The organism is Gracilibacillus halotolerans (assembly GCF_014206945.1).
In the GTDB taxonomy this organism is placed as follows: domain Bacteria; phylum Bacillota; class Bacilli; order Bacillales; family Amphibacillaceae; genus Gracilibacillus; species Gracilibacillus halotolerans.
Window position 1 is genome coordinate 1 of sequence record NZ_JACHON010000003.1, and the last position, 115343, is coordinate 115343.

115 protein-coding genes, 4 pseudogenes and 1 riboswitch (1 of these 120 running past the window's edge) are annotated in these 115343 nt (G+C 35.4%); of the genes and pseudogenes, 76 read left to right on the forward strand and 43 right to left on the reverse strand.

Going from position 1 to position 115343, the window contains the following annotated elements; all coding sequences use genetic code 11:
- Nucleotides 1–57: 57 nt before the first annotated feature.
- Both GGQ92_RS05455 and GGQ92_RS05460 read right to left on the reverse strand, forming a co-directional pair.
- A pseudogene (locus GGQ92_RS05455) lies at nucleotides 58–681 on the reverse strand (IS3 family transposase); the annotation flags it as partial.
- A gap of 5 nt (nucleotides 682–686) precedes the next feature.
- Nucleotides 687–977, reverse strand: a complete 291-nt coding sequence (locus tag GGQ92_RS05460) for a helix-turn-helix domain-containing protein (protein WP_184245428.1) — start codon at nucleotides 975–977, stop codon at nucleotides 687–689.
- A gap of 450 nt (nucleotides 978–1427) precedes the next feature.
- Here GGQ92_RS05460 and GGQ92_RS05465 point away from each other — a divergent pair, with 450 nt between their 5' ends.
- Nucleotides 1428–2387 carry a zinc-binding dehydrogenase gene (locus tag GGQ92_RS05465; RefSeq protein ID WP_184245429.1) on the forward strand — a complete coding sequence of 320 codons (960 nt, stop codon included), beginning with the start codon at nucleotides 1428–1430 and terminating at the stop codon, nucleotides 2385–2387.
- A gap of 140 nt (nucleotides 2388–2527) precedes the next feature.
- Here GGQ92_RS05465 and GGQ92_RS05470 read toward each other — a convergent pair whose 3' ends face one another.
- Nucleotides 2528–4324, reverse strand: a complete 1797-nt coding sequence (locus GGQ92_RS05470; RefSeq protein WP_184245431.1) for a choline/carnitine O-acyltransferase — start codon at nucleotides 4322–4324, stop codon at nucleotides 2528–2530.
- A 366-nt stretch (nucleotides 4325–4690) separates the two neighbouring features.
- Entirely contained in the window at nucleotides 4691–5269 is a 579-nt protein-coding gene (locus GGQ92_RS05475) for a GbsR/MarR family transcriptional regulator (RefSeq protein ID WP_184245433.1), read from the reverse strand.
- 426 nt (nucleotides 5270–5695) lie between these two features.
- Here GGQ92_RS05475 and GGQ92_RS05480 point away from each other — a divergent pair, with 426 nt between their 5' ends.
- The 16 genes from GGQ92_RS05480 to GGQ92_RS05555 all read left to right on the forward strand — a co-directional run bounded on the left by GGQ92_RS05480 (nucleotide 5696) and on the right by GGQ92_RS05555 (nucleotide 22970).
- Complete coding sequence (locus GGQ92_RS05480; RefSeq protein ID WP_184245435.1) at nucleotides 5696–6832, forward strand: ABC transporter ATP-binding protein; 1137 nt, start codon at nucleotides 5696–5698, stop codon at nucleotides 6830–6832.
- On the forward strand, nucleotides 6833–7510 hold the full coding sequence (locus GGQ92_RS05485) for an ABC transporter permease (protein WP_343068770.1): 678 nt from the start codon (nucleotides 6833–6835) through the stop codon (nucleotides 7508–7510). It begins immediately after the preceding gene.
- Between the two features lie 7 nt (nucleotides 7511–7517).
- Nucleotides 7518–8405 carry a glycine betaine ABC transporter substrate-binding protein gene (locus GGQ92_RS05490; RefSeq protein ID WP_184245437.1) on the forward strand — a complete coding sequence of 296 codons (888 nt, stop codon included), beginning with the start codon at nucleotides 7518–7520 and terminating at the stop codon, nucleotides 8403–8405.
- A 10-nt stretch (nucleotides 8406–8415) separates the two neighbouring features.
- Nucleotides 8416–9057 carry an ABC transporter permease gene (locus GGQ92_RS05495; protein ID WP_184245439.1) on the forward strand — a complete coding sequence of 214 codons (642 nt, stop codon included), beginning with the start codon at nucleotides 8416–8418 and terminating at the stop codon, nucleotides 9055–9057.
- A 336-nt stretch (nucleotides 9058–9393) separates the two neighbouring features.
- On the forward strand, nucleotides 9394–10122 hold the full coding sequence (locus GGQ92_RS05500; RefSeq protein WP_184245441.1) for a hypothetical protein: 729 nt from the start codon (nucleotides 9394–9396) through the stop codon (nucleotides 10120–10122).
- A 308-nt stretch (nucleotides 10123–10430) separates the two neighbouring features.
- Nucleotides 10431–11540: an ABC transporter ATP-binding protein gene (locus GGQ92_RS05505; protein WP_184245443.1), complete on the forward strand. Its 1110-nt coding sequence runs from the start codon at nucleotides 10431–10433 to the stop codon at nucleotides 11538–11540.
- Nucleotides 11530–12333, forward strand: coding sequence for an ABC transporter permease (locus tag GGQ92_RS05510; RefSeq protein ID WP_184245445.1), 804 nt, complete (start codon nucleotides 11530–11532; stop codon nucleotides 12331–12333). The genes GGQ92_RS05505 and GGQ92_RS05510 overlap by 11 nt, the downstream gene beginning before the upstream one ends.
- Before the next feature lies 1 nt (nucleotide 12334).
- Entirely contained in the window at nucleotides 12335–13132 is a 798-nt protein-coding gene (locus GGQ92_RS05515) for an ABC transporter permease (protein WP_184245446.1), read from the forward strand.
- Nucleotides 13129–14202, forward strand: coding sequence for an ABC transporter substrate-binding protein (locus GGQ92_RS05520; RefSeq protein ID WP_184245448.1), 1074 nt, complete (start codon nucleotides 13129–13131; stop codon nucleotides 14200–14202). Before GGQ92_RS05515 ends, GGQ92_RS05520 begins: the two co-directional genes overlap by 4 nt.
- Nucleotides 14203–14480: 278 nt before the next feature.
- Nucleotides 14481–15263 carry an SDR family oxidoreductase gene (locus tag GGQ92_RS05525; protein WP_184245450.1) on the forward strand — a complete coding sequence of 261 codons (783 nt, stop codon included), beginning with the start codon at nucleotides 14481–14483 and terminating at the stop codon, nucleotides 15261–15263.
- A 447-nt stretch (nucleotides 15264–15710) separates the two neighbouring features.
- Entirely contained in the window at nucleotides 15711–16187 is a 477-nt protein-coding gene (locus tag GGQ92_RS05530) for a hypothetical protein (protein ID WP_184245452.1), read from the forward strand.
- A 285-nt stretch (nucleotides 16188–16472) separates the two neighbouring features.
- Nucleotides 16473–17879 carry a PTS mannitol transporter subunit IIBC gene (locus GGQ92_RS05535; protein ID WP_184245455.1) on the forward strand — a complete coding sequence of 469 codons (1407 nt, stop codon included), beginning with the start codon at nucleotides 16473–16475 and terminating at the stop codon, nucleotides 17877–17879.
- Between the two features lie 223 nt (nucleotides 17880–18102).
- A complete protein-coding gene (locus GGQ92_RS05540; protein WP_184245457.1) occupies nucleotides 18103–20205 on the forward strand; it encodes a BglG family transcription antiterminator in 2103 nt (700 codons plus the stop codon).
- 16 nt (nucleotides 20206–20221) lie between these two features.
- On the forward strand, nucleotides 20222–20656 hold the full coding sequence (locus tag GGQ92_RS05545; protein WP_184245459.1) for a PTS mannitol transporter subunit IIA: 435 nt from the start codon (nucleotides 20222–20224) through the stop codon (nucleotides 20654–20656).
- Complete coding sequence (locus tag GGQ92_RS05550) at nucleotides 20656–21798, forward strand: mannitol-1-phosphate 5-dehydrogenase (RefSeq protein WP_184245461.1); 1143 nt, start codon at nucleotides 20656–20658, stop codon at nucleotides 21796–21798. The genes GGQ92_RS05545 and GGQ92_RS05550 overlap by 1 nt, the downstream gene beginning before the upstream one ends.
- 224 nt (nucleotides 21799–22022) lie before the next feature.
- On the forward strand, nucleotides 22023–22970 hold the full coding sequence (locus GGQ92_RS05555; protein WP_184245462.1) for a sensor domain-containing diguanylate cyclase: 948 nt from the start codon (nucleotides 22023–22025) through the stop codon (nucleotides 22968–22970).
- A 498-nt stretch (nucleotides 22971–23468) separates the two neighbouring features.
- Here GGQ92_RS05555 and GGQ92_RS05560 read toward each other — a convergent pair whose 3' ends face one another.
- The 9 genes from GGQ92_RS05560 to GGQ92_RS16670 all read right to left on the reverse strand — a co-directional run bounded on the left by GGQ92_RS05560 (nucleotide 23469) and on the right by GGQ92_RS16670 (nucleotide 29616).
- Entirely contained in the window at nucleotides 23469–24227 is a 759-nt protein-coding gene (locus GGQ92_RS05560) for a FixH family protein (RefSeq protein WP_184245464.1), read from the reverse strand.
- Nucleotides 24228–24253: 26 nt separating this feature from the next.
- Complete coding sequence (locus GGQ92_RS05565; RefSeq protein WP_184245466.1) at nucleotides 24254–24829, reverse strand: SCO family protein; 576 nt, start codon at nucleotides 24827–24829, stop codon at nucleotides 24254–24256.
- Between the two features lie 25 nt (nucleotides 24830–24854).
- Nucleotides 24855–25442: a DeoR family transcriptional regulator gene (locus GGQ92_RS05570; RefSeq protein ID WP_184245468.1), complete on the reverse strand. Its 588-nt coding sequence runs from the start codon at nucleotides 25440–25442 to the stop codon at nucleotides 24855–24857.
- Nucleotides 25443–26297: 855 nt separating this feature from the next.
- Entirely contained in the window at nucleotides 26298–26588 is a 291-nt protein-coding gene (locus GGQ92_RS05575) for a hypothetical protein (protein WP_184245469.1), read from the reverse strand.
- Between the two features lie 25 nt (nucleotides 26589–26613).
- Entirely contained in the window at nucleotides 26614–27240 is a 627-nt protein-coding gene (locus GGQ92_RS05580) for a kinase (RefSeq protein ID WP_343068772.1), read from the reverse strand.
- Nucleotides 27241–27372: 132 nt separating this feature from the next.
- Nucleotides 27373–27744, reverse strand: coding sequence for a nuclear transport factor 2 family protein (locus tag GGQ92_RS05585; protein ID WP_184245471.1), 372 nt, complete (start codon nucleotides 27742–27744; stop codon nucleotides 27373–27375).
- Nucleotides 27745–28139: 395 nt separating this feature from the next.
- A complete protein-coding gene (locus GGQ92_RS05590) occupies nucleotides 28140–28901 on the reverse strand; it encodes an HAAS domain-containing protein (RefSeq protein ID WP_184245473.1) in 762 nt (253 codons plus the stop codon).
- On the reverse strand, nucleotides 28891–29253 hold the full coding sequence (locus GGQ92_RS05595; protein ID WP_184245475.1) for a PadR family transcriptional regulator: 363 nt from the start codon (nucleotides 29251–29253) through the stop codon (nucleotides 28891–28893). Before GGQ92_RS05595 ends, GGQ92_RS05590 begins: the two co-directional genes overlap by 11 nt.
- Nucleotides 29254–29415: 162 nt before the next feature.
- On the reverse strand, nucleotides 29416–29616 hold the full coding sequence (locus tag GGQ92_RS16670; RefSeq protein WP_425486380.1) for an SDR family NAD(P)-dependent oxidoreductase: 201 nt from the start codon (nucleotides 29614–29616) through the stop codon (nucleotides 29416–29418).
- A gap of 221 nt (nucleotides 29617–29837) precedes the next feature.
- Between GGQ92_RS16670 and GGQ92_RS05605 the strand changes: the two genes are divergently transcribed.
- Nucleotides 29838–30614, forward strand: a complete 777-nt coding sequence (locus GGQ92_RS05605; RefSeq protein ID WP_184245477.1) for an alpha/beta hydrolase — start codon at nucleotides 29838–29840, stop codon at nucleotides 30612–30614.
- Between the two features lie 494 nt (nucleotides 30615–31108).
- On the opposite strand, the gene GGQ92_RS05610 is transcribed toward GGQ92_RS05605, so the two are convergent.
- Both GGQ92_RS05610 and GGQ92_RS05615 read right to left on the reverse strand, forming a co-directional pair.
- Entirely contained in the window at nucleotides 31109–32839 is a 1731-nt protein-coding gene (locus GGQ92_RS05610; protein WP_184245479.1) for a sensor histidine kinase, read from the reverse strand.
- On the reverse strand, nucleotides 32836–33546 hold the full coding sequence (locus GGQ92_RS05615; RefSeq protein ID WP_184245481.1) for a response regulator transcription factor: 711 nt from the start codon (nucleotides 33544–33546) through the stop codon (nucleotides 32836–32838). Before GGQ92_RS05615 ends, GGQ92_RS05610 begins: the two co-directional genes overlap by 4 nt.
- A gap of 151 nt (nucleotides 33547–33697) precedes the next feature.
- On the opposite strand from GGQ92_RS05615, the gene GGQ92_RS05620 reads away from it, so the two are divergent.
- Complete coding sequence (locus GGQ92_RS05620) at nucleotides 33698–34909, forward strand: DUF418 domain-containing protein (protein ID WP_184245483.1); 1212 nt, start codon at nucleotides 33698–33700, stop codon at nucleotides 34907–34909.
- Between the two features lie 131 nt (nucleotides 34910–35040).
- Here the strand turns inward: GGQ92_RS05620 and GGQ92_RS05625 are convergent, their stop codons facing one another.
- Entirely contained in the window at nucleotides 35041–35838 is a 798-nt protein-coding gene (locus GGQ92_RS05625) for a formate/nitrite transporter family protein (RefSeq protein ID WP_184245485.1), read from the reverse strand.
- A 490-nt stretch (nucleotides 35839–36328) separates the two neighbouring features.
- On the opposite strand from GGQ92_RS05625, the gene GGQ92_RS05630 reads away from it, so the two are divergent.
- From GGQ92_RS05630 to GGQ92_RS05640, 3 genes are read left to right on the forward strand one after another with little or no spacing between them, the layout of a single operon-like run.
- Entirely contained in the window at nucleotides 36329–37252 is a 924-nt protein-coding gene (locus GGQ92_RS05630; protein WP_184245487.1) for an FAD:protein FMN transferase, read from the forward strand.
- Between the two features lie 17 nt (nucleotides 37253–37269).
- Nucleotides 37270–37872, forward strand: a complete 603-nt coding sequence (locus GGQ92_RS05635; protein WP_184245488.1) for an NADPH-dependent FMN reductase — start codon at nucleotides 37270–37272, stop codon at nucleotides 37870–37872.
- A 26-nt stretch (nucleotides 37873–37898) separates the two neighbouring features.
- Nucleotides 37899–39086, forward strand: coding sequence for an NAD(P)H-dependent oxidoreductase (locus GGQ92_RS05640; protein WP_184245490.1), 1188 nt, complete (start codon nucleotides 37899–37901; stop codon nucleotides 39084–39086).
- A 403-nt stretch (nucleotides 39087–39489) separates the two neighbouring features.
- On the opposite strand, the gene GGQ92_RS05645 is transcribed toward GGQ92_RS05640, so the two are convergent.
- On the reverse strand, nucleotides 39490–40002 hold the full coding sequence (locus GGQ92_RS05645) for a DUF3231 family protein (protein WP_184245492.1): 513 nt from the start codon (nucleotides 40000–40002) through the stop codon (nucleotides 39490–39492).
- Nucleotides 40003–40479: 477 nt separating this feature from the next.
- Here GGQ92_RS05645 and GGQ92_RS05650 point away from each other — a divergent pair, with 477 nt between their 5' ends.
- The 9 genes from GGQ92_RS05650 to GGQ92_RS05690 all read left to right on the forward strand — a co-directional run bounded on the left by GGQ92_RS05650 (nucleotide 40480) and on the right by GGQ92_RS05690 (nucleotide 50847).
- Complete coding sequence (locus GGQ92_RS05650) at nucleotides 40480–41607, forward strand: glycoside hydrolase family 113 (protein WP_184245494.1); 1128 nt, start codon at nucleotides 40480–40482, stop codon at nucleotides 41605–41607.
- A 333-nt stretch (nucleotides 41608–41940) separates the two neighbouring features.
- Nucleotides 41941–43668, forward strand: a complete 1728-nt coding sequence (locus GGQ92_RS05655; protein WP_184245496.1) for a DUF2334 domain-containing protein — start codon at nucleotides 41941–41943, stop codon at nucleotides 43666–43668.
- Between the two features lie 5 nt (nucleotides 43669–43673).
- Nucleotides 43674–44957, forward strand: a complete 1284-nt coding sequence (locus GGQ92_RS05660; RefSeq protein ID WP_184245498.1) for a glycosyltransferase family 2 protein — start codon at nucleotides 43674–43676, stop codon at nucleotides 44955–44957.
- Between the two features lie 276 nt (nucleotides 44958–45233).
- Nucleotides 45234–46457 carry a NupC/NupG family nucleoside CNT transporter gene (locus GGQ92_RS05665; RefSeq protein WP_184245500.1) on the forward strand — a complete coding sequence of 408 codons (1224 nt, stop codon included), beginning with the start codon at nucleotides 45234–45236 and terminating at the stop codon, nucleotides 46455–46457.
- Nucleotides 46458–46622: 165 nt separating this feature from the next.
- Complete coding sequence (locus GGQ92_RS05670) at nucleotides 46623–47597, forward strand: LacI family DNA-binding transcriptional regulator (RefSeq protein ID WP_184245502.1); 975 nt, start codon at nucleotides 46623–46625, stop codon at nucleotides 47595–47597.
- Nucleotides 47598–47611: 14 nt separating this feature from the next.
- The gene (rbsK, locus tag GGQ92_RS05675) at nucleotides 47612–48508 is read left to right on the forward strand and encodes a ribokinase (RefSeq protein ID WP_184245504.1); all 897 of its coding nucleotides are present in this window, start codon (nucleotides 47612–47614) and stop codon (nucleotides 48506–48508) included.
- Between the two features lie 51 nt (nucleotides 48509–48559).
- Nucleotides 48560–49555, forward strand: coding sequence for a nucleoside hydrolase (locus tag GGQ92_RS05680; RefSeq protein ID WP_184245506.1), 996 nt, complete (start codon nucleotides 48560–48562; stop codon nucleotides 49553–49555).
- Between the two features lie 254 nt (nucleotides 49556–49809).
- A complete protein-coding gene (locus GGQ92_RS05685; protein WP_184245508.1) occupies nucleotides 49810–50223 on the forward strand; it encodes a carboxymuconolactone decarboxylase family protein in 414 nt (137 codons plus the stop codon).
- Between the two features lie 138 nt (nucleotides 50224–50361).
- Nucleotides 50362–50847: a nucleoside deaminase gene (locus GGQ92_RS05690; protein ID WP_184245509.1), complete on the forward strand. Its 486-nt coding sequence runs from the start codon at nucleotides 50362–50364 to the stop codon at nucleotides 50845–50847.
- A 680-nt stretch (nucleotides 50848–51527) separates the two neighbouring features.
- Here GGQ92_RS05690 and GGQ92_RS05695 read toward each other — a convergent pair.
- The 8 genes from GGQ92_RS05695 to GGQ92_RS05730 form a co-directional block, all read right to left on the reverse strand.
- On the reverse strand, nucleotides 51528–52721 hold the full coding sequence (locus tag GGQ92_RS05695) for an ABC transporter permease (RefSeq protein ID WP_184245511.1): 1194 nt from the start codon (nucleotides 52719–52721) through the stop codon (nucleotides 51528–51530).
- Entirely contained in the window at nucleotides 52718–53407 is a 690-nt protein-coding gene (locus GGQ92_RS05700) for an ABC transporter ATP-binding protein (RefSeq protein WP_184245513.1), read from the reverse strand. Before GGQ92_RS05700 ends, GGQ92_RS05695 begins: the two co-directional genes overlap by 4 nt.
- Nucleotides 53404–54501, reverse strand: coding sequence for an efflux RND transporter periplasmic adaptor subunit (locus GGQ92_RS05705; RefSeq protein ID WP_184245515.1), 1098 nt, complete (start codon nucleotides 54499–54501; stop codon nucleotides 53404–53406). Before GGQ92_RS05705 ends, GGQ92_RS05700 begins: the two co-directional genes overlap by 4 nt.
- 125 nt (nucleotides 54502–54626) lie before the next feature.
- The gene (locus GGQ92_RS05710; RefSeq protein WP_184245517.1) at nucleotides 54627–55124 is read right to left on the reverse strand and encodes a hypothetical protein; all 498 of its coding nucleotides are present in this window, start codon (nucleotides 55122–55124) and stop codon (nucleotides 54627–54629) included.
- Nucleotides 55103–55711 (reverse strand): ATP-binding cassette domain-containing protein, encoded by a 609-nt coding sequence (locus GGQ92_RS05715; RefSeq protein WP_184245519.1) that lies wholly within the window; start codon nucleotides 55709–55711, stop codon nucleotides 55103–55105. Before GGQ92_RS05715 ends, GGQ92_RS05710 begins: the two co-directional genes overlap by 22 nt.
- Nucleotides 55712–55736: 25 nt before the next feature.
- On the reverse strand, nucleotides 55737–56237 hold the full coding sequence (locus tag GGQ92_RS05720; RefSeq protein ID WP_246384108.1) for a hypothetical protein: 501 nt from the start codon (nucleotides 56235–56237) through the stop codon (nucleotides 55737–55739).
- Between the two features lie 1183 nt (nucleotides 56238–57420).
- Nucleotides 57421–57708 (reverse strand): circular bacteriocin, circularin A/uberolysin family, encoded by a 288-nt coding sequence (locus tag GGQ92_RS05725; protein ID WP_184245521.1) that lies wholly within the window; start codon nucleotides 57706–57708, stop codon nucleotides 57421–57423.
- A gap of 188 nt (nucleotides 57709–57896) precedes the next feature.
- The gene (locus GGQ92_RS05730) at nucleotides 57897–58181 is read right to left on the reverse strand and encodes a circular bacteriocin, circularin A/uberolysin family (RefSeq protein ID WP_343068780.1); all 285 of its coding nucleotides are present in this window, start codon (nucleotides 58179–58181) and stop codon (nucleotides 57897–57899) included.
- Nucleotides 58182–59050: 869 nt separating this feature from the next.
- Here GGQ92_RS05730 and GGQ92_RS05735 point away from each other — a divergent pair.
- From GGQ92_RS05735 to GGQ92_RS16680, 3 genes and pseudogenes are all read left to right on the forward strand, one after another.
- A complete protein-coding gene (locus tag GGQ92_RS05735; protein WP_184245524.1) occupies nucleotides 59051–59212 on the forward strand; it encodes a hypothetical protein in 162 nt (53 codons plus the stop codon).
- A gap of 427 nt (nucleotides 59213–59639) precedes the next feature.
- A pseudogene (locus GGQ92_RS16675) lies at nucleotides 59640–59861 on the forward strand (IS3 family transposase); the annotation flags it as partial.
- Between the two features lie 99 nt (nucleotides 59862–59960).
- Nucleotides 59961–60104 (forward strand): annotated as a pseudogene (locus tag GGQ92_RS16680) (IS3 family transposase); the annotation flags it as partial.
- Nucleotides 60105–60405: 301 nt separating this feature from the next.
- Here GGQ92_RS16680 and GGQ92_RS05750 read toward each other — a convergent pair.
- From GGQ92_RS05750 to GGQ92_RS05760, 3 genes are all read right to left on the reverse strand, one after another.
- Nucleotides 60406–60639 carry a heavy-metal-associated domain-containing protein gene (locus tag GGQ92_RS05750; RefSeq protein WP_184245526.1) on the reverse strand — a complete coding sequence of 78 codons (234 nt, stop codon included), beginning with the start codon at nucleotides 60637–60639 and terminating at the stop codon, nucleotides 60406–60408.
- Entirely contained in the window at nucleotides 60636–60962 is a 327-nt protein-coding gene (locus GGQ92_RS05755) for an iron-sulfur cluster repair di-iron protein, ric (RefSeq protein WP_184245528.1), read from the reverse strand. The genes GGQ92_RS05750 and GGQ92_RS05755 overlap by 4 nt, the downstream gene beginning before the upstream one ends.
- 125 nt (nucleotides 60963–61087) lie before the next feature.
- Nucleotides 61088–62944 (reverse strand): heavy metal translocating P-type ATPase, encoded by a 1857-nt coding sequence (locus GGQ92_RS05760; RefSeq protein WP_184245529.1) that lies wholly within the window; start codon nucleotides 62942–62944, stop codon nucleotides 61088–61090.
- A 169-nt stretch (nucleotides 62945–63113) separates the two neighbouring features.
- Between GGQ92_RS05760 and GGQ92_RS05765 the strand changes: the two genes are divergently transcribed.
- Nucleotides 63114–63623 (forward strand): YfiT family bacillithiol transferase, encoded by a 510-nt coding sequence (locus GGQ92_RS05765; RefSeq protein WP_184245531.1) that lies wholly within the window; start codon nucleotides 63114–63116, stop codon nucleotides 63621–63623.
- A gap of 322 nt (nucleotides 63624–63945) precedes the next feature.
- Here GGQ92_RS05765 and GGQ92_RS05770 read toward each other — a convergent pair whose 3' ends face one another.
- The gene (locus tag GGQ92_RS05770; RefSeq protein WP_184245532.1) at nucleotides 63946–64437 is read right to left on the reverse strand and encodes a GbsR/MarR family transcriptional regulator; all 492 of its coding nucleotides are present in this window, start codon (nucleotides 64435–64437) and stop codon (nucleotides 63946–63948) included.
- Between the two features lie 308 nt (nucleotides 64438–64745).
- On the opposite strand from GGQ92_RS05770, the gene GGQ92_RS05775 reads away from it, so the two are divergent.
- The 9 genes and pseudogenes from GGQ92_RS05775 to GGQ92_RS05815 all read left to right on the forward strand — a co-directional run bounded on the left by GGQ92_RS05775 (nucleotide 64746) and on the right by GGQ92_RS05815 (nucleotide 71806).
- Nucleotides 64746–65945 carry a quaternary amine ABC transporter ATP-binding protein gene (locus GGQ92_RS05775; protein WP_184245534.1) on the forward strand — a complete coding sequence of 400 codons (1200 nt, stop codon included), beginning with the start codon at nucleotides 64746–64748 and terminating at the stop codon, nucleotides 65943–65945.
- Nucleotides 65938–66801 (forward strand): ABC transporter permease, encoded by an 864-nt coding sequence (locus GGQ92_RS05780; protein WP_184245536.1) that lies wholly within the window; start codon nucleotides 65938–65940, stop codon nucleotides 66799–66801. Before GGQ92_RS05775 ends, GGQ92_RS05780 begins: the two co-directional genes overlap by 8 nt.
- A gap of 86 nt (nucleotides 66802–66887) precedes the next feature.
- On the forward strand, nucleotides 66888–67790 hold the full coding sequence (locus tag GGQ92_RS05785) for a glycine betaine ABC transporter substrate-binding protein (RefSeq protein WP_184245538.1): 903 nt from the start codon (nucleotides 66888–66890) through the stop codon (nucleotides 67788–67790).
- A 701-nt stretch (nucleotides 67791–68491) separates the two neighbouring features.
- On the forward strand, nucleotides 68492–68791 hold the full coding sequence (locus GGQ92_RS05790; RefSeq protein WP_184245540.1) for a DUF2089 family protein: 300 nt from the start codon (nucleotides 68492–68494) through the stop codon (nucleotides 68789–68791).
- Nucleotides 68791–69078, forward strand: a complete 288-nt coding sequence (locus GGQ92_RS05795; protein ID WP_184245542.1) for a hypothetical protein — start codon at nucleotides 68791–68793, stop codon at nucleotides 69076–69078. Before GGQ92_RS05790 ends, GGQ92_RS05795 begins: the two co-directional genes overlap by 1 nt.
- Before the next feature lie 352 nt (nucleotides 69079–69430).
- Nucleotides 69431–70082, forward strand: a pseudogene (locus GGQ92_RS05800) (HAD family hydrolase); the annotation flags it as partial.
- A 175-nt stretch (nucleotides 70083–70257) separates the two neighbouring features.
- A complete protein-coding gene (locus GGQ92_RS05805; RefSeq protein WP_184245544.1) occupies nucleotides 70258–70713 on the forward strand; it encodes a YrvL family regulatory protein in 456 nt (151 codons plus the stop codon).
- Between the two features lie 109 nt (nucleotides 70714–70822).
- The gene (locus GGQ92_RS05810) at nucleotides 70823–71365 is read left to right on the forward strand and encodes an AAA family ATPase (RefSeq protein WP_184245546.1); all 543 of its coding nucleotides are present in this window, start codon (nucleotides 70823–70825) and stop codon (nucleotides 71363–71365) included.
- 258 nt (nucleotides 71366–71623) lie between these two features.
- Nucleotides 71624–71806 (forward strand): DUF4083 domain-containing protein, encoded by a 183-nt coding sequence (locus GGQ92_RS05815; RefSeq protein WP_184245549.1) that lies wholly within the window; start codon nucleotides 71624–71626, stop codon nucleotides 71804–71806.
- A 254-nt stretch (nucleotides 71807–72060) separates the two neighbouring features.
- Here the strand turns inward: GGQ92_RS05815 and GGQ92_RS05820 are convergent, their stop codons facing one another.
- On the reverse strand, nucleotides 72061–72786 hold the full coding sequence (locus tag GGQ92_RS05820; protein ID WP_184245550.1) for a MerR family transcriptional regulator: 726 nt from the start codon (nucleotides 72784–72786) through the stop codon (nucleotides 72061–72063).
- Between the two features lie 87 nt (nucleotides 72787–72873).
- On the opposite strand from GGQ92_RS05820, the gene GGQ92_RS05825 reads away from it, so the two are divergent.
- The 10 genes from GGQ92_RS05825 (at nucleotide 72874) to GGQ92_RS05870 (ending at nucleotide 78927) form a co-directional block, all read left to right on the forward strand.
- Nucleotides 72874–73578, forward strand: coding sequence for a CPBP family intramembrane glutamic endopeptidase (locus GGQ92_RS05825; protein WP_184245552.1), 705 nt, complete (start codon nucleotides 72874–72876; stop codon nucleotides 73576–73578).
- A gap of 264 nt (nucleotides 73579–73842) precedes the next feature.
- Nucleotides 73843–74706 carry a metallophosphoesterase gene (locus GGQ92_RS05830; protein WP_184245554.1) on the forward strand — a complete coding sequence of 288 codons (864 nt, stop codon included), beginning with the start codon at nucleotides 73843–73845 and terminating at the stop codon, nucleotides 74704–74706.
- A gap of 179 nt (nucleotides 74707–74885) precedes the next feature.
- Nucleotides 74886–75230 (forward strand): ASCH domain-containing protein, encoded by a 345-nt coding sequence (locus tag GGQ92_RS05835; RefSeq protein ID WP_184245556.1) that lies wholly within the window; start codon nucleotides 74886–74888, stop codon nucleotides 75228–75230.
- A gap of 67 nt (nucleotides 75231–75297) precedes the next feature.
- The gene (locus GGQ92_RS05840; RefSeq protein WP_184245558.1) at nucleotides 75298–76029 is read left to right on the forward strand and encodes a hypothetical protein; all 732 of its coding nucleotides are present in this window, start codon (nucleotides 75298–75300) and stop codon (nucleotides 76027–76029) included.
- Nucleotides 76030–76241: 212 nt separating this feature from the next.
- Entirely contained in the window at nucleotides 76242–76679 is a 438-nt protein-coding gene (locus GGQ92_RS05845; RefSeq protein ID WP_184245981.1) for a GNAT family N-acetyltransferase, read from the forward strand.
- A 117-nt stretch (nucleotides 76680–76796) separates the two neighbouring features.
- On the forward strand, nucleotides 76797–77108 hold the full coding sequence (locus GGQ92_RS05850; protein ID WP_184245560.1) for a hypothetical protein: 312 nt from the start codon (nucleotides 76797–76799) through the stop codon (nucleotides 77106–77108).
- Between the two features lie 160 nt (nucleotides 77109–77268).
- Nucleotides 77269–77448 (forward strand): hypothetical protein, encoded by a 180-nt coding sequence (locus GGQ92_RS05855; RefSeq protein WP_184245562.1) that lies wholly within the window; start codon nucleotides 77269–77271, stop codon nucleotides 77446–77448.
- A 140-nt stretch (nucleotides 77449–77588) separates the two neighbouring features.
- Nucleotides 77589–78191 carry a hypothetical protein gene (locus GGQ92_RS05860; protein ID WP_184245564.1) on the forward strand — a complete coding sequence of 201 codons (603 nt, stop codon included), beginning with the start codon at nucleotides 77589–77591 and terminating at the stop codon, nucleotides 78189–78191.
- Nucleotides 78192–78366: 175 nt separating this feature from the next.
- On the forward strand, nucleotides 78367–78549 hold the full coding sequence (locus GGQ92_RS05865; protein ID WP_184245566.1) for a PspC domain-containing protein: 183 nt from the start codon (nucleotides 78367–78369) through the stop codon (nucleotides 78547–78549).
- Between the two features lie 177 nt (nucleotides 78550–78726).
- A complete protein-coding gene (locus tag GGQ92_RS05870; protein WP_184245568.1) occupies nucleotides 78727–78927 on the forward strand; it encodes a hypothetical protein in 201 nt (66 codons plus the stop codon).
- A 356-nt stretch (nucleotides 78928–79283) separates the two neighbouring features.
- Here GGQ92_RS05870 and GGQ92_RS05875 read toward each other — a convergent pair whose 3' ends face one another.
- A complete protein-coding gene (locus GGQ92_RS05875) occupies nucleotides 79284–80009 on the reverse strand; it encodes a hypothetical protein (protein WP_184245571.1) in 726 nt (241 codons plus the stop codon).
- A 210-nt stretch (nucleotides 80010–80219) separates the two neighbouring features.
- Here GGQ92_RS05875 and GGQ92_RS05880 point away from each other — a divergent pair, with 210 nt between their 5' ends.
- The 3 genes from GGQ92_RS05880 (at nucleotide 80220) to uvsE (GGQ92_RS05890) (ending at nucleotide 82757) form a co-directional block, all read left to right on the forward strand.
- The gene (locus GGQ92_RS05880; protein WP_184245574.1) at nucleotides 80220–80720 is read left to right on the forward strand and encodes a D-glycero-alpha-D-manno-heptose-1,7-bisphosphate 7-phosphatase; all 501 of its coding nucleotides are present in this window, start codon (nucleotides 80220–80222) and stop codon (nucleotides 80718–80720) included.
- Between the two features lie 83 nt (nucleotides 80721–80803).
- Complete coding sequence (uvsE, locus tag GGQ92_RS05885; protein ID WP_184245577.1) at nucleotides 80804–81757, forward strand: UV DNA damage repair endonuclease UvsE; 954 nt, start codon at nucleotides 80804–80806, stop codon at nucleotides 81755–81757.
- Nucleotides 81758–81791: 34 nt separating this feature from the next.
- Complete coding sequence (gene uvsE / locus GGQ92_RS05890; protein WP_184245579.1) at nucleotides 81792–82757, forward strand: UV DNA damage repair endonuclease UvsE; 966 nt, start codon at nucleotides 81792–81794, stop codon at nucleotides 82755–82757.
- A 55-nt stretch (nucleotides 82758–82812) separates the two neighbouring features.
- On the opposite strand, the gene splB is transcribed toward uvsE (GGQ92_RS05890), so the two are convergent.
- Together splB and GGQ92_RS05900 are read right to left on the reverse strand one after the other, a co-directional pair.
- A complete protein-coding gene (gene splB / locus GGQ92_RS05895; protein ID WP_184245581.1) occupies nucleotides 82813–83841 on the reverse strand; it encodes a spore photoproduct lyase in 1029 nt (342 codons plus the stop codon).
- Nucleotides 83834–84094: a transcriptional regulator SplA domain-containing protein gene (locus GGQ92_RS05900; protein WP_184245584.1), complete on the reverse strand. Its 261-nt coding sequence runs from the start codon at nucleotides 84092–84094 to the stop codon at nucleotides 83834–83836. The genes splB and GGQ92_RS05900 overlap by 8 nt, the downstream gene beginning before the upstream one ends.
- 157 nt (nucleotides 84095–84251) lie before the next feature.
- Here GGQ92_RS05900 and GGQ92_RS05905 point away from each other — a divergent pair, with 157 nt between their 5' ends.
- Entirely contained in the window at nucleotides 84252–84599 is a 348-nt protein-coding gene (locus GGQ92_RS05905; protein ID WP_184245585.1) for a hypothetical protein, read from the forward strand.
- Between the two features lie 322 nt (nucleotides 84600–84921).
- On the opposite strand, the gene GGQ92_RS05910 is transcribed toward GGQ92_RS05905, so the two are convergent.
- From GGQ92_RS05910 to GGQ92_RS05920, 3 genes are all read right to left on the reverse strand, one after another.
- A complete protein-coding gene (locus GGQ92_RS05910; protein ID WP_184245588.1) occupies nucleotides 84922–86079 on the reverse strand; it encodes an MFS transporter in 1158 nt (385 codons plus the stop codon).
- Nucleotides 86080–86141: 62 nt separating this feature from the next.
- Nucleotides 86142–86240: riboswitch (purine riboswitch) on the reverse strand.
- Nucleotides 86241–86362: 122 nt separating this feature from the next.
- Entirely contained in the window at nucleotides 86363–86983 is a 621-nt protein-coding gene (locus GGQ92_RS05915) for a lysozyme inhibitor LprI family protein (RefSeq protein WP_184245591.1), read from the reverse strand.
- A gap of 126 nt (nucleotides 86984–87109) precedes the next feature.
- Nucleotides 87110–87835 (reverse strand): DUF421 domain-containing protein, encoded by a 726-nt coding sequence (locus GGQ92_RS05920; RefSeq protein WP_184245594.1) that lies wholly within the window; start codon nucleotides 87833–87835, stop codon nucleotides 87110–87112.
- A gap of 226 nt (nucleotides 87836–88061) precedes the next feature.
- Here GGQ92_RS05920 and GGQ92_RS05925 point away from each other — a divergent pair, with 226 nt between their 5' ends.
- The 9 genes from GGQ92_RS05925 (at nucleotide 88062) to GGQ92_RS05965 (ending at nucleotide 99871) form a co-directional block, all read left to right on the forward strand.
- Entirely contained in the window at nucleotides 88062–89411 is a 1350-nt protein-coding gene (locus GGQ92_RS05925) for a cyclic 2,3-diphosphoglycerate synthase (protein WP_221437245.1), read from the forward strand.
- A 296-nt stretch (nucleotides 89412–89707) separates the two neighbouring features.
- Nucleotides 89708–91288, forward strand: a complete 1581-nt coding sequence (locus tag GGQ92_RS05930) for a BCCT family transporter (RefSeq protein WP_184245597.1) — start codon at nucleotides 89708–89710, stop codon at nucleotides 91286–91288.
- A 294-nt stretch (nucleotides 91289–91582) separates the two neighbouring features.
- Nucleotides 91583–92641, forward strand: a complete 1059-nt coding sequence (locus GGQ92_RS05935) for an autoinducer 2 ABC transporter substrate-binding protein (protein WP_184245600.1) — start codon at nucleotides 91583–91585, stop codon at nucleotides 92639–92641.
- On the forward strand, nucleotides 92631–94487 hold the full coding sequence (locus GGQ92_RS05940; protein WP_184245602.1) for a sensor histidine kinase: 1857 nt from the start codon (nucleotides 92631–92633) through the stop codon (nucleotides 94485–94487). The genes GGQ92_RS05935 and GGQ92_RS05940 overlap by 11 nt, the downstream gene beginning before the upstream one ends.
- Nucleotides 94456–95145 carry a response regulator gene (locus GGQ92_RS05945; RefSeq protein ID WP_184245605.1) on the forward strand — a complete coding sequence of 230 codons (690 nt, stop codon included), beginning with the start codon at nucleotides 94456–94458 and terminating at the stop codon, nucleotides 95143–95145. The genes GGQ92_RS05940 and GGQ92_RS05945 overlap by 32 nt, the downstream gene beginning before the upstream one ends.
- Nucleotides 95146–95295: 150 nt before the next feature.
- Entirely contained in the window at nucleotides 95296–96126 is an 831-nt protein-coding gene (locus tag GGQ92_RS05950) for a helix-turn-helix transcriptional regulator (protein WP_184245608.1), read from the forward strand.
- Nucleotides 96127–96316: 190 nt separating this feature from the next.
- Nucleotides 96317–97312, forward strand: coding sequence for a sugar ABC transporter substrate-binding protein (locus GGQ92_RS05955; RefSeq protein WP_184245611.1), 996 nt, complete (start codon nucleotides 96317–96319; stop codon nucleotides 97310–97312).
- Nucleotides 97313–97385: 73 nt separating this feature from the next.
- Nucleotides 97386–98891 carry a sugar ABC transporter ATP-binding protein gene (locus tag GGQ92_RS05960; protein ID WP_184245614.1) on the forward strand — a complete coding sequence of 502 codons (1506 nt, stop codon included), beginning with the start codon at nucleotides 97386–97388 and terminating at the stop codon, nucleotides 98889–98891.
- Nucleotides 98888–99871, forward strand: a complete 984-nt coding sequence (locus GGQ92_RS05965) for an ABC transporter permease (RefSeq protein ID WP_184245617.1) — start codon at nucleotides 98888–98890, stop codon at nucleotides 99869–99871. Before GGQ92_RS05960 ends, GGQ92_RS05965 begins: the two co-directional genes overlap by 4 nt.
- Before the next feature lie 82 nt (nucleotides 99872–99953).
- On the opposite strand, the gene GGQ92_RS05970 is transcribed toward GGQ92_RS05965, so the two are convergent.
- Nucleotides 99954–100496, reverse strand: a complete 543-nt coding sequence (locus GGQ92_RS05970) for a YusW family protein (protein ID WP_184245620.1) — start codon at nucleotides 100494–100496, stop codon at nucleotides 99954–99956.
- A gap of 283 nt (nucleotides 100497–100779) precedes the next feature.
- Here GGQ92_RS05970 and GGQ92_RS05975 point away from each other — a divergent pair, with 283 nt between their 5' ends.
- Nucleotides 100780–101379, forward strand: coding sequence for a nitroreductase family protein (locus GGQ92_RS05975; RefSeq protein WP_184245624.1), 600 nt, complete (start codon nucleotides 100780–100782; stop codon nucleotides 101377–101379).
- Nucleotides 101380–101733: 354 nt separating this feature from the next.
- On the opposite strand, the gene GGQ92_RS05980 is transcribed toward GGQ92_RS05975, so the two are convergent.
- The 3 genes from GGQ92_RS05980 to GGQ92_RS05990 form a co-directional block, all read right to left on the reverse strand.
- Nucleotides 101734–102084 carry a hypothetical protein gene (locus GGQ92_RS05980; protein WP_184245627.1) on the reverse strand — a complete coding sequence of 117 codons (351 nt, stop codon included), beginning with the start codon at nucleotides 102082–102084 and terminating at the stop codon, nucleotides 101734–101736.
- A gap of 134 nt (nucleotides 102085–102218) precedes the next feature.
- Complete coding sequence (locus tag GGQ92_RS05985) at nucleotides 102219–103097, reverse strand: hypothetical protein (RefSeq protein ID WP_184245630.1); 879 nt, start codon at nucleotides 103095–103097, stop codon at nucleotides 102219–102221.
- Nucleotides 103098–103225: 128 nt separating this feature from the next.
- A complete protein-coding gene (locus GGQ92_RS05990) occupies nucleotides 103226–103738 on the reverse strand; it encodes a TetR/AcrR family transcriptional regulator (RefSeq protein WP_246384120.1) in 513 nt (170 codons plus the stop codon).
- 177 nt (nucleotides 103739–103915) lie between these two features.
- On the opposite strand from GGQ92_RS05990, the gene GGQ92_RS05995 reads away from it, so the two are divergent.
- The 5 genes from GGQ92_RS05995 (at nucleotide 103916) to GGQ92_RS06015 (ending at nucleotide 110209) form a co-directional block, all read left to right on the forward strand.
- A complete protein-coding gene (locus tag GGQ92_RS05995; RefSeq protein WP_184245636.1) occupies nucleotides 103916–105265 on the forward strand; it encodes an MFS transporter in 1350 nt (449 codons plus the stop codon).
- 164 nt (nucleotides 105266–105429) lie between these two features.
- Complete coding sequence (locus GGQ92_RS06000; RefSeq protein ID WP_184245639.1) at nucleotides 105430–106056, forward strand: TetR family transcriptional regulator; 627 nt, start codon at nucleotides 105430–105432, stop codon at nucleotides 106054–106056.
- A 6-nt stretch (nucleotides 106057–106062) separates the two neighbouring features.
- Nucleotides 106063–106974 carry an ABC transporter ATP-binding protein gene (locus GGQ92_RS06005; protein ID WP_343068781.1) on the forward strand — a complete coding sequence of 304 codons (912 nt, stop codon included), beginning with the start codon at nucleotides 106063–106065 and terminating at the stop codon, nucleotides 106972–106974.
- The gene (locus GGQ92_RS06010) at nucleotides 106971–108572 is read left to right on the forward strand and encodes an ABC transporter permease (protein WP_184245645.1); all 1602 of its coding nucleotides are present in this window, start codon (nucleotides 106971–106973) and stop codon (nucleotides 108570–108572) included. The genes GGQ92_RS06005 and GGQ92_RS06010 overlap by 4 nt, the downstream gene beginning before the upstream one ends.
- A 137-nt stretch (nucleotides 108573–108709) precedes the next feature.
- On the forward strand, nucleotides 108710–110209 hold the full coding sequence (locus GGQ92_RS06015; protein WP_184245648.1) for a methyl-accepting chemotaxis protein: 1500 nt from the start codon (nucleotides 108710–108712) through the stop codon (nucleotides 110207–110209).
- A gap of 29 nt (nucleotides 110210–110238) precedes the next feature.
- Here GGQ92_RS06015 and GGQ92_RS06020 read toward each other — a convergent pair whose 3' ends face one another.
- Nucleotides 110239–110568, reverse strand: coding sequence for a DUF3784 domain-containing protein (locus GGQ92_RS06020; protein ID WP_246384122.1), 330 nt, complete (start codon nucleotides 110566–110568; stop codon nucleotides 110239–110241).
- Between the two features lie 134 nt (nucleotides 110569–110702).
- Here GGQ92_RS06020 and GGQ92_RS06025 point away from each other — a divergent pair, with 134 nt between their 5' ends.
- The 3 genes from GGQ92_RS06025 to melA all read left to right on the forward strand — a co-directional run bounded on the left by GGQ92_RS06025 (nucleotide 110703) and on the right by melA (nucleotide 113434).
- Nucleotides 110703–111581 carry an SMP-30/gluconolactonase/LRE family protein gene (locus GGQ92_RS06025; RefSeq protein WP_184245651.1) on the forward strand — a complete coding sequence of 293 codons (879 nt, stop codon included), beginning with the start codon at nucleotides 110703–110705 and terminating at the stop codon, nucleotides 111579–111581.
- A gap of 129 nt (nucleotides 111582–111710) precedes the next feature.
- Entirely contained in the window at nucleotides 111711–112019 is a 309-nt protein-coding gene (locus tag GGQ92_RS06030; protein WP_184245654.1) for an FmdB family zinc ribbon protein, read from the forward strand.
- A 116-nt stretch (nucleotides 112020–112135) separates the two neighbouring features.
- Entirely contained in the window at nucleotides 112136–113434 is a 1299-nt protein-coding gene (gene melA, locus GGQ92_RS06035) for an alpha-glucosidase/alpha-galactosidase (RefSeq protein WP_184245656.1), read from the forward strand.
- Nucleotides 113435–113494: 60 nt separating this feature from the next.
- Here melA and GGQ92_RS06040 read toward each other — a convergent pair whose 3' ends face one another.
- Nucleotides 113495–114283 (reverse strand): energy-coupling factor transporter transmembrane component T family protein, encoded by a 789-nt coding sequence (locus GGQ92_RS06040; protein ID WP_184245659.1) that lies wholly within the window; start codon nucleotides 114281–114283, stop codon nucleotides 113495–113497.
- Nucleotides 114267–115343, reverse strand: the 3' portion of a protein-coding gene (locus tag GGQ92_RS06045) for an ABC transporter ATP-binding protein (protein WP_184245662.1). The gene runs 381 nt beyond the window's last position; only the last 1077 of its 1458 coding nucleotides appear in the window; the start codon falls outside the window, past its right edge — the gene reads right to left on this strand; its stop codon occupies nucleotides 114267–114269. The genes GGQ92_RS06040 and GGQ92_RS06045 overlap by 17 nt, the downstream gene beginning before the upstream one ends.

Sequence of the window (115343 nt, forward strand, 5' to 3'; positions counted from 1 at the left end):
AGCCATAGAATTAAATATAGACAATCTTTGTTTCAAGCGAAAAGTGTTCAAAATTAATTAGCAAAAAGTGTTCAAAACTACTTGACGGTTACAATAATCCAAAGAACCGTGAATCCTCCTACTATTATTAAACCAATTTACGTAATCAAATAACTCTAAATCCAGCTCTTCCTGACTAGAGAGAACTTTACCATGAACGAACTCTGTTTTAATAGTCTTAAACGTTGCTTCAGCTACTGCATTGTCATAAGGAGTCCCCTTTTCACTCAGTGAACGTTCAATGCCAAATGCGCCAAAACCTTCGTCAATCATTTTATTTTTGAATTCACTTCCACGATCCGTGTTAAACAACTGAAGTCGATTTAGATTGTATGTAACGGATGCAAAAGCTTTTTGTACAAGCTTTGCGTCCTTGCTGGGCCAGCACTATGACCAATAATTTCCCTATTAAATAAGTCTACCAACACGCAAATGTAATGCCATTTTTGTTGTACTCTTACGTATGTTAAGTCGCTCACAATCACTTTTAATTCTTCATATTGGTCAAATTCTCGATTTAATGTATTACCGATTTCAGATTCATTTACGGTAGTTTTTTTTCGGTTTAAACTGTGCTACGGTGTACTTCGAAACAAGTCCTTTATCTTTCATGATCCGCCCAATGCGACGACGTGACAATTTGATTCTTATCCATCCCAATACTTCCCTAAATTGTTTATTTTCTCACTCATTTCCTCGTTCATATGTCTTTTTGCCAATGCTTTTACTTCATTAAAATCGATATGTAGTGCGATTAAAATATTTATCAGCTTGCTTGCTCCGATATTTGTATATCTAGTTTCAAATTCCTCAATAGCCCTAGTGGATAAATTAACTACTTCTGCCAGGGCATCTCTTGTTCTCCCTTGAGCGATTCTTTCCTTTTTAATTAAATGAGCTAGTTCTTTTAACAATTCTTTTTCATTATCTGTTTGCATAAAAAATCCCCTTTTCTTCATTGTCAAAAAGAAAAGAGGTAATTAGGACACATTATAATGTGGTTTTTAGTAATAAAAGGTAAATTAAAGCTATTTTTGTATAATCTTTATTCATCATCGTTTCCACTTAAATAATGATTATTAATAGGAAAGTATCGTGTTTAAGGATTAGAAAAAATTAGAAGGTTATAGTTATAAGTCAAGGAATAGAAAACTCAATCGTAGCAGTAATATTTTCAAGCTGGATAGGACACATTATTAAATGGCAAAAGAAGGAGCAGAATGGGTTAAAGACGTCAATAAAGGGTAGATTAAAAACATGCCAGCTCATGGCTTTTATCATGATTGTTATAAATTTGTTAATAACTATGTATTCTACTTCAACTGCCTATTGCTTTTTCCTACTTACATTAGATTAAACAAAATGAATAATAAGAAGTTGGAGATAGTATGAAAGGTTGGCAATTTACTAAAACGCATGAACCACTCAAACTCGTAGAGCAAGAAGATCCGAAGGCAGCTGCAGGGCATGTAGTGATTAAAACTGGTGCAGTTGGTCTATGTCATTCTGATGTTGGGACTTTAGAAGATGAAGGTTGGATGGCATTAATGCACCCACCAGTTATTATGGGTCACGAAAATGCTGGAACCATTATAGAAGTTGGTGAAGGAGTTACGGATTATAAAGTAGGAGATCGTGTCGCGATATGTCCAACTGGACCATCTGGAAAAAATCCAGGGTACCATTATGATGGTGGTTTCGGGACAAAAATTCATGCACCAGCTGAGGATTTAGTTCATGTTCCTGATGAACTTTCCATCGAAATGGCCGCTTCAGCGACAGACGCAGGAATGACTTCCTACTCAGCGTTATTTAATATAGGACAAGCAAAGCCTGGTATGAACATTGCTTTAATAGGTATTGGTGGATTAGGTCAATTTGCATTACAAGCGGCTGTAGCAAAAGGAATAAAAAATATATATGCAGCTGATGTGAGTGAGAAGGCGCGTGAACTAGCCAAAGAACTTGGAGCAGTTGAAGTTGTAGCCGATATTAAAGATTTGGCGGACAAAGACTTAGACTTAATTGTAGATTATGCAGGTTTTGGAGTTACTACTTCCGATGCTTTAGAGATAGTAAAACCGGGTGGAACTGTTGTATTAGTTGGTATGGGGAAACTGAAAACTACGATTAATACAACATCATTTATAACAGGCGCTAAGCGATTATTAGCGAATGTTGGTGGGACACCTAAGGATATTGCGGAGATTTACGAATTAATGGCAGCGGGCAAATTAAATCCAAAATTAACGAAGATTGATTTTAAAGATATTCCTGAAGGTATTGAAAAACTAAAGGCTGGAGAAGTACAAGGCCGCTTAGTAGCCGTATATGATAATGAAGAATAAAATATAACAGTAAATAAGGAGGTTCTAAGCAGTAACAATTTTGCTTGGAACCTCCTTTAAGAGTTATATATAAGTGTTTCGGAGATTTTATATTTAGGCAGTTCTAATCGTTGGATTAATTATCTGTTGATAACACGACATTAACTTATGTCCTCGATAAACATTTCGTCTTCGGCAATCATTCGTAGTTCCTCTAGTGCTGCAATCATATGGTTCATTAGTTGCTTTCCTTTAAACTCATTTACTGTAAAGCTTGAGAGGTTAAGGGAAATCGAATGGTCCAAAATGAAGTAGGCTAAGCCATGACCATCCTCAACTACTGGCGCAAACATACGGGATCTAGCACCTGGATAAATCATTCCGCTTGTTGAAATAAAGTCATGTCGAAGCTTTACATAACCTTCATCACGGAATAGTTCTGGCAGTTCATTGATACCGAGTTGGTCACCAAACCGGTAATACATTTGTTCCAATCCAAATAAATGACGCTCCACCCCGAGTCCTTTTTGGCAATATTGAATTCGAGCTGAATGGGCATTACTCGCGATTTTCATCAAGGAGTATAATGTCTCATTGGATTCCTCTCCGCTTTCTATTGCTTCCACTAAGATACGTTTCTCCATACTTGTCGCTCGTGCGTTTTCAGTTCGTCCTTCATGGAAATATCCAACCGATACCGGCTCATAGACACTCTTGAATTCTCCGTACGTTCGGTATTGCGCGAGTTGTAAAGCCATATGGAAAAAGGCATCTGGACTTATTTGTAACTCCTTAATTTTCTCTGCGCCAAAGTCGTTAAAGGTTGTTTTCAATAGAGAGAACTCTTTACTCTGTGCTAGATATTTAAATCGTAGTTGTTCTAATCTTATTTTCACATCTTCTGAAAGGTCCCATTCCTTTTTTTCAATCCTCGGTGCTTCCGTACAACAATCCGTCTGAATCAGTTCTTTCTGCAGACCATTAAAAATATGGCCAACGACGGTGGAGACGGTCATCCCATCTACTGCAGAATGTTCAATATTAAAACCTACTTCGCCGTTTTTTGTTAGGACGATTTGAATTGTTTTATCAAAATGTTTATTGGTAGGGTGTAGCATCAAATTCTCAAGTGCCTCTTGGCTTGTCTCACTACATTCATCAATTGAAATGATGGCCAGAGAGTCGGCGATTGTTTGTAATGTATCGGCATTTACATTTGATTGCTTTAGCTTATTGTAAAGTTGTGCTGCTTCATCACGTTCAGCTGTTGTAAAAATACCGACATTGACACTGTCATTTTCATCTGCATCTTTTTCGAGTCTCGACTGTATTGCCGATGAAATCGCATCGATGGAATAGGGAATACCTTCTTCATTTGTCACTGGTACCTTATATACATTGTTCTTGTATAGAATCACGACATGATTGTCTTTTTTATCATGCTCAGCTACGTAAAATGTATCTTTATCGAGTTGAGGGATTCGAACGGAGCGAAATAATTTTGTATATTGTCCCATATCAAGGGGCTTTCCTTTAAAAAAGTGAGGTTCTAATGTTTCATCGATAATGCTATGGTAGAGCTCTCGCAGGAGAAAGCTAATTTTTCCCGCTATATCTGTTTGGTTCGCTTCTAACAGTATATTGAAATTAGAAGTGAGTGGTAGAGAGCCACGATGTTTTAGGTACATATCCTCCCACAAAGGAGTAAGCCAGCTTCCATCTCTTGCTTGATCCCATGCGCGTAATTGTTGCTGGAGCTTCCCTGCATCTCCACCTGGTCGGAAGAACTGATGGACTACTTGCCTTGTTTTTTCATATTGCTCGTTGCTAACTAACGGCTCAATCCATTCTAGTAGCTTTACTTTCGTGTGATTGAGTGGCGGTACAGGTAATTTTGGTAATGTGTGTTGATGAACAAATGTCTTTTTTATTTTTAATTGCTCCTTTCTATGATGCAAGTCTTCTGTAATACTTTGAATCTCTGAATAAGGATATAAATATTATTTTTCGGATAGTAAATAGGCTTAGCTATTTTACTAAGCTAGCATGTACATTCATTTGGATTAGGAATGTGACCTTAAAGGGTAGAACAGATGAGTTCGTGGACTCCTATCAAAATGTTTAATGGGGTATTTTAACCATAAAAAAATCTCCCTGCTAAGAAGAAAAGGAAAATTCCATATAGTTGTGTATTTGCTAAACATTTTTTAAAAGAGGATATTACGTTCGAGTAGTCTTATTATACGATAAAAAGCTGTTTTTTGCATGGATTACACTTTTTATCAGGGAACAGGAAATCGTCCCTGTCCCTATTGTTCTCGTGCTTATTTGTCTTTCTTATCGTTCGGTGAATTGGAATGGCTACTGTCGTGTATAGGAACATGTTTAAAGACTTCACCACTTTCCAAAAATTCAACGAGTCGATATAACCAATTATAGTAATCCTTCCATAATTGTATTTCCTGAGTGAGTTCGTCTAGCGTTTCTTCTTCATCATCGCTTAGTGAAGAGCTTTCGCCTAGTTTTGCTAACTCATCGCTAACTCTTTTTTCAAATACTCTGCTTTTATTAATGGCTTCACGCCAATTAGAAGTGAATAAGGAAATGAATACTTGATGATAATTATCTTCAACCATATAAAGGTCTTTTCTAACGCCTTTTTGAAACACCTTTTCGACAATGTTGTGTTGCACCATTTCCCGAATCACTTGACTCATTCTTGTTTTACTCATGCCTGTTCGTTCTGACAATTGATCAAGTGTCATCGGCGCACGATTCATATAAATAATCCCTAGTACGCGACCAACTGTTGTAGAAACACCGAAAGTACTCATATTATCTGCCGTTTTTTCGATAAATTTATCCCTTATAAGATCTAATTGTTCAGAATTTGTCCTGTTCATTAACACGATCACCTCCGAAAATTCCCAATATAAAAGTCACTATATCATATCTATTCATAAAAGAAAAAGTTGAAGCTAAAGCTCGTAAAAGCATCGATTCGTACGAGATTCGACGATAAATCGCTATCATACGAGCTTAATTCGTTTAAACTATGCAGTTTGTCCACTTTATAAACTTTAAACTTTACAGAATATATATTATGCTTAAGACATTCGTTTATTCCGAAATCTCAGCAACTAAGATATAAGAGAAAATATGTGAAGGGTCGAGCGTGAGATGTTATACGTGCTTTGTTAAAAAAATGTTTTTGCGCTTACCGTGCGCTTATCGGAAATATAAACCAAATCCATGCGAAGCTATATTTTTAACTTGGCAATAGATGCGTTATTCGTAATAAAGAAATAATGAGAAGGTGGTACGACTGAATGATTACATTGAAAAATGTTTATAAGCAATACGACGATGGATTTGAAGCATTAAAGAACATTAATTTAACATGCGAAGATGGAGAAATCACCGTATTAATCGGTCCAAGTGGTTGTGGTAAGACGACAACATTAAGACTATTAAACCGTCTTATCAATCCAACTAAGGGAAAAGTCTTAATCGACGATAAGGACATTTCTGAAATTAATCCAGTGACGTTAAGAAGAAGTATTGGTTATGTTATTCAACATATTGGATTATTTCCACACATGACGATTGCAAGCAATATAGGCGTTGTTCCGAGATTATTGAAATGGGATAAACAAAGTATTACAAAAAGAGTAGACGAATTATTAGATCTTGTTGGCCTCGAACCGGAGACATACCGTTCCCGCTATCCTTCCGAGTTGAGTGGTGGTCAGCAACAACGTATTGGTGTCGCTCGAGCACTTGCAGCTGAACCTTCTATCATTTTAATGGATGAACCCTTCAGTGCCCTAGATCCGATTAGTCGTGAACAATTACAAGATGAGTTGGTTCGTTTACAAAAGGAAATTAAAAAATCGATTGTATTTGTTACACATGATATGGACGAAGCATTAAAAATTGCGGATAAAATCATTCTGATGAAAGATGGTGAAATCGTTCAGCAGGGTAAACCTGAGGAGCTATTACGACGTCCTGCTAATGATTTTGTCAAGAATTTCATTGGGCAAAAGCGATTGGAAAAGGTAGAGGAGATTCCTGTTGCGAAAGAAGTAATGATTAGAAAGCCAGTAACTACCTATCCACGTAGAGGCTTAGCGGAAGCGATGAATGCGATGGAAAAGAAACAAGTGGATACGCTTGTTGTTATCGATGAAGAGCATCAGCTAAAAGGCTATGTTTCGATCTATGATGTCCTCCGCGAGTACCAAGACGAGAATAAACGAGTGGATGATATCTATCAGCCATTCGAACACACTATTGGTCCTGAAACATTACTTTCGGATGCGGTTGTGATTTTTAACGAAAGTAAGACTGGATACCTGCCTGTGATTACTGACGATAACAAATTAATAGGATTAATCACACGAGGAACGATTGTAGGGTATTTGGGAGATGTATATCCGTCCGTTGGAAACGGAGGGGTGTAAGTGAGAGATTACAACTATTTAACAGTGTTTGTAGACCGAGCACCAACTCTCCTTAATGCACTCGGAGAACACTTATTTATGACAATTGTAGCTGTTCTTCTTGGGTGTATTGTATCCATTCCTCTTGGGATATATCTAACGAGAACAAAGGTTGAGTGGATTCGTTCTACTACATTTACAATAGCGAATATATTTCAAACAATCCCAAGTTTGGCCATGCTGGGAATTCTCCTTCCGTTATTAGGAGTAGGACTTGTCCCTGCGATTGTTGCATTGTTTTTATATTCACTTATGCCAGTGTTGCGTAATACGTACGCAGGTTTTAATTCCATAGACCAAGGTGTTATCCAGTCTGCTATCGGTATGGGTTACAGCCCTGCACAAAGATTGCTTCAGATTGAGTTACCACTTGCAATCCCCTACATTATGTCAGGAATTCGACTGACAACAGTCTATATCATTAACTGGGCAACGCTAGCAACATTAATTGGCGCTGGTGGTCTAGGAGAACCGATTATCAGTGGCTTAGGTGTTTATGATAAACCGCTTATCTTTGCAGCGGCTGCATTATCTATGTTGCTCGCTCTTGCGGCGGACTTTTTACTAGGTCTATTGGAAAAGGCCTTTTTCAAGAAAAATTACGGAAAAAAGAAAAAACAAATGAACACGGAGGTTTAAAACAATAATGAAGAAAAAATTAATTGCGTTCTTTTCAGTATTAACTTTACTATTAGCAGGGTGTGGTTCCGGTGGAGATACCATCACAATTGGAGCTATTACATCAACAGAAACAAAACTAATGGCACACATCTATAAGCAGCTTATTGAAGATCAAACAGATTTAACCGTAGAAGTGAAGGAAGACCTTGCGACAAGTCCAGTAATTATTGAGTCAATGAAGGCGGGAGACTTACAAGGATCTATGCAGTATACAGGTACGTCGTTATCTTCATTCTTCGAAATTGAAAATCCACAAGATTCAGAAGCAACATTACAACAAGCTAAAGATGCATTTGCTGGAGATGAATTTAATTTCCACTGGTTTGATTCCCATGGCTTCTCTAATACGTATATCTTTACCGTAACAAGAGAGCTAGCGGAAGAACATAACCTTGAAAAAGTATCGGATCTAAAAGATATTGCTGGCGATTTAAGAGCTGGATTTGATACAGCTTGGCTAGAGCGTGAAGAAGATGGTTACCCTGCTTTTAAAGAAGTGTATGGTATTGAGTTTGGAGATACGAAACCGATGGAAATTAGCTTAGTATACGATGCAGTGAAAAATGGAGAAATGGACATCGTTCTGGCTTATTCAACAGATGCTCGAATTCCAGAGTATGATCTAGTGACGTTAGAAGATGACTTAAACTTCTTCCCGCCATATGATGCAAGTCCTGTCTTCTTACAAGAGACAATTGATGAATATCCGGAAATTGCAGATGCAATTGAACCATTACTAGGATTGATTGACGAAGAAATGATGGCAATCTTAAATGGTGAAGTAGACATTCATGGTAAAAGTCTAGAAGAAGCTGCAGAAGACTTCTTGGTAGAACAAGGCTTATTGGAATAGGAGGCTAACTATGAACGGGCTTATAGAATTCTTTCAATATTTAGGAAAGAACTGGGCTGACCTGCTCGCTTTAACGTTTGAACATATCGTAATGGTTGTTATTGGTATGGGCATAGCGTTAGTGATTGGGATTTTGCTTGGAATCATCAGCTCAAAAAACGAGAGGCTCGCTTCAATCATTTTGGCTGTTGCCAACCTTATCCAGGTGTTTCCAAGTCTTGCTCTCTTAACGGTATTAATGCTGTTTTTTGGACTAGGATCAAGTACAGTCGTGATTGCTTTAGTTCTCTATTCCTTACTACCAATTATTCGTAACACGTATGTTGGTTTGAAAGAAGTGGATGCGAGTACGACACAGGCAGGAACAGGTTTAGGGATGAATACGTGGCAAGTCCTTTTTAAGGTACAGTTACCACTGTCTGTTCCTTTCTTGCTAGCTGGTGTGCGTATTGCAATGGTAATTAGCATTGGTGTAGCGGCACTTGCCCCGTTTATCGGTGGTGGTGGATTAGGAACAACCATTTATTCTGGTATTAACTTGCGTGACCCAATGCAAATATACAGTGGTGCCCTGGTCGCAGCTGCTTTGGCTATTCTAGCAGACTATTTGTTAGGAAAAGCACAAAAAAAGTTTGATAAATCAAAAGCATAAAGCGAGAAATTCCTCGGATAACTATTCGGGGGATTTTTTTCCCCTCATCATATACATTGGAGAAATAACATCCATACAAACGGGGGCAAGTTTCCAAAAAAGTATTTATAAAATAATTTATCATGGTATAATATACCTGCAGTAAATTAGTTCTATATTTAAAATAATAGAATGAGTTTTAACCGGGGAGTCACATGAATTTTAATAGCCAACTTGAAACGACATCATTGAATAGAAGTGTTATTCGATGATGTCTTTTTTAAAATAGGAACTACTTTACTAGTAATTTTATAGCAGAATGCAATCATGATGGTATGAAAGCCAGGAGAGGGGTTCATGACAATGTATCAAGGACGAGAGGATTTATTGAATAATCTTGCGAGTTTAAAGAAAAATGGAAACTTGTTAGACAAGAATAATAAAAAAATAAGTAATTTACATAAAAAAATGTTAAATAAAACGAATTCAAGATTAAGGTTGTTTTTTCTTCTAATAACTTTAGGGCCGGTCTTTTTATTGTTTTTTATTGAGTCACAACGGATTCCTATATTAGATCCCATTATATTTGGTTTATTACCAAATCTTATTCCTGGATTTTGGCTTATTTATAGCTTGTTTGTTATTGGATTAATCGTTTTATTTTTTTACAGCATGTTTACTTTAGGTAGAGAGGATTCCTATTTAAGAAGGCTCCGCTTTGTAGAACGAAAGGTTGTAAAAATTCAGTCGAGTTTTGAACACAAAATAATAGAGCTTGAGGAACAGAATAATGAGATCGTTAACTCTAGCAATCTTGGTATACTACCAAAAAAATATAGGCGTTCTCGTGCGATTAATAAAATCTATGAATATATTGCTAACCTACATGCAGACAGCTTAAAAGAGGCAATCAGACTTTACGAGATAGAAGATACACAAATGAAGCAAGCTAGAGCACAAGCAGTGCTGGATTCGTTCGCTGCCTCGGATCGAAGACGGGCCGAACAAAAACAAGCTCAAGATATTGAAGCGTTAAATCGTAAGGTAGATAATTTGCAAAGATCTATACCCCGAAGACGCTATTAATTAACTAAAGAATCGCCATTCTGAATTGGCTGATTTAATTTTTCTAATATGAAACCCCTACTCATCCTGAGATAGGGGTTATTTTGCCTCTATAGCTCCAGCAACCTCTGAGACCGCATTTTTCATAAGCTCCGTTTAAGTTCTTCGAAGGAATGGGAACATAAAATTTTTAAATTGGAGAACCGTATAAATAAAGTTTTCCTCCTTATGTAAAATTTCTAAATTTTAGTGAAAATAGTGATTCCCATTTCTATTAAATGGATGTATAATATTCTGGTATTTTAACACGTAATTTAAAGGAGATTGACATGAGAAATGCTTCCATTATTCAGTTTCGTCATGTAACGAAACAATTTAATGATGAGACCGTTGTTTTAGACGATGTAAGTTTTGAAATTGAAGGTGGGAAGTTTTATACTCTGCTTGGTCCATCGGGATGTGGGAAAACTACCATTTTGCGATTAATTGCCGGGTTTATAGAACCATCCGAAGGTGAAATCTTTTTCAATGGGAAGAAAATTAATCAGGTACCAGCGAATAAGCGACAAGTAAACACGGTGTTTCAAGATTATGCGTTATTCCCACATTTGAATGTATTTGAAAATGTTGCTTTTGGATTACGAATTAAGAAAATGAAAAAGACAGCTATTGAAGAAAAAGTAAGCGAAGCTTTAAGTTTTGTAAACTTACAAGGTTATGAATATAGAGAGATTAGTGAAATGTCAGGGGGTCAGAGGCAGCGGGTTGCTATTGCACGTGCGATCGTGAATGAGCCGAAAATTATACTCCTCGATGAACCTTTATCGGCCCTGGATTTGAAGCTACGGACACAAATGCAATACGAGTTACGAGAATTACAACGTCGACTCGGGATTACGTTTATTTTTGTTACGCATGATCAAGAAGAAGCGTTGGCGATGTCGGATGAAATATTTGTTCTTAATAAAGGTAAAATTCAGCAGAGTGGTACGCCAATCGATATTTACGATGAGCCTATTAACCGTTTTGTTGCTGATTTTATTGGTGAATCTAATATTATCAAAGGGAAGATGATAGAAGACTTTTTGGTAGAAATCGCTGGGAAACCATTTGTTTGTGTGGATGGTGGTATGAATCCGAATGAGCCAGTAGAAATTGTCATTCGTCCAGAGGATTTGGAAATCAGACCAGAAGGTGAAGGAAAACTAAGTGTTACGGTTATTTCTCAACTGTTTCGAGGTGTGCATTATGAAGCCCATTGTCGTGACTTGGAAGGAAACGTATGGCTCGTGCATACGACAAAGAAAATCCAAGTAGGGGACAAGCTCGGATTAGACTTTAATCCTGAAGATATTCATGTCATGCGTTTTGATGAATCAGAGGAAGACTTCGATCGACGAATTGAGCAGTATACGGAGGATGAAAGCCTTGGGAAATAAATTCATGCGTAATGTGTATATGGTCCCATATATGGTATGGGTTCTCTTATTTGTTATTGCACCCATCTTACTCGTTCTCTACTATTCTTTCTTTGATATTCATGGGAACTTCTCTTTTATTAATTATGAGCGATTTTTTACGCCAGTATATTTAAAACTGACATTGAGCTCTTTTTGGTATGCGTTTCTCATCACGTTCATCTCATTACTTGTTGCTTATCCAACAGCGTATTTATTAACGAAGACAAAGCATAAACGCTTATGGCTATTACTAATAATCGTACCTTCATGGGTAAATTTATTATTAAAAGCTTATGCCTTTATCGGTATCTTCGGAGCATATGGAGCTGCGAATAATTTTTTAGAATGGATTGGAATCGGTTCGAGACAATTGCTGTTTACAGATTTTAGCTTTGTGTTTGTCACGGTATATATATTTATTCCATTTATGATTTTGCCAATATTTAATGCGTTGAACAGCTTGAACCCAGCACTATTGGATGCTGCGAATGATCTTGGTGCATCGAAAAGTACAACGTTTAGACGTGTCATTTTTCCACTCACGCTTGACGGTGTAAAAACTGGCTGCCAAGTCGTGTTTATTCCGGCATTATCCTTATTTATGATCACCCGCTTAATAGCTGGTAACCGCGTTATTACTCTCGGTACAGCGATTGAACAACATTTTCTCGTAACACAGGATTGGGGCATGGGATCAACTATCGCTGTGTTCCTTATATTAATTATGTTTCTCATTATCTGGTTAACTGGATTCAGAAAGCGAGGTGCATAAGATGCAAGGAAAAGCTTCACCAGCAGCTAAAATATTCTTAATGACCATTATCTTCATTCTTTATGCACCAATATTTTATTTAGTTTTCTATTCGTTTAATAGTGGCGGTTCCATGAGTGGTTTTGAAGGATTTACCCTTGATTGGTATCGAGAGTTACTTGGAGATACGCGCTTACTCATTATTGTGTTAAACACGCTTGTCATTGCTTTATTATCGGCATTGTTCGCGACGATGATTGGAACGTTCGGGGCAATTGGCATTCATGCATTAAAAAGAAGTAAAAACTCTATACTCGGTTTAAATAGTGTGTTAATCGTGAGCCCAGATGTCATAATTGGTGCCTCGTTCTTAATATTATTTACGATTGCTGGGATTCGCTTAGGCTTTTATTCTGTATTACTATCACATATTGCCTTTAGTATTCCAATTGTTGTGTTAATGGTGCTGCCAAAATTGGCGGAGATGAATCCTTCGCTCATTGATGCAGCGAAAGATTTAGGAGCTAGCAGGTGGCATGTCTTTACAAAAGTTATCTTTCCTTATATAACACCAGGGATTTTTGCGGGATTTTTTATGGCATTAACCTACTCCTTGGATGATTTCGCAGTAACGTTCTTTGTGACAGGTAACGGTTTTTCGACGTTGTCAGTAGAAATTTACTCGATGGCACGGCAAGGAATCTCCTTACACATTAATGCGTTGTCTACGATATTATTTCTCTTTACCATTTTACTCGTTGGGATTTATTACGTGATATCTCAGCGTAGTGGATTGAAGTTAGGAGGGTTCAGGCGATGAAAAAGTTAATGACGGCTTTTATAGCGATTACGCTTGTTTCTATCTTAATGCTTGTTGCAATTAATCGGCTAAATGCGGCCCAAGGATATTCAGGAGATGAAACGTTGACGGTTTTTAATTGGGGAGACTATATTGACGAGTATTTGGTAAGTCAGTTTGAAGAAGAAACGGGAATTACCGTCATCTATGAGACGTTTGATTCCAATGAAGCAATGCTGACGAAGATTCAACAAGGAGGGACAACGTACGATATTGCTATCCCTTCTGAATATATGATTGAAAAAATGTTGGAGGAAGACTTACTCCTTCCGTTAGAACATGACAAGTTATCCAATTTACATTATATTGACGAGCGATTTATGGATTTACCTTTTGACGAGGGAAATAAATACTCGGTTCCATATTTTTGGGGAACCGTTGGCATTTTATATAACAAAGAACTCCTACCAGACAAAACGTTCACGAGCTGGGATGATTTATGGGATGCAGACTTAAAAAATGACATCTTGCTTGTGGATGGTGCGCGTGAAGTAATTGGAATGGCATTGAACTCATTAGGTTATTCTCTTAATGATACGAACGAAGATCATTTACAAGAGGCATTGAAGAAACTCGAAACTTTAACGCCAAATGTAAAAGCTATTGTTGGTGATGAGAATAAATTACTGATGGCCAATAATGAGGCTGCTGTATCGCTTGCATGGTCTGGTGATGCGAGTGAGGTTATGTTTGAAAATGAGGCATTGGATTATGTGGTGCCTGAAGAAGGTTCTAATTTATGGTTTGATAATATGGTCATTCCAAAAACGGCAGACAATATCGATGGTGCACACCAATTTATTAACTTTATGCTCCAACCCGAAATTGCAGCGAAAAATACAGAATATGTGAGTTATTCGACGCCAAATAAGGCATCCTTAGAACTTTTACCAGACGAGATGGCTGAGGATGAACGATTTTACCCAGCACCAGAGCTAACCAATCGATTAGAAGTATACGAAAACCTAGGAAAAGATATGCTTAGTCTATATAATGAATTATTTTTACAATTTAAAATGCATAAAAATTGATGGAGCAAGGGCTTAGAGAATAAAATCTCTAAGCTTTTTTATGTGAGAGAGAACAAATCGAATAATTAATATATTTTTCAAATTATCAGACAATAAAGACAATAATATTGACAGAACTCACGATTCATCTTATACTAAAAGTAAACATTGTGAAACACTTCACAATATAAGGTGTACATCTTTACAAAGTGCTTTCTTTCATCTAGGGAAATTGACATCAGCTAATTTAGGGTATATTCAAGCACATCTCTATTTTTATTATGAAAGGAAGAGTGAATATGAAAAGATTTGAAGAAAAAGTAGTTATCATTACTGGTGGTGGAGCAGGTTTAGGTCAATCCGCAGCATTGCAAATTGCAGCAGAAGGCGGAAAACTTGTGCTCGTCGATTTAAACAGTGATGGCCTTGAAGAAACAAAGCAACTGATCTTAAAGGAAAATGAAGAAGCAGAAGTACTTACAATTACAGCTAACGTTGCGAATGAAGATGAAGTAAAAAATTATGTAGACAAAACAGTGGAGACTTTTGGCCGTATTGATGGATTCTTTAACAATGCTGGTATTGAAGGCAAGCAGAACTTGACTGGCGATTACCATACGGATGAATTCCATCGTGTAATCGACATTAACTTAAATGGTGTATTTTATGGAATGAAATATGTTTTACAAGTAATGAAAGAACAAGGATATGGCTCTATTTGTAACGCTGCATCTGTTGGCGGTATTCGCGGTGTAGGGAATCAGTCTGGGTATTCAGCAAGCAAACATGGTGTTGTTGGATTAACAAGAAACTCAGGAATAGAGTATGGTCAGTATGGAATAAACATTAATGCTATTGCCCCAGGTGCTATTATGACAGCGATGGTAGAGGGATCTCTAAAACAGATGGCGGGAGATAACTGGGAAGAAGCAGGGAAAGAGTTCGTAAGTGTGAACCCAATGAAACGCTTTGGTAAACCAGAAGAAGTAGCTTATCTTGTAGCATTCCTATTATCTGACCAAGCAGGATTTATAAATGCACAGGTTATTCCAATTGATGGTGGACAATCTTATAAATACTAATTTAAAGTAACTTTTAAAACCTTCATGAGCTTTTATACATGGAGGTTTTTTGTTTAGTCCGTTTTTTCTATCGGAGAAAACGAGTGAAATCGTAAAAATGCATAACACAAGGCTTTTCTTATAGCGAAAACCCGTTTAGCTAAAATCCAATAAATACTCTCCCTCATCCTCCAAAGAAAGCATCAAATGAGTTGTTGATGCTCGAGGTTAAATTCGAGTATATGAATATATTAGGTATATGTACACACGGTATATCGACTTATTTATATTATAAATGTTTTTGAAATAAAATTAGGATAGAAGAATTATTTTAACGATTTATTGCTTGATTTTATCTATATCAATTATTTAATTAATTATAAATTACTCTTGAAATAATTGTTACTTTTAGGTATTATGTAATATGATTAGTGGTATAAAATACTTATAAAAAGGAGGGTGTTTGAAATGAAAGAAGTAAACTTTTCTATTAGTTTAATATTCTTCTGGCTTAAAGGAAGTGTGGGAGTTGATTCTAGATTCGTAAAAACGAACTTATCTAACACGATTTTAGGATTTATTCCACTTGGGAAAGATCAGCAAAATATCCCACTTAAAAACATTTCAGGTTCTATATTATCATCCAAATACTTAGCAAAGCCGATTCTTATTGGAATTATATTATTATTTATTGGATTTGGTATGATGGCCGATAGTTTTTTTGGTGGACTTGTTCTGTTATTAATTGGAGTAGGGATAGCGCTAAGTGGAATTCAAACAATTCTAGTAATAGAAAAAGCTGGTTCGCCGTACTTCATTAAAGTTCCATTTTTTGAAAAAGCGAAGATGAACCAACTTAATGATTACATACACGAAGCGTTAAGTGAAGATACAGATAAGACAGATTTAAACATGTTTTTTGATAAGAAAGCACAAGATCAATAATTATGAATGCAGTCTATAAAAGTTAGTATTGTTTCAATAATTTTAGGATTAAAATTTTATTTGATTACATAGAACTAACAAAAGACGTAAAAAATCCTCGTATGGAAATACGGGGATTTTTTAATGGTAATCGTTATTCTTTAATCCTGTCAACATCCCCCTTGCCAAAAGGGTTTTTAGATTAGATTGATTCTAACGTGTAAACGCAATAATCTATAAGTAGGCAATAATTATTAATTACTCTAATTTAAAATATTAACCTTTAAAAAGGAAGGGGAAATGAAAATGGAACAAGCAGGAATTCGTGCGAAAATCCAGCGTTTTGGTAGTTACCTCAGTGGTATGATTATGCCAAACATTGCTGCATTTATCGCTTGGGGTCTCATCACAGCTTTATTTATTCCGAAAGGTTGGTATCCAAACGAAAGTTTAGCTGAGCTTGTAGATCCAATGATTAAATATTTACTACCATTATTAATTGGTTTTACTGGTGGTAAAATGGTCCATGATATTCGTGGTGGGGTTGTTGGTGCAATTGCAACTATGGGTGTGATTGTTGGAGCGGACATCCCGATGTTCTTAGGAGCAATGCTTATGGGACCGATTGGTGGTTTCCTAACAAAACTCATGGATAAGGCATTTCAACATCGTATTAAATCAGGTTTCGAAATGCTTTATAACAACTTCTCAGCAGGTATATTGGGTGCAATATTAGCAGGGATTTCGCTAAAAATTATTGGACCGATTGTTTCAGGCTTAAATAGCGTTTTAGCTTCTGGTGTAGAAGTAATCATCAATGCAGGATTACTCCCATTAGCAAATATCATTATCGAACCAGCGAAAATATTATTTTTAAATAATGCAATTAACCACGGTATTTTAGGTCCGCTAGGTGTCGAGCAGGCAGCAGAATCAGGAAAGTCCATATTGTTCTTAATAGAAACAAACCCTGGGCCAGGTTTAGGTATTTTGCTAGCCTTTGTAATCTTCGGTAAAGGGATGGCAAGAAGTTCAGCTGCAGGTGCATCCGTAATTCACTTTTTAGGTGGTATTCATGAGATTTACTTCCCTTATATTTTAATGAAGCCTGCTCTATTATTGGCAGCTATTGGTGGGGGAGTCAGTGGTGTCTTCACATTCAGTCTATTCAATGCAGGATTAACAGCGACAGCGTCACCAGGTAGTATCGTTGCCTTATTATTGATGAGCGCTAGAGGGGATCACATTGCTGTAATCCTTGGTATAGTGGTTGCAACAGTTGTATCCTTCTTGATTGCTTCTATTATCTTAAAAACAAGCAAGACTGAATCAGAAGACCTTTCTGATGCTGCTAGCAAAATGGAGGACATGAAAGGTAAGAAAAGCTCTGTAGCTTCTAACTTTACACAAGCTAGTACTCAGCAAGCAGGCGAAGTAAACAAAGTTATCTTTGCTTGTGATGCGGGTATGGGATCAAGTGCGATGGGTGCTTCTTTATTGAGAGATAAGTTCAAGAAAGCCGGTATTGAAGGTATCGATGTTACAAACAAAGCAATCAATGATTTGCCAAATGATGTTGATATCATCATTACTCATAAGGATTTAACGGATCGTGCCAAAGCAAAAGTTCCTAATGCACAGCATATATCTGTTGATAATTTCTTGAACAGTCCGAAATATCAAGAACTAATCGACCATTTAAAAAATGATTAAAGATAAGAGGGTTCCTTTCTAATAAAGAAGGGAACTCTTTTATTGTGTATATTTTTTTGTTGCAAGGTTGCATAGTTAGACTTATTAAATTATGTCAACATATCCTTTGTCTAAATACAAACAAGATTTGATTGAATAGCTACTTATTGGACATGTAAAATTAGTATTAGAAGAAATGCCTGTTTAATTGTGTCAACTAGCTTCATGAAATGGGGTGTAAGTCTTGTATATATCTGGGAGAGAACGTAAATTAGTAGAACTGTTATTATCGTTACAGTCTGATATTACGATCCGAGAATTAGCGAAAGAACTGGATGTGAGCGAGCGGACGGTACATCGAGATTTAAAGAATGCGGAAGAACTTTTGGCACAATATCATCTTTCCATACAGAAAAAAGCAGGTGTTGGCATTTCTATTGTCGGAGAAATGGAGAATAAGCAACAGTTAAAGCTAGCCATTCTTCAACTGAAAAACACCGATTACACCCCAGAAGAAAGACAAGCGATCATCTTAACGACATTACTCGAAGCTAAAGAGCCGCTCAAACTGTACGCACTCGCAAATGAGTTACACGTCACGATTGCAACAGTTAGTAATGATTTGGATGTACTACAGCCATTATTGGAAAAATACGATTTGCAGCTAGTTCGAAAACGAGGTTATGGAGTCAAAATGGAAGGAGACGAAGCTAATAAACGCTCTGCCATTAGCTACTTAATTTCGAAGCATGTCGATGAATCAGAAGTAATTACGCTATTACGAAAAAACATTGAAAAACAATCACAAGTACAAACCGATACAATTTCTAATCGGTTACTCGGTTTAGTAGACCGCACGAAGCTAGCCATCATTGAACAAACGATTGATCGAATGCTGCAAAAACTCCCTTATGAACTAGCCGACAGTGCATATGTTGGTCTCGTTGTCCATCTAGCATTAGCTCTAGAACGACTGCAAAAGGGAGAAACGATTCAATTCGATGAGGATTATCTGGAAGAACTAGAAGACACAAGCGAGTACGCCATTTCTAAAGAGATACTAAATGAGTTGGAAAAAATATTTCAGCTTCGGATACCGAATGATGAAACAGGTTATATAACGATGCATTTACTCGGTGCTAAGTTAAGATATGACCATGACCATTTATTAGAAGAATCTTCGGTTGATATGGCATTTAAAGCAAAAGAGTTAATTGAATTTGTAAGTGAGCAATTAGACAAATCATTTGAAGAACAAGATTATATTTTGAATGACTTAGTTACTCATTTAAAACCAGCAATCTACCGGTTACAGCAAGGGATGAATATTAAAAATCCCTTAGTAGATGAAATAGAAAAAGACTACTTGCCAATATTTAAGGTGATTGAAGCAGGGGTAAAACATGTATTCCCAGATTTAATTTTTCCGAGAGAAGAGATAGCTTTTCTTGTTCTCCACTTTGCTTCGGCCTTGTTGAGAGTAGAGGAAAACGTGCAACTAAAAGCATTGGTTATTTGCTCTAGTGGTATAGGTACATCAAAAATGCTTGCAACAAAAATCAATCGACATTTTACAGAAATAGCAGATGTAGAAAATCATTCCTTGTTTGATTTGGATAAAATAACATTGTCAGACTATGACCTTATCGTATCTACTGTTCCAATCAAACATATAAAACAGGAATATATTTTAGCTTCGCCAATATTAACAAAAACTGATATTCATCATATTAATCGAAAAATAAGGCAAGTAAAACTCCGTCTAAATCATACGAAAGTGATGAGACGGAAGAAAAACGTTGCAGTAAACGAGAATGGTAGGAAACGACTAACCATCATGCAACAGTATTCTAACGAAGCAGTACCAATACTTAATGGTTTCTATCTACGTCCAGTTGGGGAAGAGCAGAGTATAGGAGCTATTTTACAAAAGATATGTGGGCAGCTAGAGGAGCAACAGGTAGTTAGTAATAGTGAGAAGCTAGTAACGAAGCTGCTCCATCGAATGGAAATAGGTGGCTTAGGTATTCCAGATACAACATTGGCTTTAATTCACACAAGAAGTGAAGAGGTGATAAAGCCATCCTTCACGATACATTCATTAGAAAAGCCAATGCAAGTTAACGGAATGGATGGTAAGCCTGTTCAGATGAAAAACCTTTTATTAATGATTTCACCTGAAAATGTATCAGAGGCTAGCTTAGAAATTTTAAGTTGTATTAGTGGATTATTAATTAAAGATGAAGCAAGTAAACGTCTATTTCAATCCGACGACGAAGAAGCAATAGCAACCTATTTAGCAGAACAACTAAATGCGTTTATATCAGACAAAATGGATACAAAATAAAAAGGAGTGCATGATCATGGCAAAAGATATTTTAACAGCAGACAACATTGTATTGGGTGCAACCCTAAGTAACAAGGAAGAGGCCATTCGTTTCACAGGAAATATTTTAAAAGACAATGGCTATGTAGAAGCTAGTTATGTCGATAAAATGCTAGAACGTGAACAACTAACCTCTACTTATATCGGTAACAATGTAGCAATCCCACACGGTACGGAGGATGCGAAGAAACAAGTAATCGAAACAGGATTATCGGTAGTCATTGCTCCAGATGGCGTAGATTTTGATGGGAACACGGTAAATATTTTAATCGGTATTGCTGGTAAAGGTGATGACCACTTAGAAGTATTGTCTAAAATAGCACTTGTTTGTGCAGAAGAAGAAAATATTCAGAAGCTAATCCAAGCAAACACAAAAGAAGAAGTCCTTGACCTATTGGGAGGCGTAAATTAATGAAAGCTGTTCACTTTGGAGCAGGCAATATAGGAAGGGGTTTTATCGGATTATTGCTTCATGATGCAGGATACCACACTACTTTTATTGATGTGAACAAAGAAGTTATCGATGCCATTAATCATGAAAAACAATACCGTGTCCTCTTAGCTGATCAAAATCAGCAAGAGCTAACCGTAACGAATATTTCAGGAATTATAAGCAGTGAAGAACCTACAAAAGTATCAGATGCTATTGCTGAAGCAGACATTATTACGACTGCCGTTGGACCGAATGTGTTACCAATTATCGCAAAAAACATTGCGGAAGGTTTAGTTCAGCGATTTAGCCAAACGAAAAATCCAGTGAATGTGATTGCTTGTGAAAATATGATAGGTGGAAGCACCTTATTAAAGGAAAGTGTTATGGAGCATATACCAGAGGTTCAAAAGGCAACCATTGAATCCTTTGTAGGTTTTCCTGATGCAGCGGTAGACCGTATCGTACCGAATCAGACGAATGAGGATTTATTGACGGTCGCTGTTGAGCCTTATTATGAATGGGTAGTAGAAAAACCAGGTATTAAAGGCGAAGTGCCTAAGATTGATGGTATCACGTATGTTGATGAGTTAACTCCATACATTGAACGAAAATTGTTCACCGTTAACACTGGGCATGCTGCTGCTGCATATTTAGGCAAAAAGTTTAACCATGAAACGATTGAGCAAGCCATTCAAAATCCTGAAATTCTCAAAGTGCTGGAAGGCGCGTTAGAAGAAACTGGCGACGTATTAATTGAAAAATATCAATTTAATCGTGATACACATACTCAATATCGTGAAAAAATAATTGGTAGATTTACGAATCCTTATTTATCGGATGAAGTGACGAGAGTAGGTCGTGGGCCACTTCGTAAACTGAGTGCTAATGATCGCCTGATTCGACCAGCAATGCTTTATGTGGAGTTATTCGGTAAAGTACCAGAAAACTTAACGAAAGTAATTGCTGCTGCTTTGCAATATAAAAATAGTGAAGATCCGGAAGCAGTAGAGCTACAACAGAAAATTGAAGCAAAAGGATATTCAGAAACGTTAGAGGAGATAAGCGGCCTTACTCAGGATCATATCTTACATCAACGTATTATCGAGATCGTAAATAACTAAATACAAAACACAATGATGCGTATGAGCAAGGACCTCCAGATTGAATGGAGGTCTTTTTTTAAGTTAAAAGGCTAAATAATAAACAATATCAAAACTTTTAGCCCAAACTAAAATCATAAATATTAGATATTCTACTCTTTAAAATGTATGATAATAAAGTATATTTATATTTCTATTTACCTATATATAAATAACTACATCTATGGGCGAAGGCAGGGTGGATTATGTGGATTGTACTTGTTATGATGATGATCGTTTTATTACTGGTATGTGCAATGCTATTCTTACGTATAACGCAACTTCAAAAAGAAGTAGACATTTATAATCCGTTGGTAGAAGCGGGGAAAAATATCCGTGATATTGTATACTACTGTGAAACCGTACCAAAGTTGAAGTATCGCTATTTAAGTCCTTCCGTAAACAATGTAATCGGTCCAAATACTTTAGAAGAACATTTAAAAAATCCTGAGTTAATTTATGATATTGTGCATCCTGATGATATAGAAATATTAAAGAAAAAACAATTGGGAGAACTAAACTTTAATGAGCCCATTAGAGTGAGATACAGAAATCACTTAGGAGAGTATGTTTGGTTTGAAGAATATGCAACTCCATTATATAAAAACGGTAAATATGTAGCTGTTCAAGGGGTATTTCGGAATATAGATGAGGTGGTTACGTTACAGCAACAGTTAGAATATAAATCCACTCATGATTCATTAACCGGCTTGTTTAATCGATATTACTTTCACTCAAAGATGGATGATTATAATAAACAAGATATTTCCATAGCAGTCATTGTTGGTGATTTAGATGAATTAAAAGCAATCAATGATAAATATGGACATCAATTGGGCGATCAATTAATTAGTGAAGCAGCAAAATGCTTAAATATTTGTTCGGAACAAGAAGTAACAGTGGCACGTTTAGGTGGGGATGAATTCGCCATTCTTTTACCGGAAGTTACTGTTTCAGAAGTTGAGCAATATATAAGAGATTTGGAACGTAATTTGCTTCAAGTAGACGGGGAATTATCCTTTTCGTCTATCCAAATGTCACTTGGTTATGAATTTAGTGACTCTTCCTTTGGCGTTATGGAAAAACTTTTCAATAAGGCAGATGCTAATATGTATCGAAATAAAAGAAAGAAGAAGAGTTTATCAGAAGTGTAACTAGGAAATTCAAAAAATTAGCACGTTAACTCTGTAGTATAGGTTATTTCGATAGATGACATATTTTCAATAAGAATAGATGAAAGAGGCCGGGACAGAAGAATGTAATTACACTACAAGCCGAACGATTCGTTAGAATCAGTTCGGCTTGTGCGCTTTTTTATAATTACTTCGTAAAAACACTTCGCTTTTACTCCATAGGGCATAAGTCAACATCTGTTCAAGAACTACACTTTTACAGTGTTTCCTATACAGCAGGCAACGCCTCAACTAATTACAAAAGTTCAAATGAACTTAGCTTAGGTTGTTCGGCGTATACCGCAACGTTCTGTTGCAACGCCGAACTGAATTACATCCTGTAATCCCTCGGCTGTTGCTTTTCCTGCAGGAGTCTCGTGTTTTCTTCTGCGTAATTATTACCCCCATATTTTATTTCTCGCCTTTAACGTAGTAAAAATTAGTTATGTCCCGGCCTCTTTCTGATTTTGCAGGTATTCTTTACTGAGCAACTTCAATCTGTTGCTCAACATGTTCATGAAGTCCTTCGTTATCCTCGATATGAATCGTTATTGTGTAGGTCCCATCTTTCTCAAAAGAATGTAATGAAGTGTATTCACCTGGAATAGTTTCTTCTGCCTCTAACCAGTCCGCTTTTTCAGAACTACCATCATTATTTATTTGATAACGAACACGGGCTTCCTCAAGGGGTTGATTATCCATTTGCAAGTGAACAACTAAATCTATTTCTTTATTTACCTTAACATCCTCTGGCTGAACAAAATGTGTGGCAAGTCCTTCTGAATGATTATGTTCGTGTCCTTCTTCATGTTCCTCATGATGTTCAACACTACCTCCTTCGCCAATAGTTATTGCTTTTTTTGGCATAGTGTGTAAATCTCTTGCTGTCGTATGAGCATATATTTCATAAACTCCATTTGCTTCAAAGGTTACCTCAGCAATGTAAGTACCATCCTCATTATTAATAGATTCAATGAACGTACTATCCTCTTCATTTCCTTGTTCCCAGTATTCAAATTCTACTTCATCTGCATCTTTTACTTTCTCATCTCCATAGGTAACGATAGCTTTTAATTCTACTGTTTCTCCTACATCCGCTTTTTCAGGTAATTCAAATTCTACTTCTAGCATTTTTGGTTCTTCGGTTTCCTGCTCATCTAGGTTATCGGTTTCATTATTGCATGCTGCTAAAAGAGCTACAATTATGGTCATCATTATTATCATTAATTTATTTTTCATTCGATTGTCCTCCATTTTAAAAGCTGTTATTTAAGTACTGTTTGAAGATCTGTAATAATTTCCTCAACAGATTCGGCTTGAATTCCATTGTAATTTTTAATGACTTTTCCTTCTGGATTAACTAGAAAAAATCTAGTACCATGCATTACTTGATCAGAGCCTGCAGGAGGTTCTGCTAAAGCGGACTGAAACGATTTAATCGATAAATCTTTTATAGTTTGGAAATCATATCCAGTCAGAAAAGTCCAATTATCCAAATCAGCTTGATAATTTTCTGCATAATCAGTCAATACCTCAGGTGTGTCATATTCAGGGTCAACACTAAATGAAATGAGATGAGCATCCAAATTCTCATCCTTCATTCTTTCTTGAAGTTTAGACATGTTAGCTGTCATAGGTAAACAGACTGTAGTACAGTTTGTGAAGATAAAATCAGCTATCCACCATTTTCCTTTTAAGTCATCTGAAGACAACGTTTCATTATCCTGCGTTGTAAAAGAAAAGTCACTTACGTCCCTCGACATATTCGTATCAATATCTTCCCCGCAAGCAACCAGAAACAGGATTAAAGTCAGGGCAAGTATATGTAAACCTCTTCTCATGGATTATCATTCCTCCAACCTTCAATTATTGATGTTTGCTACAACATGAACCTATCCCATTCATCTTTTGAAAAACCACTTCCATTGCTTCGCTGAAACTATACACATTCCCTTCAAAACCTTTAATGAATTTATCTGCATGTTCTTTCCATTCGAATGTTAAAACTTGAGGTTGACAGCACCCCATTTGAATAGATGTGTCCATAACATACCAAGCGCTAGAGGCGCTTATTGTAGTTTGTCTTAAAAAATCTGGACAAATTGCTTGAATTACTTGATCCTCTAATTGACGAGTACGAAGCAAACCGCAGTGTGCACAGCATGCCACTTCAATTCTATTATTTGATAGAAAAAGCCGATATGCTAAACGCTCGTTTACTTTACGATTACAAAACACACACTCATCAGAAACAGTGTTTTTACTAGTATTCTTGTTGGATAACGTGATCCCACCGAATGTTTTAAGAACAAATCCCTCTTCAATTAAAGGTTTTAAATCCCGATGAATGGTCATTTCTGACACCCCGATTTCTTTACTGAGCTCCGAAATCTTAATGTTATGCCTCTCAAGAATTAATTCTTTTATACGGTTTTGGCGTTCCAGTGGTAACATTCATTTTGCTCCTATTCTGTGTGATAGTTTATAACAATAATCAACAAACTCTAACAAAAACATAACAGTTAAATAACCATTAATCAATAGATTCTCTGTGAACTATTTGTGAAATCATTGATAAATAGGGTTAAATTCATGAAATGTTCAAAAAGATATTGGTCTAATGAATACTATAATACAATCACAAATTTAAACATTGTTCTATCAGAGAATGTTGTTCACTTGTATTAGAAAACGAAAAGTAAATTATAAATAGCTGACCATTAAAATGTGCAACACCCTACGACTCTATATTGATTGTATGGATTAATCTATTTAAATAAAATTACATAAAGGTATGTTGCTAGATAAATATTGAAATTTAATAATCCATTTATAAAAATTACCAATTATTAATTCTTTAGGTCTACAAAACTTAAAAACCCCTTGTAAAATAGGTATATTTTAGTAAATTTAAACAATTAAAAAAAGGGTTTAAAATGTTCGATATAATTTCTTTAATACTTTATTTTATTGCTCTATTTAATTTCCCTTTTGCAACACTAGGTATCATGATCGGACTAGGTTTAATAGTTTTGTTAGTATACAAATCTCGTTCTAAAAAAAAGCGAGTCTATCGATGAAGAGGATAAAAAAAGTATAAGTAAGGAAATAAAACACGATGAGATAGATAAAATAAAAATAACAGAAGAGAAGCAGCAACAGGAAACTAAAACTACGGAAAATGTAGCCAAAAGTAATGAGATAGTTACTAAAACAACAACAGACAGTTTAGCAACTGGTGAAAAGGCCGCTGTGACAAGAAATGTAGACGGGGATACAATCGAAATTAATTACAATGGTAAGACAGAGTCAGTAAGGCTTCTCCTCATGGACACACCGGAACGCTAGAATGTTAACGATGATACTTGCCAAAACAATTAACGCAAGCGGAACAAAGCGGCGAATTAGTAATAAGATTCCCCCTATGATTTCTACTCCTTTTTCTAATGCCAAGAAATAACCTGAACTTAAAAACTCCATTGCTGCTGGACTCGTGGGGGCAAATGCTTCGAAGCCTAATAACACTACGTACCCATTTAAGCCTGCTCCTAAAAAAATAATTCCTAACAATAGTTCAGCAATCCGAATCCATACACCCATCTCGGTTCCCCCTTTACAAAAGGTATTAAATGTAAGTATATATTACGACAGCTTTTTCTAGAGGGTTTTCTATTTCTAAGTAATTATCTTCTGCTATCCAATATCTATTTTGGTACTTTTTTAACCTGTATTGATAATCTCCAATATATTTATCACGATTTAAAACTCTATTTTTTCTGATATTATGAGGACAATCAATAAATATAACAAAATTAAAAAACTCCCTCCATTCCCTCCTTTGAATAAATACTCCTTCTATAAGAACAATAGAGTTGGACGGTATATGTATTCTTTGTTTTGATATAGTGTCATTTGTTCTATTATATAAAGGTAGATTTACCATGTTTGCCCCGTTGAATAACGGTTGAAATAGTTCTGTAAGTAACAAATCAATATTCCACTGAAGATAATAATACTCATACCATTCTTCATATCCTGTTTTATATCGTTTACTAGACTCAACAATATAATCATCCATATGTATAGTTATTACCTCATGTCCTTTATCCGTTAATTCTTCTTTCAGATTCTTTACAAATGTAGTCTTGCCAGCTCCGCCTAATCCATCAACTCCAACGATGAAAGGATGGTTGATTTTGTTACGTTTTGTGTAGTGATTTAATAAAGTATCTAAAATACTGATTAATGACACGATGCATTAACCTCGCTTTCAAAACTAAAATCAATATTCTTCCGTTAATCTACCTTGTTACCTTAAGTACATTATTCCACAATCTTAATCGAATACTGTGCCAATTAGTTAGAAAATCTTGATTTATCCTTTTTAGTTGTATGGAGAATAATGTGGTATTTTCGATTGAAATTCTTTTAAGTTTACAATGTAGTTATCATTATTAAATTCAACTAATGATACACCATCAAATTCTCCGACAACTCCGTCATACTCACATTTAAAGTACCATTCAACTACACTTAAATTGCCTTGATGAATAAATTGTTTTATATCCCATATTAAAACTGTTCCTCTCTCATTCCAATCGGCAAACCATCTTTCGATGATCTCCAATCCGTGGTATTCAGGTCCGTAACATTCACTATATATAGTATTTTGGTTAAATGTTTTCTTCAATATTTGATCATTTTTATTTATCCAAGACTGAAAATAACTTTCAATCACTTTTTCTCGCTTAATCATCAGAATCCCCCTAACGATTTCCTTTAAGATTATAGTTAATATTCTTTTCGGGATTCCTGCTTGCACTATCCTTCACCCGTATTTCTTCACAATCTCCTTTTATACTACCATAATTTTCTTGTTCTTAAATTCATTTATATATTTTATCACTCTTCCTGCTTTAATATAGCTGAGCAAATATAAAAAAGCACAAAGATTTTATTTAGAATCCTCGTGCTTATGCTCATCGATTCTTCCAATAAGCTTATAAGTTCTTAGTGTTTTCATAATATTCATTTAGCCCATTTTAATTAATATAAATTAGGAATTTTCCTAGTATTACTTTATTTTATATTATATTTCTAGCTTTTTTCCTTATTAAGCGGGAAGTAATTAAAATCTATAGAAGCTTTGGTTTATTCTTTTCTTTTAACTAATTTACTAGATAGCCAAAGGTAAATACCAATACCTCCGAACATAATGATTGATTCTAATATGAGTTGAGTTTCAGACGTTAATGCTGTGTGACTTATTATATAGTTTGGTAGTGTCAAGAATGCAACAAAGACAATAAGGATCCACGTTTTGGCCCATATAGACATGCCAATCAGGAAAATCATAGTGATTATACCGATAATCATACTCGCTGTAGTACCAAACTGAATAAGAGGAGTTTCAACTACCCTATTTAGGTAAATCAAACCAAGGAATAAAGCACCTGGCAACATCACTATTGGGAATAATATTGCTACTTGTTTCCAAAGAGATTGTTTAATAGTGGATATATATTTGAATCCCTTGAGTACCGAAAAAATGAATATAGCCGAGATTAAGATATGTCCAATAATTTCTAGAACGGAATAAGCAAGTGCTCCTTCAAATACGTCCCTAATAATTGTAATAGCAAAGGCACCAGAAATGATGAGAAGGATGTATTTAAACCACGCCCGATAATCATTCAACATTTCATCCGAAATCATTTCCATGTATTCTTTGGGTGATTTCCCGATAATCTTGTCGATTGACTTACCTTTTTTTTCGGCTTCTGAAAGGTGGCTTTCTAATTCTAAGATAATTTCATCTATTTCGTCTGTTTTTTTCCCACTAGAAAACAAATAAACTCGTAAATTTTCTATAAACTCTTTACTTTCTACGGAAATATTCACTTCATTTTTCATGCGTTTCATCTCCTTTATTATATTTTACGTCTGCTTCATGTTGTAGCACATTACTCACATTGTTTTGTAAATCATTCCACCTGTCGATGAACTTTTCTAATTCTTTCTCCCCTTTTGGTGTCAGAGAGTAATATTTTCTCCTTGGACCTGCTGTTGATTTTTTTAATGTGGAAGTTACCAATTCCTCTTTTTGCATACGTAATAATAGTGGATAAATTGTACCTTCGCTAAAGGAATGAAATCCATAATTTTCAAGCTTATCTGCTAGTTCATATCCATATACTTCTTTGTTTTTAATAATTGCTAATATACAGCCATCAAGTATCCCTTTAAGCATTTGTGTTGTTGACATATTTTTCACCTCGCTCACTACCTTGTAATACCAGGTATAAATCCGAATTTATGTCTTGTATAACAAGGTAATTTAAGAATATCATACATAGTCTTGTAATACAAGGTATCTAAAAATAATTTTTCTTCAATTTTAGTTAATACATCAGTAAAGCTCATTCTTTCATACTGATAAGGATTTGTTTATGCAAGTGAACGGTAAGTTTTCAGTAATGTGGTTTGAAGCGATGACACGGTATACTCCTGCAACTCTAACTTTTGCTCCATTTCTGACGAGCTCTTCTGCAATATTTAAGCCGATGCCTGATGCACCACCAGTAACGATTGCAACTTTACCTTCTAACTCTAACCATGAATTGCTCATTATGATGTTCCCTTCCTTTCATTGAGGCTAACCAAAGTAATTTACGTTCTTAGTATAAGTAGAATGGGATTAAAAATTAATACAATCATTTTCCCCTCAAAGTGAAATGACATGTATTAATTCAAAAAGTGTGATTTTATGAATAGAAATCATGGATAATTTTGGTATGATGAAAATAGCTTGGCAGCTTTACAATAATGGAGATAAAGGAGAGTTACTGCATGAAGAAGATTAATTTTGATTTTCCCGTAACGGAAAGAACATACAAAGTAATTGAAGAAAGAACATTAAAATTATACATATTCGAGCCCGAAGCGAATCTGGAAAATCGACCAGCCATCTTATTTTTTAATGGGGGTAGTTTTAAACAGAACCCTAAAACGCCCACACAGTTCCAGCATCAAGCAGACTATTTTTCTTCTATAGGTATGGTTGCGATATGTGTTGATTATAGAAATGGTTCAGATGTAGCTTTCTTACCGACTCAATCCATTAATGATGTTAGATCCGCAGTGAAGTATGTGCGGAGAAATTCCGCTGATTTAGGAATAAATCCGAATAAAATAGTAGTTTGTGGTTCGTCAGCTGGAGGCTATATTACAGTATCTTCGATTATGCTGGGGTATCAAAATGATGAAAAACGGAGCAAAGAAACCATACCAAACTATTTGATTGTTTTAGCTGCTGATATGGATGGTGTCGATATAATGAGAAGAAGGTATCCTCAATTACTAGATAGAGCAAAAGAACTTTCTCCAATCCATCATGTAAAAAAGTGTTTACCACCTACATTATGGATCAGTGGGACAGGGGACGATTTATATGAGCAAAATAAAGACTTTATAAGACAAATGAATGTAGCAGGAAATGAAATAACGCTAAAAACTTATGAAGGCATGGAGCACGGTTTCTTTAATTTTGGTAGACATGAAAACAAGTATTATCATTTAACAAAACTAGAGATTGAAAACTATTTAAAAATGAAGCAAGTTATATAATTAAGCTATCGTTCCAACACCGCTAAACGTCATACTCCCTTTCTATCTACTACATAGGTTTAGCAAGCTCACCCCTTATTGGTTACTATCTAACTAAAATGAAATAAAAACTGCGTATTTCCTGAAATCTTAAAATATTGGATATTATTTTAATTTTATCGTATTTCTAGATGAGATCAGCTGGAAGAAAGCTAGACACGTACTTATAGGCTTTGTTCTTATATGTATTAGTTTTTTAGTAGCATGTTCAGGAAGCGATGAAGGAACATCAGGTGAAAATGATGCTTCAAGTAATGAAGATGCTGTTGAATTAACCTTTTGGAAGGCGGAAGATGTTGGTCGGGCAGATTACAAGGCCTACATGAGTATTGTAGAGAAATTTGGTTAGGCAAACATGTAAATAAAAAGCCTCTGCAATGTTTAACTAGCAGAGGCTTTTGAGCTGAGAAACACTTTTTTCACGGGTTAGGATAGGGGGTTTCTCTTTACCTATTTTATTCAATAAGCGGCAGTAAAAGTTTCACAGTCGTTCCTTTACCAACAGTGGAGTGAACTTGAATTTCCCCACCATGCAATTCAACGATTTCTTTAGCAATACTCATTCCAAGTCCAGCACCTTCCGTTCTTTCGCTTGTATTCGTTCCGCGATAATATCTTTCAAAAAGATTTTCGATAAATTCCTCCTCCATCCCTTTTCCGTTATCACTAATTTCGATGAAGGCATTGTTTTGTTCATGTAAAACTGTTACAGCTATATTTGTTCCCGGCGGGTTGTGCGTAACTGCGTTATAAATAATATTATCGAGTACCCGGACAAACCATTTTGAGTCGATTGCAGCTTTTGGCTCATCAGACGATGGTGTAAAACTGAAAGATACGGTTCGTAGAGTTAAATCTCTCTCAAATTTTACAACAGCGCTACGAGCAAACTCATTTAGGTTAACTGGTAGTTTTTCTAATTGAATCGCACTATTTTTCAATTGAAATACAAGAGAAAAATCGTTTACGAGTTGAACCATATAGTCGCCTTTTTCACGGACAACTTTTCCAATTTCCTGTAACTCCTCAGGGGTAAATGGATACTTATTACTCTCTAGCAAGTGACCATATCCTTGGATGGTGGATAAAGGCGTACGTAAATCATGAGAAATACCAACCATCCACTCTTCACGTGTTCGTTCCAGACGTTTCCTTTCTTGTTGAGTTCTGTCTAACTTTTTCGTCATCTGATAAAAGGACTGGATTACTTCTTGATAAAGTCGATAACGGTGGCGTGTTTTCCCTTTTTTCTTAAATATTTTCTTGCGTTCTTTTTCCGTAAACATTTCGTTGTATTGTTCCTTACCCATCCGTTCTAACCAATTTACGAATAGTAATAAAGGTTGGCCATAGCGATAGCCATTCCAAATAGAAATTAACAGAGCTAGAACTAGGCTTGAGACTACTGCGATTACAATCATTTGGATTTCTTCAGAAGGGAAAAGCCATCCAGCATGATAGGTTTTCTCTCCAGGGAAATGTAATATCCATGTCGTATCTGTTGCTGGATCATTAAATACACTAACCCTAGTTGAATATCTTCCTGGTTCATACTTTCGAGTTAGTAATTCCAATGGTTCCTGTATCTCGTCTCCTGTGTCCCCAATAGTTTGGGCGAGCTGTTCTCCTTGAAATACTTGAATAGAACCATCCATTTCAGCTAGTTTATCTCCTAACAAAGGTAGGTTTTCCTGCTTTACAAGTCCGTTTCCGCTATATAGATGAAACCATTCTGTCAGCATTTCCTTCTCCGTATCGTGATACCCGAACAAAAAATAATAATTTCCGTACAGCCACGTATCAAAAAATGTTCTTACGGTATAATTATCAATTTTCTTTGTTTCATCAATGAGTAGTAGCTCATGAGTAGTATAGGATTGCGAAAGCGTAGCGGGTTCATTCGTTGCATGAATCACTTTCCCTTCTTTATTTACAATTTGCATCCATATATCATTTTCTATAAGTTGTTGTTCCAAGTTTTCTTCCAGTGTAACTTCATTGTCATCAATAATAGTCACAGTTGTAATTGTATCCATGAGACCATCAACAGTTTTGTAATCTAGTTCCATTTTTGATACTAAGTTAGCTAGAAGTATAAGTAAAAAGATAAAAAACAAAAAGGCAAAAATGAGTGAAACGATAAATTGAAAAGAGAAATGGAGTGCAATTCTTCTCCGTAGTTTCATAATGTTACGTCCTTTACTAATTTATATCCTAACCCGCGAACGGTACGAAGGTAGATAGGTTTCCCTGGGTCTGGCTCAATTCGCTCACGAATGCGGCGTATATGTACCATTACGGTATTATCATCAACTAAATAATCATAGCCCCATACGGCATTAAATAGTTGCTCTTTGGATAATACTCGATTCACATTCTGACATAAGTAGACGAGTAGCTTAAAGACCTGCGCTGGGCAAGGAATAACTTTACCTTCCACAATTAATTCTCCAGCTTCCTCATCAACTAGAAAATGACCGAAATCATGTCTTTTTACATTTACTTTTGGTTTAGATTCTGTTTTTTGATTTCTCCGTAGTTGAACCTTTATTCGAGCAACAATTTCAAGAGGATTAAATGGTTTTGTAACATAATCATCCCCGCCCTTATCAAACCCTGTTAAAACATCAAAGTCGTTCACTCTTGCGGTTAGAAATAGGATATGAACATCTGTATACTCGCGGATTTTTTTGCATAAATCAAAACCGTTAATATCAGGTAGCATCACATCGAGAACAATGTAATCGACGGACTCTCTCTTTACGATTTCCAATGCTTCGCTGCCTGTAGATGCTTTGAGAACATTGATAAACCCTTCTTTTTTCAAAACCATTTCCACCATTTGCATAATTGAAATTTCATCATCAACTAATAAGATCTTTGCATGTTGCATCCTCATCACCCAAATTAATAGTAGCACACAATGCTTAACAGGAGATGAACAGATTTGGGTCAAAATTAAGGTATTGGTAAGGTTATGTTTTCTTAACGTTCAACTTAGAACCCTATACTTATCCTTAGATTAGATAAATGGGGGATGACAGATGAATAACACGACTACTAACAGAGTTAACTCAATTGATGGAATTCGAGGGTTTAGCTTATTTGGAATTTTACTTGCGAACTTATTAATCTTTCAATATGGTTTATGGGGAAAGGATGAAATAGAGTTTTTCTCCCTATCAAGTGTTGATCAGGTAATGTATGGAGTTATTAAAATTGCTATAGAAGGAAGTTTCATGCCGATTTTCACATTTCTATTTGGTTACTCGCTAATAATGATGAAGGAAAGTTTAGAGCGTAGAAAATTAAAGGTAAAGCGACACGTTGCTAGGAGAGCGTTATTTTTAATTGCGATTGGTATTGTACATAGTACGTTTCTATGGGAAGGTGATATCTTATTTTTCTATGGATTGATGAGCTTTTTCTTACTATTGTTTCTTAAACGCAAAAAAACTACGATACTCGTATGGGGTCTTGTTTTGTTTGGTATCATGCAATTTTTTGTTATTTTGGGTAGTTTTGTAGAAGTCGATGGAGCGGAGGAGGATGTTATAGATCCAGAAACATTAATGCCTTATATAGAAAGGTCGATAGATATTTATGAGAGTGGGACCTATTCGGAGATTATGAATTTTCGAAATAATGAAGTTCCTATAGAGGAAGATGGACTTGTATTATTAGCGATGGTTTTAGTTGCGCCAATTTTTTCTGCGCCAATGTTCTTATTCGGTATGTACGCAGCAAAGGTGAAATTGTTTTTAAATCCGAAAAAAGAAAAGAAACGTTATCTATTTGGTTCTATTCTATTAATCCCAGTAGGTCTTTTTCTACAAACAACATATTTCTTTTTCCCAGAAGTAAACTGGACGCAAATTTCTATCTCGATGGGTGGAACACTTCTGTCACTCGGTTATATCTCGCTTTTTGCACTTCTATATACGAAAGCTTCAACTGTAACTTTTATTAAAATTTTCGAGAATGTTGGGAAACTATCGATGACCAATTACTTGTTACAGACGGTCATTTGTACAACAATCTTTTACGGATACGGTTTAGGATTGTTTGGACAGCTTGGCGTGACATGGGGAATACTTTTAGGAATTGCGGTATTTGGTTTCCAAGTTCTTTGCAGCACGCTATATTTAAAGTATTTCCGTTCCGGGCCATTTGAAAAAATGAGTAGAATCTGGACGTATTTAACCTTTTCAGGCAGAGCCAAAGTAAAATATAGAAAAGAGAAGGCAGCAGCTTAAGTGATTCTGCAGAATAAAGCGTAAGAGTGACAGGCACGTAGATAACGTCACTCCTAAACGGATCTATGTTTAAAAGGTAACAGGAAAGTCTTGTTACCTTTTTATTGTTTTTATCGGATATAATTTAGCGTTTAGTTTTTCTTCTTATTATTCCTTGACACAACATGAAGTGCAAGCCCTACAAAGATACATCCACTGATAAAATTCCCGACGGTAACGGGGATTTGGTTCCAAATCCACCAATCAGCCATGCTAATATCTGCTCCGAGCATCATTCCAGCTGGGATGACGAACATATTAACGACTGCGTGTTCAAAGCCTTGAGCGAAGAATATCATGATGGGCAACCACATAGCAGCGATTTTGCCGATAGTGGAGGTAGATGTAGCATTCATCACGACACCTAAGGCAACCATGAAGTTACAAAGCAGCGCTTTTACAAGTACGACACTCATTCCATCCATGCCGTATGCTTTATAGTCTAATGTCTTGCTCTCTGCAACGGTAATAACTTTTTGAATGATAAGCGACTCATCAACATGGCCGAAATGGGTAATATAAATGACGTATAATGCTGCATAAATGATACCGCCGACTAGGTTACCTATAAACGACCATGTAAGGTTATACGCAACTGCTGTGGTCGTAATTTGCTTGCGAAATCTTGAAAGAGGTAAGACAGCAAATGCACCTGTTACCAATTCTAAATTCAATAATAGGACCATAACAAAACCTGCCGGGAAAAGGACGGCGCCGACGATATCTAATCCAGTTTGAACGGAGGCCGAAAAGGCTAAGGTGGTCGCATATCCTAAAAACACGCCAGCTAATATAGCTTTTATTAAAATATTGCTAATGGACAATCTTGATTTGGCTACTCCAGCTGCTGCAAGTGAATCGACTACTTGATTCGGTTTTACATAATCCATAAGCATCTTCCCTTTTCGTTTTATTATTGAACAAGCCTATTAAATTGTAAATCTTCGTATTCCTAGTAATCATTCAATCTAGTAAGGTGTAACACCTAATGCTCATTAATTCACAAACTTATATAACGTTCATTATAATTGATTATCCTCTATAGTCAAGTGGATTTAAAGAGAGAATTCCTTTTTAAGGAGAATGGAAAGCAGCTTAACGTTTCTCTTAGAAGCAACTAACTTGGCATGCAATCATCTTTTTATGACTATTTATATAATGTGCATAAGTCTATTGACTTAATAGTAAGTGGATAGTATACTAAAAGTGTAAGTAATGTGAAATGTTTCACAAATTAACAATTGGAAGATCAAAATATCAAAGAAAAGCTAGAGAGTCTCTTTTTTCAAAGATGTTACGCTAATATGCTCAATATTTCACATTATGTAACTCACCAGTGTAAGAATCCACGTATAGGGTCTTGGCAAGGAGATGGCTAAAATGAAGCAAAAATCAAAAAGTGTTCGATTAATGGGGACCATCATCGACTTGATCATTGAACATGAATCTCCAGAGACGATTATGGAGGAGGTAACCCATCAGCTTAAAGAATATGAACAACGCTTTAGTGCCAATGATTCCAGCTCTGAATTAATGGCTGTTAATAAGAATGCTGGAATAAGGCCTGTAGCGGTTCATCCGCAATTATATCATCTAATAAAAATTGGGAAACAACATAGTTGTAATTTAGCAAGTAATTTAAACATCGCTATCGGTCCGTTAGTTCAGTCTTGGCGCATAGGATTCGATGACGCAAACGTTCCACCAGACGATACAATCAAAACAATGCTGAAAAAGACAAACCCGGAAAATATTAGTTTAGATGACGAGAAACAAACTGTATTTTTAAAGGAAAAAGGAATGGCCATCGACTTAGGTTCTTTAGCAAAAGGCTATATTGCGGATTTGGTGAAGGAATATTTAATGAACATAAACGTAGCGTCAGCACTAATTAATTTAGGAGGAAATATAGTCGCACTTGGACCTTTTCAAAATTCTGTAAAAAGATACTGGAACATAGGAATTCAAAATCCGACGTTGCCAAGACAGAACCATCTAGCAATGTTGAAAATTAATAATCAATCGGTTGTAACGTCAGGTATTTATGAAAGAACGCTTGAAACCGAAGGGGAAACTTATCATCATATTTTGGATCCTCATACAGGTTATCCAATTACTACCGATGTTGTCAGTTTGACTATCAGGTCTAATCAATCATTAGACGGGGAAATATGGACGACTCGATTATTTGGAAAGTCAACAGATGAAATTATCGATACATTAAATCAATTAGAAGGAATGGAAGGATTAGTCATAACAAAAGACGAGAAAATTCGTCATACCCATTACATGTTCAAAGAATAAATTGGAGGGATGTAAACATGAAAAAACTACTTGCCATTGTAGGGACAAATTCAGATCAATCTACAAATCGTCAGTTATTACAATTTATACAGAGACATTTTTCTAAGCAAGCAGATATAGAAATTCAGGAAATTAGAGATATCCCATTGTTTAATAAGCCGGAAGATCGAAAGCTACCAGAAATTGTGGAGACTATTGCAAATAAAATAGAAGCCGCAGATGGGGTCATTATTAGTACACCAGAATATGACCATGCTGTACCCGCATCGTTAATAAATGCACTAAACTGGCTCTCTTACGGTATTTATCCTTTTGTTGACAAGCCAGTCATGATTACAGGAGCTTCTTATGGAACATTAGGATCTTCACGAGCACAGCTACATTTGCGTCAAATATTAGATGCTCCTGAATTAAAGGCACGTATTATGCCAAGCTCTGAATTTTTATTAAGTTATTCATTACAAGCCTTTGATGAAGAGAATCATTTAAAAGACCAAACACAAGTGGAAAAACTTGAAGGATTGTTCGAAGATTTCTTAGCTTTTGTAGAAATGGTAAATCAATTAACAGAAGTACATGAATTCAATAAAAGAGAAGCAGCTAACTTTTCTTGGGAATAACTACAAACAGAATGGAGTTGGATAGAATGAAATTAGTCGGAATTGTGGGATCTAATGCAGATGTGTCTTATAACCGAAAATTATTACAATTTATAAAAAAACATTATAAATCTTTATTTGAATTAGAATTAATCGAAATTAAAGATGTCCCTTTATTCAATCAAAGTGATGATCAAACAAACAGTGAAGTGATTCAACGAATACACAGAAAAATTTTGTCTGCAGATGGTGTTATTATCGCGACGCCAGAACATAACCATACGATACCAGCTGGATTAAAAAGCTTACTTGAGTGGTTATCTTTTAACATTCATTCTTTAGAAAATAAACCAGTAATGATCGTTGGTGCTTCTTATTTTGATCAAGGTTCTTCTCGAGCACAGCTACATTTACGCCAAATTTTAGATGCTCCGGGCGTTAATGCGATTGTCATGCCAGGAAATGAATTTTTACTAGGAAAAGTGAAAGAAGCTTTTGATGAATATGGGAACTTAAAAGATAAAGGAACCGTTGAATTTTTAAGAGAATGTTTAGAAAAGTTCGTTCGATTTGTTAACGTAGTGGCAGTGTTAGAGGGACCTAAAAAGGAACCTGCTCCGCCAGAAGATTTATATGCAACTGGGAAAATTGATACAACAGTAGAAGGCGTAGATATGAATGCTGATGACTGGTTGGAACAAGCGGCAGAAGCAGTTGGTGCAGTAGAAGGCAATACGTATGTGAAGTTAAACCGTGGTCTATTAACTGTAGATCAAATCAATTATTTCTTAGCTTCTATGCCAATGGAGTTAACATATGCGGATAATAATAACCAATTTATCTACTACAATCATACATTACCAGCGGAAGAGATGTTAGCGTCTCGTACACCTGGCCAAGTAGGTAATCCTTTAGCAATTTGCCACCCAGACGCAGCCTTAAAGAATGTTGAGTGGGTGATCCAACAATTACGCTCTGGCGAAACAGATGCTGTTCGAGTTCATGTACCTACACACGGTCCAGATAAATATGTGGTCCATACGTATCAAGCAATGCATGATAATGATGGTAATTATGCAGGGATTAATGAGTATGTTGTTGATTTAAAACCTCATATTGATTGGTATTTACAACAAACTGGTCAAAAGCTAGTAGGAGCAGGGGACACTGTAACTAGCACGGATAATGGAGCAGAAAAGGCAGATGCTGTTAGCGGTGCATCTATAAAAGGATAAGTTTAATAATGGAGAACTTCTCAAATTTGAGGAGTTTTTCTTTTTAGCAACAGCTCTGAAATGAAAAGATAGAGTATTTTATCATAGTAGATACCGAACGATTCGTTAGAAATCGTTCGGTATCTACGCTTTTTTATAAATTACTTCGCTAAAACACTTCGCTTTCCGCAGGCAACGCTTCAACTAATTACAAAAGTTCAGATGAAAACGTATAGGATGTTCGGCTAATAGTGCAACGTCCTGTTGCAACACCGAACTGAATTACATCCTGTAATCCCTCAGCTGTTGCTTTTCCTGCAGGAGTCTCGTGTTTTGACTACATAATTAATATATCAGTATTTTATTTCGTCTCTGATGATTTTAAACTGAGTTATGTCCCAACCTTATATAACATAACTTAAATTTAATTATCGTCTGCTTTAAAATGATGCAAAGGAGGTGGAACTAACCATCCTTTTTCTTTGCTTAAACGTAACGCTTTAGCTCCAAGTGCTGCTTTTTGCATATGGAATTGACCAAACATCATTGCAATGTCTTCACGGATAGATTGCCCCATCACTGTGCTACATGCAACTAATCCGGCTGAAATCTTAGCAGAAAGTGTTGCTGATATTTCTGGATCACCAAACCTTGCGCCAGCTGGGATATCTTCGAGGCTAGCGTCAGGACGTTCAGGTGGTGTTGGAGGCAGTCCAACTCCATTAGCTTTTAACAAAGTTTCGATTTGTTTGACTTCTTCTTTCGCACCTTGGATTGCTTCTTCAAGTAATTTTCTCAAGTCTTCGTCACCAGTATGGTTTTTATGCGTTTGATAACCTGCAATCGCACCTTTAGAAGCTAGTAAAAACGACCAAGTACTAAATACTTCTCCATAATGCATAGGCTCATCTGTTGGATTTCCACTTAAAATTCCCATTGTAATCCTCCTCATAAAATTTTTCATTGTGTCACCCTTTTTAATTGTCCTATCTTATGATTCTCCACATTTGGATTTATAATACATAAAAAATAATGAAGTAGGAGATTAGCGATAATAGTCGGTATATAGTTGTCACCAGTTCACTATAAGTTTTACGTGTCTAGAATGAGTTCTGTTTTGTATCTATATAAACTAGCACTAAGGTCGTAAGTTTCATAAAAATTTAAATAAAAATGTATGAATGTGAAATGAATTAGCTAAATTTAGCATATTGTAAAAAGAATGGTTTATCTGCATGGCATGGATGTTTATCGTAAAACGAATTTAAGATAATGATCCTCAATCCTCCTAATTATTTCAAAGTCTGTCGTTAATACATAAAAACCAAATTACAGTTAGAGATTGGTCGTTTATTTAAATTTATAGTAGTAGCTAAAATGTAGTAAATAAAGATACTCAGGAGGAATATAATGCATGAAAAGTCGGAAAGTAATAACTTTTTCTATACTTACTGTACTACTTTTAATCCTCCTCTTCTTGAATAGAGATACATTTTTAGGGCTAGGAGAAGCTTCGTCAACGAATATAGATGAAATGGGGTTTGCGCCAATGGTAGAAATCGAAGGAAATCAAAAGATTATGAAAATGCGTTCGAAATATTCTAGTGACAAGTTTCAAGCAGGCATGAATATCCTCATTTATGGCCATCCGAATATGAAGGAGGCTAAGAAAGTATTTGAACACTTACGTAGCTTGGGTATTAACAGTATTGCACTAAATTTCCCCTTTTTTCAAACGGATTGGCAAGCGAGTGAGGTGTCAACAGATCAAGTTGATACACCGACGATGAAAGAACTACGGAAGTTAATAGAAATGGCACATGACTCCGGCTTAAGCGTCATGATTAGGCCAATTATGGATGAGCAAGCCTTCTTATCTACAAATAGATGGAGAGGACAAATCGAACCGAAAAACCCAGATCAATGGTTCGATAGCTACGAGGCATTGATCCTTTCTTATGCTAAATTAGCCGAATCAACTAATACTAAATCGCTAAACATAGGTACGGAATTATCCTCTTTGCAAAATAAGTATCAAAATCGCTGGAAAGCGTTGATTGAAAGTATTCGTGATGTTTATAGCGGAGAATTAATCTATTCATTTAACTACGATACGGTCTCGGGGATTCCATCTATTGAGTTTGTTCATTTACTTGATCATGTAGGGATTGATGCTTATTTTCCATTAAACGTACCAGATAATGCTTCGACAGAAATGTTGGAGGAGGAATGGAGAAAGCAGTTAAGCAACCTACAAGAGTCATTATGGGATAAATCCATCATCGTTACGGAAGTTGGAATTCTCCCTATAACAGGTGCGTACAGAACTCCTTATGTATGGAGCTTTCCTAACGGGACGTATGATACTCAAGCTCAAATTAATTATTATGAAGCAACATTTAATATGTGGAAGCCAAAAGTAGACGGAATATATTGGTGGGTAATCGCACTTGATCAAGACCCTGATGAGATTAGTTACTCTCCGCTTACACTACCGACAGAGGGGCTAATTAAGAGTCATTATCTTTCAGGTGAAGAATAATCCATTATCGAGTTTATAGTATGCAAAATTTTATCAATTTTTATAAAACAGGCTAAAACCACTATTCTAAAGTGATTTTGCTTGTTTTTTTAATCTAATTTAAAAGTCTTGCGTCATTATATTCACCCTTCTTTCATATAGTTTATAAGACACCTGAACGTGCGAAATGAGGATGAAATTACGTTTATTTACTGCAGAGTGCATGTTGCGAAGAGGAAAATCCTTTATCTTCTAGGTTTGTAACCATTATTGAAAGGGAGGGAGAAATCTATATCATTTGTAAAAAATAATAGATAAAAAATCGCTTAAAAATTATAGCGAAGGAGTATGAAGATGAAAGCGGGAATTACGAGAATAAAAATACCTATGATTGTTTTTGCAACACTTTTTATGATACTAACAAATTTTTCGACGGTAACAGCAAAGGAAGAAGACCCAAATGTACTAGTCATTTATACAACCGAGGACGGGGAAATAAATGATAACCAGCGTTATTTAGATTTATTAATCGGTCATTTCACGCAAAATATTCGGTTTGTTAGTAGTGATGAAGTAACGAAGAGAGACTTGCGCTCTGTAACACATATCTTTTATTATGGTCAATTTGCAACGGAACTCCCTGCTAAATTTGAAACATTATTTGACGAGTTTGAGGGAACACTCGTAGCAGTTGGTTATAATGCTGAAAGACTCGGGGACCAATTTGCATTTATCGAACCAAATCATGAAGTAACTGTTGATCAGATTTCTTTAGCAAATGAAGAAGCATCGTTGGATATTTCGAAATTGTATGTTATTGAAATACAATCTAGCGAGGATTCAGAGATTTTAATTAAGGGTCGAATGAAAAATGAGGATATAGATTATCCCATAATGGTCAAACAGGATAGCAATTATTATTACGCTTTTGATACATTGGATTCACAGCAATCCATCCTTTTTGCTGAGATGCTTCATGATGTGTTTCAAGCTGACCACGAGCATAAGTATACTGGCTACATTAGGTTGGAAGATGTTCATCCTTTAGTAGACCCTAAGCCACTTAAGGAAATAGCCAGTGTTTTAAAAGAAAAGGATATACCGTATATGGTGGCGGTCATACCGATTTATACGAATGAGAGTACTGGTAAGAGAACAACGTTTGCTGATTCCCCTGAACTAATAAAAGTATTAAAGCAAATTCAACGGGATGGGGGAAGTATTGTTCTCCATGGTTATACACATCAGTTTAGATCATCAGAGACGGGTGAAGGATTTGAATTTTGGGATGTAGAAAATAATTCACCAATCTATGCTCCAGAAGATGTAGAGCTCAATCTAAAGGATGAACAAGAATTTTCCTCAAGAGCGGAATATGATAAATATATAAGCGAATTACAAGAGTACGAGAAAGAGTATACTATTACAAAAATAAATAAAGGCATTGACGAATTAGCTAAATATGGATTGTACCCACTAGCCTTTGAAGCCCCTCACTATACAATGTCCCAATACGGTTATCAACTTGTGTCAGAGCGATTCTCTACGTACGTAGGCCAAGTTCAACTAAGTGATAAAGATTGGGTGATTATGGACACCTCACCTTACATTACTTCGCCATCCATTTATCATGGGATGCAGTTACTTCCAGAAACAATGGGTTACGTTCAGCCAGAAGACCCGCACTCGATACAAAAGATGATAGATAGCACAAAAAGAATTGGAATGGTTCGTGATGGCATGTTTGCCGCATTCTATCATCCTTATTTAGGAGCAGAAGGGTTTAAAAAATTAATGGTAGAAATAGAGAAGTTAGAGAATGTTTCATGGATTGATTTAAAAGAAATGGATGTATGGGTTAAAGGCGATAATGTATCCATTCATACAGAAAACGGTAAAATCATTAAGGAACTGAATCAGTTAAAGGTTGTCTATTCTTCTTTAGATGCTCCTGTTTATTATATAGGTCAATTTTTTAAATATTTAGCATGGATTATAGTCGTTATCGGTGGAGCGGCTGTTAGTTCATTTATTTTCTTCACGATTCAATCAAATAGCAGAAATAAACAAGTAGAGGGGTAAGAAGGATGGCGGATTTATTTATATATGTATCACTTCTCTTGATTTGGGCGATGTTATTTTACCACGCCTTCCTTATGTTAGGTGGTTACTATCATTCATTGAAATATAAAAATTATAAAAGGAGGTTAAATCGGTTAAACCTACCGGAAGGGGAATATCCAACTGTAAGCATACTTATACCCGCTCATAATGAAGAAATGGTTATTGTGGAAACAATTCAATCAATGATTCAATTAGATTATCCAAAACATAAATTAGAAGTAGTGATTATAAATGATAATTCTAGTGATCAAACTGGTTCGATTATAGATAAGTATGCGAAGGCATATTCATATATTCACGCTGTTCATACTAAACCACCTTTTGCCGGAAGGGGGAAATCAGGAGCGCTCAATCAAGGGTTCAACTATTCGACTGGTGAAATTATCGCTGTTTATGATGCCGACAACACTCCAGAGCCTTCCGCTATAAAGAACCTTGCAATAGGCTTAATGAAAGATAGGAGAGCAGGAGCCATTGTTGGTAAATTCCGTGTCGTGAATGCAAATAAAAATCTACTAACGCGACTCATCAATATAGAAACCTTAACATTTCAATGGTTAGCTCAAGCAGGAAGATGGTTATGGTTTCGAATGACTACGATTCCTGGTACTAATTTTGCAATACGGAGAAGGGTGTTGGAGGAATTAGGAGGATGGGATGAAAAGGCATTATCGGAAGACACGGAATTAAGTATTAGGGTGTATAACCTTGGCTATTATATTCGCTTTTTCCCGGAGGCGATTACGTGGGAACAGGAGCCAGAGAATATACGTGTCTGGTGGCGTCAAAGAACGAGATGGGCGAGAGGAAATATCTACGTTATTTTAAAGTATCTATTTCAGATGCATAAGTTAAAAAATAAAAAAGTCATTATCGATATCTTTTATTTCTTATTCACCTATCTTTTATTCTTTGGTGGTGTCTTAATCTCTCATATAATATTTATAGTGAATCTAGTGCATGATTTAGAGTTATCCATCGGAGTAGTATCGTATGCTTTATTGATAACAGGCTTTCTGTTGTTTGTTACGGAGATTTGTTTAGCGTTAAGTATTGAACAGAGGCAGCTTACACTTAAGAACTTTTTAATTGTGTTATTGATGTATTTTACTTACTCTCAGTTGTGGGTGTTCCTGGTAGTTCGTGCCACGTACTTAGAAATAAAGCGTGTGCTGTTCAGACAGGAAATAACATGGTATAAAACACAGCGCTTCAAACAGTTAGAACGGAAACGGAATTCGGCATAAGTTATTCGATAAAAAATAGTGAAAATACCTAGATAGGAAGTGGTTATACACGGGAAAACCACTTCCTATTCCTTGTGGAAAAATTACCCTTTATCTGTACTACCAAGGGTTACGAAACTTCTTACTTATTTAGTAATCAAACGTTGTTGACGTTTTCAGATAAATAGACTATTATATGCGTAACCGGTTACTGTAACCCGTTACTGAAACCCGTTACAGTAAATGAACAATTTTAAGAGTTGTCAAACCGATAACATTATAGAAGAGGTGAACAGCATGGACTTTTTATGGGGTATATTAGGTATTGTATCAGTGTTAGCGATTGCATATTTTTTCAGTCTTGATAGAAAGCAAATATATTTAAGAACAATTTTAGGCGCATTAGCCATTCAAATAATTTTTGCATTTCTTACGTTAAAGTCTACAGCTGGACGAGCTGTATTAGAATGGATTTCATCTATTTTCACTAGAGTAGTGGACTATGCAAACGAAGGAATTTCCTTTATGTTTGGTCCCCTAGTAGGTGATGGTGCTGTTTTTGCTTTTGAAATACTAACGATAATTATTTTCTTCTCTTCCCTAATTTCGATTTTATATTATTTAGGGGTTATGCAATGGTTTATTAACATTATTGGTGGTTTCCTGTCAAAATTATTAAAAACAACGAAAATCGAATCATTAGCTGCTTCTGCAAATATTTTTGTTAGTCATACAGAGGCACCACTTGTTGTAAAACCTTTTATTAAGAAAATGCACCAATCTGAGTTATTTGCCATGATGGTAGGAGGATTTGGATCAGTATCTGGTTCTGTTCTTGTTGGGTATTCATTAATGGGAATTCCACTTGAATATCTATTAGCAGCAACATTTATGTCTGCGCCAGCAGGGTTATTAATTGCAAAAATAATTATACCGCTTCCAAAAGAAGCAAGGGAACAACTAATTGAAGAAGGCAAAGGTACAAAGATTGAGTCTGCAGAAGAAGACAAACCAGCAAACGTAATCGATGCCGCGGCAACTGGAGCATCTACAGGTTTGAAAATGGCAATAGAAGTAGCTGGGACACTATTAGCATTCGTTGCTATTATCGCTCTGATTAACGGTATTCTCGGTTCTGTAGGTGGAATGTTCGGCTTTGATTTAACGTTAGAAGGAATATTTGGGGTCATTCTTGCTCCAATCGCATTTTTAATCGGTGTTCCATGGGAAGAAGCATTTATTGCGGGACAGTTTATCGGTCAAAAGATTGCTATTAATGAGTTTGTAGCTTTTGCAAATTTAGGTGAAGTCATTGATACACTATCTGACAAAGCAACGATTATATTAAGCTTCGCATTGGCTGGATTTGCGAACCTTGGATCGATCGCCATTCAGATTGGCTCCATAAGCACGCTTGCTCCAAATCGTAGAGCTGAAGTTTCCAAATTAGGATTTAGAGCAATGTTAGGTGGTTGTTTAGTTTCTCTATTAAACGCGGCGATTGCAGGGATGTTCATTTAATCATAGTGAACGAATTTATTTTGAAGCGTTGTAGCAAAGTGAACACACTTGCTCCGACAATAGGAAGCTATAAAAGTAAAACTCTCTAATTGATAAATCTATTATATAATAATTGATATAGAACGTTTTTAGCGGATAAAAATAATGAATTATAGGTGATAGAAGATGGTAACAATTAGAGATGTTGCAAAATATGCGAATGTTTCCGTAGCAACCGTATCAAGGGTGTTAAATAATAAAGGGCAAGTTAGTGAAGAGACGAAGCGGAACGTTAGGGAAGCGATTGAGCATTTAAAATATCGACCCAATCTAGTTGCTCGTACATTATATAAAAAAACATCGAGTATGATTGGGTTGATAGTACCCGATATTACGAACCCTTTTTTTCCGGCTTTAGCACGTACCGTTGAAGACCGAGCAAGATCTTACGGATATACGGTAATTCTTTGTAATACAGATGGCTCTACAGAAAAAGAAGCCGATTATATAAGCTCTCTGCAACAAAAAGGGATTGATGGGATTATCATTTCTACGAATCGTTCAGAAGCGGATGACTTTAAGGATATTGACATACCACTTGTAGCATTAGACCGTATTGTGAATAGTGAAATTCCTACTGTAACAGCAGAGAATAAGAATGGAGCGATAAAAGCAACCAAACATTTAATAGATGTAGGGTGTCAAAAGGTTGTTCATATACAGGGACCTCGAGAGTTAGCTACAACGAATGACCGAAAGGACGGCTTTTTAGAAGTAGTCCAAGAAGCGGATATTGAACATGTGGTAGTAGAGGCAGATTTTGATATAAAGGTTGCGGAAGAAACAGCCTATCAGTTGTTGCAAGAACAAACTAATATTGATGGTTTCTTTGCAGGAAGTGACGTAATAGCGTTAGGAATCATAAAAGCTGCTCACCGATTAGGATTAAACATACCAGAGGATTTACAAATTGTTGGTTTTGATGGGATAGAAATGGGCAAAATCTTTATCCCTTCCTTAACAACTATTGAACAACCGATCTATGAAATGGGTGCTTTAGCAGTGGATTTATTATCCCAGCAGATTGAAAAGAAAGAATTAGACAAACATCTGTATGAATTCCCAATCAACTTAGTTATAGGAAATACAACGAAGAGATAGAGGAGGAATGTTGAATGAGAAAACCTACAATCACAGTAATTGGAAGTATTAATGTTGATTTAGTAACCGTCACAAACCGTCTTCCTGAGCAGGGAGAAACGATAAAAGGGGAAACGTTTGAAACAAAGTCAGGTGGAAAAGGAGCCAATCAAGCTGTTGCGGCAGCTCGCCTCGGAGCGAATGTTCAAATGATTGGTTGTGTCGGAGCCGATAAAAACGGAGCCGATATGCTGGAAACATTAGAGAAAGAGAATATTTCGACAAAAATGATACGGAAGGTTCCTCATACGAACACTGGGGTTGCAAATATTTTGCTATCGAATCAAGACAACCGAATCATTTATGTTCCAGGGGCTAATAATGAAGTGTCTCCAGAGTATGTAAAGCAATTTAAAAATGAAATATTAGCAAGTGATCTCGTCCTCATTCAGTTCGAAATCCCTCAAGAGACCGTTTTATACTGCCTTGATTTCTGTGCTGAAAACAATGTTCCGATTATCGTAAACCCTGCACCAGCGAATACGATACCGGAAGAATACTGGAATAAAGCGACATATATCACACCTAATGAGGGAGAAGCTGCTCACTTATTTAATCTTGAGTATATGAGTGATGACCTAAATGATAAGTTAATTATTACAAAGGGAGAGCATGGTGTTTCCTATCGTGTTAACAACGAAAGATTATTAATACCAGCTAACACCGTGACACCGGTAGATACGACGGGTGCAGGCGATACATTTAATGGAGCGTTATGTACGGCACTTTCCGAACAAAAGACAATGGAACAAGCGATTGTTTTTGCAAACGCAGCTTCAGCACTTTCGATTCAAAAGTTTGGTGCACAAAGTGGGATGCCAACAAGAGAAGAAGTAGAAGCATTCTTAGAGGAAATAAATAATGTAGGTTAAAAAATATCCTCCATTACAACGAAGATTAAATCTAATAGATGAGGTGACATCATGGAAAAACGAAAAATTATAATCGATACAGATCCAGGAATAGATGACACATACGCGATAATCGCGGCTTTAAAATATGAGGGATTCGATGTTCAAGGAATCACAGTAGTTGCAGGTAACGTCGGACTAGACAATTGTGTAAACAATGCGCTAGGTATCGTGAATTTAATGGATGCTGAATGTCTTGTGTACCCGGGAGCAGAAGCGCCATTAAAGCTTTTAAATGAGAACAAGACATATACGTTAGACGGATTAGTGCATGGGGAAAGCGGGTTAGGAACGGTTCAACTCACACCTGACTTTTCAAAAAAATCGGATACTCATGCAGTAGATTATATCTTGGAAACTGTTAAAGAGAATCCTGGTGAAATAGAAATTATCGCTTTAGGACCACTTACGAATATAGCATTAGCTATCCAAAAAGATAAAGAAACAATGAAAAAAGTGAAAAAGATTTGGTCAATGGGTGGCGGTGTTCGGTATGGGAACCGTACGCCAGTAGCTGAATTTAATTATTGGGCGGACCCAGAAGCTGCAAAAGTGACGTATGATGAAATTGGAGAAGAAGTGGAAATTAGCATGATTGGCTTAGATGTTACGCAACAAACTCGCTTTAACTTAGACGACCTATTCTTTTTACGTACAGAATGTGGGGAGCTTGGAGCATTATTAGGTGAGATGTCCAATCATTATATGGAGACATATTGGAATGCACTACGTATCACTGGTGTGATTGTCCACGATTTAGTGGCAGTTATGCTAGCAATTGATCCTAGTTTAAGCAGTGAAGACGATGTGTTCGAGCGTGTGAACTTACAAATGGAATGTGAAGGAATATGTGCTGGACAGTCAGTGGTACAGTTTACTCCGAATGAAACAGAAGCTAAAAACGCAACAGTGTATATGGGGATTGATAACGTAGAATTTAAAAAAGCTTTCTTCCAACTCGTTTTCCCTGAATATTATACGATGTATAAAAAATATATCCTTTCATAATACAGTACAATAGTTAATCATAATCTATTAGAATCCACCCGGATAATGTACCAACTAAAACTGGTTCATTATTCGTTTTTTTGTGCTTTGTCCTATTAACAGAAAAATAAATATATTCAGAAATCATTCATTTTACTTCTATATATAAAGGATATATACTAGTTTGTATTAGCGTGAATGGTAGAAATGTTAATATACTTATGATTTTCCTATTATAAACAAGTTAGACAACAAACAGAGGAGGAGATTTTATAATGGCGAAGGATCGTTATCAAAAAGGTATAGACAAGATACAGGAACTTACATCATCACCAGATGATAATCCAACAGGCTTCATGGATATTGGGGATGGATTTAAAGACATCGCTCCTGATTTAAGTAGATATGTTGTTGAATTTGCATTTGCGGATATTTATTCTCGTCCTGGAATCGATAATAAACAAAAGGTTCTTACAACAATTACTGCATTGGTTGCGCAAGGGAAACCACAAATTGAAATGCATATTAAGACTGGTCTTAGTGTCGGTCTTAAACCAGAAGAGATTGTTGGGTGCATTGTACACCTTATTCCATATGTAGGATTCCCAAGTGTGCTAAATGCTCTAAAAGCGGCACAGAAAATATTTAAAGAACAAGGTGTCACAGTAGATACGTCTGCTGTTGAGTAGAACGATACATACAGTAAAAAGGCTTCTAATCAGGGATATACTTGATAGGAGCCTTTCATTGTATAAGTTGTCTTAAAAACTAGGCGTCTATCATCTGTCGATACATAAAGAAAAGAAATTAAAGAAAGGGGAGATTCTATGGCTATAAGTAATGTGGATATGAAGCATTTAAAACGATGTGTAGAATTAGCAAAGATAGCTCTGGAAAAAGGTGATGAGCCATTTGGTTCGGTGCTCGTTTCAGCTGATGGGGAGGTACTTGCAGAGGATCACAATCATGTTGCGGGTGGGGATTATACGCAACATCCTGAATTTGCTTTGGCTCGATGGGCAGCGGAAAATCTAACTCCAGAGGAAAGAGGTAAGGCTACCGTTTACACTTCTGGTGAACATTGTCCAATGTGTGCTGCTGCTCATGGCTGGGTTGGTTTAGGACGAATTGTTTATGCGAGCTCATCAGAACAATTGGTAGAGTGGATGAATGAAATGGGAGTTGCGCCTTCACGTGTACGAAATCTCCCGATACAAGAAGTAATTCGGGATACTGTAGTAGAAGGACCTGTACCTGAATTAGCGGAAGAAGTCCGACAGCTCCAGTTAGGATTTTATGCGAAGGATCAGTAACGACTTGCTATTAAATATTTTTTCGATGGGTTTGATAGTTCAAAATCTGTTTAACTCCTGAGATTAATGATATGTAAAAGTAAAAAATATCCCAATAAAGAAGATAGAGACGAAGCGCCGTAAATAAAATGAGTGGCACCTAGGTTTAGTGAAGATGCTATCGTTTGGTTTTTGAAAACCCATGGATATGGACTCTGGATGGTAAGATAATGCTGGTTTCCCGATAACAAAATCTCACCAAAGAGGAGACAGGTCCAGTGAAGTATAAGAATAGTAGGAGCACCCACAACGTAGAATAGTATGTACGATATTGTGTGCTCCAACGTTTAAGAGACAAATAATGTATGGGAAATAGAATAGAGGTTTCGATTAAACTATACGAGAATTATGTGAATGAAAAGTGTAACCATACATATGTTAATAAGTATCCTTCAAAATTAAGCGTAACCCAATTCATGGACTACTCAAAAGGGAAAAGAAATGTAATAATATTTGATTCCTCTACTTAAAGCATTACAAAACAATGCTTTAAGTAGAGGAATCAAGTGGATCAAATGAGTTACGCGAAGGAAAGAAAATGGCTCTATATTTGTCCATTTACAAAAGTCCAAAATGGCTCATTTCATCCACATTAATGAATAATCACTGTCTAAAGTATTTCTTTTGATACATTTTTAATGTCAACCGTAACCCAAAGCTTGAATTGGATCCATTCTAGCTGCCTTCCTCGCAGGCATAATTCCAAAAATAGTACCAATAAGCATGGAAAATAGTATCCCTCCAATAATTACTGGTAAGGAAATTAAAGAAGGCCAACCAGCAACATAAGAGAAAATCATAGCCCCCCCTGTACCAAATAGTATACCAATTAATCCACCAAATAAAGTGAGTACAATAGACTCAATTAGAAATTGTGTTAAGATTTGTTCACGGGTCGCTCCAAGTGACATACGGATTCCTATTTCTCTTGTTCGCTCCGTAACAGAAACGAGCATAATATTCATTACACCAATTCCACCAACGAACAAAGAAATCCCAGCAATGCTCCCAATAATAATCGTCATAATATTTGTTACCTTAGCGACCCCATCAGCTATTTCTTCCATATTCATGACTTGGTAAGCATCTTCCTTATTATGAATCCGATTTAATATATTTGTAGCCTTTTCCCCCGCTAAGCGCAAATTTTCCGGGGTCTCGGCCTGAATAGAGATCTCACTGATAGCTGTACTAGAAAAAATACTTTGCCACGTCTTGAGTGGTAAATAAATGGCATTAGAGTCAAATGCAAATATATTTTTTTCTTCTTTCAGTACACCGACAATCTCTACAGGCTGGGACTCAATATAGATGATTTTACCCATCATTTCATCATTGTCAAATAACTCATCGCGAAATGATTCACTTACAACTGCAGTACGGTTACCAGCAAAAAAATCCCTAGAGAGAAGCATTCGACCGGAGCTAACTTTCAATTGGTTCACTTCCATATATATATCGCTTACCCCTGTTATAAGTCCGTTCGTACTTTTCCCTTTATAACTGACTTTGGTTCTTTCTGAACTGGATGCCACGATACGCTGTACTTCAGAGATGTTTTCAATTGTCCTAATATCTTGGAACGTAAAGGAAGCTTCCAAGAGACTATTAGGATTTGCTTGCAATTCTTCTTCAGAAGGATTGTAGTAAAGTTCAATTGTGTTTTTTTCTCCGACAAATTGTGATTTTAGCATTGCTTCGCCACTTTTTCCAACTGCAACCACAGCGATTACTGATCCTACACCGATAATAATACCAATAATTGTAAGGGAGGAGCGCAGCTTATGAGTGAATATTGAAGATAAGGCCATTTTTATATTTTCAAATATACTCATGTACTAATCTCCCCCTTATATTCAGATCCAGTGACAATGCCATCTCTGACAAAAATTTTTTTATCTGCATATTTCGAAATCCACATTTCATGGGTGACAAGAATAATGGTTGTTCCTTCCCCGTGCAACATGGAAAATAGGTCCATAATTTGTCTGCTTGTTGTTGTATCCAAAGATCCAGTTGGTTCATCTGCTAATATAATTTGAGGCTGATTGACAATCGATCGAGCAATCGCAACTCGCTGTTTTTGTCCACCTGATAACTCATTTGGAAAATAATTTATGTGGTCAGCAAGTCCAACCTTTTTTAATGCTGCGATAGCACGTTTACTTCGCTCATCCTTGGGAAGTCCTGCATAAATCATTGGCAGTGCGACATTCTGAAATGCAGTCAATCGTGGAAGTAAATGAAATTGTTGAAACACAAAGCCGAATGAACGATTTCTGACATTTGCTAGTTCCTTTTCTTCGTAGCTAGAAACCACTTTGTTATTCAGCCAATAGTCTCCACTTGTTGGCCTGTCCAAACAACCGAGAATGTTCATAAGTGTTGATTTACCAGAACCTGATGGACCCATAATCACTGCAAATTCTCCTTGCTTGATTTGTAAGTGGACACTATTTAGTACTTTCATCTGTTTTCCACCAAGATTATAATTTTTAGAAATGGAGTCAAGATATATCATTTTGTATCCACTTCCATTCCGTTTGTTACCTTTTCTGAATTTAAAATGACTTTCTCTTTCAAGTGCAGACCATTTTTAATCTCAATCACTTCATTCGTAGCTACGCCAAGTTCTACATCCTTTCGTGTTGCTATACCATCATTGATAACGTATACAAAATCAGAATCTACGTCCTGTTCTATAGCAGTTATGGGGAGTACATGGACTTTATTTGTATCTACAACTATCTCCAGCAGCATTTTAAATCCTGGTTTTAAATTAATCTCTTTATTTTCCAGAGTCACTTCCAATGCATATATTGAATCACTATTCCCCTCTTCTAATTCTGATAGCTTTGGAAAATTGGAAATAAAGCTGACTTTCCCTTTCCACACTTGATCGGGAACAATGTCCGATGTTAATTTTACTTGCTGACCTGTTTTTACTTTCAATCTATCATATTCTGAAATGTTTCCCTTAACTAAAAATGTATCTAATGAACCGATTTGCATTATAGGTTGATGTTCTGCTTGTCCGCTTTCACTCAAAGCATCTTCATCAATTGAAATGACCACCCCGTCAATATTACTTTTAACAGTTGTCTCTGAAATTTGTTTCTCAATAGCTGTTTTTTCTAGTTGTATTTGTTCAATTTCGATATTGATTTGTTGTTGTCGAAGCTTGATTTCATCGTGCTCTATCTGTAGCTGTTTATTGTCTATATCTTTTTCTAGTTCTTCATCGATATATCTATGTTGTTTGCGGATGTTTTCTAACTCCAGGTTTTGTGATCTAAATCGTAATTCATTCAGCTTCTTCTCATTTAAAAGAGATTCATTTGAATATTCAAAAAGTGGTGTTCCCCTCTCAACTACATCACCTTCTTTCACAAGCAGTGATTCTATCTCCCCTTTATCCGGCTGAATGTAGATGTCTAGTTTGTTAGCTAGATTTAATTTTCCAGGGACAATTATTGTTTCTTCTAATGTATCTTCTTTTAAAGAAACAATATCAACTTTGGTTGGGTTACTGCCTCCAATCTCTCGCCATAAATATAGACTGATGAATACAATCATTAAAAAGATAATACCTGCATAAAGTATTTTTTTGTTCATTTTTATCCACCTACCGTTCTAGGTAATTTCAAATCAATCATGTACCAAAATCATGAGAAAATCCATGATAGACAAAAAGATTCAATATGATCTTTTAAGAAATTATTATTAAAGACACACACTCTTTATATAGTTACCAATGAGAATAAGGGGTCTGCTATAAAAGGTGTCGCAAAGAGAATTGAAGCTTTCCAATTTCTGACGTTATACTGAAATAAGAACAATATTAGGAATGAACCAATAAAAGCAGTAAACGTATAGAATGAGGAGTTGTATATTTCTCCAATTTGAATAAAAAGTATATTATTAATTGCTATAAATATCTTAGGGGCAAGGATAAGAGACAAGTCACTTTTTATGTTTGGAAAGAAAATCATTAATAAAAATTTAGCGATAATAAATTGTACCAAGAAGCTTATTATTATGATAAACGTCGCAATTGCTGATAATATTGCAATAAGCATTTTATTTGATATATCATCAAAAATTGCATGCAGTTCTTTTAAGAATTCGTTTAATCCACTTATTTCAAAAACTTCAATAGAAATGTTTGTAAAATAAAAAGTGATTAATATATATACTATAAATAAAACAGCTGATGTTAACTTAGCGTATTTTCCCACAAAAGAGATCCCCTTTTTATTAAAATATTACTTGAATTATCATCTAGGTGTTTATTAACAAGGCTATGAGAAACATATATTATAGTTGCTTTATCTTTAATTTGAACTAACTTTTCAGCTACCATTTCAATACTTCTTGAATCTAAAGAAGACAAAGTCTCATCAATTAATATTATTTCCCAATCTTTCACGAAAATTAGTGATAAACCAAGCTTAGCTTTCATCCCAGTGGATGCCTTGCTATATGAAACGTCTAATTTACCATCAAAAAAATCATTGATTTTAGTAATTTGTTTTCGAGAGGGGCTAATATTAAAGGTATTCCATAATATTTCTAAATTTTCTCTGATTGTAAAAGGGTGAACACCTATAGGGTCAACGTTTAAATATAAAATTACTTTTTTATTAGAAATTATGTTACCGGAATAGTCTTTATCAAGACCTGTAATCATTTTAAGGAGAGTACTTTTACCAGCCCCGTTCCGACCTGTTAATTGGAAAATTCCTGTTGGAATTGTAAAATTAATTTTATCCAAAATAATATCTTTTTTGAATTTTTTTGTGCAACATTGAAGTTCTATACTCATTAACCTAATCACCCTTTTCTTTTTTTTACATATAACCTTCAATTATGGCAGCTATTATTAATATTAGTACTGAAAGTAAATAAGCAGGAACCATTTTTTTCACTAAATTAAAAGTCGTACTTAATGATTTCGTACTGATTAATGTATAAAGAACGTATTGGCTAATTCCTTGATAAAACAACATATTGGGAATTTCTAAGAAAGCATGTGGAAACAACTTATTTAAAGCCCCTTGTGTGCCTAAAATTCTAAAGCCCACAGTAATTTGAAAAGCAGAACCACCTAGGTCCATTAACTGAAATATAGGTGAAAATATAGGGGCTAGAAGGTATATTCCAAAGTTTCTCAAATTGTGAAATAAGACTAGATATGCAAAATCTTTACCTAAGGAAGGAGGCTCCGCTTCAAACAAATCTTCGTTAACTAACACTCCAAAAAACACTCCTGATCCAATAACAAGTAAACTATAAATAATATAATATAACAAAAAGCCTTTGAATCTATTGCTTATCATTAATACCTCCAATCCACCTAGTTTCAAGGTGGTCATTTAAATTGTCTAATAATTAGATATGCTTTTCTATTGCGAAGTTAAAGAAAAGATTGTAATTAGTATTACCATTAAAATTGGTAGAGTAAGTTTTAATAAATTATATTCATGTCCACTATTTAATAATTCAGTTTTTCTAAGATATACAAAGCCTACTAGTATTATTACAGGGATTGAAAAGAGGTTTTTTAAAAGTATTGTTATATTAGAGGTATTTAGTACTATTCCTCCTAATCCTAATGTACATATACTGATTAAAGTAAGAGATATTAAATAAATAGAACTGGATTCAAACCTTTTAAAGGAGGGAACAATTGAAGAAGACAGCAGGGTTTCTGTTCGCGCCCTATCAATCATAATTTCTTCTTTTCTTGACCCAATCAAAACCTCTAAAACAGTTATTAGATTAATATAAAAAACCATTAGTACAGGTAATTCCTGGATATTGGTTAAAATCGATTGGCCAAAATAAGTAATTATGGATGTCAATGTGGCCAATAACAAAACTAACATTTTATTATTAATCAGGTACTCAATGAATATTTTTAAAATACCCCTAGGAGAATACCCTCTTTTAGAGCTACTAAGTAACGCAAAATCAATTCTAAACGAATAGCTTATGTAAATATAAATAAGAGTAATTTGGACAATAATAATTAATATAGCTAATTTAAAAGAAAATGTAATTGTATACCATAATTGTAATAATAGAAGCCCTCTTATTAAGATACGAAACAATCCATGTGTTAGCTGAGACAAAAAGGAAATAACGACTGTTATTAAGGCTAATACTATAATTAAATATTCATCTAATGAAAATATAGAAGTTAATGTTATCAGGCTTGCGAGAAATAGTTGTAATGAGTATCCTTTACAAGTTGTAAAACACAAATGCCTAATTAGTAAAATTTTAGAAACAACGATCATACCAGGATGTTTTTTTTATAAGGTAATATACACCTGTTAATATTTGATGTAGCTATAATATAAATGGAAAAAAAGGTAAATAATTCTAAGTGGTGAGAAGGGACTGTATCTTTATAAAAGAGTAACATGCTAATGGTTGAAATCGTAAGTAGAGTCATCCCAATATAATTGAGATGACCCATTAAACTTTGATCATAAAGCTTAAACAACTGTTTTATTTTGGACATAAATGTTAAAATGCAGCTGCTTTAGCTTTACCTTGTTTTTTAATCATTTGAAGAACCACCGCAGTTAATGCCGATCCTATAGCTCCTACACCACTAGCAGCTGCAATAATTGACATCGCAACTGTTACCCATCTAATCCCATCAATCAAGTTGATTATTGCCATAGCAGATGCAGTACTAATTCCCAATTGAGCTGCAAGGAAAGGTGCACTAACAAAAGCCAAAGCTGCTAATGAAATCGCTAAAAGTGTCCCAGATAATAGAATATTATTCTTGTACTTTACCTTTACCATAAAAATACCTCCTCATTATTATAAAGATTCTTAGTTTTTTAGATAGACTGACTAATAGATTCAACAATCATGTAATAGCTATTGCAATTTGGTAAATAATTTAAAACCTACAATGTTTTGGTGAATACAAAATGGAGAAAATAAAAAAAGATGTAGAGTATAAAATTACTTTACTATAAACTAAAACTTTAAAATGCAGCTGCTTTAGCTTTACCCTGTTTTTTAATCATTTGAAGAACCACCGCGGTTAATGCCGATCCTATAGCTCCTACACCACTAGCAGCTGCAATAATTGACATCGCAACTGTTACCCATCTAATTCCATCGATTAGGTTGATTATTGCCATAGCAGATGCGGTACTGATCCCTAATTGAGCTGCAAGGAAAGGTGCATTAATAAAAGCCAGAGCTACTAATGATGTCGTTAAAAGTGTTGCAGATAATAGAATATTACTTTTGTACTTTTCCTTCACCAAAGAAATCCCTCCTCTCATAACAAATATTTTTAGTTTTCTAGATAGACTGACTAATAGATTCAATAACAAATTTAACAACTTATACCAATTAAGTCAATACCTTTACAAGGTAATTTTTTAAAAAATTCAATTTTTTTGGTAAAAATGGATTGGATTAAATAAAATAAAGTGTTAAAATTATAATATAAAGAATATAAATTTAGTAATACATCTAATCTTTTCCCTAATATTCTTAGTCTTAGTTCTGTATATTAACTTTATAGCCTTACACTTTTATCTATTTTTATAAACCACCGATTCATATTGTAATGGATTAATCCCAGCAGTAGTTCTAATTTGGTGGCGCTATAAAATTCAATTGAAAAAAGAGTAAATTTCTAATGGAAAGGAGTCTAATAACATGAAGAATCTTAAATCAATAAAATACTTAATCTTTTCCCTAATGATTTTAATCTTAATGTTAACTATTAACTATGTAGCCGCACACTTTTTTATTGACTTTTATAAATCGATAATCCATGTTGCTATTATAATAATTCTGGGGATAGTAGTCTTTATGCTAACTTTTAAAAATTTTATGTTATTTATAAAAAAGTAAAGTTTAAAAAAGAATAAAGTGAAGAAGAAGAATTCCTCACAGATAGGTTAAACAAACTTTTAAAGTATCTAAAGAGCTAATATTGTGGTTATTTTACTTCTACTCTTCTTCATCCTAAAAACCCTCACTTATCCATTTCGAATTTAATTTTGCATACACGAGTTATATGACCAAGACATACTTATGCTGATTCAGAAATGGAAGTGAGTAAATTGAACCGCCCCCTAAAAGTTAGACCAAGAATCTAGCTTATTTGGAGGTATTGTTCATGGCTAAATATGATGACGAATTTAAACTAAAAATAGTGAAAGCTTTCTTAACTGGGGAGAAAAAAGTTGGCGTGGATTTGCGCGGGAATGGGGGTTACCTGATAGTCATTCTCTTAAACATTGGGTTCGTAATTATGAAGCTTACGGTAAAGAAGGATTAAAGACACGAATGAAGCCACATCGGTATTCTAGGCAATTTAAGTTATTTCTAATCCTGGAATAGTGACTAAGTGGCATCATAAATTTTTGAAAGAAGGGCTAGTGGGACTCTCTAAATCAAAGGAGCGTCCCTCTGTGGCAAAAAAACCTAAAAAACAAAAAATACAATACAAATAGAAGATAAGGATTCAGAAGTAGAAGATCTAAACGTGAGAATGAACTTTTACGTGCACAACTAGCCTTTATAAAAAAGCTCCGAGCTTCAGGGAACAGTATACCGAGCCGACTACTAAAACAGAAGTCAGAGTCATCAAAGAACTCCGACAAACCTTCCGATTAGTAGTTCTCCTTGAAGCCCCAGGCATCAAAAAAGCAACATACATGTATTAGCAAAAGAGATTAAATAGACCAGATAAAAATGAAGAAACGGAACAACGATTAAAGGAATTATTTGAGGAACACAGTGGGAATTATAGGTATCGTCGTATTACTAAAACACTTCAACAAGAAGGTAGGAACATCAATAAAAAGAAAGTCCAACGAATTATGCAAAAATTTGGCTTAAAGTGTCTAGCTTATACACGCAAAACACGTAAATACAGCTCTTATAAAGGGAGGGAGAGTAGGAGCGATTGCGAAAAACCGTATTAGACGACGCTTTTATACGAGTGTGGCTCATCAGAAAATAACTCACCTATTGAAAACTTTTTCGGTATCATGAAACAAGAAATGTATTAAGGAAAAGTCTTTCGTAGTTTTAAGGAACTTAAACAAGCAATTACGAAGTATATAAATTACTATAATTATAAGCGAATAAAAGGGAAACTGAACTGGATGAGCCCCGTTCAATTTAGAGAAGCGCAGATGGGACTTATCACCACCGTGCCTTCCTGATTGTTTTACAAGAACATCTGGTTGTCAAGAGTCACTACGTTCTTTCTCTTGACAACCAAATAACCTTGTAATAGATGGTTGGTAAGCACGGCGGCGAGTCGTCTTGATAAGGAAAAAATGGAGTGAAATTTCTACTACAAAGCAAAGGTCTAACTTTATGGGGTCACCTTCAATTCCACTTTTGAGTTCCGTAATCCTTGAGACTTAGTGCTAACTTTCTTTAACATCTCACAATAACTAAAATAGAAATAATGGATAAGGTTATCGATTGATACCCTTATCCATTTAGCTTAGAATGATTTTAACTAGGTTTTACTTTCGATTTAATCACTGGGTACCCTAAATCTTCGATCGCTTTTTCGATATCTTCTATTGTAATAACTTCTGAGTTAAAATCTACTTTCACTTTACTAGCGTTGAATAATACGTTTAAACTATCTTTGTTGACTCCACTTAATCTTTTTACGGCACTTTCTATCTTTTGTAAACAAGACGGACAAGACAATGATTGTAACTGAATAATCGCTTTTTTCATTCTAAATTTCTCCTTTTTCTATTTAATTTTAATTCTATTGATAGATAATATGCTCTCTCTACTTCTGCTAGCATTTGATAAGTAGCCTCATACGTTTCACATACATCGTCAGGTATGGCGTAATTGTCTGTGACCTTGCGTAATTGAGTAAATTCATTATCTAGATTAAGATTGTTTCTATTAGCATCTTTAATTTTTTCAAATAATTTTCGTACTTCAAAGGTTTCTGGATGATTTTTACCATGTGCGTTGACTATGGCATTTGTATATAGATCTAGTGTTTCAAAATACTTAAAAATGGCTTGCTTAAATGGCTCTGGCATAGGATTTTACCCATCCTTTCTATATCTTTTTACTTTTTGCATTCGTGACTTCAGCTTGTATTTATAATTTAATTATAACGTGGAATCAACGAATAGTAATTGACGTACATCAAGTTTTTGAATAACTATACTTTTTTCAAACGATACTTTAACAATCTCATCCCATTTAGGATAACAACTAATATACTTAATTCATGCACCAACATTCCTATCGACATGTTCATCCATTCGCTAAATAGGAGGCTAGCAAGTAGTAGTAAAACAACTCCTACCGCGATAAAGATATTTTGCACCATATTGTTAGCTGTTGCCTTCGTTAAACCTAGTGCGTGTGGTAAGCGACTAAAATCAGAATTCATTAGAACGACATCAGATGTTTCAATGGCGACGTCTGTTCCACTTCCCATTGCGATTCCAATATCAGCTAATGCAAGGGACGGACTATCATTCACACCGTCACCAACAAATGCTACAGTCTGATCTTCTTCCTGTTTCTCTTTAATATAAGCAGCTTTTTCTTCCGGAAGCATATGGCCGTGTGCTTCTGTTAATCCTAACTCTTTTGCTACTAAATCCACCGTTCCCTGGTTATCCCCTGAAAGAACAACAAGATTTTTGACTCCTAAATTTCTAAGCTTTTGAAGATTTTCTTTAACGCCTGGGCGAATTGTGTCTCGAATACCCATTAAAACTTTTAATTCGCCGTCAATGGCAGTTAATACAAGGGAATTACCATTTCGTTCGAAGAGTTGGATATCCATTTTAGCTTTTGCAGGTAAAGCTACCTGCTCTTTTTTCATTAAAGCTACATTACCAACTGCGATACGATGACCATTTATGAGAGCAATAATTCCTGCGCCTTTTATTACTTCGGTCTTTTCTACTGTATAGGATGTGGTATCACCAATATTTTGTAGGACGGCTTTAGCTAAAGGATGGTCCGACTCTCGTTCCACACTGGCTAAATATCCTAATGTTTCCCTGATGTTATCTCCATAAAATTCTTTTTCTGCTACTTCTGGATTACCGATTGTTAATGTTCCTGTTTTATCGAAAACAATGGTATCTACTTTACTGAAATCATGAATCACTTCACTCCCCTTAAGGAGTACGCCACTCCGGGCGCCATTTCCGATGCCTGCGACGTTCGATACTGGAACTCCGATTACTAAAGCTCCTGGGCAACCTAACACTAAGATGGTAATGGCAAGTTCTATATTTCTTGAAAATATCCAGACAACAAAACCAAGTGCTAATACAGCAGGTGTATAGTATTTAGAGAAGCGATCAATAAAACGCTCTGCTTCTGATTTGGAATCCTGCGCCTCTTCCACCAATTCGATAATTCTACCAAAAGTAGTGTCTTCTCCAACACGATCAGCGCGTATCTGTATCGTACCATTTTCTAAAATCGTCCCAGCATAAACGTCCTTATCTTTTGTTTTGCTTACAGGTATAGATTCACCAGTAATGCTTGCCTCGTTAATATGACCTTCACCTGTTATTACCGTTCCATCGACAGGGATTTTTGCACCTGTTTTCACTAATAGGATATCCCCTTCGTCGATATCATCAATGTCAACTTCTTCAAAATTTCCGTCCCCCATTTTCTTCCATGCGTTTTCCGGTGCCAATTCGGTTAATTCCTTAATAGCAGAACGCGTTTTGTTTAATGTACGTTGCTCTAAGTAAGAACCGAATAAAAATAAGAAGGTAACAATCGCGGATTCTTCAAAGTTTTTGATTAATAGAGCACCGATAACGGCTATGGTAACGAGTACGTCGATACTGACAACTTTTACTTTTACTGCCTGATACGCTTGGATTGCTATCGGAGCAACACCTATAAGCGATGCCACGATCAGTGAGCTATTGAAAGTTATCATACTCTCAAAACCGAAGCGTCCAAGAAATCCTAAAACAATTAAAATAGCACTAATTACTGTAATCGAGTTTTTTTGGCTTAATATCCATCTTTGCATTAGTCTTCCTCCTATCATCTTGTTAACTCAAGTATAAGTTGTCAGGGTGAAATTTTAATTGACCCGTATCAAGTTTTGAAAATAATTAATGGAATAGAAAAGCCACTAATGTTTAAGTAACAACCTTATCCAGGTATAATGTTACAAACGATATAAAGGAGGATGGAAAATGGATGTACGATTTCCGATTGGAAAATTAGAAGTACCTGAAACGGTGACAGGAGAAAATATCAAAGAATGGTTGAAGCAAATAGAAACATATACAGAACGGTTAAGAGAAACAGTCAACTCGTTGAATGAAGATGAATGGGATAAGAAGTATCGTGAAGGTAGTTGGAATGTTCGTCAACTTGTGCATCATATTGCAGACTCACAGTTGAATATGTATCAAAGATTGAAGCTTGCACTTACAGACGATAATCCAACTGTTCCAGCTTTTGATGAGGAAAAATGGGCCATTCAACCGGATACAGAGCTTCCGGTAGATAGTTCAATCATGATGTTAGAAGGTATAAATCAACGAATTGTATCATTAGTACCTAGCTTATCAGAGGAACAGCTTAGTCGTTCATTTACCCATGAGGCAAATGGAGAAATAAAGGTTTCTACAAAGATTGCAAAATTAGCATGGCACGAAGAACACCATTTAGAGCATATTAAAATAGCACTATCTAAATAGATTTATACTAACTGAAAAAATTGGCTTATCTCTCGGGTAAGCCAATTTCTTATTGAGTGACAAGATAGAACTTCTAAAGTCGCTCCTGGTTACATCCTTTATTAAATGAACACTATTTACTGGCTGGTTTCTAAGAAGTAATAAAATGTTTTTGATAGCGGTATCAAAAATGTGCAAACTTAATTATAAAATAAGCTTTAAATTTTAGCTTATATAGGTGGTAAAAAGGGTGTAGGTAAGGACGATTTTTTCTACTGTGAGGAATTACTTAAAACGATGTATCACCAAGTAGTTGTAGTCCACACCGAACATTAGTGAATCCTTACCTGACACCCTTTCTCAATTCATTAAATGTAACTAATAAATCATCATGAAATTTCATAATATCGTCTATTCTCAATATAAGCTCTGTATGTTCTTTTGTATCCTCATCACTTTGATTTAATTTATTTGCTTCAACCACCAATTCTTCTAGGTTTTCCTTCTGTTGAGTTGTACTATCTATCCATTTACGCATATAGAAATTAATAAATAATTTAAATAACTGTGAATTAGCTTTATACATATCTCTTCGTACACCTTTTTTCCACACCTGGGAGACAAGATTTAAATGAGCTAAGCTTCGAATGTTTGTACTCATCGCAGTTTTGCTTTTTCCAAGTGCTTCGCTCATTTCATCTAACGTTTTTGGTTCGTTGGTTATATATAAATAAGCAAATAATCGAGATTCTAAAGTAGATAAACCAAATAATTCGATTGTTTTTGTAAATTCTGTGATTAACTGATCCTTTGTTTCTTCATAATGCTGATTCATATTATCCCCCCTTGTTATCCTGCTTCTTAGATTATACCAAAATTATGAGAAACAAAAATCTTAAGCCTCAGGGTGCATTTTTGGGGAAAGCGGAGCATTTGGTCGATAAATTAGGTATAAGTATATAAAGTAATAACTTTATAAACTATATAAACGAAAATAACGATATAGACAGTTTGTGTAATATTCTCAAAAGGATTATAGTTATGTAGTACTTTAATTCGGACGATTATGAGTCCGTTTAGCTAGGGAAATTATGCATTAGATGTAATTGGCAGCTGAAATAGCTGGAATTGAGAGGTGAAGAAATGCCTATTATAGAAGTAAAAAATTTAACTAAAGTATTTGGAAAAAATACAAAACAAGCAATACAGCTTTTAGATAAAGGTCTAAAAAAAGAAGAAATATTGAAAGAAACAGGTGCGACAGTTGGTGTAAACCGAGCAAGCTTTTCCGTAGAGGAAGGCGAAATTTTCGTTATTATGGGGCTTTCAGGAAGTGGAAAATCCACATTAGTTCGACTAATTAATCGCTTAATTGAACCAACGCAAGGTAATATCTATATCGATGGAGAAGACCTCTCCACGATGAATAAAGCATCCCTTCGTAACGTTCGTCGTGAGAAACTAAGTATGGTTTTTCAAAACTTTGGATTATTTCCACATCGAACTGTTTTAGAAAATGCTGCATTTGGTTTAGAAATACAGAAGGTAGATAAAACCAAACGTAAAGAGAAGGCCAAAGAAGCGTTAGAACTAGTTGGTTTAGGTAACTATCTAGATCAATATCCAGGACAATTATCTGGTGGTATGCAACAACGAGTTGGCCTCGCACGAGCACTTGCAAACGATCCAAAAGTACTCTTAATGGACGAAGCGTTCTCCGCACTTGATCCGCTAATCCGTAAAGGGATGCAGGATGAACTTATTGAATTGCAATCCAAAATGAAAAAAACGATTCTATTCATTACGCATGACTTGGACGAAGCTCTTCGGTTAGGCGACCGAATCGCGCTCATGAAGGATGGTAATATTGTTCAAATTGGCACACCAGAGGAAATCTTAGTAAACCCGGCTAATGATTATGTTGAAAAGTTCGTTGAAGACATCGACAAATCGAAAGTACTAACAGCACAACATATTATGAAACGTCCGGAGACGGTGCAAATTGAGAAGCACGGGCCACGGGTAGCATTAGAAAGAATGCGTGAAGAAGGTCTGTCTAGTATTTTAATCACAGATAAGAACAAAAATTTACAAGGTTATGTAACGGCAGATGATGCGTTGGCTGCAAGGAAAAAAGACATTAGTCACTTAAAAGAAGTGTTAAAAACAGATATACCAAAAGTAGAAAAAGATACTGCATTGCATGATATCTTCTCGATAATTTACGACTCAACAACACCAGTGGCCGTTGTAGAGGATGGAAAATTACTAGGTATTATCGTCCGTGGAGCGGTTATTGCTGCTCTTGCAGGGGAAGGCGAGGTGACGGTGGAAAATGTCTAATTACATGTTTAATATTATTCCGAAAATCCCAGTTGCAGATTGGGCAACATGGTTTGTTGATTGGCTTACAGATGCATTTGCATTTCTATTTGACCCAATCAAGGAGCACTTTGGGTACTTCATGAAGTATATGTCTGAAGAGTTACTCATGAGCATCCCTCCAATTGTTTTTATTTTGTTAGTTGCTATCCTAGCCTTCTTTTTATCTGGAAGGAAATTTGGGTTAGCTGCCTTCTCGATTGTAGGTCTATGGTTTATCTACAATCAAGGCTATTGGGAAGAGCTAATGAGTACAGTAACACTTGTTATTTTAGCTAGTTTACTGTCTGTAATTATTGGTGTGCCAATTGGTATTTTAATGTCTAAAAGCAAAGTGGCATCCGCCATCATCACGCCGATTCTTGACTTTATGCAGACGATGCCTGCCTTTGTCTATTTAATACCGGCAGTCGCATTTTTCGGGATAGGGATGGTACCAGGTGTATTTGCATCCTTAATCTTTGCGACACCACCGACTGTGAGATTTACTAACTTAGGTATTCGTCAAGTTTCCAATGAATTAGTTGAAGCGTCGGATGCGTTTGGTAGTACAGGCTGGCAAAAATTATTTAAGGTTGAATTGCCAATGGCGAAATCGACCATTATGGCAGGTATTAACCAGACCGTTATGCTTTCCTTATCTATGGTAGTTATCGCGTCCATGATTGGTGCACCTGGACTAGGAAGAGAAGTATTATCTGCACTTCAACGTTCACAAGTTGGACCAGGATTTGCATCCGGTGTAGCAATTGTTATTTTAGCGATTATTATTGATCGCATGACTCAAAGTATTAGTAAGAAAGCAAAAGCAAAATAATGTTAGGTATCTTTTCATATTGAAAAGTTTCCATATAAATTCATGCACATGCATGGAAAAAATATAAAAAAGGGAGTTTTTAGAACATGAAGTTTAGCTTAAAACGTCTAGGTATGATTTTAGGTTTATCATCTGTACTGATTGCCGCTGGTTGTGGGAATGCAGATGATAATACAGAAACAACAGACTCAGAGGACACAACGACATCAGGCGTAGAAGGTGAAGTTGAATTAGTATATGTTGAGTGGGATTCCGAAGTGGCTTCTACTCATGTTATAGGAAAAGTATTAGAAGATGTAGGCTTTGATGTAACAGTGACTCCATTAGATAACTCTGTTATGTGGGAAGCAGTTGCTAATAGTGAAGCAGACGCAAGTGTTTCTGCATGGGTTCCATTAACACACGAAGCACAAATTGCAACGTATGGTGATCAAGTAGAAGATCTTGGTCCTAACTTAGAAGGTGCGAAAATTGGTTTAGTTGTTCCATCTTATATGGATGTTGATTCGATTGAAGATTTAACAGATCAAGCTGGTCAAACAATTACAGGTATTGATGCAGGTGCAGGTGTTGTTGGTGCTGCTGAGCAGTCTCTAGAAGATTACGAAAACTTAAGTGACTGGGAAGTACAGACATCTTCCAGTGGTGCAATGACTACAGCACTTGGAACAGCTATCGATAATGAAGAAGATATTATTGTTACTGGCTGGACTCCACATTGGAAATTCCAAGCGTATGATTTAAAATATTTAGAAGATCCAAAAGGTAGCTTTGGAGAAGAAGAAACAATTAACACATTTGTACGTGAAGGTCTAGAAGAAGAGAATCCAGAGGCATATCAAATTCTAGATAACTTCTTCTGGGAAACTTCTGATATGGAATCCGTTATGATGGATATCTATGAAGGAGTAAGTGCAGAAGAAGCTGCTGCGAAATGGGTAGAAGAAAACCAGGAAAAAGTAGCAGAATGGACAGAAGGAATTGAATAATTAATTTGTAAAAGAGGGCTGATACTTTATGTGTTAGCCCTCTTTTAAATATAGCTGAAATAGACAACCAAACAATTACATTTGAGAACTCTAATATTGAAAAATGATTCTTTCTATCTTTAAATAGTTCCGTTTCGATGGATAAATATACAAAATAGCCCATCAATTAACAGACCAAATCGCATATGATTTGGTCGTTAGTAGTTCTTAACGCTTGATTCATCATACAAAATCACACTCCTAATAGCATAATATCCTTATAAGTTGTCAATGTACTATTGCCTATGCGAATTTGTATATTCTTTTCAATGTTTTTAAAAACTAAAAAGGTAATTGTTAATTTATGTTAAAGTAAATATAGAGTTTGTGAATGAACGTACCTAAACTAACGGGGCAGGTTACTTTACCAAAAATATACGCCTAATTCGTATTATAAAAACTGTATATTAAATACTTCACAAATAAAAGAACCCATTTTGATCAATCTATTCTTCAAAATGGGTTCTTTTATTCACAATGATTTATGGTACTTGTTAATTAAACCTTATTCAACGAATGCCAGACTTGAATTTGTGTTCAATTACAAGTTTTTATAAAAGTTGAATATTAATTTCAAAAAATATTTAATAATATTAAAAATACATTTACTTTATTTATATTTATGTTAAACTTAATTTGAATATAAAGGAGTGAAGGGATAAGTGGATATTAAAAATGTACCTGATTGGATTTTATCCTTAGACGAGGAAGATATGGAATTCATTAAAAAATTCGTAATGAATTCAGGATCTCTGAAAGAAATTGCAAAAATTTATGAAGTATCTTATCCAACGGTGAGAATCAAGCTAGATAGGTTAATTGAAAAGATAAAATTGAGTGATGCAACGGATAATGAGGAGTTTATAAAATTCATAAAACAACTTTCGATTGATGATCGTATTAATTTGGAAGATGCAAAATTAATAATAGAAAAATATAAAAAAGAAAAAGGTGATATATAATGTTTGGATTTGGCTTTTATGATGCTTTTATTATTGCTGGAATACTTGGCGTGCAATACTTCCTATCAACTAGAAATAGTGTTTATTGGGGAGGACTTATTCCATTAGTTTTCGTTGTTTGGCGTACTTGGATATTCTTTAATGAAAGTGAAAACTTTCTTGCTTATGTGCTAATACTTTTGGTTGGAATTGCCTTTCTTATTGGTGGATGGTATGAGGGACGGAAAGCTCTTAATAAAAAGAGAAAACAAGAATTAGATAAAATGAAGTCTTATGATATCAACTAAGTAGGGAATAGAAGGAAAATGAATCGGTTAGCTTATGAGATTTCTTCATATGATCTATGAAATATCTGTGCTGAAAAGTAGTATTACTTTACTGTGAAGATTATTTGTTTTAAGAAAGAAATTACAGTCAATGGGGTAACGAAATGGAGAAGGTCAAAGTTCATTGTAACCGTGAGGTATTATGCCAAACAACTGAATTATTGCATTAACGGGTGCTTTACTTGAAGAGATCGTTGAGCTGCATAGACGGCTCTTTTTTCTTATTTAACTTAAGTGGCAGTTATTTTGAATCCACTTTTCTGCTAAACTTGAAAAGCAATCAGTTATTTTAAAGGAGAGAGAAAAAATGTCTCAGTCAGTAATTTTTGATATGGATGGCACACTATTTCAAACAGATAAAATTTTAATTATCGCTTGATGATACTTTTAACCACTTACGTTCGTTAGATAAATGGGATACAGTTACACCTATTGATATATACCGTGAAATTATGGGCATGCCTTTACCAATAGTATGGGAGACTTTATTACCTAATCATTCTGTTGAGGAAAGAAAACAAACGGATGCTTATTTTCTAGAAAGACTAATTGAATATATAAGTATAGGAAAAGGTGCTTTATATCCTAACGTAATAGAAGTTTTTAGTTATTTGAAAGAAAATAATGTCTCGATATACATAGCTAGCAATGGTTTAACGGAATATTTAAAAGCGATTGTTAATTACTATCATTTGGATAAATGGGTTACGGAAACGTTTAGTATCCAACAAATTAAATCTTTGAATAAATCGGATTTGGTCCAGAGTATTATAAATAAATACGGAATCACTAATGGAGCCGTTGTTGGAGATCGTTTATCAGATATAAATGCAGCTAAAGATAATGGTTTAGTTTCAATTGGATGTAACTTTGACTTTGCACGAGAAGATGAACTTTCTCAAGCTTATATGGTAATTGACGACTTGTCAGAGCTGGAAACAATATTACCTAAATTACATACATAGCTTATTAAACAAAGGGATGCTTTAACACAGTAGGAGATCGTCATTACGGCGGTCTTTTTTAACTAAAGTGCAGGATAGTTTAATAGTGAAACTTTACTTTTTTATTTTCGTATATAAGCTGTAGTGACCTGATTATTATCTGCTTAGTATCTAAAAAGAGAGGTTTTATTTTTACATGTCTGAACATAACGATGATTCATTTCGTGAAAAGAATATGAAGCAAAAAATAGGAACAGTTGTGGGAGTAACACTTTTAATAGCTGTGGTATTAGGTTTTATTATAGGGATATACGTGTTTGGGATGGCGGGTATTTTTAGATTGCTTGGTATTGACTACACTTCTGTTTGGTCATTGATTATGTTTGTTGTTAGTTTTTTTATTATCGCTTCCATTGTCGAGCTGTTTTCTAAACCAATTTCTGAACTAATTACAGAAAATATAACAGGAAAATTTACTGCTTTGCTTGTTCAGTTTAGTATTCAAAGTCTATCAAATGGGCTATGCCTTTTTATAGTAGATGTGTTTATTGGTAGTATTACTCTCACCTTGAAAACAGGGTTTATAGTGGCTATATTACTGACTTTACTGGAAATGGCTTTTGAAGATAAAGAAAATAGGAGTGAATCTTAAACTAACGGGTGCGTTAATTCAAGAAGGATTAACGCAATTATTGTAGAACTTATTGTACTAAAAGGTGCGGTTTTGTTGAAGAAGATATTTAAAATCTTGGAGGGAGTTTATGGAAAGAAAGTTACCAATTGTGATAGCGATTGCTGGGGTTTCAGGTGGGGGCAAAACAACGATAACTTCTGAATTAAAAGGGAAGTTACATAATTGTAAAACACTATATTTTGATGACTACGATTTTGATGGTCCAGATGACTTTGTTGAATGGATTGAGAATGGTAGTAATCCTGAGGAATGGAACTTATCACCACTTATTAATGATATAAAAAAATTAATTAACGAACCTTTAGATTACGTAATCTTAGATTTTCCGTTTGCCTATTTACATAGTAAAACAAGAGAATTTATAGACTTCACTGTGTTTGTTGATACTCCACTTGATATTGCTATGGCACGAAGAATAATTAGAGATTATAAAGATGGGTCTGCTAAGGATATTTTGCTGGATATGGATAAATACATCATAAGAGGAAGGAAGGGTTATCTTGATATGTTAGACACAGTAAAACCATATTCTGACCTAATTGTAGATGGGGAGCTACCTATATCCGATATTGTAAGCATTATTACTAAAAATATAGTGAACATAGAATAACTTTTAGAATGATAAAAAATAGTAAGTAATTTTATTTAATTAACGGGTGCAATAGTTTAATAAGGTGAACCTAATAGGATGGCCTTTTTTATGTTGTTAAGAATGGAATTTTATTATTGAAATATTAGGAAGAAGGTATTGTACTAACGGGGCAGTAAGTTGAAGAACATTTGTAATGATTGCAGATAAATTTTTTATATAGAAATACGTGAAGTATAATCGAGTGCATTTTTAAAAATAGACTAAGGTGGTTTTACTATGTTAATGACGATTGGTGAATTTCATACTGGAGATGCGATTGTTCAGTTAATTTACTTCTTCATTCTAATTGCGATAATTGTAGGAATTATTTTATTGATTGTTAAGCCTCGCAAAAAGAACAATCAATTAGATAGAATCGAGAAAAAGATAGATAAAATATTATCTGATAAAGAGAAATAATATCGGCAGCTTACTTAATCTAGCGGCAGCCTATCTTCAATAAGGATTTTCTCAACGACTTAAAACTTTTAACACATCAAAGCAGTCATACTCGTGTTTCCCCTTGTTAATTTTACGGTTGCAAGGTTTTGTTCGATTAACGGGTGCGTTGATTCAAGAAGGATGAACGCACCCTTTTGTTGTAGCTAGTATGCAATTAGTGAAAAAATAATGGGCAGTTTGCTAAACATATCGTAATAATTATAATTCTGCCCTTATGTTGTGACATTATCAATGCATCGTTCTACAAAATCTAGTACTTCTTCTGAAATTGGATATAGCCCTGTTTCTCCGGCAGGCTGCTTTCTGATCTCCCAAAATTTATCCATCAAGTTTGTATCTCCTTGGAAACTTTCATCTGATAATTCAATTAGCTGAGTCGCAATTTTAAAGCCTTCTTCTGATTCGGGCTTAATATTGTTTTTTATACACGATTCAATCCGTTGCAATAAAGAAATATATTGCTGTGTTTTCTCGTCATTGTTGCTAAGGTTAGGAACGGCCTTTTGTATGAAGGCAATTTCATCTTCCCGGAAATATTCAATCCATTTTTTAGAGCTAGTTGGGGAGTTTTGAACAAGCTCGGATACATGTTTCCAAGATAAGGATTCTTCCAAATTAATTATATTAATTAATGAAGCAGTATTAGAGATACTTGTTTGTAGTTTCGATAGTTGTTCTTGTAGGTAATTGTAGTGGGAAATTAATACTTGTTTATAGGATAGTTTTTCTAATACATGGCGAATATCTTCCAATGGCAGTGAAAGGGATTTAAGTATGATTATTTTTTCTAATTGAAATAAGTCATCTTCTGAATAATATCGCCTCCCGTTATCATCTCGAAAACTTGGGTTAAGGAGATTAATCTGATCATAGTAACGCAGTGTACGAACAGATATATTTCGTTGTTTAGCTACTTCCCCAGTAGTCCATCGTTTCATTTTCGTTTCCTCCTAAAAAATGCTTGCAGGTGACGTAACGTTATCTAATATATTTGAATTATATCATATTAGGAAGAGGGATAAAGAATGGTGAAAGGTCAAACAAACTGGAAAAAACAAGACAATTGGGGTATAAAAGAATTCATTTCATTAATGTTAATTGAATTTGTTGTTGTAATTGGATGTATAAAATTACTTGTACAACCAATTTATTCTCATTGGTTTGGTAATGATCTTTATGCTGGGACATTAATGGGATTAACGATAGCAATAATTCTAATGTTAAGTGTCTATTTTGTTGCTCTCCGTCCAAAAAAAGTTTCTTGGACTGAAGTAGGAATAAGGACATTCGCTGTGAGGGATTGGAAAACCATTGTTCTATATTCAATAATCTTAATGGCTGGTGCTGTGATAATTGTGTTGATTACTAGTTTTGTAGGGAATTCGTGGGAGAACAGCAAAACAGAGGCGATGCAGCAAAATGTAACTTTTATGACCGTACTAATTGCCTTTATATCCGCAGCAATTATCTCGCCAATATACGAAGAAATTTTTTATCGCGGTTTTATATATCGCTGGTTACGTACACGTGTAGGATTTATGGGAGCTTTATTACTTAGCTCAACAATTTTTACAATTATTCATATTCCAACGTATAACACAATGCCAGTAAATTTCTTTAGTGGTATCCTCTTTGCTTTAGCTTATGACCGAACCAATTCAATCTGGCCATCCGTTATTATTCATGGATTAACGAATGGAATAATGGTTCTATTGTCAACTTTAGCTTAAGTTTATTGTTTGATTCCTTTAGGTTTCACTATTACAGGTTTGTCTTCAGACGATAAAATAATTGTAACAAATAACAAGGTGATTTTTCATATTTAAAAAATAGGTGCATTAGTCTAATAAGGTGTTCCTAATAGGGTCGCCTTATTTATGTTGTTAAGAATTGAGTTTTATTTTTGGAATATTATGTTAATATTGAGAAAGAAGGTATTGTGCTAACGAGGCAGAATAGTTTAAATGAGGCATTGGCTTTTACAGGAGGAAATAATGGTTAAAAGACGTAGAAAAGAATTAGTAATCACCTTAGCAATCTTAGTTTTTATAGTAGTTTACTATCTTTTACAACTTAATTGGATTTCAGTTTCAAACGAAACCATTCTTCTAGAGGATTTGCCAGAGGAATTTGAAGGTTTTAAAGTCGTTCAGTTATCGGATTTGCACAATAAAGAATTTGGAGAAGGAAACAAGAGATTGGTTAATAAAATCAATAAAATTGAGCCGGATATAATTGTGATAACTGGTGATATGTTAAATAATTCGCAAGACATACCAGATAACGGAGAAGTTCTAATAGAATTGCTTGAAAATCTAAACAATAACTATCCGATTTATTATGTTACTGGTGAACACGAAGAAGGTTTGTATTACGAAGATAGAAATAAATATCAAAATGAAGGTACTAAAGAAGCTTACGAAGAAAGATTAAGTAATCTTGGGGTTACAGTTCTAAATGATGAAAAAACACCAATTATAAAACAGGATGCAAAGATTAACTTATATGGGTTAAAGGAACACTTGTCAGGAGAAATCCAAATTGAAAAACGGTTAGGTGAAACGAGTAAAAGTGAAGTCAATATTTTACTTTCGCACAGACCTTTTTATTTTGATGAATATGCTGATTGGGGAGCAGATATAGTTTTTTCTGGGGATACTCATGGGGGCATGATACAACTTCCTTTTATTGGAGGGATTTTTTCAACAGAAGGATTTTTCCCAGAATACGATGGTGGTTTGTATCATAAAGGAAACTCAATTATGGTTGTAAGCAAAGGATTGGGTAACAATCCAGTTCCTCTAAGAATAAATAATCGACCTGAAGTAGTTGTGATTACTCTAAAAGGCAATAAGTAATTACTTCTTCTTGGAGTAACAAATGTAATAGTTTAATAAGAAAGATCAATTTAAAACCACCTTTTTCTTTTGAATAAAGTTCTGAATGACATTTGGAATATTATGTTAGTGTTGAGGCAGAAGGTATTGTGCTAACTATAATGTTGTTTAATAAGTAATAGTTATTAGGAGTTGAAGAAATGGAACACAATATGGGACTATATGAAACACCTTTTTATTCAATTAAATTAGGAAAAAAGAAAGTAGAAGTGAGATTGAATGATGAGAAAAGGAGGAGAATAAGAGTAGGAGATACGATTAAATTCACAAAACTTCCAGATAGAAATGACTCTTTAACAGTTAAGGTTATTGAATTAAGGGAGTTTCCAACATTCAGAGAAATGTATGAAAGCATTCCGGCGAGTGACCTTGACTCTGTTGGTGATTCAATTAAGGGAATGGTAGAGGAGACTTATAGAATTTATACACCTGAAAAAGAGAAGGAATGGGGTACGTTAGCAATTACAATTAGATTAATAGATTAAAGGTTGATTAAAGCAAGGGAGCAGGATTTTTGAATAAGGTATTAGAATAAACACGGAGGAGTTAATGATGGCAACTAAAAAATTGCTAATGGTTATGTTCCCTATTTTTTTAATAAGTTTTGTATTACTGGGTTGTTCGTTCAACAAAACTGACTTTGTGCAAGTAAAGGGCGATAGCATAACTTATAGTGAATATTTTAAGACCTATGATGGTCTTGATGCGAGAGAAAACATTAAATATTACAAGCCTATTTCTATTGATAAGGTAGAATCATCTTTACCGGAACCAATTAATAATGCTATAACTACTTTTGATTCCAACAGGTTACCTTTCACAATTGATGATGAGAAGGCGTATCTTATAACATCCACAGACGAGGATGGTAACACAAAGAACCAAGTTCAGTTAAGTTATTTTAGTAGGTCAGAGTATGATGAAGTAGATGATTTTTTTATCGTTTCAATAACAGAAGTTGATGAAAATCCGCTTGTAGATGATATTCTAGATAAATACGATACGGTCGGAAACGCTTTTAAAAAGGAATTTTTAATCGAGGACTTACCTATTTACCAGCAAGTAATTACGACAAATAGTGCGTTATTATATAAATATTACGATTATGATGAAACTAGAAATAGTATAGTTACAGTAGGAACCGCAGCAAATGAATTTTATACTTATTATAATGGATACATTTATCACGTAGGTTATTTAATCGATAAAGAAAAGAATAACGAGGAAATGCAAGAGAGAATGCTTCATTTGACACGTGATTATATCTTAGGGAACTCTATGTGAAACGTCCTACTTAAACAAAAGAGAGCAATAGTTTAATAAGGTGATCCTAGCAGGGTCGCCTTATTTATGTTTGTTAAGAATTGAGTTTCATTGTTGGAATATTATGTTAGTATTGAGAAAGAAGGTATTGTGCTAACGAAGCAGGTCACTAAAGAATAGAACAATGGCAAAGAAGTGTAGATATGGATCTTATTGAAGGGAATGACTTTATAATGGATATTAGAAGACCAAATGATTCTGAACTTGAAAAGATTATTCTACTTTCCCCACAAGCCTTATTCGATGGTACTTTAGGTGAAGTAAGCTCCACGATTGATAAAGTTAGAAGTCTTATTGAACCATTACTGAAAAAAGGAAGCTATTATTTAATTGCAATCGAAGAAGGTAAACTAATGGGTTGGATCCTTATAGGAGCAAGTAGAGACCAATTTACTGATAAGACGAATGGATTTATTTATGAATTATTTGTTTTAGAAGAATTTAGAGGGAATGGAGTTTCTAAGCAATTAATGAAAACTGCAATTGACGAGCTAAGACAGCACGGCTACTCTGAGGTTCGTCTTAGTGCATATGCGGGTAATCAAGCCATTAAACTTTATGAGAAAATGGGCTTTAACATAAGAGCGGTTTCTATGAGTTTACCTTTATAAGAAATGGGTTTGTACTAATGGTTGCTTTACATGAAGATTGTTGAGATTCTTGGCAGGCTCTATCTTATTGAACTAAAGAGCAGGATTGTTTAATAATCAAAAGAGAGGTATTGTGTAATGTTAAAAAATAAGATATTTCTAATATTTGGATTCTTAGCTTTTATTTTGATTGGCTGTTCACAAGATACAGATGGAATTTTTATTGAAGGGAATATCTCAGAGATAAACGAAAAAAGTGGAGTTATTGAGGTTGATGGACTTATGATAATTAACGAAATAGTATCTTCTACTGAGTCATTTCAAATAGAGAATGAATCATCGTCACATACTATTCAAGTTTCAAATCCAGAAGACTATAAAGTAGGGCAGGAAGTAAAGGTAAATGTCATTAAGGATTATGAGGAAGATATTTGGAATTTAGATAGATAAAAATCTGAAGAAGAAAACATAAAGTAGAATATATATTATGTTATTAATGAGCATGAAGGTATTGTGCTAATGAGGCAGGTTACTTTAATTGGAATGTGAAATTTTTAAACCAGTTTAGTTGGATAATCTTATTTATTTATATAAAACTGGAGGTGCTGTTTTGATAAAAGGGAGCGTAGGAATGGCTTTATTTACAGGCATATTTGTTGGAATTGTAGTTTTTTTATCTGAATATATTATTCCTCCTAGTACAAGTATTGTTATCAAAGTTTTAATTACTGGATTGTCTGCTGTAATTGGTGGATTGTTAGGTAATAAGTTATTTCCTAATAAATCGTGAGTAAATGCACTTTAATTAAAGGGTGCAATAGTTTAATAAGAGAGTTATTGTTAAACTGAACGAGAGAAATTCCCATCGGTAGATATATATGTTGAGTGCTTTAATAGATATAGTTTCAGAATTAGTTAGGGGATAGAAAAATGAAAAGATTGTTTCCGAATTTAATAATTATATTAATGTTAGTTGTTTTAAGCGCTTGTAATAGCGATTCTAATTCAAATACTATTTCTGTATCAGAATTAACAGACAGGGAAAATACGATACTTTCGACTACATCAGAAAAATCATTTGTATTTGATTTTGAAACAGATGGTGACTACCAAGAAGTATCTGTGTGGATTGAAAAGTATGAAGCTGGTGAATTGATTGATGGTCAATTAAATGAAGTAACAACACAGATAGATGAGAGTGGCTCAATAGTCATTTCAAACCCTAAAATCAGTAATACAGAAAAGAAACATACATTTAGTATTGGAATAGGTAGTAATGGTAGCACAGGTTCAATAAGTGGTTACGACACAAATTCAATTAATCAAGATGGTATAGCAAGTGTATGGGGAAGTTTCCCAGAGGAGCTCTCTATAAATGAAGATGAAATAGTGTTAGCGTATATTGGTTATTCTGCTAATAAAAATAGTATGAGCACTCTTACAACAGACTTTTATAAAAATTCGCAAGGTAATCTAAATGAGCTGAAAAAGTATGATGTCACTTACCTTTTTAAAGCTGAGTTTATTCAGTAGATAATTAAACTAATAGATGCGTTAATCCAAGAAGGGTATAACAATCTTTTTGTCGAATATATTGTAGTAATAGGTCAAGTAAGTTGAAGAAGGAAAAGAAGGATAATCACTTTTTTTCGTTGAATTATAACAATAGTACGTTTGAAGATATGTATCTAAGTGGGGAGGAATTTTTATGTCACAAAAATTAAGAAAGTCCTCAACAGATAAAGCTTTATACGGAGTTTGTGGAGGGGTAGCGGAGTTTCTTGGTATTTCTTCATTTGTTGTAAGGCTAATATTCTTTTTCACATCTTCCGTATCTGTTTGGGTATATATAATACTTGTTTGGTCTTTAGATGAAAAGCCATCACTTTAATATTTATTTTGTTTACGGTTCAATAGTTTAATAGGGTGATCCTTATAGGGTCGCTTTTTTATGTTGTTAAGAATTGAGTTTCATAGTTGGAATATTATGTTAGTATTTAATTAGAAGTTATTATGCTAACGGGGCAGGTTAGTTCAATAAGCATGATTAATGGGGGAAGGAATTTATATGTTGATTGGTTTGTTACAGGGGATAGCGGTATTTTATTATTGGACTTGGTTTATTTGGCCATTTGTGTTTGTGTATTCATTAGTACATGCGATTACTTCTTTAGTTAAAGACGATAAAGCATCTACGAGACCTACCTTAGTCGCATCAATATCACTTTTTATAATTCTTGCTGGTTTAACTGCACCTAATTTTGATTGATTACTTGTATGCGTTACTATTATTTTATAATCTTGGGTGGTACTTTTAGTTTCATTTTGTTTTAAAGAAAGTGAATGGTTGTACTCGGAGTTGACCAATCTTACCTAGCTCAAGCTGGCACAAAAAATCGAGGTTATAGAGTGAGATTTTGTTCTTCGATTAACGGGTGCTTTAGTTCAACAAGATAATATAAGATAGAACACTTGGGTAATTAAGATACCCAAGCGTTTTTGTTTGCTATTCGTCTGTTATTTGGTGATAAACATAGTGCGATTAATGTATCTATTTCACTTGTTATTTTAAGAATACCTCCACAGTACCTCTACTACTTCTTTTATATTAGTTTCTTTAAATGATTAAACCAATTTTTCATTTTCCATATTCATCGATTGTTTTTTATCTTTGATTTTCTGAAGCAATTCCTTGTCATCTACAACAGGATTATCTTTATCCCATTGCTCTTCTTCAGGAAGTTCAAACAATAATTGTTCGGCATATGGAGCAGGTTCATTATTTAAAAACTTTGTGATTTGTTCTTTAATTTTTTGCCGAGCTTCTTCAGGTGTTCGTTTTCCCTGAACAATATCATGCATCACATTCATGGAAATTGTATTTGCTCCTTCATTGTCACAGTGAACGATAACTTCGCCCTTTGTACGGTCAACAAACAAGCTTCCTTCCAGCATTGCTAATTCCCCAATTTTTTCAGCTGGCACATGATAGTTAATGACTTGTTCTAGCATATCTGTATGTGGCTCAGGGAAATCATGAGGGTAGCCATCTTTATATACTGTCGTTCTTTTCCAAGGACCATTATAGTACCAAGTAATTTGCGTTTCTGTTGCAGTATTTGGCTCACCGTAGAATTCCATCATCGTTTTCGTGACTTCTTTCGATAACAGTGGCCAATTTTTAATAATTGCCTCTACGTCTGCTTTGTTCACTTTATTCTTTGTTCCTCGTGTACCTCTTATCTTCGACTTCTTAAGTTTTTCATTAGTTGCTTCAGCAATTGCGCCTATTTTAATACGATCCTCACCCGGAATCTGACTAGAAATGGGCTGTTTATTATGGTTGGTCATTTAGGAAACATCCTTTCTCTATAAGTAGTGTTAATAGTCGCTTTCCCTTCAAACAGAAACTCAAACACACTTAAGCAGTACCTATATAATGAGAAATCCTTGAGAAAAATGATGTCGCCTCGAGTGTGGGGAGGTTGGGAAATGGTCTGGTATATCGAGTCAAATATGCTATTGTTGGTTGCATAATATGGTTACAAAAGGAGGGTTAAGATGAATGTAGCTTTTTTAGACAGGGACGGGACAATTGTAAAAGATTATGAGGATTCAACATGGTCACGTATAACTCGGCCAGAATTTATAGAAGGTGCGATTTCAACCTTGAGGAAGTTACAAACTTTAGACTACCGCTTAATAATTATTACGAACCAATATTTAATCAATGAGGGGTATATAAGTATTAACCAATATCATCAATTCACTAGTTTAATGCTCGAAGAATTAATAAGAAACGAGATTGAAATAACCGATATATTCTTCTGTCCACATGCAAAGAGGGAGCAGTGCAACTGTATGAAATCAAAAACGGGAATGATTGAAGCTGCATTGACTAAATATACGAACATTGACTTAAGTGAATCCATACTTATTGGAGATTCGCCAGTAGATGTTGAATTAGCTAATCAAATGAATATTAAAGCATTTAAAATTGGCCTCCCCTACGGTAATTCTACAAATGTAACTTCCTTATATGATGTACAAAATAAATTATAACGAGCAAATTCACGCATAAAGGGTAATCTATATAGAAAAGATAGGACTAGTTGCTCTTCAAAATGGAAGGAGAGGAGATCAGGATGAGGATTCGCTTTGGATATGTTGCGAACGCACTAGGATTATGGGATGCAAGTCCTTCAAAGACGTTAACATTTACACGTTATTCCGCTCTTCCTAAGCAAGAAAGATTAGACAAGCTAAAAGCGATAACAGCACAAAACTTGCAGCATACGAAAAGAATTCTCCACTATAATATCGCACATGAAATTAAAGTATATCGCTTTTCAAGTTCACTCGTCCCTTTGGCTACCCATCCAGAGGTAATGTGGGATTTTGTAACTCCTTTTAAAAAAGAGTGGGAAGAACTAGGTGAACTTGTACGAAACTACAACATACGTCCGAGTTTTCATCCGAATCAATTCACCTTGTTCACCAGTCCAAAGAATCACATTACAAGGAATGCAGTGATCGACATGGAATACCACTATAAAATGCTAGAAGCCATGAATGCATTAGAATATGGAATGATGAACATTCACATTGGTGGAGCGTATGGCGACAAAGAGCACGCTTTAAAGAGGTTTCATCATAATTTAGAAACACTACCGAAAGAGATAAAAAAGAAGATGACGCTAGAAAATGATGATAAGACGTACAATGTGGAAGAAACATTGAAGACTTGTGAAGAGGAAAAAATCCCAATGGTTCTCGATTATCATCACCATATGGCTAATCCAACCGAAGATGAACTCTTCGCCTATCTGCCTCGCATCTTTAACACATGGGAGGATTCAGCAAACAAACCAAAAGTGCATATTTCTTCACCTAAGTCAGAAAATGCCTACAGATCTCATGCTGATTTTGTATCTCTTGATTTTATTCTTCCTTTTTTCAAAATGGCAAAAGAGCTTGACCAAGACTTTGATGTGATGATTGAGGCAAAGCAAAAGAATTTGGCTATGTTGCAATTAATAGAAGAGGTTGCATCGATTCGGACGGTCAAACGAATTGCTGGCGCAACAGTGGAGTGGTAGCTCCCAAGAATTCACAATATAGGCGGTGGAAACAATGACGTTAGTACGACTTGGTTATGTAGCAATGAGCATGGAGCTGAAAAATGCCTCTCCATCCAAAACCATGACATTTTCCCAATTCGAAACCTACGATGACCGTGAAGCAGCTATTCGTAAGCTGGAACGAATTGCCCTAGAGAACTTACACAACACTTTACGAATATTGAAGCATAATGCAGCAACGAAGATTCATTTTTATCGTTTATCCTCCCGCCTAATTCCATTAGCTAACCATGAGGAATTAGCAGACTGGAATTACATGCCACCTCTTAAGGAAGCACTTCAAGAGATTGGGGATTTCGTTAAAAAGCATCAGTTAAGAATTGATTTTCATCCGGACCATTTTGTTTTGATTAATTCAATGAAGAAACATGTTTTAAAAGATGCTGTCACTACTTTAAAAATGCATTATTTATTGTTGAAATCGATGAAATTAGATCCGACACATCGATGTGTTATGCATGTAGGTGGAAATTATAAAGATACGGAAAAGTCACTGGAACGTTTTGTTGAAAACTGGATGTTTGTTCCCCACCCGATCCAGAAAATGATGATGCTAGAAAATGACGACACTTCATTTACATTAGAGGATACATTGTACTTATGTGAAAAATTAGGAGTTCCTCTTGTATTCGATTATCACCATCATTTAGCACACCATATAAATGCTAATTGGGAAGATCATTGGGAGAGAGTAATTAGTACGTGGTCGCAATCTCCACTTCCGATAAAAATGCATATTTCTAGTCCGAAAAGTGAGAAAGCATTTCGCCATCATGCTGATTATGTAGATGTGAATATGTTTTTTGAATTTCTGAAAAACATAAAGGGAAGCGTTCCTCAAATAGATTGTATGATTGAAGCGAAAAGGAAGGATGAAGCCCTTCTTCAATTAATGAGAGAGATAAAGAGTAGGGAGGATGTTGAGATAATCGATGGCTCTTCTTTTTATTTGAAATGATGGGACTAGCCAGAGGATATTTCACTCTGACTAGTCCTAATTCTGTTCCACAAACTTATGTAAAATATTCAAGCTTTGCTTCAGGGAAGTATTGCTGAATATATCCTCCAAGTGTATCTTTGATGTCTTCTTGTTCGTTATCTGTGTATACGTATTTACCAATGCCATATCTACCCCATTTCCATTTACGTTTCGACTCATCGAGCTCTAATTTCGTCATGGGATAATTTTGTTCTATGACACGCTTAGCAGGCTTCGTAAATCGGTGTTGAATCATTTCAAACGTCAAATCTTTCTTCGCAAAGGCAGGTAATGCATCGTTGAGCTTTTCGAACATTTCCTGGTAGCCTTCTTTCCAACCTTCATGAAGATAGATAGGAGCTACAATGAAACCAAGTGGATATCCAGCCTCAGCAACTTTAACAGCAGCTTTAATCCGTCCATCTAATCGGGATGTTCCCGGCTCAAAATATTTAATAATATAATCATCATTAATACTAAATCGAAAGCGTGTTTTACCATTGTGTTCTGCATCAAGTAGGTGATCGACGTGCTCAAACTTTGTAACAAATCGAAGTTTACCGTATTCGGACTTACCGAAAAACTCAATGGCTCTTTTTAGTGTGTGGGTTAAGTGATCAACACCTACGATATCGGACGTACAGGAAGCTTCAAAGCGCGTAAATTCTGGTGCACGTTCTGCCATATACTCTTCTGCAGCATCAAAGATTTCATCGACATTGACATATGTTCGAATATACGGCTTACTCCCCATCGTTGTTTGCAAATAACAATAATGGCAATGTCCCATACAGCCAGTGGCAAAAGGAATCGCATACTCTGCAGATGGCTTCGAAGTATCAAATTTCAATGTTTTACGTACCCCGACCACCAGAGTAGATTTGGCATTTCTGTATTTTTGAAAGTGATTCTCTCCAGGTAGATTTCTAATTTGGTTGTGTGAGGTAGTTTCTTTTATTTCCATCCCCATTTTTTCAAATTTGTTAACGAGCTCTTTCCCAAGAGGGTATTCTAATGCTCGTGGTTCGACATAAATTAACTTTGGCACAAATGGTTTAACCAAACCAATCACCTTCTTCGTTTGAGGCACCAAATGCTTCATGAAATACTTGTTCTGCTTCCTCTTCTGACTTATAGATCGCTAATTCTTCTGTTATTGGATAATACGTCTCATGAATAAATAATGCTAATTCCTCCGGTTTCTCTGGATTTTGTATGACAGCGGCTTGCTGAACATTGGCTACATCCTGTGCATGGGGATTGCGAATAATAACGTAGACAACCTCACCAGCACTAAATGATTCATTCGTATCCATTATTTCACCTAATTTCCTCTATTTTATTACCTATTATTCCACAAAGAGCGTGGTTTATTAGTGGAGAATTTCAGGCGTAAAAAGGCACAAACTCCAAATGGAAGTACCAAGAGGATAATGGTATACTAACTAGTAAAATGCATGAAAGGAAATTTGTATGAAAAATACCAAACTTATATTTGGAATAGTCTCTATCTGTTTCCTGTCCTTTGTATTATTGTTCATTATTTTTGGTTCATACTTTGAAAAAGATGATGTTGTCATTCAAGGCGAAAATTGGAGGGATACAGCAATATTCAATGTTCTAAGTGAAAAGAGCGAAGAATATGGTTTTGGCGATTATGGGTTAAATTCTTTTGATGATACGTATAAAAAAGAAGTTATAATAGTCATAGATCATGAAATCGATGAAGAAAATTTAAAAGAAGAACTTACTAATAAAATTGAGGATTTTAATCAATATTATGTTCTAAATATACTACCAAGAGAATTACCAGAAGAGTAAAGAAGAAATAATTATAAGGCATAAAGCAAAGGCCTGGTACATAACTCAAATTTAAATCATCAAAGACGAACAAAAAAGTGCTGTTATATTAATTACGTAGTGAAACACGAGACTCCTGCAGGAAAAGCAACAGCTGAAAATCCATTTCATAAGTTTTTAAAAAACTTATGAAATAAGTTGAAGCGTTGCCTGCGGAAAGCGAAGTGTTTTAGCGAAGTAATTATAAAAAAAAGCAGATACCGAACGAATTCTGACTAATCGTTCGGTATCTACTATGATAAAACACTTCTGTCCTGGCCTCTACTATTATTGTAATTACTATTTACATTACTTTGTCCGTCACCTTTCTTGTTAAAGAGAAGATGGCGAATAGTAAAGAAATCACAACTAGTCCACTACCAAACCAAGCGATATGAGAGACGGTTCCTGTATAACTTAATACTAATGCACCGAATGCGGATCCAAGTGAAATTCCTAATTGTAGCGAAGAATTATGAAAGCTTTGCTGGATATCCGATGTTTCAGGTGCAGTCTCAATTAAATAACTTTGTAGTGGCGGAGAAAGCCCCCAGCTAAGTGCTCCCCAAAGAATCAGAGCAGGTATGAATACATAGAGAGAAAAAGTTGTTAATGGAATTGCGAACAATACGAGTGCAAAGGCAATAATAACTGCAATAATGCTTTTCCGTGATCCAATGGAATCGGAAAGAATTCCACCCAATCCTCCACCACTAACTGCTGCTACTCCAAATGATAAATAGCAAATGCTCACCCAACTAGGATTGAGACCAAGTTCTTGCTCTAAGAACGGTGTTAGGTATGCATAAAGGGTATAATGCCCGGCTAACATAAACATGACAGTAAAATGTGCACTACTAATTTTTAAGCTGCTTACAGCCTTTAACTGTTGTGAAAGTGGGATTGGTTTTCCACCAGGGACACGTTCTAAAAAGATAGAGATGAGAATAAAAGAACCAATGGATAATAACGCAATTCCGAGAAAAATAACACGCCAACCAAAATGATCAGAGATAATAACTCCTAGTGGTACTCCCAAAACAAGTGATGAGCTCACTCCCATTGAGATAACACCGATTGCTTTCGCTCGATGGTGTGGTTGAACGATTTTCGCTGCAATAGTCAGTGACAATACAATGATCAACCCTGTACTCATAGCTGTTATAACCCGGGCAAACATCATAAAAGCAAAGCTTGTACTGAAATACGTCATAATGTTCCCAATGAAGAAAACAAATAAAGAGATAAGATATAATTTTTTCCGCTCCATTTTACTCGTCATAACTAATAGAATCGGACTAGAAATAGCAAAGACTAGAGCAAATATTGTAATGAGCTGTCCTGCCGAGCCTAAAGATATATTTAAATCATCCGCTATCGTAGGAAGAATACCTCCAATTATTAGCTCAACAAGTCCAACAGCAACAGTAGATAAGGCTAGGATAAAAACTTTATAATTCATGGTTGTCTGAGATCCTTTCTGATGTAAGAAAATGTTATAAAATAAAAGTCCTGATTACAAAAAATGAAAGATTCATTTCCTGTAATCAGGATTTTATGGTTCCTGGTAGAGACCCTCAAGCCATATTCTGAGGTTATACAGTAAGATATAGAATTACTTTGAACATTTTACTAGCTTTTTATACATAATTCAAGTGTTCACGATTTGTTTAATTCTATTCTACTCAAAAATCCCCCTATTTTAGAAAACAGGGGGAGCTAGCCAAAAATCAGTCTCTATGATGCTATTGCATATAACTTTCTACTAATTCATAGCTTCTTTCCTCTGTCAGGTTAGCAAGTACTGCCGAATACTCTAGATGTTCCTGTGTTCCACCTTCGTATTCTTTCGATGCTTCTAATGCCGTAGTGTCTCGATACTTGATCCATTCTCTTTGCTCTGCTCTTAAAGCTTCCATTTCTTCGGGCGGCAATTGCTCCTGTAGTACTTTATAGATTTCATTCAATAAATCGTCCCAAATTTCATATCTATAATCTTCTACTGCCTTAAGAGCATATGTAGAGGAATCCTCAGGCTCTATCCTATCTGCTTCCATTTTAGTTTGGTTGAGCTTTTCTAAATAATCTTCTTTAAGACTCTCATTCGGTTCTGTATTCTCAATATCGTCCACTTTAGCTCCGTCGTCTTCTGTTACTTCGCGATCTGTTTGTAGGTCATTTTCTGTTTGTGTAGTCTCTTCTTGTGTATTTGAGGTGTTCTCTTGTTGGTCAGTGTTTTCTGTTGTTGGTTCCTCTTCATCACTCGTAACTTCTTCTGATTCATTTCCGCAAGCTACTAGTAGACAAACTAATACAAAGGAAGAAAAAATAATACGTAGTTGTTTTTTATAATTTTTAATCGTCATAAGCCTCTCCTAATTATGTTTCTAATGATAGTATCGAATGGAGGATGGAAGATCCTAGATACTCTTAGGCTATCATGTGCCTTTTTTTTAGTAAAGTAAAATTTTGTATTTTAACGGTTTTGCAACTTAATGCTTTATCGGAGGAATGAGAATGTTACGATCATCTTTTAAGGAAATATGGACTTCGTGGTTTTTATTGATTGATGCATAAAATACACTATCTAATTCCACGACTCCTTGATAGGATAGTTGTTGTTTTAACCAGAAATCATCGACATTAAATTTCTCTAAAACTTCTTCATACATGGTTCCTTCGACAATAACAGGGTAAGAAATAGAAGATGCTGTTTGAATAATATTCATGTCTTCACGTGTCACTGTATTTTTAGACGGTTTCTTCCATACACTTAAAGACCCATTTGCTTCTACAATAGCTGTTTCCACATCCTTAATATCAAAAACTTCCTTTTCTCGTAACATTTGAAGTATATTATCAATTGAATAGTGAATCTTTTCTAGGTTTGTCGTAACGAATTTCCCGTCTTGTACAACAATAGTTGGCTCAAAGGTAAGCAGCCTGCCAATTTTTCGATTGGATAGTTTCCACTTAGCTACACCTTTTTGAAGAAGAGCAATGGCAATAATAGCAATAACGGTAGGGAAATGTTCAATATTAGGATCTGCGATGTCTGCACCAACAACTGCTCCTAGTATGATAACAACTAGGAAATCAAATATAGGCAATTCACCAATTACTCGTTTTCCCATGAATATAGTTATAAATAATAGTAGTGGCAAGATTGTAATAATTCTTAATAATATCAGAGCTATTTCCTTCAAAAAATCCAACATGCACGAATCACCCTTTTTTAATGACGTATTTGTCCCATTAATTCTAGGGTATTTTATCCTTGTCTGAAGTCATTATTCGGAAGGAATTGAGAAAAGTCCTGTTACTTTTTGAGCTATCCTCTCATTTTAAATAATTTATCGAGAAGTTCAGAAAAAAGTTTTTGTATTTATATACATAGTTGTGTATAATTATAATAACATATCGTAAATTATAGGAGAATCCACAATGAAAACTATAGATACAAAAAATATTATTATTATTGGTGCGGCGGGAAGAGATTTTCATAACTTTAATACGTATTATCGAGATAATAATGCTTATAATGTTGTTGCATTTACAGCAACACAAATTCCAGATATAGATGGAAGAAAATATCCTAGCGAATTAGCGGGAGAGCTTTATCCGGACGGTATTCCGATTTATTCACAAGATCAATTACCAGAATTAATCAAAGGGTTAGAAGTGGACGAATGTGTCTTTGCATACAGTGATGTTAGTTATCAAGATGTAATGGGTGTGGGTGCCATCGTAAACGCAGCTGGCGCAAATTTCACCCTGTTAGGTCCGAATAGCACAATGCTAAAGAGTAATAAACCGGTTATCTCTGTTTGTGCTGTGCGAACAGGGACAGGGAAGAGCCAAACATCTCGTAAAATAATCGAAACACTGTTAGAGCATAATCTTAAGGTTATTGCGATCAGACATCCAATGCCGTATGGCGATTTAAACGAACAGCGTGTGCAAAGATTTGCAACTGTAGAGGATCTGCAAAAACACCATTGTACGATTGAGGAAATGGAAGAATATGAACCACACGTAGCACGTGGTAATGTTGTGTATGCTGGTGTCGATTATGCAGACATATTAGAAGCGGCTGAAAATGATCCAGATGGTTGCGATGTAATTTTATGGGATGGGGGAAATAACGACCTTTCTTTCTACGAGCCTGATTTGGCTGTTACGGTATTAGACCCACATCGTCCAGGCCATGAATTGAAATACTATCCTGGTGAAGTGTGCTTACGAACAACAGATGTTGCAATTATTAATAAAGTAGATAGTGCGTCCGAGGAAGCTATACAAACTGTAGAAAATAACATTAAGTTTGCAAGTCCGAACAGTGCTATTATAAAAGCTGAATCAAAGATTACAGTAGATCAACCAGAGACGATTAAAGGTAAGCGTGTATTAATTGTTGAAGATGGCCCAACGTTAACGCATGGGGAAATGAAGCTTGGCGCAGGTACGATTGCGGCTGAGCGATTGGGAGCAAAGGAAATTGTCGACCCACGTCCATATGCTGTTGGTACACTAAAAGATACGTTCAATAAATACAGCCATATCGGCAACGTTCTTCCTGCAATGGGATACGGTGAACAACAATTAAAAGATCTAGAAGAAACGATTAATGCCACAGATTGTGACGCAGTAATCATCGGGACACCTATGGATTTAAGTCGCGTCATATCCATTAATAAGCCATGCACGCGCGTCCACTATGATTTAGAAGAAATCAGCACTCCGAATTTAAAAGATATATTAGCGAATTTCATTCAAGAACATAATCTTGGGTAAAATACATCCCTTTGGAAAGACTAGTAGGTACCTACTAGTCTTATTTTTATTGAGCAACGGTACTATAGCAATAACTTATATTTTCATCTTCAGAGATTGTAAAATCCACTGATATTTTTACATAAAAACCGAGAAGAATAGAAAGATAATAGAAGTACGAATTGCCACTTCATGTATAGAAATACAATATGACAAAGTACGGATCAGTCAAAATTTCCTCTAACAATCATTGAAGAATTGCTTAAACGGGTATAAACAATTAGATATTAAAAAATATAGCTATGTAGGAGGAAAAAATGAATAACAAACATTTAAAGAATCCAGTTTTTATTATCTCCGCAAGTATTATCTCCGTTTTAGTTTTAATTGGAGCCATATTTCCTCAAAAGTTTGGTGAGGTAGCGGAACAGTTATTTTTATTTACTACAAATAACTTCGGTTGGTTTTACTTAATAGCTGTATTTATCATTATATTGTTTCTTATTGCAATTGCTTTTAGTAAATTCGGGAAAATACGATTAGGTGGGGAAGATGAACGGCCTGAATTTCCTTTTTTCACATGGGTCGGCATGCTATTTTCCGCAGGGTTTGGTGCTGGATTAGTTTTTTGGGGTGTGGCAGAACCGATGTCCCATTTCTTTGAAACACCATTTTATGCGATAGAGAACCAGTCAGAAGAAGCTGCGCGTGTGGCAATGGGCTACTCATTTTTTCATTGGGGAATTAGTCAATGGTCTGTATTTGCAATTGTCGGATTAGTGATTGCTTTTTTACAGTTTAGAAAGAATGATAATGCGTTAATATCAAAAGCGACAGAATCTATTACTGGGCGTAAGACTGTAGTAAGAAATACGATTGATTCATTGGCAGTAGTTGCTACTGTTCTTGGTGTCGCTACTTCGATTGGTTTAGGGGTGCTTCAAATTCATGGAGGTCTCACTACCATCTCGAATATACCGACTGCTCTTTGGGTTCAGATTGTAATTATTGCTATTATATTTTTGGCTTATATGGCATCTGCAACAACAGGTCTTGATAAAGGAATCCGTTATTTAAGTAATCTAAATTTAGCGATATGTCTAGTATTACTCGTGTTTGTTTTCTTTATGGGGCCGACCGTATTTATATTAAATGCATTCACGTTAGGTATCGGTGATTATATTGCAGAATTTATCCAATATAGTTTACGATTAGAGCCTTATAAAGGAGGTACTTGGGTGCGCGATTGGACGGTCTTTTATTGGGCTTGGGCGATTGCGTGGTCACCTTTTGTCGGTGCGTTTGTAGCACGGGTTTCAAGAGGTCGTACCATTCGGGAGTTTATAGCAGGTGTTATGGTCATACCGCCAGTTCTTGCTTGTTTTTGGATTGCAACGTTCGGGGGGACAGCTCTATATAAAGATTTAAATGAAAATGCAGGTATTGCGGAGGCAGTTAATAATGATATAACAGTAGCTTTGTTTAATGTTTTCGAGACATTGCCTTTATCCTTTATAATGTCAGCATTATCAATCTTACTTATTTTTACGTTTCTAATCACCTCTGCAGACTCCGCGACTTATATATTAGGAAGTATGACAACTGGTGGCAGTCTGAATCCACCTGTGTTTCAAAAATTAGTATGGGGAGTATTAATTTCTGCAATAGCCGGCGTATTGCTTTTGGCTGGTGGTTTAGATGCATTGCAGACAGCATCACTAGTTGCAGCCGTTCCATTTACCGTTATATTGCTCATTATGATAGCGGCAATCCTAAAGTTATTGAAGAAAGAACCAATTCCAATTTCTAAGAGGGATATAAGAAGATATCGTCGAATTGAAAAGGCAAGCGCAACGCTCGAGGAAAAAGAAAAGAAAATGAAGAAGAAGGGTAAATAATATATACAAACAAAGGATTGGAAAGAAACAAATAGACAAATGTATTATGTAACAAGAGAATCAATAATGATTAAAAGCGTGAGATATTTTTGCAAATGTCTCACGCTTTTATGTGATTTTTTTAGTTATTACATTTTTAATCCTACTGAACATCGCGTGCATTATTCATGCTTCATATTCTTCAAACTAAAAAATGATGATACAATCAAATAAAACGAAGAGAGGATGTATGTTATCCAAATCTATAAATTATGCAACATAAAACTTAAATTAATATGCTGAGGAGGAAAGTGTATGAGGGATTGTAGGATATCATTAATTATTTTTGCGTTGCTAATTGTAACCGCTTGCAATGATAGTGAGGAGACTAAGTATAAAGTTATCTACTCAGGAGAAAGCGAGTCAGAAGAGCAAATGGATACCCCTGTTGAGGTTAAAAATTCTATAACCAAACCTGCTACGGTGGCCATTGTTCCTAAAGTAGTGAATATCCCATATTTCAATGCAGTAGAGAAAGGAGCTATGGAAGCAAGTAAAGAATTCGGTGTAAACGTAATTTATGCTGGGCCAAATATTGCAGATTCTAAGCAGCAAATTAATATTATTGAAGAATTAATTGAGGAAAATATTGATGTATTAGCTGTATCAGCTAATGATCCTGAGGAGTTATTACCTATACTTAATAAAGCTCAACGGTCAGGTATAAGAGTAATAACATGGGATGCAGATACAGAAACAGAAGGAAGGGAATTTTTTATCAATATGGTTCATCCTGAAACATTAGGGAGGCATCTCATGGATACACTAGCAAAGCATACGAATGAAAAAGGTGATTATGCAATCCTGACTGGTGCCTTATCTGCTGCAAATTTGAATGAATGGATGCATTGGATGATGGCACAACAGGAAGAATATTATCCTGATTTAAATCTTATTGAGGTAATCCCAACTGATGAGGATCCCAATAAAGCTTATACCTCCACATTGGAACTGTTGGAAAAGTACCCCAATATTAAAGGTATCATTGGCAATGTATCTGTAGCACCTCCTGCTGCGTCTCAAGCAGTAACAGATACTGGCAAGATAGGAGAAGTTATAGTGGTTGGGTTGTCGTCACCTAGCCAAATGCGGGAATATTTAAATAGTGGAGCTGCACAAGTTGTTACTTTATGGAGTCCAAAAAGATTGGGATATTTAACAGTAGCATTGGCGAAAAATTTAGTAGAAGGCATCAAACCGTATGACAAGCAATATATACAGGGAGTTGGTCCGATATCGGTAATGGATGACGAAGTGATTATGGGCGATCCAATTGATTTTTATATAGGTAACGTGGATGAATATGATTTCTAAATTTCTCAAATTCAAGAACTATCGATTAATGCCCAAATTAATCATTATCTACTCCCTTTTAACCGTTATTCCAATGGCAATATTAGGATATATCGCCTACAGCCAATACATATCTTCTATCGAGAAACAAGCAGGAGAATACACTCCATTATTATTAGAACAAGCTCATGCTAATATTCACAACCAAATAGATGAGTTAAAGCTTCTACCAAACTTAATCTACAACTCTAATCAGGTAGTTGGTGTTTTAAGAGAGGAATTCTATCAAACTAATTCTGCTTTATTGCACGATGAGTTTGTAGTAAATAATTTCTTGAATACAACCTATATAAGTGGAGGAAATCCTAATGTACTAGGAGTTTTTCTGATTTCCAATAACCGACTTTTTCAAGCTACAAGCAAAAGCTATTCTGGATTTGAATTGGATGCTAGTTCTTTTCCATTTGGACAAGATTTTGAATGGACTGAGTCAGAGTCAATCATTCTACCAAAGCAAATTTCTTTAGAATTTGAGGGAAATCCTCAATATATTTTATTAATGAAACAACTTACTGACTATGACAATCGTAAAAAGTTAGGAACCATTTTTATTGCTTATGAATTAAACTTCTTGGAGAGTATTTTTGAAAAATTAAATTCGGAAAAAGGTGATATATGGCTAATGAATGATCAGGGTAGGGTTATTTATCATTCTAATCATGAGGAAATTGGTAATATTCATATAGAATCCAATGATTATCCAATCTTAAATGGCAGTTTCCGTACATTGAATGAGAATGAAAATAAACTTATTAGCTTACATACATCAGATGAAACAGGCTGGACTTTAGCGCAGAGTATCTATCTTAGTGAATTGACTCAACGAACAGACATGGTGAGAAATGTAACTATTATTATTTTTATTATACTTGTTATTATTAGTTTATTTTTATTTGTCATTTTCGTTTGGAACGTTTCTAGCCCTATCTATCGATTGGTCAAGTTAATGAAAAAAGTAGAGACGGGAGATTTTGATGTCGATTTACCAACTAAATCAAAGGATGAAGTTGGTTTATTAGCAATTAGTTTCAATTCAATGGTGAATAAAATAAAGGATTTAATAAAGGAAAATTACCATATTGAAATAAAGCAGAAAGACGCCGAACTTTATGCACTTCAGTCTCAAATTAATCCACACTTTATGTACAACACTCTCGAAACAATTGGAATGGTAATTGAAGAAGACGATCAGGAAACAGGTGTTAAGATGGTCACTTTATTAGGGCGTATGCTACGTTATTCTATTAGTAATAAAGATAGACTTGTCTCGATAGAGAAAGAGGTTAGTCATATAGAGGATTACTTAACAATACAGAAGATTAGATTTGAAGATCGCCTTACATTTGATATACAAAAGGAGCTGGAAACTGAACAATACTATATACCAAAGTTTATTATTCAACCAATAGTTGAAAATTCCATTAAATACGGGCTAGAGCGGATAGAGGGTATCCACATCCTTGTTAAGATAAAAAAAATATCTAATCCTTTGAACGGTGGAGAAGAAATTCTATTAGTAATAGAGGATAATGGTCCGGGAATTGATACTGAAAGATTAATATATTTAAAAAAAGAATTAAAATCAGATCCAACTATTAAAAAGGATGGTAGCTTCGGATTAATTAATGTTCATTCGCGAATTGTAATGACTTTTGGAAGTAATTATGGCTTACAGATTACTAGTTTAGAAAGTAGAGGTACTGTAGTACGTATTACAATACCTTGCATAACTTCAGATCTTGTAGCAAGTAATCTGAAAATGGGGGAGAGCGATAATGAAAAAGATATCAGTAGTTATAGTAGATGACGAAAATAGGATCCGTAGAGGTATAGAAAGAATGGTTCAATCTGCAGGTGATGTGTGGGACATTGTTGGGAGTTTTCAGAATCCGAATGACTTATTAGATAAATGTTCTAATCGGGAACTTACATTTGATTTGTTAATTACGGACATAAAGATGCCTGGTTTAGATGGTTTAACATTAATTTCTAAGCTGAAGAATTATTTTTCTTTCTACGCTCTTGTTATAAGTGGATATGACGATTTTTCGTATCTACAAAAAGCTATGAGGGAAGGAACAATAGATTATCTTCTAAAACCGTTAGAGCGAGAGGATTTTCACCTTCGCCTCGCTTCGGCTAAAGAGAAAATAGAGAATGATCGGAATCGAGAGAAGGAAATTACATCCATCCGCAATAAGGCCTCTAGTCTTACTTATACGAATCAACTTCAAATGCTAAGTAATACTTTAGTAGAACAAGGAAATATAGATATTTCTATGATGGAGTGGACAAGAGACTTTCCGAACGGGAACTTTCTTCTATTTCATTTTAGTATGGATAAGAGTGACTATAAAATGAAATCCATCTCTAAATCTTGGCTTTCTATGTGGGCGTTTGCGATGGAGAATATCTTAAAGGAAACATATGAAAATTCTGGCCGAGTTTCAGCTGATAATATATGATGGGTTTGGAATGCGAAAAATTATTCTTATTGGGTACTAGTTGTTAACGAGCATCTTTCAGAGAAAGCTTTTGAAGAAATAGGCATTAAAATTGCAGAGCAATGCAGAGATAATATCCAGCTATACACACCGATAACAGCAACGGTATGTATGAGTAATACTTTTAAGGATTTATCTTCACTGTCTAGTGTTAGTGAGAACTTATTACAACTACTGCAATTTAGATTAGTGTATGGTGGAAACAAACTATTCACTTTGCAACTGATGGAAAAATGGATGAGTCAGAGTCTACATACTGATAAATTAGAAAAAATACAACGTGATATAGACCAATTTATTATTGCTTTAAATAGTATGAATAGACCTCTTATACGGAAGTTATTACGTAGGTTTTTTAAAAACCTCCAAGTCTTACCATCGCCAAAGGAAATATTACTAAGTCTACAGTCGTTTTGTATCAGGATTCTGAACGATGTCATTATGCAGAATCGATTTAGATTTAATGATGAGGTTATAGAGGAAGGTTTCCTTTTATCCAATATGAATATGGCAACAACATTTTCTGAGTTGGAAAATAAGGTTAATGAATGGGTTCAACTTATTACAGAAGAATTAAATTCAATACAAAAAGCTAATGGGTTCAATCGAATAGAAATCGCAAAAAGGTGGATTTTAGAAAACCTTGAGAAACAAATTACGGTCGAAAAGATTGCGCAGCAAGTATATTTGAATCCCACCTATCTTTGTGAGGTATTCAAGACAGAGACTGGTGAAACAATTTTAGACTTTGTAACAAAAGCAAGAATTAGTAAAGCAAAATATTTATTAGAAAATTCGAATTTGAAAATATATGAGGTAGCACAAAAAGTAGGTTATTCTGATACAAAGTATTTTAGTAAGCTATTTAAAAGGCATCATGGAATACTTCCCTCTACTATAAAGGAGCTAAAGATAAAAAAAGAACTAGAAGCAGAGAAGTAGCTATATTAATACTGAACCGTATGAGACAAACGTTGTTTCATACGGTTGTTTAATTTAACCGAAAATCAACTACGTTAACCGAATTTTATCCCCTTATAATACAAACACTATTCTATTATATTTATGGAAGCGGATTCATTAAATGGAGCCGAAATTCTAAACAACTATCAAAATAAAAGGGGAGAATGATATGAAGAGATTTATTTTAATGTTTATTGTTGTATCTTTAGCATTCATTTTTATTGCTTGTGGAAACAATAGCGAGACAGATGGTGAAGCAAGTGAAAATACTAGTGAAGACTCGGGCACCAACACGAACAATACAGAATCGGCTGAAGATAATGGGGTTATTGGAATGACCGTATTGGATTTGGGCAATCCCTTTTTCGTCCAATTGACAGAAGTAGTTGGTGAACTTGCAGAAGCGGAAGGATACACGTTGAACGTAAATGACCCTAGAGACGATGTGAATTCTCAAGTAGATGCTATACAAGATTTTATTTCCCAAGGAGTAGATGCCATTATTGTAACAGCAACAGATCAAAACGTAATTAATGAAGCCATTCAAGAGGCAAAAGATGCTGGTATTCCTGTTGTTGCTCACACAACTAAGTTAGAAAACGCAGATGCGTGGGTTGGTGCGGATGAATATTCTATGGGATTGGCGTTAGGCCAGCAAGCTGGAGAGTGGATTTTAGAAAACCATAGTGGAGATGGAGAAGTAGGTATTTTAAATTTTGATCAAATTGAACAAGTAATTCAGCGTAAAGAAGGGATTATTGATGGAATTCATGAACATGCACCTAACGTAGAAGTAGTTGCGGATCAACAAGCTGGTGATCCAAATAGTGGCTATAACGTTGCGGAAGGTTTTATACAAGCAAATCCCGATTTAGTTGGAATCTTTGGAATTAATGATGCTGGTGCACTTGGGGCATACAATGCTGCTGTAGGAGCAGGTAAAGATAGCGATGCCTTTGCTGTCGGGGGAATAGATGCGGTTCCTGAAGCGGTTGAAGCGATTAAAGAGGATGGAATCTACAAATTCACCGTTGATCAACAACCTGGTGTTACTGGTCAAACATTATTCGAAAAGGCATTTGCTTTAATTAATGGTGAAGCAGTTGAAGAGGAGACAGAAATCGAAGTGAAAGCAGTAAATTCCTCTAATATCGACGAATACTAATTATGCCTTAGGGGAATCCAATTGATTTATTGGATTTCCCCTAAGAATTTTTAGAAATGTGAGGTGAATAAGAATGTCAAACCTTGTTATTGAAATGGAGAATATTACTAAGGAATATCCCGGAACTATCGCTTTACAAGGCGTTAATCTACAAATCCACGCAGGTGAGGTACATACAATTGCTGGGGAAAATGGGGCAGGTAAATCAACATTAATGAAAATCTTAGCTGGAGCAATCACTCCGACACAAGGAATTGTTAAAATCAAAGGGGAAATGAGAAAGGAGTTCTCGCCAAAAATTGCTGCGGCAGAAGGGATTGGAATCATATATCAAGAATTCAATTTAGTCCCGTATCTGACTGTGGAAGAGAATATATTACTAGGCAAAGAGAATACAAGAGGGCTTTTTGTAGATAAACGTAAAAACCTACAATTAACACAGAAGGCGTTGGATAGGGTAGGGGCAAGTTTTTCTCCAAAATCATATGTGAAAGATTTAGGGGTGGCGGAACAACAATTAGTAGAAATTGCTAAGTCTGTTTCAAAGGAAGTAGATGTATTAATAATGGATGAACCTACAGCTGCTTTAACAGGTGAAGAAATAAAGAAACTATTCACGTTAATTCGTCAGTTAAAGAATGAGGGAGTCTCGATTATTTATATATCTCATAAATTTGAGGAGATGTTTGAGATTTCTGATCGGATTACTATCTTACGAGATGGAGAATATATCGCCACAAAAAAAATAGAGGATTTGAATCATGAAAAACTTATCCAATTAATGGTTGGAAGAGAGCTTTCTATGTCAATGAAAACTAGTTCCGCGCAAGATGAAGTCATTTTAAAAGTAGAGAAGCTTAGTTCAACAGATAAGATTGATTCTATTTCTTTTCAACTTCGAAAAGGAGAAGTTCTTGGTATAGCTGGTTTGCTAGGATCGGGTAGAACAGAACTGGCAAAAACTTTGTATGGTATCAACCCTATCACAGGAGGAAGTTTTAGTATTAAGAACAAAAAAATAACGAAAGTAAAATCTCCAGAACATGCTATCAAGATTGGTATTGGATTAATTCCCGAGGATAGGAAGAACGAGGGACTAGTTTTGGGGCAAGATTGTGCAAAGAATATTATCTTACCAGCATTGAAACAAATTAGCTATGGTTTTTTCCTAAATAGCAGGCAAGAAAAAGAGATTATTTCCGCTTATAAGGAAAAATTGAGAATAAAGTATTATCCAGGTCAGTTAGCTGGAGAATTAAGTGGAGGTAATCAGCAAAAGTTAGTTATTGCAAAAGCTCTAGCTACAAATGTTGATATTTTAATTTTTGATGAACCCACTAGGGGTGTTGATATTGGTGCAAAGCAAGAGATTTATAACTTAATGAATCAGTTTCTTCAAGAAGGCAAGGCAATCATTATGATTTCTTCGGAAATGCCAGAGCTTCTTAATATTGCCGATAGAATTGCTGTGATGACAGAAGGAAAGCTAGCAGGCATTCTTGATAACAAAGACGCAACACAGGAGAAAATACTTCAATTAGCTGCTGGTATCAATTCAAACGGAGAGGTGATTGTATGAATGCAGAGGTAAAGGAAACGAACGTGACGTCTTTGCAGGCAAAAAGGAAGTTTTTTAAACTTAACCAAGAATGGATACTACTTTTCGTCTTAATTGGTTTGATTATATTTTTCTCTATTATGTCAGCAAGCTTTTTTACTACTGGGAATTTCGTAAATATTACCAGACAAATAGCTATGTTAGGTATTATAGCAGCTGGGATGTCTATTGTTTTGTTAATTGGCGGAATTGATTTATCAGTAGCATCTAACGTGGCTCTAACAAGCGTTTCAATGGGATTGTTAATTTCAGCAGGAATAGATCCTTTCATATCAATATTACTTGGAATACTTGTAGGGACAACGGTCGGGCTTATTAATGGGATAATTATTACATGGGTAGGAATACCAGCGTTAATTACTACCCTAGGGATGTTAACCATTGTTAGAGGATTCACCTTTCTAATAACTGATGGATATCCTGTTTTCGGATTCCCGGAAAGCATTCGATGGTTTGGAACAGGTTTCCTTTTCGGTATACCTGTTCCTGTAGTCATAATGATGATAGTCTTTACTCTTGTCTACATTCTACTGTATAAAACATATCTAGGTAGACATATTTATGCGTTAGGTGGTAATGAAGAAGCAGCTAGATTATCGGGAATTAATACAAAAAAGATACAGCTCATGGTATATATGCTTTCGGGCTTCTTCTGTAGCATTGCGGGTCTAATCCTTTTAGGGCGATTAAACTCAGGGCAACCAAATGCCTTACAGGGATTTGAATTAGATGTGGTAACAGCAGTTGTACTTGGGGGAGTAAGTATTTTTGGGGGTCAAGGAAAACTAGTCGGTGTTGTTTTGGGTGTATTTATTATGGGGGTCCTATCAAATGGCCTAGTAATTATGAACGTTAATGAGTTTATCCAAATGGTTATTATCGGATCCGTTCTGTTGGTAGCAGTTGGTGCTGATAGAGTTGCTAATCGTAAGAAAAATTAATAGTAACAATAAAAACGTGAGACAAATGAATAAATGAGTCTCACGTTTTTAAATTCTTATTTTTTATTAGTCTACAACTACGTTAACGACGATATTCTTTTTCTGTTCCATTATTAAAGTCAATCTCTAGCTCAATATTTGTAGCTTCCTCAGGAATGTTAAATCCTTCGATTACTGCATCTAAAACTTCTTCGTTTGCAGTAGTTTCATCAAAATCAAAGGATGCAAAGATATTATCCAGCTCTTCCATTGCTTCGTCTCCATTAAGATCAATACCTTGTGATTGATCACGATAAGATGCTTCCATATTTTCATTCGGTTCATTTTCAAAATCAACATCTAACGCGTCATTCGTATCGGGATAATCTGCTTCTAAATCAAATTTGATGAAGTTGTAGTTAGTTTCTGTATTGGCTGTCCCGTCGCTCGTTGTTCCTGTGTCAGTGTTATCAGTGGTACCCGTGTCTGTTTCTTCATTTGTCTCCGTGTTATTATCCTCTGTCTGTTGGTTTTCTTCGCCAGTTGTGTCTTGTGGTGGATTCTCTACTTCATCGTCATCACCACAGGCCACCAGTAATATGGATAACAACACTATACTCCCTAACATCAGTAAACTTCTTTTCATTCTGCTTACACTCCTTTTCTCTCGATGATAGTTGTATTATTACCATTTTGTAAGGAAGGTAAACTATAGTCTAAAAGTCTTATGTATTAAAAGCGTGCTTCCCGCTTTTAAAGTAAGTATTACTATCTAATCCCTTCGTTTTGTTAATGGAAGCTTGAGCTCTTATTTTGATATGTACTATGAATTAATTTAAACTATCAATGTGGCTGTATCATCTATTCAATTTATTACTTTTAAATATAAGATAGGCCCAATATATATTACACATCTAAGGAGCATGATTATGTCTGCATTTGTAGAATTAGTAGAAAAACGCCGTTCGATTTACGCATTAGGGACGGATAGCGAGTATTCAAAAAAGGATATTGAAAATAGAATTCGCGAGGTTGTTCAACAAGTACCTACAGCTTTCAACAGCCAAACAACACGTGTGGTTGTATTATTGGATGAAGCTAACACTAAGTTTTGGGATCATATTTATGATGTACAAAAAGATGTTCTAGAAGGTGGCATGCAGGAGTGGATGTCAGGAGTTGTAACAGGTGCTAAGAATGGAATTGGTACAGTTTTATTCTTTGAAGATCTTGATGCTGTTGAAAAAATGCCTGCACAAGGGGCTCGTCAAGAAGCTTACAAGCAAAACAATAATGCGAACGCACAATACGCTGTTTGGTTAGCTTTAGCAGAAATGAACTTAGGTGCAAGCTTACAACATTTTAACGTTGGCTATGAAAAAGGTTTCGATAAAGGAACTAAGGAAATGTTCAACTTGCCTGACTCATACGAAATGCTCGCGCAAATGCCATTTGGTTCTATTGAACAAGAAGCTGGTGAAAAAGAGCATATTGATACAGACATTCAAGTAAAAGTTTTTAACAAATAATTGTGCTTAATCAAGACAAATCGAATGTTGCAATGAATGGCTTAATCGCAAAGGAATATGTTACCTCGTAATAAACAACAATAAGAGACTGGGACAGAAGTAATTTTCATAATACTAAATCCGAATGTTATACTAACGCCAAGTCAAAATTCTTCGCTTTCCGCAGGCAACGCCTCAACTAATTACAAAAGTTATATAAAAACTTTTGTAATGGATTTTCGGCTGTTGCTTTTCCTGCAGGAGTCTTGTATTTTGACTTGGCTATTTATATCATTTCCATGATTTGTTTGGATTTTCGTGCTATTTTTTGTGCTCGGCCTCTTTGCTCTGCGGCTGAAAGCCTCTTTTACCGGCCTAGGCCTGAAAGGCCCACCGAATGGTTCTCCCTCTTGCACCCCATTTAGCCACATTTGTTTTTGCCCATTCTATATCCGCATTCACTAATGAGCGCCAGCCAAATAGAACGAGCAAAGGGGTAATTAAAGCATGTAGCCAGTAACGAGCAAGATTGAGTGACTCAAGTAATTCCCCTTCTCCGATATATTTGCCAAAGCCTAGAATGCCATTATCGTAAATCAGGGCGAGCATTACAAGCAGGATTATATTCTCCACTTTAAACCAGCCGTGAAGAGTAGCTAGTCGGACACCCCAGCTGAATAGTAATAGAAATGCAATAACGAGTGTGAAATAAATAATTGTATCCATGGGCAGCTCCTTTTTGTTCACATTTACAATAGTTTATTGCTTGAGCGTCGATATCATGCAACTATTTTGTTAATTGGAAATTTCCCTATCGAGAGAGCACTCAAACGTCTAGGTTGAGTCTAGGGAAAATTCTGTTATCTAGATCGCAAAAGGAGCTTTGGCATTTGAAGTTCATATTGCTGAAGGAAGAGTGTGAGGCTTCGAACGACTAGCAGAAGCCAAACGAATAATAGAATTACTGTAAGAATAGGCAGCAATCCCCATTCAAAATTGGAGCGACCAAGACTTATTTGGATAGCAATACAAAGGATGGCCAAGCTCCAGGAAATACAGCCTGCATGCAACATCCTTGTCTTAAAGCGTTGATTTACTTTTATTTTTTCCAGTAACCAAGCAAGTAGCAGTAATGTTTGTAGTGCATGGAACGAAACTCCATGTAAAACAATAAGATTTCCTGCTTCGCCTGTAAATCGGCCTTGTAGAGAAATCATCCATAACCCAGCAATATTACCAACTATTGCAGATAAGAAAGCATAACGTATTCCAATAACAAGAAGTGATCGGTTGTTAGAAGTCTTGATGCGAAGAAATTGAATGGTAACTATGAGAATAAAGATTACAAGGCTTAAGGAGACGAAGGCAAAGATTATACCGGCGATAAAATCAATCGTTCCACCTACTTGTGAATACCTAGGATTAACCCCTCTAAAATGTTGAATGGTTTCTATAAGGTAGCCATATATGCTGGATAATATAAAAGACCACCGAACTATTTTTCTTTTGCGGTTAGAAAAGTTTGCTAAGGGGAGTATCGCCGCAATGGAAAGAATGAAAATACTAATTGCAGCATTAAAGGCAAAAGCGTCCTTTATATTTCCCTCCGGTAAAATAATTGGGTTATTGATGTAAATAAATAGAGCACAAATTGTCGCAAAAATTAATCCAATAATACTTGTTATTACAAGACCTCTTTCTCCTTCAAAAAGTTTTACAGCTTGATGATGTTCATTCATAAACGTTATATCTCCTTTTTAATTTATTTATCAATCAATAAATAAAATGAGAAAAAAATATATCAAGGTGGATTCTGTTTTTGTAGTAGGAAAGTATCCAATCAAAATCAAGATTGGATACAGCACAATTAACACCCCTTCATATGTTGAATAAGATTGGGCATATTGAGAACTTCCGAAAGTGTAATAAGTAACCCAGTACCAATGAATTGCGATGCATGCATTTCTGGATGTTTAATCCCTACTGCATCAAATTTCCGTACTAATGAATCATAAATTAACTGGTATAATTCTGAAACATGATTTCGAATAAATGGTTCTGGAATAGTGTAAGCTTGCATTACCATCAATACTTCATCGCGATGTTGGTTGATTACTTCAAAGAATTCATGTCCCATGGCTTCGACTAATTGTTCAGCAGGAGCTTCTATTTCCATAAAACGATCATGAATTCGATAAAAAGCACGATCAAGAACTGCTTTAAATAGCTCTTCTTTATTTTTGAAAAAGTGGAATACATATGGCTGTGTGACTGCTGCGGCTTTCGCAACCATCGCTGTCGTAGCCTTATAATAGCCCTTCTCTGCAAAGACGGCTACCGCATTATCGATTATTATTTCTCTCTTATCAACTTTTCCCAATTGATCCATCCACCTCTAATTTATTTATTGATTAATAAAAAAAGAGTAATACAAAATAGTAACAGTGTCAATATAATTTTCAAATATCAGGTAAAACTACCATTCAATAAAGTATGTATTATTGTGATAGACTAATATTGGATACGGAAATGAAAGCTATAATAAGGAGAGCGACAGATGTCAGATAGAAATACACGAAAAGAAAAATGGATTATCACAGCTGTAGCATTAGGCGTGATTCTTAATCCATTAAACACTACTATGATTACGGTAGCATTACCTTCTATACAAAAAGAATTTGACTTAAACACCACAGATATTTCATGGCTTATTGCTTCTTATTTCATTATTAGTGCTATTTTTACACCTTTAATAGGTAAGCTAAGCGATGCATATGGGCGTAAAAATATCTATCTAATTGGTTTAGGCTTAGTTGTTGTATCTTCTATTTTGGCTCCATTATCACCAAATATGCTCGTATTACTTCTTATGAGAGGTATTCAGGCAGTCGGCACATCAGCATTATTTCCTGCAGGAGTTGGGATTATCCGAAACACGATTAAGCATAAACAAAATCGTGTAATTGGAACGCTCTCGGTGTTCGCCACCACCTCAGCCGCGTTTGGTCCGACGATTAGTGGTTTGTTCATTCAGTTTGGCGGTTGGCCAGTCATTTTTTATGTGAATTTACCCGTTCTAGCGATTGGTATTATTCTATCCATTTTATATATACCGAAGGATGAAAGAAATACAGAAATACAGTACAAGTGGGACATCTTAGGAATCGTATTATTTAGTGGTTTTATAACTAGTTGGATGGTATTCCTTCTTTCTTTAGAAGGAGACATTCAGTATGGTATGCTTGCGCTTGCCGTGTTATTGACCGTCGCATTTTATTATGTTGAGCAGAAGAAAGAAGCTCCATTTATTAATGTAAACTTTTTTAAGAAAAATTTAAATATTACGTTAATCTATGTCCAATACATCCTGTCGACGGTTATCTTTTTTGCAATTTTGTTAAGCTTTCCTACCTATATCCAAAGTGTATTAGGAGCTAATTCGGATATGGCGGGTATCGTTATGTTATCATTATCCATCTTTGCGATGATTACAACGCCTATTGCGACAAGATGGATGGAGAGTAAGGGATTCCGAAGTCCACTATTTATTAGTGTGCTAATCGGTATAATCGGTGTTATTTTATTATTCACAGTGAATCATCAATCTCCGCTATTTTGGATAGCTGTTGTCTTAGCAGTAACAGGTATTAGCAACGGAATTCAAAATATAGGATTACAAAATTTATTGTTTTCGTTTATAGATAAAGCAGAAAGCGGAATTGCATCAGGGTTATTAATGACCTCCAGATTTATAGGAAATATATTAGCTTCTACCATATTTGGGGTAGCCTTTGCGACAGGAATGTATGATGGGAATATGACTAAAATGGCGATTGTATTAGCTGTTGTCGCAGTCGTGTTACTTCCAGGTATGTTATATGTGACAAATCATGAGAAAAAGAATTAAAAGGGTTTCGCCTTGATGCGAAACCCTTTGTTTATGTGGATTACATGACAATCACCCTTGTTTTTCCACCTATCTTAGATTCCACTTATTGACCGTAGTGGTCAGTTGTATTAAACTATAATTGACCATAGTGGTCAGGAGATAAAAATAATGGAGGTTTCAATGTGAATCCAGCTTTTATGAAATTAGATTTGGATAAACAAAAAAATATTATGGAAGCTGCAATGCGAGAATTTGCAGAGAATGGTTATGAGAAGGCATCTACCAATCGAATTGTTAAAGAAGCAGGAATTGGAAAAGGGACCCTTTTTTATTATTTCAAAAATAAGGAAGACCTTTATCATTATGTGTTGAATGCATGCTTGGATAATGTATTTGATGAATTACTAGCAAAGGTGGATACGACCGAAACGGATTTTATCGAACGATTAAAACAAATTGCACAAGTAAAAGCAGCATATCACTTAGAGTATCCATACGATTTAAGCTTATTAGGATCTGCATTTTTACAAGATGATGCGCCTATTCCTGAAGATGCTAGACAGAAATATGAAAAAATGATTCGGTTGCAAGAAACGATAATCTATGACAATATCGATCATTCTGTTTTTCGAAGCGATTTAGACCCGGAGAAAGCTTTTCGGCTAATCCAGTGGACGTTATATGGCTACCAGGAAGAGTTGACACAACGATTAAAGCAACAAGATTTGTCCTCTATCGATTTAACCCCGTATTGGGAAGAATTTTATGGCTATATTGATGAGTTGAAAAAAGTCTTTTATCACGTATAGGAGGGGATTTTTATGCTTAAAGTGAGTCAGTTAACAAAAAAGTTTGGTACATTTACAGCATTAAATGGTGTGAACTTCGAAGTTGGTGAAGGTGAGATTTTTGGCTTTATTGGGCCGAATGGGGCAGGTAAATCAACAACGATTCGGATTTTGTTAGGTCTTATTCAAGCTACTTCCGGTGAGGCAACGATTTTTGGTAAAAATGTATGGTCGGATGCTGTGGAGATTCATAAACGTTTGGCATATGTTCCTGGTGATGTGCATCTATGGCCAAATTTAACTGGAGGAGAAGTTATTGATTTGTTTGGTAAGTTACAAGGAGAAATGGATCGGAAAAGGCGTGATGAACTAATTGCGCGATTCGATTTAGACCCAACGAAGAAGTGTCGAACCTATTCGAAAGGCAATCGACAGAAAGTAGCTCTTGTGTCAGCTTTTGCTTCAGAAGCGGATTTGTTTATCTTGGATGAGCCTACCTCTGGACTGGATCCATTAATGGAGCAAATCTTTCAAGAATCTGTTCTAGAGCTAAAAGAACAGGGTAAGAGTGTTTTATTGTCTAGCCACATTTTATCGGAGGTTGAAAAGCTTTGTGATCGCGTTGGAATCATCCGCCAAGGAGAAATTATTGAGTCTGGAACTTTGGAGGAATTACGACATTTAACTCGCATTAATTTTGTTGTTGAGACAAAAGAGCGAATAGTAGGTTTAGAGTCACTGAATGGAATACATGAGATAGAACAGCTAGGTGATACGTTATCTTTTCAAGTTGATTCTTCATATATAGACGAAGTGATTCGGCATATTAGCCAGTTTGGTATTCAGAAGCTTGAAAGTACCCCGCCTACCTTGGAAGACTTATTTATGAGACATTATGAGCCAAAAGTTACTTCCGCTCAGGGAGGTCGTTCGCAATGAGCCAACTAGTATTTGCGCAGACAGGGATTTTATCTCGTTTTATTTTCCGTCAAGATAGATGGAGAATAATGTTTTGGATAGTCGGAATCTCTCTGGCAACATGGTCGGTCCCAATTGCATTTAAGGATTTATATGGCTTAGAAGAACAACGAAATGTAATGGCACTGACAATGGAAAATCCAGCGATGATTGCGATGGTTGGTACTGCTGATTTAAGTAATTACACAATAGGGATCATGACAGCTCACCAGATGCTTTTATTAACAGCTCTTGTGGTAGGAATTATGAACATCCTGTTAGTTGCTCGGCATGTTCGAGGAGATGAAGAGGATGGTCGTTTGGAAATGATTCGTGCTTTACCAGTCGGGAGGTTATCCAATGTCCATGCTACAGTGATTGTATTTATTATGGTGAATGTAGCGTTAGCAGTTATTAGTGGATTAGGATTATACGCTCTTCAGATAGAAAGCATGGGGCTAGAAGGTTCCTTACTATATGGAGCAACACTCGGAGCAACAGGCATATTATTTATCAGTGTTACTTCTTTATTCGCCCAAATGTGTGAAAGTACAAGAGGCACAATCGGTTTCTCGATTGGTTTCCTTCTTATTGCCTACATGTTGCGCGCGATAGGAGATATAAGCGCTGAAAGCTTAAGTTGGATATCACCACTAGGCTGGATAACAAAAACGGAAACATATGGACTTAATAAATGGTGGCCAGTATTTTTCCTTTTAGGAATAGCGCTAGTGTTGTTTGTAATCACGTATTTATTGAATGCAAGAAGAGATGTTGGAGCGGGATTATTACCATCTAAACCGGGAAGGAAATATGCTACTTCCTTTTTGAAAAGTCCAATTGGTTTAAGTTTTAGACTTCAACGTGTGGGATTTATTTCCTGGGCAATAGGCATGTTTGTTTTAGGTGTTTCTTATGGATCTGTCTTAGGTGATATAGATTCTTTTTTTCAAGGTAATGAACGATTAGAGCAAATGATTGCCTCCGATAATCATCTATCGGCTGTAGAGCAATTCCTTCCTATTATTATGATGGTGATGGCCATTATAGCAACAATTCCACCAATCATCTCCATGAACAAATTAGTGGGAGAGGAAAGAAAAAATCGTTTAGAGCAGTTAATGGCAAAATCTATTTCAAGAACACAAGTTATGGCGCGCTTTGTAATCGTTGCGTTAGTGAATGGAATGGTTATGCTCTCTCTTGCTGCTATTGGTCTTTGGTCGGCTGGAACCCTGGTTATGGAGGAGCCGTTAAGTTTTCGTGAATTTTATCAAATGGGGATTATCTATTATCCAGCTCTTTTACTAATTCTAAGTCTAGCGGTACTTATAATAGGTTGGGTACCACGATTAACAAGTGTTGTATGGCTCTACTTGGTGTATTCCTTTATTGTTGTTTATTTAGGAGAATTATTTCAGTTTTCTAATTTTGTTATACAAATCTCTCCATTCGGACACATCCCACAGCTTCCATTAGAAGAGATGAGTTGGATGCCTATCATTGCTCTGCTCTCATTAAGCAGTCTTCTTATTGTGACAGGTATTATAGGTTACAATAGACGGGATATACAAGGTTAGGAATAGAATGAAACTAAATTTTATATAAAATTCCCCTTAAGAAATTATCGATAATACCGATATAAAAGTATATAGAATGATTTAATCTATTATATCTATTGCTATAAATTTTAAAAATAGAAGTAAGGGGGATGAAAATGAATAACACAGAGCAGATGAGTGTTATGGAGTTACGGGTAAAAGATGTGAAGAGTAAGAATGTACTTTCAATGGTGGCTTTCTTAATTTCAATTCTAAGCGCGGCGGTTCTTTCTATCATTGAGGGCAACGTTATGAAAATAGCTCTTTATGGATCAGAGTTTGTCCTTTTATTAGGCGGATTCTTTGTTATTAGATTTATAAAAAAGCATTTTTTCTATTCTTATTATCTAGTAATAATCGCGTATGCTTATACGTTTATAGGAATATTTCTATTGCAAGGTAGTTTAGCATTTACGGTAATTATATTTTTCTTATTAGTTCTTTCTACTATTTTCTTAGTAAGAACAGTTTTTTGGATAGGATTTATTGCAGGGGCTATCGCATTATACTTGAATAGTGTTATTGTACCCGAAGGAGTAGAGTATCTAGGAGAGAACATTTCGACTGTTCTTGCCACGTATATACTTGCAGGACTTCTCTGTGGAATATTGATTCATTTAAATCGTAAGCAATATAGTCATATTGAGGGGTTTTTGCATCGTACAGAAGAATTAGTAACAAAAGAAGAAGAAGCACGAGCTAGTTTAGAACGTAATGTAGCAGATATTATTCAGCGAATAACTGATATGAATCGAAATGTTCAAGATAACATTTTATCTCAACGTGAAATATCTATTGCAATCAATGAGGTAGCTGTCGGAAGTAGTGAACAAAACGAAAAAATTACGGATATTGCCCAAAGTTCTCAAGGAACACTTCAACAAGCCTCTTACATGTTAGTCGAGACAAAAGATTTACTAGAGAAGTTTGGACAATCAAGCGAAACAGCCGCAAAAGGAAATAATTTATTATTAGAATTATCTTCTAATACCGGTGAGTTAAGAGATTATACAGAAGAGTTAAGTGAGACATTTAATGCGTTATCGAATAAAATTGCAGAAATCAATACATTTTCTCAAAGTATCATAGATGTAAGTCAGCAGACGAACCTATTAGCTTTAAACGCATCCATTGAAGCAGCTCGAGCTGGAGAATCTGGTAAAGGTTTCTCAGTTGTAGCAGAGGAAATTAGAAAGCTTGCAGAGGATACAAATGAAGCTGCAGAAAAGATTACAAGTAATCTAGTAGAAATTAATCAAACAAATAATACGGCTCTAGAGAAAATGAGCACAAACGTCGATATGAGTCACGAAAATCTTGAGAAGACTGAACAAGTAAAAGATGCTTTCCAAGAGTTGGCGGATTATTTAAGCGAAATGAACAACAAACTAACGGGCTTTGAGCAATTAGCTACAAGTGTGAAAGAGAACTCTTCGGTTGTGGATGCAGCAACGAATGACTTAGCCGCTATTATCGAAGAAACTTCGGCGAGTTTAGAAGAAATGGGAGCGACTGTGGAGAACCTTAACGATCAAAATGAGCAAATCAGTGAGGAAATGAAACATACGGAAACAGTTGCAAAGAGCCTAATCAATGAGAATGATAAACAAGAGTAAACTTTTAATAGAACCCTGTTAGCGGGGTTCTATTTTTTAAATCGATTATTTGTATTTATATAGATAATTGTAAATAGAACAATTCCGATAAACAAAGCAAGTCCTATGATAAATAATGAATTACTTTCATATCCGATACTTACGATCCATAGCAACATACAAAACGATAAAGCAAACATCATTTTCCCCATAAATTTACTCAAGGCAATACTGTCGTACTTTTCTTTCTTTTCTTTTGGCATCGTGTTATATCCTGCTATTAAAGAAGAACCTTTGCCGTTTATTAATACGATTCCTAGTACAATAAACATGACAATAGGTATTGCCATAATAATCATGGCTACCGTTTTCTCTTCCATCTTCTATCACCTCAATAAATTAGATTGTAAGCAGTTCTAGGTGAGCAAGTTTTCTACTAACACACCTGTATTATAACTTATAAGAAGGAATAAATCATAGTTATGTAGAATGTATTAATAGGGAGGTTGAGCTAATGAATAAAGTAGAGATAGCTTACAAGATTAAAGCAGAATTGGGTGAAGGACCTTCATGGGATCGTGAACAAAATGTATTATACTGGACTGATATTGCGAGTAGCGTTGTTTATATATTTGATCCCAATGAAGGCGTTAACGCAACCATCCCGATTGGACAAAATGTTGGCGCGGTAGTCGTAGATGAAAACAGCAATTTAATAGTTGCTGCTGAAAATGGTTTTTACCAATATGATATGCGAGAGAAGAAGTTAGAATTAATAGAAGACCCGGAAGAATCGATTCCTGAAAATCGATTTAACGACGGGAAGTGTGATGCAAAAGGTCGTTTTTGGGCGGGGACTATGGATAGAGAGGGAAGGGATCCAACAGGCTCACTGTATTGCCTTGACTCGAGTTTAACAGTAGAAAAAAAGCTTTCCAACCTAACTACGTCAAATGGTATTGCATGGAATATGGCGAATGATACGATGTATTTTATCGACACTCCGACACGAAATGTGTATGTTTTCGACTATGATTTGGAGACTGGACGTATAGAGAACCAACGTGTGGCAATTAAAATTCCAGAAGAGTTAGGATCTCCAGATGGAATGACGATTGATACAGATGATAAATTGTGGATTGCTGGCTGGGGTAATGGCAAACTGAGCAGATGGGACCCAGTGAAAGGGGAGCTATTATCTACTATTGATATTCCAGCAAAACAAGTTACGTCTTGTACATTTGGTGGTGAAAATTTAGACACACTCTATATTACTACAGCAAGGATAGGATTAAGTGAACAAGATTTGGAACAATGGCCTTTGTCCGGAAGTCTATTCCGTCTAAAAACGGATGTTAAAGGACTAGCTGCACATCGGTTTAAGCAGAAGTAGAAGAAACAATTGAGAAGTAGTTCCATTTCGACATGCATACGAAAAGAAATCGTGCATGAAATGGGACTGCTTTTCTTTTCGGAGAAATTCAAACTCTTTGCGCGTTTAAAAAGTGAGGTGAGGTGTAACATGCAAAAGACTCTAAATGTTATTGGAATCATTTTTATCGTTCTAGGTGGAATTACTGGAATTATTGGTTTTCTTTCTAGTGAAATAATTGTATTTTTTCTTTCAGTACTAGGTGGGGTGGCAACAGGAGTTTTCTTTATCGCATTATCCGAGATTATCGATAATCAATTACATATCATTTATCAATTACAAGTACATAATGAACGAACAAAGCAATTACATATGAAGCATAAAACATGTCCAGATTGTAATCATGTGTTTGATGAGGAACTTCTTTCATGCCCGAACTGTGGTCATAGGAATTTCTAATAAAATACTAGAGCAATATTATACCCTTTTTAAAAATATTCTCTATTGTTATCTACTTATCAAGCGCTTACAATATATAATAGTTAGCAATATTTTTTATAAATGGAGGGTATTACATGTCTAAAATTACATTCTTAGGAGCAGGTAGTACTGTTTTTGCCAAAAACGTTTTAGGTGACTGTATGACAGTAGATGCATTACAAGATTTTGAATTTGCATTATTTGATATTGACCATCAGAGATTAGAAGATTCTGAAATGATGTTGAATAACTTAAAGAAAAGTTTGAAATCTAATGTAACGATTAAAGCGTATCATAATCGTAAGGAGGCTTTAAGAGGTGCGAAGTATGTGATCAATGCCATTCAAGTAGGTGGTTATGATCCATGTACAATTACGGACTTCGAGGTTCCTAAAAAATATGGGTTGAGACAAACAATTGCCGATACGTTAGGTATTGGTGGGATTTTCCGTAATCTTCGTACTATCCCGGTTATGCAAGAATTTGCGAAGGATATGAAAGAAGTATGTCCGGATGCTTGGTTCTTAAATTATACGAACCCAATGGCTGTTCTAACGAATATTATGTTACAAGAAGGCATTAAAACGGTAGGACTATGTCATAGTGTCCAAATATGTGCGGATCATTTGCTGGATCATTTGGAAATGCCAAAAGATAACATCCAATGGAAAATAGCAGGTATTAATCATATGGCATGGCTACTTGAAATTACGCGTAACGGAGAGGATTTATATCCAGAAATTAAACGAAGAGCAAAGGAAAAACAAAAAGAGAAGCATCATGATATGGTGCGCTTTGAATTAATGGATAAATTCGGCTATTATGTCACCGAATCATCCGAGCATAATGCAGAATACCATCCTTATTTTATCAAAGATAAATACCCAGAACTCATAGAAGAATATAATATTCCATTAGATGAATATCCACGTCGTTGTATAAATCAGATTGAAGGCTGGAAAAAGATGCGTGATGACTTAGTTAATAATCAAGATTTAACACATGAACGTTCGAATGAGTATGGTTCGTATATTATCGAGGCAATGGAAACGAATAAGCCGATTAAAATTGGTGGAAATGTGCTGAATACGGGTAGGTTGATATCAAACCTTCCTGAAAATGCGGTCGTTGAAGTTCCGTGTATAGTGGATGCAAGTGGTGTTGCTCCAACCTATGTTGGTGCCTTGCCAGAGCAGCTTGCAGCATTAAATCGAACAAACATTAACACACAGCTATTAACGATTGAAGCAGCATTAACTTTGAAGAAGGAAAAAATTTATCAAGCAGCATTGTTAGATCCACATACTGCTGCAGAGTTATCAATCGATGATATTGTTTCTCTCTGTGATGACTTAATCGAAGCTCATGGAGATTGGTTACCAGAATATCAATAACAGTAAAGGAAACCTGTTGCAATCTTGATGCAGCAGGTTTTGTTTACTTGATATCCATTACTATCTAACGTAATCAACTGGAAAAACAGGTAAAATGTTTGCTAAAACAACGCTTACTAAGAAAAAAACTGTGACTACTAAAGTAAAGAAAATATCGTGTCGACTGTAACCAATTTTATAGTAGTAAGTTCGTCTAGTATCACCGTTAAATTGTTTTATTTGCATTGCTATAGCAATTCGATGAGCACGTCTAATGCTTTGTGCTAATATAGGGACGCTATAATGATTCATCCTCTCAAAAAAACCTGTTAAACCTTTAGAATACACATATCCCCTAACTTTTAATGCTTTTTTTAATATAATTATTTCTTCTACAATGATAGGTAAGATTCGAATAGAAGCCATAAAGCTATAAGCGAATTTTGGTTTTAATCGTAGTTGTTGCATGGATGAATAGAAGAGTTGTACCGGCGTTGTTGTTAATGCAAAGACAAGTCCGAGCAATCCGAATGAAACTGTCCTTATTCCTAAATGAAGTCCTCGAAAGAAACTTTCTTCTGTAATATGAACGATACCTAACTTCCACCAAGTAGTTTCTCCCATTCCAAACAGCGCCATTGATAGGAACGAGGAAAAAAATAAGATAGATAAAGGGAGACTTAATAGTAAGAGCCATTTTGTACGACAACCAGTCATGAACAGATATATACAAATAATAAATAATAAAAAATAGAATTGAAAGTGGATATGATGTATTAGTAAGAGCCCGATAAACAGGAAAACAAGAAAAAACAATTTAACCATCGGGTTTACATGGTGTAACCATGTCATTTTAATTTGTAAGTCCATAAGCAACATCCTCTATATTTTTTGTGTTCGGTTCTATTAAAGAATGCACCTTTACTATTTTGCCATTATTCACAATCCATTCAGTGGTAGCGAAGTTATCTATAATGGCCTGTTCGTGGGTAACCATAATAATAGTAGTTCCTTTTTTCTGTAAATCTAACAGAAAGCCAAGCATACTAAATGTGTTGCGAGCATCTAAGCCGAATGTCGGTTCATCCAACACTAATACATTTGGTTCAATGATGGAAGCAGTCGCAATACTAAGTCGCTTTTTTTGTCCAGTAGATAATTGAAATGGATGTTGGTTTTTTTGGTCTCCGAGACGAAAATACTTTAGGAACTTTTCGATTCTTTCATTATTTCTTTCGTGATCTTGATTGTTTCTAAGTGAAAATTCTAAATCATCGTGTACAGTATCTTTAATAAATTGCCATTCCGGATTTTGAAAGACATAGCCAAAATAGTCATAAAATAACCTTTTAGAAGGAAGGAGTGGATAGCTTATATCCCCTTTTATTTTTACTAACTGCATGATTGCCTCAAGTAAGGTACTTTTTCCGGCACCATTTGGACCTGTAACTGCTATCCATTCTCCCTTGTAGACCTCTACGTTATCTAATTGAAGAATTGATTTCTCTGATTTATATACTGATACGTGATTTAACATGACTTCTTTATCTTTCAAAATCTCTGTATTTTTAATTGGTTTGCAATAATCCTTCCAAACCCCTGGATACCAAATTCCGTATTTTTGGAATAAGTACTTTTTTTCATTTAACAATTCTTCAGGCTTTCCATCTGCAATGATAGTTCCTTCCTCATTTAACATGATGATTCGATCCACATAATCTATAATTAAATCAACTTTGTGTTCAACGATGATAACTGTTTTGTTTTGTGCTATATCCCTTATAGTCTTCCAAACATCCTCTGTGCCCGCTGGATCAAGCATAGCAGTTGGTTCATCAAGGAATAACACTTCTGGTTCGTGAGCTAGAACACTTGCAATAGCTAGTCGCTGTTTCATTCCTCCTGATAGATGATCTATTTTAACGTGTGG

Coding starts and splice junctions, on each gene's coding strand:
- GGQ92_RS05760 (WP_184245529.1), bottom strand. CDS start 62,944: ATGCAAAGATGGATATTAAGCCAAAAAAACTCGATTACAGTAATTAGT.
- GGQ92_RS05915 (WP_184245591.1), bottom strand. CDS start 86,983: ATGACGATTAAAAATTATAAAAAACAACTACGTATTATTTTTTCTTCC.
- GGQ92_RS05925 (WP_221437245.1), top strand. CDS start 88,062: ATGAAAACTATAGATACAAAAAATATTATTATTATTGGTGCGGCGGGA.
- GGQ92_RS05875 (WP_184245571.1), bottom strand. CDS start 80,009: ATGACCAACCATAATAAACAGCCCATTTCTAGTCAGATTCCGGGTGAG.
- GGQ92_RS06040 (WP_184245659.1), bottom strand. CDS start 114,283: ATGGACTTACAAATTAAAATGACATGGTTACACCATGTAAACCCGATG.
- GGQ92_RS05690 (WP_184245509.1), top strand. CDS start 50,362: ATGGCTATAAGTAATGTGGATATGAAGCATTTAAAACGATGTGTAGAA.
- GGQ92_RS05910 (WP_184245588.1), bottom strand. CDS start 86,079: ATGAATTATAAAGTTTTTATCCTAGCCTTATCTACTGTTGCTGTTGGA.
- GGQ92_RS05685 (WP_184245508.1), top strand. CDS start 49,810: ATGGCGAAGGATCGTTATCAAAAAGGTATAGACAAGATACAGGAACTT.
- GGQ92_RS05655 (WP_184245496.1), top strand. CDS start 41,941: ATGAAAGCGGGAATTACGAGAATAAAAATACCTATGATTGTTTTTGCA.
- GGQ92_RS05650 (WP_184245494.1), top strand. CDS start 40,480: ATGAAAAGTCGGAAAGTAATAACTTTTTCTATACTTACTGTACTACTT.
- GGQ92_RS05830 (WP_184245554.1), top strand. CDS start 73,843: ATGGTTAAAAGACGTAGAAAAGAATTAGTAATCACCTTAGCAATCTTA.
- GGQ92_RS05965 (WP_184245617.1), top strand. CDS start 98,888: ATGAATGCAGAGGTAAAGGAAACGAACGTGACGTCTTTGCAGGCAAAA.
- GGQ92_RS05820 (WP_184245550.1), bottom strand. CDS start 72,786: ATGAAACGATGGACTACTGGGGAAGTAGCTAAACAACGAAATATATCT.
- GGQ92_RS05630 (WP_184245487.1), top strand. CDS start 36,329: ATGAAGCAAAAATCAAAAAGTGTTCGATTAATGGGGACCATCATCGAC.
- GGQ92_RS05615 (WP_184245481.1), bottom strand. CDS start 33,546: ATGCAACATGCAAAGATCTTATTAGTTGATGATGAAATTTCAATTATG.
- GGQ92_RS05575 (WP_184245469.1), bottom strand. CDS start 26,588: ATGGGTGTATGGATTCGGATTGCTGAACTATTGTTAGGAATTATTTTT.
- GGQ92_RS05565 (WP_184245466.1), bottom strand. CDS start 24,829: ATGAGAAGAGGTTTACATATACTTGCCCTGACTTTAATCCTGTTTCTG.
- GGQ92_RS05595 (WP_184245475.1), bottom strand. CDS start 29,253: ATGTCAACAACACAAATGCTTAAAGGGATACTTGATGGCTGTATATTA.
- GGQ92_RS05815 (WP_184245549.1), top strand. CDS start 71,624: ATGTTAATGACGATTGGTGAATTTCATACTGGAGATGCGATTGTTCAG.
- GGQ92_RS05695 (WP_184245511.1), bottom strand. CDS start 52,721: ATGAGTATATTTGAAAATATAAAAATGGCCTTATCTTCAATATTCACT.
- GGQ92_RS06010 (WP_184245645.1), top strand. CDS start 106,971: ATGAGCCAACTAGTATTTGCGCAGACAGGGATTTTATCTCGTTTTATT.
- GGQ92_RS05780 (WP_184245536.1), top strand. CDS start 65,938: ATGTCTAATTACATGTTTAATATTATTCCGAAAATCCCAGTTGCAGAT.
- GGQ92_RS05530 (WP_184245452.1), top strand. CDS start 15,711: ATGAAAGAAGTAAACTTTTCTATTAGTTTAATATTCTTCTGGCTTAAA.
- uvsE (WP_184245579.1), top strand. CDS start 81,792: ATGACGTTAGTACGACTTGGTTATGTAGCAATGAGCATGGAGCTGAAA.
- GGQ92_RS05920 (WP_184245594.1), bottom strand. CDS start 87,835: ATGTTGGATTTTTTGAAGGAAATAGCTCTGATATTATTAAGAATTATT.
- GGQ92_RS05995 (WP_184245636.1), top strand. CDS start 103,916: ATGTCAGATAGAAATACACGAAAAGAAAAATGGATTATCACAGCTGTA.
- GGQ92_RS05515 (WP_184245446.1), top strand. CDS start 12,335: ATGCAAGGAAAAGCTTCACCAGCAGCTAAAATATTCTTAATGACCATT.
- GGQ92_RS05705 (WP_184245515.1), bottom strand. CDS start 54,501: ATGAACAAAAAAATACTTTATGCAGGTATTATCTTTTTAATGATTGTA.
- GGQ92_RS05700 (WP_184245513.1), bottom strand. CDS start 53,407: ATGATATATCTTGACTCCATTTCTAAAAATTATAATCTTGGTGGAAAA.
- GGQ92_RS05520 (WP_184245448.1), top strand. CDS start 13,129: ATGAAAAAGTTAATGACGGCTTTTATAGCGATTACGCTTGTTTCTATC.
- GGQ92_RS05640 (WP_184245490.1), top strand. CDS start 37,899: ATGAAATTAGTCGGAATTGTGGGATCTAATGCAGATGTGTCTTATAAC.
- GGQ92_RS05840 (WP_184245558.1), top strand. CDS start 75,298: ATGGCAACTAAAAAATTGCTAATGGTTATGTTCCCTATTTTTTTAATA.
- GGQ92_RS05550 (WP_184245461.1), top strand. CDS start 20,656: ATGAAAGCTGTTCACTTTGGAGCAGGCAATATAGGAAGGGGTTTTATC.
- GGQ92_RS05590 (WP_184245473.1), bottom strand. CDS start 28,901: ATGAAAAATGAAGTGAATATTTCCGTAGAAAGTAAAGAGTTTATAGAA.
- GGQ92_RS05660 (WP_184245498.1), top strand. CDS start 43,674: ATGGCGGATTTATTTATATATGTATCACTTCTCTTGATTTGGGCGATG.
- GGQ92_RS05865 (WP_184245566.1), top strand. CDS start 78,367: ATGTCACAAAAATTAAGAAAGTCCTCAACAGATAAAGCTTTATACGGA.
- GGQ92_RS05750 (WP_184245526.1), bottom strand. CDS start 60,639: ATGAAAAAAGCGATTATTCAGTTACAATCATTGTCTTGTCCGTCTTGT.
- GGQ92_RS05835 (WP_184245556.1), top strand. CDS start 74,886: ATGGAACACAATATGGGACTATATGAAACACCTTTTTATTCAATTAAA.
- GGQ92_RS05545 (WP_184245459.1), top strand. CDS start 20,222: ATGGCAAAAGATATTTTAACAGCAGACAACATTGTATTGGGTGCAACC.
- GGQ92_RS05505 (WP_184245443.1), top strand. CDS start 10,431: ATGAGAAATGCTTCCATTATTCAGTTTCGTCATGTAACGAAACAATTT.
- melA (WP_184245656.1), top strand. CDS start 112,136: ATGTCTAAAATTACATTCTTAGGAGCAGGTAGTACTGTTTTTGCCAAA.
- GGQ92_RS05825 (WP_184245552.1), top strand. CDS start 72,874: ATGGTGAAAGGTCAAACAAACTGGAAAAAACAAGACAATTGGGGTATA.
- GGQ92_RS05610 (WP_184245479.1), bottom strand. CDS start 32,839: ATGAAACTACGGAGAAGAATTGCACTCCATTTCTCTTTTCAATTTATC.
- GGQ92_RS05810 (WP_184245546.1), top strand. CDS start 70,823: ATGGAAAGAAAGTTACCAATTGTGATAGCGATTGCTGGGGTTTCAGGT.
- GGQ92_RS05670 (WP_184245502.1), top strand. CDS start 46,623: ATGGTAACAATTAGAGATGTTGCAAAATATGCGAATGTTTCCGTAGCA.
- GGQ92_RS05935 (WP_184245600.1), top strand. CDS start 91,583: ATGAGGGATTGTAGGATATCATTAATTATTTTTGCGTTGCTAATTGTA.
- GGQ92_RS05905 (WP_184245585.1), top strand. CDS start 84,252: ATGAAAAATACCAAACTTATATTTGGAATAGTCTCTATCTGTTTCCTG.
- GGQ92_RS05980 (WP_184245627.1), bottom strand. CDS start 102,084: ATGGATACAATTATTTATTTCACACTCGTTATTGCATTTCTATTACTA.
- GGQ92_RS05560 (WP_184245464.1), bottom strand. CDS start 24,227: ATGAAAAATAAATTAATGATAATAATGATGACCATAATTGTAGCTCTT.
- GGQ92_RS05625 (WP_184245485.1), bottom strand. CDS start 35,838: ATGGATTATGTAAAACCGAATCAAGTAGTCGATTCACTTGCAGCAGCT.
- GGQ92_RS05970 (WP_184245620.1), bottom strand. CDS start 100,496: ATGAAAAGAAGTTTACTGATGTTAGGGAGTATAGTGTTGTTATCCATA.
- GGQ92_RS05805 (WP_184245544.1), top strand. CDS start 70,258: ATGTCTGAACATAACGATGATTCATTTCGTGAAAAGAATATGAAGCAA.
- GGQ92_RS16670 (WP_425486380.1), bottom strand. CDS start 29,616: ATGAGCAATTCATGGTTAGAGTTAGAAGGTAAAGTTGCAATCGTTACT.
- GGQ92_RS05845 (WP_184245981.1), top strand. CDS start 76,242: ATGGATATTAGAAGACCAAATGATTCTGAACTTGAAAAGATTATTCTA.
- GGQ92_RS05960 (WP_184245614.1), top strand. CDS start 97,386: ATGTCAAACCTTGTTATTGAAATGGAGAATATTACTAAGGAATATCCC.
- GGQ92_RS05465 (WP_184245429.1), top strand. CDS start 1,428: ATGAAAGGTTGGCAATTTACTAAAACGCATGAACCACTCAAACTCGTA.
- GGQ92_RS05940 (WP_184245602.1), top strand. CDS start 92,631: ATGATTTCTAAATTTCTCAAATTCAAGAACTATCGATTAATGCCCAAA.
- GGQ92_RS06015 (WP_184245648.1), top strand. CDS start 108,710: ATGAATAACACAGAGCAGATGAGTGTTATGGAGTTACGGGTAAAAGAT.
- GGQ92_RS05645 (WP_184245492.1), bottom strand. CDS start 40,002: ATGGGAATTTTAAGTGGAAATCCAACAGATGAGCCTATGCATTATGGA.
- GGQ92_RS05870 (WP_184245568.1), top strand. CDS start 78,727: ATGTTGATTGGTTTGTTACAGGGGATAGCGGTATTTTATTATTGGACT.
- GGQ92_RS05950 (WP_184245608.1), top strand. CDS start 95,296: ATGAGTAATACTTTTAAGGATTTATCTTCACTGTCTAGTGTTAGTGAG.
- GGQ92_RS05480 (WP_184245435.1), top strand. CDS start 5,696: ATGATTACATTGAAAAATGTTTATAAGCAATACGACGATGGATTTGAA.
- GGQ92_RS05735 (WP_184245524.1), top strand. CDS start 59,051: ATGGCTAAATATGATGACGAATTTAAACTAAAAATAGTGAAAGCTTTC.
- GGQ92_RS06025 (WP_184245651.1), top strand. CDS start 110,703: ATGAATAAAGTAGAGATAGCTTACAAGATTAAAGCAGAATTGGGTGAA.
- rbsK (WP_184245504.1), top strand. CDS start 47,612: ATGAGAAAACCTACAATCACAGTAATTGGAAGTATTAATGTTGATTTA.
- GGQ92_RS05900 (WP_184245584.1), bottom strand. CDS start 84,094: ATGGATACGAATGAATCATTTAGTGCTGGTGAGGTTGTCTACGTTATT.
- GGQ92_RS05955 (WP_184245611.1), top strand. CDS start 96,317: ATGAAGAGATTTATTTTAATGTTTATTGTTGTATCTTTAGCATTCATT.
- GGQ92_RS05785 (WP_184245538.1), top strand. CDS start 66,888: ATGAAGTTTAGCTTAAAACGTCTAGGTATGATTTTAGGTTTATCATCT.
- GGQ92_RS05635 (WP_184245488.1), top strand. CDS start 37,270: ATGAAAAAACTACTTGCCATTGTAGGGACAAATTCAGATCAATCTACA.
- GGQ92_RS05665 (WP_184245500.1), top strand. CDS start 45,234: ATGGACTTTTTATGGGGTATATTAGGTATTGTATCAGTGTTAGCGATT.
- GGQ92_RS05605 (WP_184245477.1), top strand. CDS start 29,838: ATGAAGAAGATTAATTTTGATTTTCCCGTAACGGAAAGAACATACAAA.
- GGQ92_RS05985 (WP_184245630.1), bottom strand. CDS start 103,097: ATGAATGAACATCATCAAGCTGTAAAACTTTTTGAAGGAGAAAGAGGT.
- GGQ92_RS05765 (WP_184245531.1), top strand. CDS start 63,114: ATGGATGTACGATTTCCGATTGGAAAATTAGAAGTACCTGAAACGGTG.
- GGQ92_RS05860 (WP_184245564.1), top strand. CDS start 77,589: ATGAAAAGATTGTTTCCGAATTTAATAATTATATTAATGTTAGTTGTT.
- uvsE (WP_184245577.1), top strand. CDS start 80,804: ATGAGGATTCGCTTTGGATATGTTGCGAACGCACTAGGATTATGGGAT.
- GGQ92_RS05555 (WP_184245462.1), top strand. CDS start 22,023: ATGTGGATTGTACTTGTTATGATGATGATCGTTTTATTACTGGTATGT.
- GGQ92_RS05880 (WP_184245574.1), top strand. CDS start 80,220: ATGAATGTAGCTTTTTTAGACAGGGACGGGACAATTGTAAAAGATTAT.
- GGQ92_RS05755 (WP_184245528.1), bottom strand. CDS start 60,962: ATGCCAGAGCCATTTAAGCAAGCCATTTTTAAGTATTTTGAAACACTA.
- GGQ92_RS05490 (WP_184245437.1), top strand. CDS start 7,518: ATGAAGAAAAAATTAATTGCGTTCTTTTCAGTATTAACTTTACTATTA.
- GGQ92_RS05680 (WP_184245506.1), top strand. CDS start 48,560: ATGGAAAAACGAAAAATTATAATCGATACAGATCCAGGAATAGATGAC.
- GGQ92_RS05795 (WP_184245542.1), top strand. CDS start 68,791: ATGTTTGGATTTGGCTTTTATGATGCTTTTATTATTGCTGGAATACTT.
- GGQ92_RS05460 (WP_184245428.1), bottom strand. CDS start 977: ATGCAAACAGATAATGAAAAAGAATTGTTAAAAGAACTAGCTCATTTA.
- GGQ92_RS05945 (WP_184245605.1), top strand. CDS start 94,456: ATGAAAAAGATATCAGTAGTTATAGTAGATGACGAAAATAGGATCCGT.
- GGQ92_RS05930 (WP_184245597.1), top strand. CDS start 89,708: ATGAATAACAAACATTTAAAGAATCCAGTTTTTATTATCTCCGCAAGT.
- GGQ92_RS05715 (WP_184245519.1), bottom strand. CDS start 55,711: ATGAGTATAGAACTTCAATGTTGCACAAAAAAATTCAAAAAAGATATT.
- GGQ92_RS05525 (WP_184245450.1), top strand. CDS start 14,481: ATGAAAAGATTTGAAGAAAAAGTAGTTATCATTACTGGTGGTGGAGCA.
- GGQ92_RS05775 (WP_184245534.1), top strand. CDS start 64,746: ATGCCTATTATAGAAGTAAAAAATTTAACTAAAGTATTTGGAAAAAAT.
- GGQ92_RS05850 (WP_184245560.1), top strand. CDS start 76,797: ATGTTAAAAAATAAGATATTTCTAATATTTGGATTCTTAGCTTTTATT.
- GGQ92_RS06030 (WP_184245654.1), top strand. CDS start 111,711: ATGCAAAAGACTCTAAATGTTATTGGAATCATTTTTATCGTTCTAGGT.
- GGQ92_RS05495 (WP_184245439.1), top strand. CDS start 8,416: ATGAACGGGCTTATAGAATTCTTTCAATATTTAGGAAAGAACTGGGCT.
- GGQ92_RS05500 (WP_184245441.1), top strand. CDS start 9,394: ATGACAATGTATCAAGGACGAGAGGATTTATTGAATAATCTTGCGAGT.
- GGQ92_RS05585 (WP_184245471.1), bottom strand. CDS start 27,744: ATGATTAAGCGAGAAAAAGTGATTGAAAGTTATTTTCAGTCTTGGATA.
- GGQ92_RS06020 (WP_246384122.1), bottom strand. CDS start 110,568: ATGGAAGAGAAAACGGTAGCCATGATTATTATGGCAATACCTATTGTC.
- GGQ92_RS05770 (WP_184245532.1), bottom strand. CDS start 64,437: ATGAATCAGCATTATGAAGAAACAAAGGATCAGTTAATCACAGAATTT.
- GGQ92_RS05725 (WP_184245521.1), bottom strand. CDS start 57,708: ATGGTAAAGGTAAAGTACAAGAATAATATTCTATTATCTGGGACACTT.
- GGQ92_RS05620 (WP_184245483.1), top strand. CDS start 33,698: ATGAATAACACGACTACTAACAGAGTTAACTCAATTGATGGAATTCGA.
- GGQ92_RS05570 (WP_184245468.1), bottom strand. CDS start 25,442: ATGTTACCACTGGAACGCCAAAACCGTATAAAAGAATTAATTCTTGAG.
- GGQ92_RS05975 (WP_184245624.1), top strand. CDS start 100,780: ATGTCTGCATTTGTAGAATTAGTAGAAAAACGCCGTTCGATTTACGCA.
- GGQ92_RS05535 (WP_184245455.1), top strand. CDS start 16,473: ATGGAACAAGCAGGAATTCGTGCGAAAATCCAGCGTTTTGGTAGTTAC.
- GGQ92_RS05475 (WP_184245433.1), bottom strand. CDS start 5,269: ATGAACAGGACAAATTCTGAACAATTAGATCTTATAAGGGATAAATTT.